At 57.4% G+C, this 113,195-nt stretch carries 103 protein-coding genes, 1 tRNA gene and 6 pseudogenes (1 of these 110 running past the window's edge); 58 read left to right on the top strand and 52 right to left on the bottom strand.

The features are described 5' to 3' along the window. Window positions 1-1,241, top strand: the 3' portion of a protein-coding gene (locus tag C3F35_RS09425; protein WP_103793132.1) for a methyl-accepting chemotaxis protein. 328 nt of this gene lie to the left of the window's left edge; 1,241 of the gene's 1,569 nt are visible here — the last part of the coding sequence; its start codon lies off the left edge, out of view; it ends in the stop codon at window positions 1,239-1,241. Here C3F35_RS09425 and C3F35_RS09420 read toward each other — a convergent pair. Beyond that, window positions 1,216-1,572 (bottom strand): helix-turn-helix domain-containing protein, encoded by a 357-nt coding sequence (locus C3F35_RS09420; protein WP_051916100.1) that lies wholly within the window; start codon window positions 1,570-1,572, stop codon window positions 1,216-1,218. The two genes, C3F35_RS09425 and C3F35_RS09420, sit on opposite strands and share 26 nt — an antisense overlap. Before the next feature lie 594 nt (window positions 1,573-2,166). Next, on the bottom strand, window positions 2,167-3,165 hold the full coding sequence (fbp, locus tag C3F35_RS09410; protein ID WP_059308884.1) for a class 1 fructose-bisphosphatase: 999 nt from the start codon (window positions 3,163-3,165) through the stop codon (window positions 2,167-2,169). A gap of 179 nt (window positions 3,166-3,344) precedes the next feature. On the opposite strand from fbp, the gene mpl reads away from it, so the two are divergent. Continuing rightward, complete coding sequence (gene mpl / locus C3F35_RS09405) at window positions 3,345-4,718, top strand: UDP-N-acetylmuramate:L-alanyl-gamma-D-glutamyl-meso-diaminopimelate ligase (RefSeq protein ID WP_032616239.1); 1,374 nt, start codon at window positions 3,345-3,347, stop codon at window positions 4,716-4,718. Window positions 4,719-4,797: 79 nt separating this feature from the next. On the opposite strand, the gene yjgA is transcribed toward mpl, so the two are convergent. Then, window positions 4,798-5,349: a ribosome biogenesis factor YjgA gene (yjgA, locus tag C3F35_RS09400; RefSeq protein ID WP_059308883.1), complete on the bottom strand. Its 552-nt coding sequence runs from the start codon at window positions 5,347-5,349 to the stop codon at window positions 4,798-4,800. Between the two features lie 95 nt (window positions 5,350-5,444). On the opposite strand from yjgA, the gene pmbA reads away from it, so the two are divergent. Beyond that, window positions 5,445-6,797, top strand: coding sequence for a metalloprotease PmbA (gene pmbA / locus C3F35_RS09395; RefSeq protein WP_103793134.1), 1,353 nt, complete (start codon window positions 5,445-5,447; stop codon window positions 6,795-6,797). Between the two features lie 211 nt (window positions 6,798-7,008). Further along, entirely contained in the window at window positions 7,009-7,392 is a 384-nt protein-coding gene (cybC, locus tag C3F35_RS09390; RefSeq protein ID WP_077226775.1) for a cytochrome b562, read from the top strand. A 73-nt stretch (window positions 7,393-7,465) separates the two neighbouring features. Here cybC and C3F35_RS09385 read toward each other — a convergent pair whose 3' ends face one another. Next, window positions 7,466-7,624, bottom strand: coding sequence for a Hok/Gef family protein (locus tag C3F35_RS09385; RefSeq protein ID WP_059308881.1), 159 nt, complete (start codon window positions 7,622-7,624; stop codon window positions 7,466-7,468). Window positions 7,625-8,043: 419 nt separating this feature from the next. Here C3F35_RS09385 and C3F35_RS09380 point away from each other — a divergent pair, with 419 nt between their 5' ends. From C3F35_RS09380 to C3F35_RS09335, 10 genes are all read left to right on the top strand, one after another. Next, on the top strand, window positions 8,044-8,382 hold the full coding sequence (locus C3F35_RS09380; protein WP_098946216.1) for a glycine dehydrogenase: 339 nt from the start codon (window positions 8,044-8,046) through the stop codon (window positions 8,380-8,382). Window positions 8,383-8,392: 10 nt separating this feature from the next. Further along, window positions 8,393-8,755: an SFCGS family glycine-rich protein gene (locus C3F35_RS09375; protein ID WP_032616243.1), complete on the top strand. Its 363-nt coding sequence runs from the start codon at window positions 8,393-8,395 to the stop codon at window positions 8,753-8,755. A gap of 2 nt (window positions 8,756-8,757) precedes the next feature. After that, window positions 8,758-9,057: a DUF4312 family protein gene (locus tag C3F35_RS09370; protein ID WP_006810338.1), complete on the top strand. Its 300-nt coding sequence runs from the start codon at window positions 8,758-8,760 to the stop codon at window positions 9,055-9,057. A 22-nt stretch (window positions 9,058-9,079) separates the two neighbouring features. Then, complete coding sequence (locus C3F35_RS09365) at window positions 9,080-9,856, top strand: DUF4311 domain-containing protein (protein ID WP_032616244.1); 777 nt, start codon at window positions 9,080-9,082, stop codon at window positions 9,854-9,856. 13 nt (window positions 9,857-9,869) lie between these two features. Beyond that, entirely contained in the window at window positions 9,870-10,511 is a 642-nt protein-coding gene (locus tag C3F35_RS09360) for a DUF4310 family protein (protein ID WP_032616245.1), read from the top strand. Window positions 10,512-10,553: 42 nt separating this feature from the next. Next, window positions 10,554-11,687, top strand: coding sequence for an amidohydrolase/deacetylase family metallohydrolase (locus C3F35_RS09355; protein WP_103793135.1), 1,134 nt, complete (start codon window positions 10,554-10,556; stop codon window positions 11,685-11,687). Then, on the top strand, window positions 11,671-12,789 hold the full coding sequence (locus C3F35_RS09350) for a DgaE family pyridoxal phosphate-dependent ammonia lyase (RefSeq protein ID WP_032616247.1): 1,119 nt from the start codon (window positions 11,671-11,673) through the stop codon (window positions 12,787-12,789). The genes C3F35_RS09355 and C3F35_RS09350 overlap by 17 nt, the downstream gene beginning before the upstream one ends. After that, window positions 12,786-13,526 carry a 2-dehydro-3-deoxy-phosphogluconate aldolase gene (gene dagF, locus C3F35_RS09345; RefSeq protein ID WP_032616248.1) on the top strand — a complete coding sequence of 247 codons (741 nt, stop codon included), beginning with the start codon at window positions 12,786-12,788 and terminating at the stop codon, window positions 13,524-13,526. Before C3F35_RS09350 ends, dagF begins: the two co-directional genes overlap by 4 nt. A 189-nt stretch (window positions 13,527-13,715) precedes the next feature. Continuing rightward, entirely contained in the window at window positions 13,716-14,852 is a 1,137-nt protein-coding gene (locus C3F35_RS09340; RefSeq protein ID WP_103793136.1) for a lactonase family protein, read from the top strand. Window positions 14,853-14,871: 19 nt separating this feature from the next. Continuing rightward, window positions 14,872-16,782: a BglG family transcription antiterminator gene (locus C3F35_RS09335; protein WP_059308878.1), complete on the top strand. Its 1,911-nt coding sequence runs from the start codon at window positions 14,872-14,874 to the stop codon at window positions 16,780-16,782. A gap of 1 nt (window position 16,783) precedes the next feature. Here C3F35_RS09335 and nrdG read toward each other — a convergent pair whose 3' ends face one another. The 5 genes from nrdG to treR form a co-directional block, all read right to left on the bottom strand. After that, the gene (gene nrdG, locus C3F35_RS09330; RefSeq protein WP_032616251.1) at window positions 16,784-17,248 is read right to left on the bottom strand and encodes an anaerobic ribonucleoside-triphosphate reductase-activating protein; all 465 of its coding nucleotides are present in this window, start codon (window positions 17,246-17,248) and stop codon (window positions 16,784-16,786) included. Window positions 17,249-17,727: 479 nt separating this feature from the next. Next, entirely contained in the window at window positions 17,728-19,866 is a 2,139-nt protein-coding gene (nrdD, locus tag C3F35_RS09315; RefSeq protein WP_032616252.1) for an anaerobic ribonucleoside-triphosphate reductase, read from the bottom strand. Window positions 19,867-20,246: 380 nt separating this feature from the next. After that, window positions 20,247-21,902, bottom strand: a complete 1,656-nt coding sequence (treC, locus tag C3F35_RS09310; protein WP_103793139.1) for an alpha,alpha-phosphotrehalase — start codon at window positions 21,900-21,902, stop codon at window positions 20,247-20,249. 48 nt (window positions 21,903-21,950) lie between these two features. Beyond that, window positions 21,951-23,369 (bottom strand): PTS trehalose transporter subunit IIBC, encoded by a 1,419-nt coding sequence (gene treB, locus C3F35_RS09305; RefSeq protein WP_032616258.1) that lies wholly within the window; start codon window positions 23,367-23,369, stop codon window positions 21,951-21,953. Window positions 23,370-23,495: 126 nt separating this feature from the next. Further along, window positions 23,496-24,443, bottom strand: a complete 948-nt coding sequence (gene treR / locus C3F35_RS09300) for a trehalose operon repressor TreR (protein WP_103793140.1) — start codon at window positions 24,441-24,443, stop codon at window positions 23,496-23,498. 390 nt (window positions 24,444-24,833) lie between these two features. Between treR and mgtA the strand changes: the two genes are divergently transcribed. Further along, on the top strand, window positions 24,834-27,536 hold the full coding sequence (mgtA, locus tag C3F35_RS09290) for a magnesium-translocating P-type ATPase (RefSeq protein ID WP_103793142.1): 2,703 nt from the start codon (window positions 24,834-24,836) through the stop codon (window positions 27,534-27,536). Window positions 27,537-28,425: 889 nt separating this feature from the next. Next, window positions 28,426-30,810 (top strand): beta-N-acetylhexosaminidase, encoded by a 2,385-nt coding sequence (locus C3F35_RS09285; RefSeq protein ID WP_103793143.1) that lies wholly within the window; start codon window positions 28,426-28,428, stop codon window positions 30,808-30,810. A gap of 125 nt (window positions 30,811-30,935) precedes the next feature. Here C3F35_RS09285 and gbpA read toward each other — a convergent pair whose 3' ends face one another. From gbpA to C3F35_RS09260, 5 genes are all read right to left on the bottom strand, one after another. After that, window positions 30,936-32,393: an N-acetylglucosamine-binding protein GbpA gene (gene gbpA / locus C3F35_RS09280; protein WP_103793144.1), complete on the bottom strand. Its 1,458-nt coding sequence runs from the start codon at window positions 32,391-32,393 to the stop codon at window positions 30,936-30,938. A gap of 183 nt (window positions 32,394-32,576) precedes the next feature. Next, window positions 32,577-32,963: a 2-iminobutanoate/2-iminopropanoate deaminase gene (gene ridA / locus C3F35_RS09275; RefSeq protein ID WP_032616260.1), complete on the bottom strand. Its 387-nt coding sequence runs from the start codon at window positions 32,961-32,963 to the stop codon at window positions 32,577-32,579. Between the two features lie 72 nt (window positions 32,964-33,035). Continuing rightward, window positions 33,036-33,497, bottom strand: a complete 462-nt coding sequence (gene pyrI, locus C3F35_RS09270) for an aspartate carbamoyltransferase regulatory subunit (protein ID WP_059308870.1) — start codon at window positions 33,495-33,497, stop codon at window positions 33,036-33,038. Window positions 33,498-33,509: 12 nt separating this feature from the next. Next, window positions 33,510-34,442 (bottom strand): aspartate carbamoyltransferase, encoded by a 933-nt coding sequence (pyrB, locus tag C3F35_RS09265; RefSeq protein ID WP_032616262.1) that lies wholly within the window; start codon window positions 34,440-34,442, stop codon window positions 33,510-33,512. 34 nt (window positions 34,443-34,476) lie between these two features. After that, window positions 34,477-34,581 carry a pyrBI operon leader peptide gene (locus C3F35_RS09260; protein ID WP_143111897.1) on the bottom strand — a complete coding sequence of 35 codons (105 nt, stop codon included), beginning with the start codon at window positions 34,579-34,581 and terminating at the stop codon, window positions 34,477-34,479. Between the two features lie 203 nt (window positions 34,582-34,784). Here C3F35_RS09260 and C3F35_RS09255 point away from each other — a divergent pair, with 203 nt between their 5' ends. From C3F35_RS09255 to C3F35_RS09235, 5 genes and pseudogenes are all read left to right on the top strand, one after another. Then, on the top strand, window positions 34,785-35,237 hold the full coding sequence (locus C3F35_RS09255; RefSeq protein WP_103793154.1) for a YhcH/YjgK/YiaL family protein: 453 nt from the start codon (window positions 34,785-34,787) through the stop codon (window positions 35,235-35,237). 894 nt (window positions 35,238-36,131) lie between these two features. Further along, window positions 36,132-37,040 (top strand): dihydrodipicolinate synthase family protein, encoded by a 909-nt coding sequence (locus C3F35_RS09250; RefSeq protein WP_103793145.1) that lies wholly within the window; start codon window positions 36,132-36,134, stop codon window positions 37,038-37,040. 14 nt (window positions 37,041-37,054) lie between these two features. After that, window positions 37,055-39,016 (top strand): annotated as a pseudogene (locus C3F35_RS09245) (YjhG/YagF family D-xylonate dehydratase); the annotation flags it as partial. Between the two features lie 244 nt (window positions 39,017-39,260). Continuing rightward, window positions 39,261-40,643, top strand: a complete 1,383-nt coding sequence (locus C3F35_RS09240; RefSeq protein WP_103793146.1) for an MFS transporter — start codon at window positions 39,261-39,263, stop codon at window positions 40,641-40,643. 12 nt (window positions 40,644-40,655) lie between these two features. Next, window positions 40,656-42,275 (top strand): glycoside hydrolase family 43 protein, encoded by a 1,620-nt coding sequence (locus C3F35_RS09235; protein ID WP_103793147.1) that lies wholly within the window; start codon window positions 40,656-40,658, stop codon window positions 42,273-42,275. Between the two features lie 4 nt (window positions 42,276-42,279). Here C3F35_RS09235 and C3F35_RS09230 read toward each other — a convergent pair whose 3' ends face one another. Further along, on the bottom strand, window positions 42,280-43,038 hold the full coding sequence (locus C3F35_RS09230) for an IclR family transcriptional regulator (protein WP_059308865.1): 759 nt from the start codon (window positions 43,036-43,038) through the stop codon (window positions 42,280-42,282). A 254-nt stretch (window positions 43,039-43,292) separates the two neighbouring features. Here C3F35_RS09230 and C3F35_RS09225 point away from each other — a divergent pair, with 254 nt between their 5' ends. Continuing rightward, a complete protein-coding gene (locus C3F35_RS09225; protein ID WP_103793148.1) occupies window positions 43,293-43,652 on the top strand; it encodes a hypothetical protein in 360 nt (119 codons plus the stop codon). Between the two features lie 86 nt (window positions 43,653-43,738). Here the strand turns inward: C3F35_RS09225 and argF are convergent, their stop codons facing one another. Together argF and argL are read right to left on the bottom strand one after the other, a co-directional pair. Continuing rightward, window positions 43,739-44,743 (bottom strand): ornithine carbamoyltransferase, encoded by a 1,005-nt coding sequence (argF, locus tag C3F35_RS09220; protein WP_103793149.1) that lies wholly within the window; start codon window positions 44,741-44,743, stop codon window positions 43,739-43,741. After that, complete coding sequence (gene argL, locus C3F35_RS27355) at window positions 44,713-45,018, bottom strand: putative translational regulatory protein ArgL (RefSeq protein ID WP_371320495.1); 306 nt, start codon at window positions 45,016-45,018, stop codon at window positions 44,713-44,715. The genes argF and argL overlap by 31 nt, the downstream gene beginning before the upstream one ends. On the opposite strand from argL, the gene rraB reads away from it, so the two are divergent. The 4 genes from rraB to C3F35_RS09200 all read left to right on the top strand — a co-directional run bounded on the left by rraB (window position 44,908) and on the right by C3F35_RS09200 (window position 47,195). Continuing rightward, window positions 44,908-45,333: a ribonuclease E inhibitor RraB gene (gene rraB, locus C3F35_RS09215; protein ID WP_032616269.1), complete on the top strand. Its 426-nt coding sequence runs from the start codon at window positions 44,908-44,910 to the stop codon at window positions 45,331-45,333. The genes argL and rraB overlap by 111 nt on opposite strands. Before the next feature lie 170 nt (window positions 45,334-45,503). Beyond that, window positions 45,504-46,271, top strand: coding sequence for a tRNA isopentenyl-2-thiomethyl-A-37 hydroxylase MiaE (gene miaE, locus C3F35_RS09210; RefSeq protein ID WP_103793150.1), 768 nt, complete (start codon window positions 45,504-45,506; stop codon window positions 46,269-46,271). 54 nt (window positions 46,272-46,325) lie between these two features. Next, entirely contained in the window at window positions 46,326-47,000 is a 675-nt protein-coding gene (locus tag C3F35_RS09205; RefSeq protein ID WP_371320496.1) for a topoisomerase II, read from the top strand. A 113-nt stretch (window positions 47,001-47,113) separates the two neighbouring features. Next, a tRNA-Leu gene (locus C3F35_RS09200) sits at window positions 47,114-47,195 on the top strand. Window positions 47,196-47,678: 483 nt separating this feature from the next. Here C3F35_RS09200 and C3F35_RS09195 read toward each other — a convergent pair. Continuing rightward, window positions 47,679-47,951: a hypothetical protein gene (locus C3F35_RS09195; RefSeq protein WP_077226571.1), complete on the bottom strand. Its 273-nt coding sequence runs from the start codon at window positions 47,949-47,951 to the stop codon at window positions 47,679-47,681. Then, window positions 47,935-48,465 (bottom strand): hypothetical protein, encoded by a 531-nt coding sequence (locus tag C3F35_RS09190; protein ID WP_225321533.1) that lies wholly within the window; start codon window positions 48,463-48,465, stop codon window positions 47,935-47,937. The genes C3F35_RS09195 and C3F35_RS09190 overlap by 17 nt, the downstream gene beginning before the upstream one ends. A 174-nt stretch (window positions 48,466-48,639) precedes the next feature. On the opposite strand from C3F35_RS09190, the pseudogene C3F35_RS09180 reads away from it, so the two are divergent. From C3F35_RS09180 to C3F35_RS09165, 3 genes and pseudogenes are all read left to right on the top strand, one after another. Beyond that, window positions 48,640-49,328, top strand: a pseudogene (locus tag C3F35_RS09180) (IS3 family transposase); the annotation flags it as partial. Window positions 49,329-50,000: 672 nt separating this feature from the next. Beyond that, window positions 50,001-51,509, top strand: coding sequence for a group II intron reverse transcriptase/maturase (gene ltrA / locus C3F35_RS09170; protein ID WP_001189111.1), 1,509 nt, complete (start codon window positions 50,001-50,003; stop codon window positions 51,507-51,509). An 80-nt stretch (window positions 51,510-51,589) separates the two neighbouring features. Then, window positions 51,590-52,078 (top strand): annotated as a pseudogene (locus C3F35_RS09165) (IS3 family transposase); the annotation flags it as partial. Between the two features lie 5 nt (window positions 52,079-52,083). Here the strand turns inward: C3F35_RS09165 and C3F35_RS09160 are convergent. The 6 genes from C3F35_RS09160 to glaH form a co-directional block, all read right to left on the bottom strand. After that, entirely contained in the window at window positions 52,084-52,305 is a 222-nt protein-coding gene (locus tag C3F35_RS09160) for a SymE family type I addiction module toxin (protein ID WP_103792635.1), read from the bottom strand. Window positions 52,306-52,618: 313 nt separating this feature from the next. Next, the gene (gene csiR, locus C3F35_RS09155) at window positions 52,619-53,302 is read right to left on the bottom strand and encodes a DNA-binding transcriptional regulator CsiR (RefSeq protein WP_103792636.1); all 684 of its coding nucleotides are present in this window, start codon (window positions 53,300-53,302) and stop codon (window positions 52,619-52,621) included. Between the two features lie 45 nt (window positions 53,303-53,347). After that, on the bottom strand, window positions 53,348-54,631 hold the full coding sequence (gene gabT / locus C3F35_RS09150) for a 4-aminobutyrate--2-oxoglutarate transaminase (RefSeq protein WP_103792637.1): 1,284 nt from the start codon (window positions 54,629-54,631) through the stop codon (window positions 53,348-53,350). A gap of 14 nt (window positions 54,632-54,645) precedes the next feature. After that, window positions 54,646-56,094: an NADP-dependent succinate-semialdehyde dehydrogenase gene (gabD, locus tag C3F35_RS09145; RefSeq protein WP_103792638.1), complete on the bottom strand. Its 1,449-nt coding sequence runs from the start codon at window positions 56,092-56,094 to the stop codon at window positions 54,646-54,648. A 23-nt stretch (window positions 56,095-56,117) separates the two neighbouring features. Then, the gene (lhgO, locus tag C3F35_RS09140; protein ID WP_103792639.1) at window positions 56,118-57,383 is read right to left on the bottom strand and encodes an L-2-hydroxyglutarate oxidase; all 1,266 of its coding nucleotides are present in this window, start codon (window positions 57,381-57,383) and stop codon (window positions 56,118-56,120) included. A gap of 11 nt (window positions 57,384-57,394) precedes the next feature. Next, window positions 57,395-58,372 carry a glutarate dioxygenase GlaH gene (gene glaH, locus C3F35_RS09135; protein WP_032616300.1) on the bottom strand — a complete coding sequence of 326 codons (978 nt, stop codon included), beginning with the start codon at window positions 58,370-58,372 and terminating at the stop codon, window positions 57,395-57,397. A gap of 351 nt (window positions 58,373-58,723) precedes the next feature. On the opposite strand from glaH, the gene C3F35_RS09130 reads away from it, so the two are divergent. Continuing rightward, complete coding sequence (locus C3F35_RS09130) at window positions 58,724-60,205, top strand: APC family permease (RefSeq protein WP_103792640.1); 1,482 nt, start codon at window positions 58,724-58,726, stop codon at window positions 60,203-60,205. Window positions 60,206-60,236: 31 nt separating this feature from the next. Next, complete coding sequence (gene patD, locus C3F35_RS09125) at window positions 60,237-61,661, top strand: aminobutyraldehyde dehydrogenase (protein WP_103792641.1); 1,425 nt, start codon at window positions 60,237-60,239, stop codon at window positions 61,659-61,661. Between the two features lie 80 nt (window positions 61,662-61,741). Here the strand turns inward: patD and mcrC are convergent, their stop codons facing one another. Next, entirely contained in the window at window positions 61,742-62,845 is a 1,104-nt protein-coding gene (gene mcrC / locus C3F35_RS09120) for a 5-methylcytosine-specific restriction endonuclease system specificity protein McrC (protein WP_103792642.1), read from the bottom strand. Next, complete coding sequence (locus C3F35_RS09115) at window positions 62,842-64,797, bottom strand: AAA family ATPase (RefSeq protein ID WP_103792643.1); 1,956 nt, start codon at window positions 64,795-64,797, stop codon at window positions 62,842-62,844. Before C3F35_RS09115 ends, mcrC begins: the two co-directional genes overlap by 4 nt. A gap of 180 nt (window positions 64,798-64,977) precedes the next feature. Between C3F35_RS09115 and C3F35_RS09110 the strand changes: the two genes are divergently transcribed. The 4 genes from C3F35_RS09110 to C3F35_RS09095 all read left to right on the top strand — a co-directional run bounded on the left by C3F35_RS09110 (window position 64,978) and on the right by C3F35_RS09095 (window position 66,731). Beyond that, complete coding sequence (locus tag C3F35_RS09110; RefSeq protein WP_032616303.1) at window positions 64,978-65,262, top strand: hypothetical protein; 285 nt, start codon at window positions 64,978-64,980, stop codon at window positions 65,260-65,262. Window positions 65,263-65,273: 11 nt separating this feature from the next. Then, a complete protein-coding gene (locus C3F35_RS09105) occupies window positions 65,274-65,666 on the top strand; it encodes a hypothetical protein (RefSeq protein WP_103792644.1) in 393 nt (130 codons plus the stop codon). A gap of 208 nt (window positions 65,667-65,874) precedes the next feature. After that, window positions 65,875-66,300 (top strand): hypothetical protein, encoded by a 426-nt coding sequence (locus C3F35_RS09100; protein WP_225321534.1) that lies wholly within the window; start codon window positions 65,875-65,877, stop codon window positions 66,298-66,300. Window positions 66,301-66,305: 5 nt separating this feature from the next. After that, the gene (locus C3F35_RS09095; RefSeq protein ID WP_103792645.1) at window positions 66,306-66,731 is read left to right on the top strand and encodes a FosA8 family fosfomycin resistance glutathione transferase; all 426 of its coding nucleotides are present in this window, start codon (window positions 66,306-66,308) and stop codon (window positions 66,729-66,731) included. 66 nt (window positions 66,732-66,797) lie between these two features. Here C3F35_RS09095 and C3F35_RS09090 read toward each other — a convergent pair whose 3' ends face one another. Genes C3F35_RS09090 through C3F35_RS09075 form a run of 4 tightly spaced genes read right to left on the bottom strand, consistent with a single transcriptional unit; the run spans window position 66,798 to window position 71,547 of the window. Next, a complete protein-coding gene (locus tag C3F35_RS09090) occupies window positions 66,798-67,619 on the bottom strand; it encodes an alpha/beta fold hydrolase (RefSeq protein WP_032616306.1) in 822 nt (273 codons plus the stop codon). Window positions 67,620-67,649: 30 nt separating this feature from the next. Then, complete coding sequence (locus tag C3F35_RS09085) at window positions 67,650-69,260, bottom strand: MFS transporter (RefSeq protein WP_103792646.1); 1,611 nt, start codon at window positions 69,258-69,260, stop codon at window positions 67,650-67,652. Further along, complete coding sequence (locus C3F35_RS09080) at window positions 69,257-69,670, bottom strand: DoxX family protein (protein ID WP_098946283.1); 414 nt, start codon at window positions 69,668-69,670, stop codon at window positions 69,257-69,259. Before C3F35_RS09080 ends, C3F35_RS09085 begins: the two co-directional genes overlap by 4 nt. A gap of 5 nt (window positions 69,671-69,675) precedes the next feature. Then, window positions 69,676-71,547: an amidohydrolase gene (locus C3F35_RS09075; protein WP_032616309.1), complete on the bottom strand. Its 1,872-nt coding sequence runs from the start codon at window positions 71,545-71,547 to the stop codon at window positions 69,676-69,678. Window positions 71,548-71,784: 237 nt separating this feature from the next. Here C3F35_RS09075 and C3F35_RS09070 point away from each other — a divergent pair, with 237 nt between their 5' ends. The 5 genes from C3F35_RS09070 to C3F35_RS09050 are packed head-to-tail and all read left to right on the top strand — an operon-like array spanning window position 71,785 to window position 79,050. Continuing rightward, complete coding sequence (locus C3F35_RS09070; protein WP_059308836.1) at window positions 71,785-72,477, top strand: hydrolase; 693 nt, start codon at window positions 71,785-71,787, stop codon at window positions 72,475-72,477. A 59-nt stretch (window positions 72,478-72,536) separates the two neighbouring features. Beyond that, complete coding sequence (locus C3F35_RS09065) at window positions 72,537-72,746, top strand: DUF1427 family protein (RefSeq protein WP_032616311.1); 210 nt, start codon at window positions 72,537-72,539, stop codon at window positions 72,744-72,746. Further along, window positions 72,743-73,000: a DUF1427 family protein gene (locus C3F35_RS09060; protein WP_103792647.1), complete on the top strand. Its 258-nt coding sequence runs from the start codon at window positions 72,743-72,745 to the stop codon at window positions 72,998-73,000. The genes C3F35_RS09065 and C3F35_RS09060 overlap by 4 nt, the downstream gene beginning before the upstream one ends. A gap of 27 nt (window positions 73,001-73,027) precedes the next feature. Next, window positions 73,028-73,396: a response regulator gene (locus C3F35_RS09055; RefSeq protein ID WP_032616313.1), complete on the top strand. Its 369-nt coding sequence runs from the start codon at window positions 73,028-73,030 to the stop codon at window positions 73,394-73,396. Window positions 73,397-73,452: 56 nt separating this feature from the next. Continuing rightward, a complete protein-coding gene (locus tag C3F35_RS09050; protein WP_103792648.1) occupies window positions 73,453-79,050 on the top strand; it encodes a trifunctional serine/threonine-protein kinase/ATP-binding protein/sensor histidine kinase in 5,598 nt (1,865 codons plus the stop codon). Window positions 79,051-79,065: 15 nt separating this feature from the next. Here C3F35_RS09050 and C3F35_RS27350 read toward each other — a convergent pair whose 3' ends face one another. From C3F35_RS27350 to C3F35_RS26655, 6 genes and pseudogenes are all read right to left on the bottom strand, one after another. Continuing rightward, on the bottom strand, window positions 79,066-79,128 hold the full coding sequence (locus tag C3F35_RS27350; RefSeq protein WP_390614056.1) for a hypothetical protein: 63 nt from the start codon (window positions 79,126-79,128) through the stop codon (window positions 79,066-79,068). A gap of 59 nt (window positions 79,129-79,187) precedes the next feature. Further along, window positions 79,188-79,304 (bottom strand): annotated as a pseudogene (locus C3F35_RS27245) (LuxR C-terminal-related transcriptional regulator); the annotation flags it as partial. Window positions 79,305-79,309: 5 nt separating this feature from the next. Then, complete coding sequence (locus tag C3F35_RS09035; RefSeq protein ID WP_032616315.1) at window positions 79,310-79,909, bottom strand: response regulator transcription factor; 600 nt, start codon at window positions 79,907-79,909, stop codon at window positions 79,310-79,312. 476 nt (window positions 79,910-80,385) lie between these two features. Continuing rightward, on the bottom strand, window positions 80,386-80,772 hold the full coding sequence (locus C3F35_RS09030; protein WP_103792650.1) for a VOC family protein: 387 nt from the start codon (window positions 80,770-80,772) through the stop codon (window positions 80,386-80,388). A gap of 1 nt (window position 80,773) precedes the next feature. After that, window positions 80,774-81,931, bottom strand: a complete 1,158-nt coding sequence (locus tag C3F35_RS09025; protein ID WP_103792651.1) for an MFS transporter — start codon at window positions 81,929-81,931, stop codon at window positions 80,774-80,776. Beyond that, complete coding sequence (locus tag C3F35_RS26655; protein ID WP_155166262.1) at window positions 81,928-82,086, bottom strand: hypothetical protein; 159 nt, start codon at window positions 82,084-82,086, stop codon at window positions 81,928-81,930. Before C3F35_RS26655 ends, C3F35_RS09025 begins: the two co-directional genes overlap by 4 nt. Before the next feature lie 98 nt (window positions 82,087-82,184). On the opposite strand from C3F35_RS26655, the gene C3F35_RS09020 reads away from it, so the two are divergent. After that, window positions 82,185-82,955, top strand: a complete 771-nt coding sequence (locus tag C3F35_RS09020) for a DeoR/GlpR family DNA-binding transcription regulator (protein WP_103792652.1) — start codon at window positions 82,185-82,187, stop codon at window positions 82,953-82,955. On the opposite strand, the gene C3F35_RS09015 is transcribed toward C3F35_RS09020, so the two are convergent. Then, window positions 82,952-83,248, bottom strand: a complete 297-nt coding sequence (locus C3F35_RS09015; protein ID WP_032616326.1) for a hypothetical protein — start codon at window positions 83,246-83,248, stop codon at window positions 82,952-82,954. The two genes, C3F35_RS09020 and C3F35_RS09015, sit on opposite strands and share 4 nt — an antisense overlap. A gap of 206 nt (window positions 83,249-83,454) precedes the next feature. Here C3F35_RS09015 and C3F35_RS09010 point away from each other — a divergent pair, with 206 nt between their 5' ends. Beyond that, window positions 83,455-84,576 carry a ribosomal protein uL16 3-hydroxylase gene (locus C3F35_RS09010; RefSeq protein ID WP_103792653.1) on the top strand — a complete coding sequence of 374 codons (1,122 nt, stop codon included), beginning with the start codon at window positions 83,455-83,457 and terminating at the stop codon, window positions 84,574-84,576. A gap of 41 nt (window positions 84,577-84,617) precedes the next feature. Here the strand turns inward: C3F35_RS09010 and C3F35_RS09005 are convergent, their stop codons facing one another. Beyond that, entirely contained in the window at window positions 84,618-84,803 is a 186-nt protein-coding gene (locus C3F35_RS09005; RefSeq protein WP_098946219.1) for a DUF2767 family protein, read from the bottom strand. A gap of 210 nt (window positions 84,804-85,013) precedes the next feature. On the opposite strand from C3F35_RS09005, the gene C3F35_RS09000 reads away from it, so the two are divergent. The 3 genes from C3F35_RS09000 to foxA all read left to right on the top strand — a co-directional run bounded on the left by C3F35_RS09000 (window position 85,014) and on the right by foxA (window position 88,605). Then, window positions 85,014-85,247, top strand: coding sequence for a DUF2171 domain-containing protein (locus C3F35_RS09000; protein WP_032616329.1), 234 nt, complete (start codon window positions 85,014-85,016; stop codon window positions 85,245-85,247). Window positions 85,248-85,395: 148 nt separating this feature from the next. After that, the gene (locus C3F35_RS08995; protein WP_077226545.1) at window positions 85,396-86,376 is read left to right on the top strand and encodes a helix-turn-helix domain-containing protein; all 981 of its coding nucleotides are present in this window, start codon (window positions 85,396-85,398) and stop codon (window positions 86,374-86,376) included. Window positions 86,377-86,496: 120 nt separating this feature from the next. Continuing rightward, window positions 86,497-88,605 (top strand): ferrioxamine B receptor FoxA, encoded by a 2,109-nt coding sequence (foxA, locus tag C3F35_RS08990; RefSeq protein WP_103792654.1) that lies wholly within the window; start codon window positions 86,497-86,499, stop codon window positions 88,603-88,605. A gap of 90 nt (window positions 88,606-88,695) precedes the next feature. Here foxA and C3F35_RS08985 read toward each other — a convergent pair whose 3' ends face one another. After that, complete coding sequence (locus C3F35_RS08985; protein WP_103792655.1) at window positions 88,696-90,111, bottom strand: aminotransferase-like domain-containing protein; 1,416 nt, start codon at window positions 90,109-90,111, stop codon at window positions 88,696-88,698. A gap of 176 nt (window positions 90,112-90,287) precedes the next feature. Here C3F35_RS08985 and C3F35_RS08980 point away from each other — a divergent pair, with 176 nt between their 5' ends. Beyond that, on the top strand, window positions 90,288-90,449 hold the full coding sequence (locus C3F35_RS08980; protein WP_032616332.1) for a DUF1127 domain-containing protein: 162 nt from the start codon (window positions 90,288-90,290) through the stop codon (window positions 90,447-90,449). Window positions 90,450-90,500: 51 nt separating this feature from the next. On the opposite strand, the gene C3F35_RS08975 is transcribed toward C3F35_RS08980, so the two are convergent. Together C3F35_RS08975 and pdxR are read right to left on the bottom strand one after the other, a co-directional pair. Continuing rightward, window positions 90,501-90,755 carry a DUF4282 domain-containing protein gene (locus tag C3F35_RS08975; RefSeq protein ID WP_059308829.1) on the bottom strand — a complete coding sequence of 85 codons (255 nt, stop codon included), beginning with the start codon at window positions 90,753-90,755 and terminating at the stop codon, window positions 90,501-90,503. Window positions 90,756-90,868: 113 nt separating this feature from the next. Beyond that, on the bottom strand, window positions 90,869-92,260 hold the full coding sequence (gene pdxR / locus C3F35_RS08970) for a MocR-like pyridoxine biosynthesis transcription factor PdxR (protein WP_103792656.1): 1,392 nt from the start codon (window positions 92,258-92,260) through the stop codon (window positions 90,869-90,871). A 101-nt stretch (window positions 92,261-92,361) separates the two neighbouring features. On the opposite strand from pdxR, the pseudogene C3F35_RS08965 reads away from it, so the two are divergent. Next, a pseudogene (locus tag C3F35_RS08965) lies at window positions 92,362-92,842 on the top strand (carboxymuconolactone decarboxylase family protein). Here C3F35_RS08965 and C3F35_RS08960 read toward each other — a convergent pair. After that, on the bottom strand, window positions 92,829-93,731 hold the full coding sequence (locus C3F35_RS08960) for a LysR family transcriptional regulator (RefSeq protein ID WP_103792657.1): 903 nt from the start codon (window positions 93,729-93,731) through the stop codon (window positions 92,829-92,831). The pseudogene C3F35_RS08965 and the gene C3F35_RS08960 overlap by 14 nt on opposite strands. A 100-nt stretch (window positions 93,732-93,831) precedes the next feature. Here C3F35_RS08960 and C3F35_RS08955 point away from each other — a divergent pair, with 100 nt between their 5' ends. The 4 genes from C3F35_RS08955 to C3F35_RS08940 all read left to right on the top strand — a co-directional run bounded on the left by C3F35_RS08955 (window position 93,832) and on the right by C3F35_RS08940 (window position 96,749). Then, window positions 93,832-95,247 (top strand): aldehyde dehydrogenase family protein, encoded by a 1,416-nt coding sequence (locus tag C3F35_RS08955; RefSeq protein WP_103792658.1) that lies wholly within the window; start codon window positions 93,832-93,834, stop codon window positions 95,245-95,247. 120 nt (window positions 95,248-95,367) lie between these two features. Then, the gene (locus C3F35_RS08950; RefSeq protein ID WP_032616338.1) at window positions 95,368-95,691 is read left to right on the top strand and encodes an antibiotic biosynthesis monooxygenase family protein; all 324 of its coding nucleotides are present in this window, start codon (window positions 95,368-95,370) and stop codon (window positions 95,689-95,691) included. Then, complete coding sequence (locus C3F35_RS08945; RefSeq protein ID WP_103792659.1) at window positions 95,684-96,082, top strand: amino acid-binding protein; 399 nt, start codon at window positions 95,684-95,686, stop codon at window positions 96,080-96,082. The genes C3F35_RS08950 and C3F35_RS08945 overlap by 8 nt, the downstream gene beginning before the upstream one ends. Further along, window positions 96,054-96,749 carry an ArsR/SmtB family transcription factor gene (locus C3F35_RS08940; RefSeq protein ID WP_032616341.1) on the top strand — a complete coding sequence of 232 codons (696 nt, stop codon included), beginning with the start codon at window positions 96,054-96,056 and terminating at the stop codon, window positions 96,747-96,749. Before C3F35_RS08945 ends, C3F35_RS08940 begins: the two co-directional genes overlap by 29 nt. Before the next feature lie 124 nt (window positions 96,750-96,873). Here the strand turns inward: C3F35_RS08940 and C3F35_RS08935 are convergent, their stop codons facing one another. After that, window positions 96,874-97,059, bottom strand: coding sequence for a hypothetical protein (locus C3F35_RS08935; protein ID WP_103792660.1), 186 nt, complete (start codon window positions 97,057-97,059; stop codon window positions 96,874-96,876). A gap of 280 nt (window positions 97,060-97,339) precedes the next feature. Here C3F35_RS08935 and C3F35_RS08930 point away from each other — a divergent pair, with 280 nt between their 5' ends. The 5 genes from C3F35_RS08930 to C3F35_RS08910 all read left to right on the top strand — a co-directional run bounded on the left by C3F35_RS08930 (window position 97,340) and on the right by C3F35_RS08910 (window position 101,031). Further along, on the top strand, window positions 97,340-97,951 hold the full coding sequence (locus tag C3F35_RS08930; protein WP_103792661.1) for a helix-turn-helix transcriptional regulator: 612 nt from the start codon (window positions 97,340-97,342) through the stop codon (window positions 97,949-97,951). Window positions 97,952-97,968: 17 nt separating this feature from the next. Continuing rightward, complete coding sequence (locus C3F35_RS08925) at window positions 97,969-98,310, top strand: hypothetical protein (RefSeq protein WP_146054046.1); 342 nt, start codon at window positions 97,969-97,971, stop codon at window positions 98,308-98,310. Window positions 98,311-98,423: 113 nt separating this feature from the next. Then, complete coding sequence (locus C3F35_RS08920; protein WP_103792663.1) at window positions 98,424-98,870, top strand: MarR family winged helix-turn-helix transcriptional regulator; 447 nt, start codon at window positions 98,424-98,426, stop codon at window positions 98,868-98,870. A gap of 20 nt (window positions 98,871-98,890) precedes the next feature. Then, window positions 98,891-99,958, top strand: a complete 1,068-nt coding sequence (locus C3F35_RS08915; RefSeq protein WP_103792664.1) for an HlyD family secretion protein — start codon at window positions 98,891-98,893, stop codon at window positions 99,956-99,958. A gap of 5 nt (window positions 99,959-99,963) precedes the next feature. Further along, window positions 99,964-101,031, top strand: coding sequence for a DUF2955 domain-containing protein (locus C3F35_RS08910; protein WP_103792765.1), 1,068 nt, complete (start codon window positions 99,964-99,966; stop codon window positions 101,029-101,031). 5 nt (window positions 101,032-101,036) lie between these two features. Here the strand turns inward: C3F35_RS08910 and C3F35_RS08905 are convergent, their stop codons facing one another. The 3 genes from C3F35_RS08905 to C3F35_RS08895 all read right to left on the bottom strand — a co-directional run bounded on the left by C3F35_RS08905 (window position 101,037) and on the right by C3F35_RS08895 (window position 103,887). Beyond that, complete coding sequence (locus C3F35_RS08905; protein ID WP_103792665.1) at window positions 101,037-102,317, bottom strand: DUF445 domain-containing protein; 1,281 nt, start codon at window positions 102,315-102,317, stop codon at window positions 101,037-101,039. A 134-nt stretch (window positions 102,318-102,451) separates the two neighbouring features. Beyond that, window positions 102,452-103,096 carry a LysE family translocator gene (locus C3F35_RS08900; protein WP_032616347.1) on the bottom strand — a complete coding sequence of 215 codons (645 nt, stop codon included), beginning with the start codon at window positions 103,094-103,096 and terminating at the stop codon, window positions 102,452-102,454. A 47-nt stretch (window positions 103,097-103,143) separates the two neighbouring features. After that, window positions 103,144-103,887, bottom strand: a complete 744-nt coding sequence (locus C3F35_RS08895; protein WP_103792666.1) for a helix-turn-helix transcriptional regulator — start codon at window positions 103,885-103,887, stop codon at window positions 103,144-103,146. Between the two features lie 296 nt (window positions 103,888-104,183). Here C3F35_RS08895 and C3F35_RS08890 point away from each other — a divergent pair, with 296 nt between their 5' ends. After that, on the top strand, window positions 104,184-105,554 hold the full coding sequence (locus C3F35_RS08890; protein WP_103792667.1) for an NAD-dependent succinate-semialdehyde dehydrogenase: 1,371 nt from the start codon (window positions 104,184-104,186) through the stop codon (window positions 105,552-105,554). Window positions 105,555-105,770: 216 nt separating this feature from the next. After that, on the top strand, window positions 105,771-108,308 hold the full coding sequence (locus C3F35_RS08885) for a penicillin G acylase (RefSeq protein ID WP_103792668.1): 2,538 nt from the start codon (window positions 105,771-105,773) through the stop codon (window positions 108,306-108,308). A 129-nt stretch (window positions 108,309-108,437) separates the two neighbouring features. Here C3F35_RS08885 and C3F35_RS08880 read toward each other — a convergent pair whose 3' ends face one another. The 5 genes and pseudogenes from C3F35_RS08880 to C3F35_RS08860 form a co-directional block, all read right to left on the bottom strand. Then, window positions 108,438-108,983, bottom strand: a complete 546-nt coding sequence (locus C3F35_RS08880) for a YfaZ family outer membrane protein (protein ID WP_103792669.1) — start codon at window positions 108,981-108,983, stop codon at window positions 108,438-108,440. Between the two features lie 364 nt (window positions 108,984-109,347). After that, window positions 109,348-109,833: pseudogene (locus C3F35_RS08875) on the bottom strand (GTP-binding protein); the annotation flags it as partial. A gap of 108 nt (window positions 109,834-109,941) precedes the next feature. Next, entirely contained in the window at window positions 109,942-111,789 is a 1,848-nt protein-coding gene (locus tag C3F35_RS08870) for a DEAD/DEAH box helicase (RefSeq protein WP_103792670.1), read from the bottom strand. Between the two features lie 178 nt (window positions 111,790-111,967). Next, complete coding sequence (yjiA, locus tag C3F35_RS08865; protein ID WP_103792671.1) at window positions 111,968-112,921, bottom strand: GTPase; 954 nt, start codon at window positions 112,919-112,921, stop codon at window positions 111,968-111,970. Between the two features lie 10 nt (window positions 112,922-112,931). Then, on the bottom strand, window positions 112,932-113,135 hold the full coding sequence (locus tag C3F35_RS08860; protein ID WP_032616354.1) for a YbdD/YjiX family protein: 204 nt from the start codon (window positions 113,133-113,135) through the stop codon (window positions 112,932-112,934). Window positions 113,136-113,195 lie beyond the last annotated feature (60 nt).

The raw sequence follows: 113,195 nt of genomic DNA, 5'->3' as shown, positions 1-113,195 counted from the left end.
ACGATCCCGAAGGCGAACTGCTGCTGAAGAAGGTTGCGGCAAGCCTCGCAGCCTATAATGACCAGGGGATCGTGCCGATGCAGAACGCGCTGAAAGAGCAGAGCGCGGATGCCTATTACGATCTGCTGGAGAACCATCTGGTGCCGGTGGCACGTCAGTTTGATAACGACATGCAGGCCTTCCAGACCTGGAGCAACAGCCGCGGTAAAGCCGAAGTGGCGGCGGTGCAGGCCAGTAAAAACCGGGTAATGATGCTGATTATCGTCGCCGCGCTGCTGACCGCCGGGATTATTGTGCTGGCCTGGCTGGCACTGCGTCATATGCTCCTGAAGCCGCTCTCCACCTCTATCGCCCAGCTTGAACACGTGGCTGCCGGGGATTTGACCCACACTCTGCCTGTTCCCGCAAGCCAGGAGTTTAACCGCCTGAATGCCGCCATCGAAGCGATGCGCCAGTCGCTGATGGGCTCGGTGCTGCGCGTGCGCGATGCCAGTTCCCAGATCGACACCGGCAGCCGGGAGCTGACTGCCGGCAACATGCATCTTGCCCAGCGCACCGAATCCACCGCCACCTCGCTGGAGCAGACCGCAGCCAGCATGGAAGAACTTACGGCCACGGTGAAACAGAACGCCCATAACGCCGAGCAGGCGCATCAGGTGGCGAAGACGATGTCTGATACCGCTGACCGCGGCAGCGAAATGGTGTGCTACGTGATTGAGAAGATGCGCGATATCTCCGGCAGCGCCGACCGTATCGCCGATATTCTCAGCGTTATCGACGGCATTGCCTTCCAGACCAATATCCTGGCGCTCAACGCCTCGGTAGAGGCCGCCCGCGCGGGTGAGCAGGGCCGTGGTTTTGCGGTGGTGGCCGGTGAAGTGCGTATACTCGCCAGCCGCAGCGCCGATGCGGCAAAAGAGATCCGCACCCTGATCAGCGACTCGCAGTCACACGTCAGCGAAGGCAGCGAGCTGGCGCAGCAGGCGGGTGAAACCATGGATGAGATCGCCAGCGAGGTCATGCGCATGACTCGCCTGATGCGTGAGATTGCTAACGCATCGCACGAGCAGAGCAGGGGCATTGAGCAGGTTAATATTGCGGTCAATCAGATGGACGAAACCGCCCAGCAAAACGCGGCGCTGGTCCAGCAGTCTTCCGCCGCGACGCGCTCGCTGGAAGAGCAGTCGCGCAAGCTTATCGAGGCGATGTCGTCGTTTAAACTGTCGATGCAACAGGCGTAGCATCATCACATTCCGGCGCTGTAACAGGCGCCGGAATGCTCTCACCCATGGACGGCGCATTGGCGATCTGGTCATGGATCAAGCCCAGCAGTTTTTCCATCTCGACGGTCAAATGCAGCGCATAAGGCGTTGGCTCCAGAAACAAACCCTGGCGGGTAAACAGCGGCACATTAAAAAGCATCCCAAAGCGTTTCAGCGCCATGCTCACGGCCGGTCTGGACATATCAAGACGTAAAGAGGCTTTGGCCATACTCCCGCACCTGACAACTTCAATAAAGATCGGAATCAGATTGAGGTCGATCCCAGTAGCTGCGCGAGAGAGATTTTTCATTTCTGCGAATTTCCGTTGAACACACCTTGAACGCCATAATGATGACGGATTGATTCAGCGGGTTACAGCAGCATTTTTATATAGTTTTATAGCGAAAAAGGTATAAATCACGGGGAAAGTAAGGGGTTGGATGGTGGGAGGAGTCCCTGATAATTGCCTTGTTCTTAAAGCAATAAAATAGTATCGATTTAATGAATAGCTTACAGCGACTCCCTGGTCCGGCTGAAAATCGCCGAAGCGTTTCCGCAAGGCCGGGGCGAGGCGCAGGGACGCGCCGAGAGGGCATAGCCTGCAGGGATGCAGGCTGGTGCCCGACCCGAAAGCCTGGAGGAATAAGCTGAGGGCACCGCGAAGCGGCGATTTTCTTTGCCGGGAGCCGGGATTGTGAAGGGGGCGGCGGCGAGCCCCCTTCACACGTTCACGGGTGACGCGGCTGACAGAGAAGTGCTGAACGTAAAGTGAACGGAACAACCACCTTAGTCGCATGCTCCCCCTCACCCCAGCCCTCTCCCCAAAGAGGAGAGGGAGCCGACCGTGCCAATATTGTGTGGGGATGCTTCAGGCCAGCTGGCCCCTTTTTCTCAAACTAACACATCAGGCATCCGGGTATTCCCGGATTAAGCGCTCGACGTCTTCCACCATATGATCGTTGCCGACGAAGAACGAACGGCGCTGGTGCAGGCTTTCAGGGATGATATCCATGATCCGCTCTTTACCGTCGCTGGCTTTACCGCCCGCCTGTTCAGCGAGGAAGGCCATCGGGTTGCACTCGTACAGCAGACGCAGTTTACCTTCCGGGTGGCTGGCGGTGCTTGGGTAGAGATAGATGCCGCCTTTCAGCAGGTTGCGGTGGAAATCCGCTACCAGGGAGCCGATATAACGGGAGGTATAAGGACGCTGGGTGTCTTTATCCTCTTCCTGGCAGAATTTGATGTATTTCTTCACGCCCGCCGGGAATTTGATGTAGTTCCCTTCGTTGATGGAGTAAGTGCTGCCTTTCTGCGGGTAGCGCATGCGCTCCTGGCAGAGACAGAACACGCCCAACGACGGATCGTACGTAAAGGCATGCACCCCGCAGCCGGTGGTGTAAACCAGCATGGTGGAGGAGCCGTAAACCACATAGCCCGCGGCAACCTGCTTGTTGCCCGGCTGCAGGAAGTCTTCTTCGGTAACCGGCGTGCCGACAGGGGTAACGCGGCGGTAAATGGAGAAGATCGTGCCGACAGAGACGTTAACGTCGATGTTGGAGGAGCCATCCAGCGGATCCATCAGAACGACATATTTTGCGTGTTCACACCCTTCAAAGACCACGATTTCGTCTTCTTCTTCAGAGGCGATCCCCGCAACGATGTCGCGTGCGCGCAGTGCAGCTTTGAGTTTTTCATTCGCGAACAGATCGAGTTTTTGTTGAACTTCGCCCTGCACGTTTTCAGCACCGCTGGCACCCAGGATATCGACCAGACCGGCCTTATTGATATCGCGATGGATGATCTTGGCGCCCAGCTTTATTGCCGACAACAAAGCAGTGAGTTCACCGGTAGCATGCGAGAACTCGTGCTGCTTTTCGACAATAAATTCACCTAACGTTTTCATAACACCTTCCCTGCATTGGATGTTGAGTAAAGTTGTTGATGCCCAACAATCTTAACAAACTTTCAAATCTTCGCGCAGAGGTGAATCGCGCCAGCAACATACAGATTTCGCTGAAATGCGTTTCTCTGCCGCAGACATATGCGTAAAATGTGCGCCACATTGAAGAAGGATAGTGACGTATGCGCATTCATATATTGGGGATTTGTGGCACTTTCATGGGCGGCCTGGCTATGCTGGCGCGCTCTTTGGGCCATGAAGTGACAGGTTCGGACGCCAATGTGTATCCGCCTATGAGCACGCTGCTGGAAAACCAGGGCATTGATCTTATTCAGGGTTACGATGCCAGCCAGCTGGATCCGCAGCCGGATCTGGTGATCATCGGCAACGCCATGACCCGTGGAAATCCATGCGTGGAAGCCGTGCTGGAAAGGAATATTCCCTACATGTCAGGCCCGCAGTGGCTGCATGACTTTGTGCTGCGCGATCGCTGGGTTGTTGCTGTTGCGGGCACGCACGGCAAAACCACCACCGCCGGAATGGCGACCTGGATCCTGGAAGCCTGCGGCTATAAGCCAGGCTTTGTGATCGGTGGCGTACCGGGGAATTTCGAGGTTTCTGCCCGCCTGGGCGACAGCCCGTTTTTTGTCATCGAAGCAGACGAATACGACTGCGCCTTCTTTGATAAGCGCTCTAAATTTGTTCACTACTGCCCGCGCACGCTGATCCTCAACAACCTTGAGTTCGATCACGCGGACATCTTCGATGACCTGAAAGCGATTCAGAAGCAGTTCCACCACCTGGTGCGTATCGTGCCGGGCCAGGGGCGCATCATCCTTCCGGAAAACGACGTCAACCTGAAGCAGACTATGGCGATGGGGTGCTGGAGTGAGCAGGAGCTGGTAGGCGAGCAGGGCCACTGGCAGGCGAAAAAGCTCACCAACGACGCCTCCCAGTGGGAAGTGCTGCTGGAGGGTGAAAAAGTCGGGGAAGTCCACTGGGGGCTGGTGGGCGAACACAACATGCATAACGGCCTGATGGCGATTGCCGCAGCCCGTCATGTGGGCGTACTGCCTGCCGATGCGGCGAATGCGCTGGGATCGTTTATCAACGCCCGCCGCCGTCTTGAACTGCGCGGCGAAGCCCATGGCGTGACGGTGTATGACGATTTTGCCCATCACCCGACGGCGATCCTCGCAACACTGGCTGCCCTGCGCGGCAAAGTGGGCGGCACGGCACGCATTCTGGCCGTACTGGAACCCCGCTCCAACACCATGAAAATGGGCGTTTGCAAAGACGATCTCGCGCCGTCGTTAGGCCGTGCGGATGAAGTCTTCTTGCTGCAGCCGCAGCATATTCCGTGGCAGGTCGCAGAAGTGGCCGAAGCCTGCGTCCAGCCTGCGCACTGGAGTGCCGATGTGGATACGTTAGCGGAGATGGTGGTGAAAACCGCGCAGCCTGGCGATCACATTCTGGTGATGAGCAACGGCGGGTTTGGTGGGATCCATCAGAAGCTGCTGGATGGGCTGGCAAAGAAAGCAGAAGCGGCAGTGTAATCTTTTCCCTCTCCCTGAATGAGAGAGGGAACATTCACCCCCTCGGCCCGTTGGGAAGAGGGGGAAAATAACGCGGTTTTTAACCTTCGGCTTCCGCCAGCTCGCGCAGATACTGGAAGATCAGACGCGCAGACTTCGGCGGCTTATTCCCTTCTTTCTCTTTCCTGGCATTACGGATCAGCGTACGCAACTGCTGGCGGTCGGCGTCCGGCCACAGGTTCAGTACCTCTGCGATGGCGTCATCGCCATTATCAATCAGACGATCGCGGATCTGTTCCAGCTTGTGGAACAGGGCAACCTGCTGGTTGTGGCGGTTTTTCAGCTTATCGAGCGCCTGGCGAATAGGCTCTACGTCGCGCTGGCGCAACATTTTACCAATCAACTGAAGCTGGCGGCGACGGCCCTCTTTCTTGATACGCTGTGCCAGTTCGATGGCGGCACGCAGATCGGGATCCAGCGGGATTTTATCCAGCGCGTTCTTACCCAGTTCTACCATTTCCGCACCAAGCTGTTTTAACTCTTCGGCGTCGCGTTTAATTTCACTTTTACTGACCCAGATGATCTCATCATCTTCGTCTTCGATGTCATCACCGGGAACGTCGTCGAGCCAGTCTTCGGGCTGCTTAGTCATGTCAGGCTCCTTAAAAAAAGAGGCTAATCTTACCAGTTTAGGCGCGTACTGAGAAACGGTTCTCTGTTAGACTTCAGCTAACTACACCTTACATTATGGCATTTACGATGAAAGTGATCTCACAAGTTGCAGCGCAGCGTAAAGCACTGGAAGAAGCTGTCTCCATGGCTCTGGAGCTGGCGTCAGCGAAATCCGACGGGGCAGAAGTCGCCGTCAGCAAAACCACCGGTCTGAGTGTCAGCACCCGCTATGGCGAGGTGGAAACCGTTGAATTTAATAGCGATGGCGCGTTCGGGATTACTGTATATCACCAGAACCGTAAAGGCAGCGCCTCCTCCACCGACCTCAGCCCGGATGCCATTGCGCGCACCGTGCAGGCGGCGCTGGATATCGCCAGCTACACCTCCCCGGACCCTTATGCAGGCGTCGCAGACAGAGAATTACTGGCCTTTGAGGCCCCGGATCTGGATCTGTTCCACCCGGCAGAAGTGACCCCTGGCGAAGCCATTGATTTCGCGGCGCGCGCTGAACAGGCCTCCCTTAATGCCGATAAGCGCATCACCAACACCGAAGGCGGCAGCTTTAACAGCCACTACGGCATTAAAGTTTTTGGCAACAGCCACGGCATGTTGCAGGGCTATAGCTCTACCCGTCACTCGCTTTCCAGCTGCGTGATTGCGGAGGAGAACGGCGATATGGAGCGTGATTACGCCTATACCATTGGCCGTGCGATGGGCGATCTGGCGTCGCCAGAGTGGGTGGGGATGGAGTGCGCAAAACGCACATTGTCCCGGTTGGCTCCACGAAAATTGTCTACCATGAAAGCACCGGTTATTTTTGCCAATGAAGTGGCGACCGGGCTGTTCGGGCATCTGGTCGGGGCAATCGCAGGGGGCGCGGTATACCGTAAATCGACCTTCCTGCTCGACGCGCTGGGCACGCAGATCCTGCCGGAATGGCTGACCATTGAAGAACATCCGCACCTGCTGAAAGGGCTGGCCTCTACGCCGTTCGACAGCGAAGGCGTGCGCACGGAACGTCGCGATATCATTAAAGACGGCATCCTGACTCAGTGGCTGCTGACCAGCTACTCCGCGCGCAAACTGGGGCTGCAAAGCACCGGCCATGCGGGCGGCATCCACAACTGGCGTATCCCTGGCCGCGGCCTGAGCTTTGAGCAGATGCTGAAAGAGATGGGCACCGGGCTGGTGGTAACAGAGTTGATGGGCCAGGGCGTCAGCGGCGTAACCGGTGACTACTCCCGCGGGGCGTCTGGCTTCTGGGTCGAAAACGGTGAAATTCAGTACCCGGTGAGCGAAATTACTATCGCCGGCAACTTAAAAGATATGTGGCGCAATATCGTGACGGTAGGCAACGATATCGAAACGCGCAGTAATATCCAGTGCGGATCGGTGCTGTTACCGGAGATGAAGATCGCCGGCCAGTAATACCCGCCATTCTTCACGCTGCAGATGCGTTGGCAGCGCGCGTTCATCCCGGCACTTACTCTGTAAGCTCCCGGGCGTTCACGCGCTTGCCGCGTTACTCGGCCCTTTGGGGCCAGCGCGCGCGCTGTTCAGGGCACAAGTGCCTTGTCCTGCAACGCGAATTATTCAGGGTATTCGTCGGTTTTTTTAATAATAAAAAAGGAAGTGAGCAATGCGTAAAAATCTGTTAGCTATCCTCGCAGCCTCAACGCTGGTATTGAGTACGTCGGTCTTTGCCGACCTGGAAGACAATATGGACACCCTCAGCGAAAACCTGAAGGTGGTGCAGAAAACGGACAATGCGGCGGAAATGAAAGGCGCACTGACCAAAATGCGTGCCGCCGCGGTGGACGCGCAAAAAGAGACGCCGCCGAAGCTGGAAGGTAAAGCGGAGAACAGCGCGGAGATGAAAGATTACCGTCACGGGCTGGAGACGCTGGTCGGGCAGATTGACGGCGCGCTGAAGCTGGCCAATGAAGGCAAAGTAAAAGAGGCGCAGGCGGCGGCCGATGGATTTGTGACCACACGTAATACCTATCACAAAAAATATCGTTAATGGGTGCCTGAGCCGTACGTCCTTGATACACTCATAAAATGCAGGGGGATTGCTCTCCCCCTGCATAATAGCTCTACTCCTTGCCAGAGCTGCAATCCAGTCGGGCAGTCACTTCCAGTGAACCGTTGCGATAGTGAATTTCGCAAAGGGTTCGACGGGTTATCAGCGTCAGCAAAATTGCTGTTATTGCGGCAATCGTGGCGACTCTGATAATAAGTTGTGTGCGTTTCATGGATGCCTCCTTGCTTCTTAAGCGGGTAAGGCAGCGAACTTCACGTGTTAGGACGTGTTGTTTCGGGCCCCATCCCTGATTTTTATTCAGGTGGGGCTTTCCACTTCCCGTCCCATGCATGAGACGGTCAGTCTCAAGCACCCGCAGCCACTCTACCCAATCCCCATAAGAAAACCTTATCCAGCTCACATTTCTACGAGTCTGCTCGTAAACTTTTTCACTTCCACCACGCCGCTTTTCCCGTTCAGGAGCGTGATATTCATCACGTAAAACCAGCGGAAAATCATCATTGAGCCTAATTATGTGGCACAGATCACTGGCGCCGCTCTCCTTTCCACTTCGAAGTGGAAAACAACTCGCTACAAACCAGCAACAGCCAGCGTTAGTTTTATCCCAGAGCCAATAACGGGGTAATACGAGTGATTAACGGAACGGTAATAAACGACACTGGAGACCAGGCGGCGCAAACTGAACAGCTGGCCGACACCATGCTCAAGCAGACGTTCACGCTGCTTAGTCATCACCACATTATCCCCAATGCCGTTCAGGAGCAGATGCTGACCTCCCACGTTCGCGCCATGGCGCACCGGTCAGTGACCGGCGAGCCGCTGCCGGAGGTTGAGGCTGACCTGTTCGACGAAATTTCACCTGAATCAATGCAGCTTGCCCGGGACGTCGTGGCGCAGTTTGGCAACCTTCCTGATGAAGAAGCCTGGCTGCTCTCCGTTCACTTTGAAGTCGCAAAAGACAACCTTTAAGGAGTACATCATGGAACAAATTACAGTCGTTATCGGCGATCGCCTGGGTAAAGGTCAGAAGGTTGCAGCAGGCGTTGAAAAAGCAGGTGGACGCGCCGTGGTGGTGCCAGGCATGGCGGCAGACATGAAGCTGGGCGATGTGATGAAAGCGGAAAACGCGACCTTCGGCATCTCCTTCTGCGGCAGCGGTGGCGCAGGTGCTATCACCGCGCAGACCAAATATGGCTACAAAGCGAAGTACGGCATGCGTTCCGTGGAAGAGGGCGTGACCGCCATCAACGAAGGCTGCAACGTGCTCGGTTTTGGCTTTATGGATAAAGAAGAGCTGGGTGAGCGTCTGGTCCAGGCGTGGCAGAAGAAGCACGGCGCATAAGCATGAAAGAACAGTTCACCACCACGGTGAGAGTAAAAGGCAAGGGTGACGCCAAAGCGCGCGCCTTTGCCGACGCGCTGAACCATGTTCAGGCCGCGGTGATGAAAGCATCACCGCATATCTTACTGCGTATTGAGCCACAGGATGTGCAGGTTGTTCAGGCGCAAGAAGCGGTGCGTAAAGAGGCGTTTCTGTTCTTCTTTTTGCGCCGGGAAAGACGCACCTACAGCGTGGAGCTGGATGTGACCGTCAACGTGACTGCCATCAATCTGGACCAGGTGGACTTTGTCACGCAACGCTGATTCTTACTAATAGGGCAGACTAATGTTCCTGATAATTTTAATAAAATCGCTCATCATCGGCGGCCTGGTTGGCGTCGGCGTTGGTGCCGGGGCTGCACGCATGTTTCATGCGCCTACCACACAGGGTATGGGCGCGTTTCGTACGTTGGGGGAGCTGAACTCCTGTGAAGGGGATCCGGCGTCTCACTTCTCCTTTGGGTTAGGCTTCTTCTTCAACGCCTGGGCCTCGTCGGTGGCGGCGGGTTCCTTCACCCAGGACGTTGACCACCGCATCATCCCGAACTGGGGTGCCGCGGCGCTGATGATCAAAAACCGCAACGTCGGCGAGACGCTGCATGATCCACGCAAAATGGCGATAGCCTGCGGCGTGATCGGCATGCTGGTCGTCACCTTCCTGAACCTTACCGCCTCTTCCGTACCGGCAGCCCTTCAGGTCACCGCCGTGAAGGTACTGGTTCCGGCGGCGAACCTGTTGGTGAACACCGTGATGCCGGTGATCTTCTGGCTGGCAGCCATCGACGCGGGCAAAAAATCCGGCTTCTGGGCCACCGTCTTTGGCGGCGCGGCGCAGCTGATCATGGGTAACGCCGTACCGGGTCTGGTGCTGGGGATCCTGATTGGCAAAGGCGTGGAAGAGAGCGGCTGGAACCATGTCACCAAAGTGATGATGGTCGCTATCGTAGCGCTGTTTGTGCTGAGCGGCTTCTTCCGCGGCTTCGACATGAAGATGATTGAATCCTTCCATCTGACCGTGCCGAACTGGCTCGACATGATCCACAACTCGCTCAGCGGCAAGTAACAGGAGCCTCTAAATGGAACAGAATAAAGGTTTTTGGTATGCCGACTGGTCGTTCCCGATCTTCGTTGGCCTGCTCTCCTCCGGCGTCTTCGCCGGGACACACATGTACTACCTCTACGGCATTGGCGCGTTTAACGAAGTGGCCTTTGTGGCGATGCTGAAAGCGGGCATCGATACCGGTGCCTACGGCGCAGTGGCGGCGTTCGGTGCCAGCTTCCTGTTCGCCCGTATTATCGAAGGCTCCCTGGTGGGGATCCTCGATATCGGCGGGGCGATCCAGACCGGCGTAGGCCTCGGTGTGCCGGCGCTGCTGCTGGGGGCGGGCATCATGTTCCCGGTGACCAACTTTGTCGCCTCGCTGGCGACCGGCCTGGTCATTGGTCTGGCGATTGGTTACGTCATCATCCTGGCGCGTAAGTTCACCATCAATCAGAGCAACTCCACCTACGGGGCTGACGTGATGATGGGAGCGGGTAACGCCTCCGGCCGCTTCCTCGGGCCGTTGATTATCCTCAGCGCGATGACCGCGTCGATCCCCATCGGCATCGGTTCACTGTTGGGCGCACTGCTGTTCTATATCTGGCAGAAGCCGATTACCGGTGGCGCCATCCTCGGTGCAATGCTTTTAGGCTGGCTGTTCCCGGTCGCCCTTTAATACCCGCGGGCGCTCAGGCGCCCGCCTTATCAGGAGAACCCCATGTTTGATTTACTCCTGCGCCGTGCGCGCCTCACCGACGATACCCTGACCGATATCGCCATTCAGGACGGGAAGATCGCGGCGGTTGGCGACATCACCGATCCCGCACACCGTACCGTTGAGTTGAACGGTGACACTTACGTCAGCGCGGGCTGGATTGACTCCCACGTCCACTGCTACCCGAACTCCCCGATTTACCATGACGAGCCGGACAGCGTGGGCATTGCCACCGGTGTCACTTCCGTAGTGGACGCGGGCAGCACCGGGGCAGATGACGTGGACGACTTTTACAACATTACCCGCAAAGCCTCCACCGAGGTGTTTGCCCTGCTGAACATCTCCCGCGTCGGGCTGATTGCCCAGAACGAACTGGCCAATATGGCCAACATCGACGCCGATGCGGTGAAACAGGCGGTACAACGCCATCCGAATTTTATCGTCGGCCTGAAAGCACGCATGAGCAGCAGCGTGGTGGGTGAAAACGGCATTACCCCGCTGGAACGCGCCAAAACCATTCAGAAAGAGAACGGCGATCTGCCGCTGATGGTGCACATTGGCAACAACCCGCCAAACCTCGACGAAATCGCAGAGCTGCTGAGTTCCGGCGACATCATTACCCACTGCTACAACGGCAAACCGAACCGCATTCTGACCCCGTCCGGCGAGCTGCGCGCCTCCATCACGTCTGCCCTGAAGCGCGGCGTGCGGCTGGACGTTGGCCACGGTACGGCGAGTTTCAGCTTTGAGGTGGCGAAACGCGCCATTGCGATGGGCATTCTGCCGCACACCATTAGCTCGGATATCTACTGCCGCAACCGCCTCAACGGCCCGGTTGGCTCGCTGGCGAGCGTGATGTCGAAATTCCTCGCCATCGGCATGTCGTTGCCGCAGGTGATTGAGTGTGTCACCGCGAACGCCGCCGACGGCCTGCGCCTGGCCCATAAAGGCCGCATTCAGCCTGGCCTCGACGCCGACCTGACGCTGTTCACCCTGAAACGCCAGCCCACGCTGCTGGTGGATGCTGAAAACGACAGCCTGCAGGCCGAACACATTCTGGTGCCGCTTGCCGCGATCCGCGCGGGCAAGGGCTACATGACCGAACAAGGGAGCACGGAACATGCCTTCAATTTTTGAGAAGTACAATTTAAAACAGGTGATTAACACCTCCGGGCGCATGACCGCGCTCGGCGTCTCTACCCCGCGCCCGGAAGTGGTGCAGGCGGCCATGGACGGTATGAACCAGTATTTCGAGATGAAAGATCTGGTCAACAAAACCGGGGAGTACATCGCGAAGCTGCTGGACGTGGAAGGCGCGACCGTCGTCTCCTGCGCCTCGGCGGGCATCGCCCAGTCGGTGGCGGCGGTGCTGGTCAAAGACAGCGACTGGCTGCTGGAAAACCTGCACGTGACCCCGATTGAAAACAACGAGATCGTCCTGCCGAAAGGCCATAACGTCAACTTTGGCGCGCCGGTCGGCACCATGGTGGCGCTGGGTGGCGGCAAGCTGGTGGAAGCCGGTTACGCCAACGAATGCTCCGCCGATCAGCTGGCGGCGGCGATCACCCCGCGCACCGCGGCGATCCTTTACATCAAATCCCACCACTGCGTGCAGAAAAGCATGCTCAGCGTCGAGCAGGCGGCGGTTGTGGCGCGTAAGCACGAGCTGCCGCTGATCGTCGATGCGGCGGCAGAAGAAGATCTCCAGACTTACTACCGTTCCGGTGCAGATCTGGTGATCTACAGCGGCGCGAAGGCGATCGAAGGGCCAACCAGCGGCCTGGTGATCGGCAAAACCCAGTACGTGGAGTGGGTGAAACGCCAGACGGCGGGTATTGGCCGCGCCATGAAGGTGGGCAAAGAGGGCATTCTCGGCCTGACCTGCGCCATCGAACACTACCTGACGGCGACCAAAGAGAGCGGCGACGAGATGGTGGCGAAGATGACGCCATTTATCGATGCCCTGAATACTCTGAACGGCGTCACGGCTCGCGTGGTCTGGGACAGCGCCGGTCGCGACATCGCCCGCACCGAGATTAAGTTCGACGAAGCGACTACCGGGGTCGGCACTGGCGACCTGGTAAGCGCCCTGAAGCAGGGCGAGTACGCGATTTACTTCCGCGGCTACAAGGCCAACGAAGGGATCATCGAAGCCGACGTGCGTAGCGTCAGCGCAGACCAACTGAATATCGTCTATCGCCGCATCAGCGAAGTATTAGGCCAGGAGAAGAAGGCATGAAACTGACCCCCAATTTTTACCGCGACCGCGTTTGCCTGAACGTGCTGGCCGGATCCAAAGCCAATGCCAGCGCTATCTATGAAGCGGCAGAAGGTCATGTGCTGGTGGGCGTGCTCTCTAAAAACTACCCGGACGTGGACAGCGCCGTAGCGGATATGCGCGAATACGCGGCACTGATTGATAATGCGCTCTCCGTGGGCCTCGGCGCGGGGGATCCGAACCAGTCGGCGATGGTGAGCGAAATCTCCCGCCAGGTGCAGCCGCAGCACGTCAACCAGGTCTTCACCGGCGTCGCCACCAGCCGTGCGCTGCTGGGGCAAAGCGAGTCCGTGGTTAACGGCCTGGTTTCCCCGACCGGCACCGTCGGCATGGTCAAGATCTCCACTGGCCCGCTGAGCAGCAAGGCGCCGGACGGCATCGTCCCGGTGGAAACCGCCATTGCCCTGCTGAAGGATTTCGGCGGCAGCTCGATCAAATACTTCCCGATGGGTGGCCTGAAGTGCCGTGACGAATACAAAGCGGTGGCGGAAGCCTGCGCCCGTCACGACTTCTGGCTGGAGCCGACCGGCGGTATCGATCTGGAAAACTACGAGGAGATCCTGCAGATCGCCCTGGACGCAGGTGTCAGCAAGATCATCCCGCATATCTATAGCTCGATTATCGACAAAGCCAGCGGCGATACGCGCCCGGAAGATGTGCGCACGTTGCTGGAGATGACGAAGAAGCTGGTGAAATAATAAAAACCTTACCCCTCACCCTAACCCTGTCCCCACAGGGGAGAGGGAACGATTACTCCCTCGCCTCAAAGGGGAGAGGGAACGATTATTCCGTCGCCCAAAGGGCAGAGGGCACGATTACCCCCTCGCCCCTATGGGGAGAGGGCTGGGGTGAGGGGAAACAAACCGCACACACCTAAAGGAGCCACCATGCATACCCGTAACCTGCTTGTCGCTTCACTCTCTTTACTTGCCACCGCTGCCGTTGCCCAGACGCAGTACGCCTGGGTGGGCACCTACAACCCCAACGGCGAAGGGCTGTATCGCTTTACCGTCGACCCGCAATCCGGCGCGCTCGCCAACAAAACCCTGGTGAGCAAACTGCCGAACGCCGCGCAGTTGACCACCTCAAAGGATGGCAAAACGCTCTATCTGGCAAGCGAAGTTGAGCAGGGCGTGGTGCAGGCGCTGCGCGTGGGCGATAACGGCGAGGTGAGTGAGCTTAATCAGGTGGCTTCCGGTGGTGCAGGGCCGGTCTATCTCTCGCTGACGCCGAACGGCAAACATCTGCTGGTGGCGAACTATGTCAGCGGTTCGATTGCGGTTCTGCCGATCAACGCTGACGGCAGCCTGAGAGACGCCACGGACAAACATCAGGATCAGGGTGATCCGGGTGCAGCAAAACCCGAGGCGGCCGCTGAAGGAAGTTTTGCCATCAGCGATCATAATGGTCCTCATGCGCACATGATCGCCGCCGATCCGAGCGGGAAATACGTATTTTCCACCGATCTGGGCCTGGATCGTATTTATCAGTACCGTTTTGACGATCAAGCCGGGAAGCTGATCCCGAACGATCCGCCATTTATCAGTGCCTCCTCGAAAGGGGCCGGGCCGCGCCATTTCGTCTTTACGCCCAAAGGCGATGCTCTGTGGCTGATTAACGAAGAGGCTTCTACGCTGACCCATTACGTACTGGATAACAATGGCAGGCTGAAAGAAGGCAAAACGATCTCTTCCCTGCCAGCAGGTTATAAAGGCACCAGTTTTGCCGCCGGGCTGGCATTAAGTGCAGATGGTAAACAGCTGTATGTGGCTAACCGTTTGCATAACAGCATCGGGCACTTTACCGTAACAGCGGAGGGCACGCTGACGCATCAGGACGATGTCTGGACGCGTGGCGATTACCCGCGCACCCTGACGCTGGATAAACAGGGGCGCTGGCTGTACGTCATGAACCAGCGCAGCGACAACATTACCCGTTTCCGCGTGGCGCAGGACGGCAAGCTGAACGCCGAGCCAGACTATACGCCGGTCGGCAGCCCATCCCAGATGGTCATTTCACCTTAAGCTGTAAGAGGACAACCCCGTGCGATTTCCCAACCAACGTTTAGCGCAACTTTTCGACCTGTTGCAAAACGAAACGCTGCCTCAGGACGAACTGGCGCAACGGTTGTCGGTATCCACGCGTACCGTCCGGGCTGACATTACCGCACTCAATGCGCTGCTGGCAGGAAACGGGGCGCAATTTATTCTCAGCCGCGGGAACGGCTATCAGCTGAAAATCGACGATCCGGCCCGCTATCAGCAGCTACAGGACTCCCACCCGCGGATGCTGCGTATTCCGCGTACCGGCCCGGAGCGGGTGCACTACCTGGTGGTGCGCTTTCTGACCTCCGCCTTCTCCCTCAAGCTGGAAGATCTGGCCGATGAGTGGTTTGTCAGCCGCGCCACGCTGCAAAGCGATATGGCGGAGGTGCGCGAGTGGTTTCATCGTTATCGCCTGACGCTGGAGACCCGCCCGCGCCACGGCATGAAGCTGTTTGGCAGTGAAATGGCGATCCGCGCCTGCCTGACCGACCTGCTGTGGCAGCTGGCGCAGCAGGACAGCCTTAATCCGCTGGTGACGGAAGTGGCGCTCAACGCCGGCGTGCCGGAACAGCTCGCCGCCGTCCTGCATGAGACCTTTACCCGACACCATATTCGCCTCACCGATGAAGGTGAGCTGTTTTTACGCCTCTACGGCGCGGTGACGGTGCGGCGTATCAGCGAAGGTTATCCGTTGCCGGAATTTAACGCCGAAGAGGTGGCGGAAAACGTGCGCGATGCCGCCCGGGATATTGCCAGCGCCATCGCCCGGCTGGCCGATAAGACGCTTTCGCCTGCGGAAGAGACCTGGCTGGGGGTACATATCGCCGCGCGCCAGGTGCAGGAGATCTCCCCAAGCGCCATCAACGCTGATGATGAAGAGGCGCTGGTGAACTACATCCTGCGCTACATCAACACCCACTTTAACTACAACCTGCTCGACGACAGCCAGCTACACGCGGATCTGCTGACCCACATAAAAACCATGATCACCCGCGTGCGCTACCAGATCATGATCCCCAATCCGCTGCTGGATAACATCAAGCAGCACTACCCGATGGCGTGGGATATGACCCTCGCCGCGGTCTCCAGCTGGGGGAAATACACCCCCTATGTGATCAGCGAAAACGAGATCGGTTTTCTGGTGCTGCACATCGGCGTGGGACTGGAGCGGCACTACAACATTGGCTATCAGCGCCAGCCGCGGGTGATGCTGGTCTGCGACGCGGGCAACGCAATGGTACGGATGATCGAGGCGGTGTTGCAGCGTAAGTACCCGCAAATCGAGGTGACGCGCACCCTGACGCTGCGGGAGTACGAGCAGTGCGAGAACATCAGTGAAGATTTTGTCATTTCCACCGCGCGGATCGCGGAGAAAGCCAAGCCGGTGGTGCTGATCGCCCCGTTCCCGACCGACTACCAGCTCGAGCAGATCGGCAAGCTGGTGCTGGTGGACCGAACGCGTCCGTGGATGCTGGAGAAGTTCTTCGACGCCAGCCATTTCCGCGTCATCGATCGCCCCATCGACCAGCAAACGCTGTTCCGGGAGCTGTGCGGCCAGCTGCAGGAGGAGGGGTTTGTTGACGCGGAGTTTCTCGACTCGGTGGTGGAACGTGAAGCCATCGTCAGCACCCTACTCGGCGACGGCATCGCGCTGCCGCACTCCCTCGGGTTGCTGGCGCAAAAAACCGTGGTCTATACCGTGCTCGCCCCGCACGGCATTCAGTGGGGCGACGACACCGCGCACGTGATCTTCCTGCTCGCCATCAGCAAAAGCGAGTATGAAGAGGCGATGGCCATCTACGATATTTTCGTCACCTTCCTGCGTGAGCGGGCGATGACCCGGCTGTGCGGTTGCAGCAACTTTGCCGGGTTTAAAACCGTGGCGATGGAGTGTTTGAGCCGATTTTAAATTAACGTAACTGATGCACCACCTGATTACTGCTGCCGCGCCAGATAAGCATCGGATCTTTCAGATCCTGCACAAATTTGCCGTCGATCAGCACGTTGATCAGGTCTACCACCTGCATCTGGGCGTCGTTTAATTCATCCAGTTTGTAGCCGGTCCACACCCAGATATCTTTTCCCACACACTCGGCGCGAATGCGCTGCACCAGCTTCAGAATATCCGGGACGTTTTGCGGATGCAGGGGATCGCCGCCGGAGAGGGAGATCCCCTGGCGTTTAATGCGTGTGTCGTTGAGATCGTCGATGATCCGCTGCTCCATTTCTGCGGTAAACGGCATCCCGGAGTTCAGCCGCCAGGTGCTCTTGTTGTAGCAGCCGGGGCATTCGTGAATGCAGCCGGAGACAAACAGAGTGCAACGGGTGCCAGGGCCGTTGACGATGTCGACGGGATAGTACTGATGATAATTCATTTTCGCTTCTCAATTGGCGCCATGACTACGTTGACTGCCCTCGTTCACCCGGGTCACTTACTGATGTAAGCTCCCCGGGATTCGCTCGCTTGCCGCCTTGTCCTGACGTCAATTGCTTTGCGAAAAGCATGGCTTCTCAATTGACGCCATGACTACGTTGGCTGCCCTCGTTCACCCGGGTCACTTACTGATGTAAGCTCCCCGGGATTCGCTCGCTTGCCGTCTTGTCCTGACGTCAATTGCTTTGCGAAAAGCATGGCGAAAAGCATTGCTTCTCACTTGACGCCATGGCGGCATTGGCTGCCCTCGTTCACCCGGGTCACTTACTGATGTAAGCTCCCGGGATTCGCTCGCTTGCCGCCTTGCCCTGACGTCAGGTGCTTTGCGAAAACCAGGTCCAGGCTTAACAATGTGCTTGATCGATCCCCTCTCCCCTGTGGGGAGAGGGTTAGGGTGAGGGGAAAAACCCTGCGCAGAACTTACCCGATCTGCCCATTCCCCAGATGCTTCACGCGGCGCTTCACCTCTTCCTGCTTACCGGCGTTGAACGGGCGCGCGTCCGGGCTGCCGAGATAACCGCACACGCGGCGGGTCACGGAGACGCGGGCGGCGTCGTGGTTACCGCATTTCGGGCAGGTGAAGCCTTTGCTGGTGCATTCGAACTCGCCGGTAAAGCCGCACTCGTAGCACTCGTCGATTGGTGTGTTAGTCCCGTAATAGGGCACGTGCTGATAGCTATAATCCCACACGTCTTCCAGCGCCTTCAGGTTGTGCTGAATGTTCGGGTATTCGCCGTAACAGATAAAGCCGCCGCTCGCGACCGGTGGGTAGGCCGCTTCAAAATCGATCTTATCGTATGGGTTCACCTTCTTCTCCACGTCGAGGTGGAAGCTGTTGGTGTAGTAACCCTTATCGGTGACACCCTCTACCACGCCAAACTCGGCGGTATCCAGACGGCAGAAGCGATCGCACAGGTTTTCGCTCGGAGTGCTGTAGAGGCTGAACCCGTAGCCGGTTTCATCTTTCCAGCGATCCACCGCGTCGCGCAGACGCTGGACGATAGCGATGCCTTTCGCACGCAGGGCCTCGCTGTCGTAGACATGCTGGTCGCCAAACAGGGCGTTAATGGTTTCGTGGATGCCGATATAGCCCAGCGAGATAGAAGCGCGGCCGTTTTTGAAGATCTCCGACACATCGTCATCAGCTTTCAGACGCACGCCGCAGGCCCCTTCCATATATAAAATCGGGGCGACACGGGCTTTGACCCCTTCCAGACGGGCGATACGGGTCATCAGCGCCTTACGCGCCAGCAGCAGGCGCTCGTCCAGCAACGTCCAGAAGGCGGCCTCGTCGCCTTTGGCTTCCAGCGCGATGCGCGGCAGATTCAGGCTGATCACGCCCAGGTTGTTACGACCGTCGTGGATCTGCTCGCCGTTTTCATCTTCGTACACGCCAAGGAAGCTGCGGCAGCCCATCGGGGTTTTGAACGAACCGGTGACTTTCACCACCTGGTCATAGTTCAGAATGTCCGGGTACATGCGCTTGCTCGCGCACTCTAATGCCAGCTGTTTGATGTCGTAGTTGGCATCGCCAGGCTTATGATTCAGGCCGTCGCGGATGGCGAACACCAGTTTCGGGAACACCGCGGTTTTGCGATTTTTACCGAGACCCGAGATGCGGTTACGCAGAATGGACTGCTGGATCAGACGTGATTCCCAACTGGTGCCCAGACCGAAGCCAAAGGTGACAAACGGCGTCTGGCCGTTGGCGGTGTGCAGGGTGTTCACCTCATACTCCAGTGACTGGAAAGCGTCGTAACACTCTTTCTCGGTGCGGGTGCGGGCATAGCCGTCCGCATCCGGGATCTGCCACTCTTCCGCCACCTGGCGATGCTTGGCAAAGCTGGCGGCAACAAACGGAGCCAGCACTTCGTCGATACGGTTGATGGTGGTACCGCCATAGATATGGCTGGCGACCTGGGCGATGATCTGCGCCGTGACCGCGGTGGCAGTAGAAATGGATTTTGGCGGCTCAATCTCGGCGTTGCCCATCTTGAAGCCGTGGGTCAACATACCTTTCAGGTCGATCAGCATGCAGTTGAACATCGGGAAGAACGGCGAATAGTCGAGATCGTGATAATGAATATCCCCGCGCTCGTGCGCCTGCACCACATCACGCGGTAGCAGGTGCTGACGGGCATAGTGTTTGGCCACGATACCGGCCAGCAGATCACGCTGGGTGGGGATCACTTTGCTGTCTTTATTGGCGTTTTCGTTGAGCAGCGCAGAGTTGGTCTGTTCGACCAGGCCGCGGATCTCCTGATTCAGGCGACCGCGTTTTTCACGCTCGATATCCCGGTCGTGACGGTATTCAATGTAGGCGCGAGCCAGTTGTTTATACGGACCCGACATCAGCTGGTTTTCCACCGCGGTCTGGATCTCGTTGATATCCACCTTGCTGCGGTTTTTCATCTGATTACTGACGACGTCTGCGACGGTGGCGCAGTAATCTGCGTCATCGACTCCCGCTGCTTTAGCTGCACGCAGAATCGCTTCCTGAATGCGCTCTGATTTGAAAGGCACGTTACAGCCATCTCGTTTCATCACATGCGGTGTCATGATCACTCCATTCATCTATTTATAACTACAGGTTATCCACAGAGTCAGGGAAAAGGGTCGGGGCCGTAACTGCCGACACGCGCGCGATTTCTCCTGATATCGACCCTTTTTATCCACAATTTTAAGCAGCGTGGTTTGCATCGTCTTGTGGCAATAATAGACGATGAATACAACATCTTGGGTCGGCGAGCATTCTAAGTTCTATATATAGTGATTTGCATCAAACAAGTTTGCGATTTATTTGATTCAGGACAAGGTAAAAAACAGAGTGTACAGATGACGGGCGATCCGGGGTTTGTAAATTATTCAAGCGCTAATCTGGTTGATTTTGCATCAAAAAAAGCGTGCGCCGGGCAACCGTGCGGGCCCGGCGGATAGCGTCAGGCCTGTAGCCACCATACCGCTTCAAACGGTCGCAGGGTCATGGCGCCAGGCTGCGGCGAGACTTCGCTGTAGTTGCTCATCACTACCTGCCAGTCGCCTTCCACCGCCTGCGGATGCCACGGCTGGCACTCGCGGCTCAGGCTGGCGACCACCATCAGTGTCTGGCCCTGCCACTGACGGCGATAGCACCACAGCGACGGATGATCCGGGAGCAGATCTTGATAATCCCCCCAGGTCAGTACCGGCAGGGTTTTACGCAGTTTGATCAACGCCTGGTAGGCGTAAAACACCGAGTCGGGATCGGCCAGCGCCGCCTCGACGTTGATTGCTTCCGCGTTATTCCCCAGAGCGATCCACGGCTCGCCGGTAGTGAACCCGGCATGGGCCGAGGCATCCCACTGCATTGGCGTGCGGCTGTTGTCGCGGGACTTACTTGCGAGGATCGCCAGCAGCTCGTCGGCATCCCGCCCCTGCGTGCGCAGCTCGGCGAACATGTTGTGGCTCTCCACGTCGCGGTAGTCGGTGATGCGGCTAAAGTGTGGGTTGGTCATGCCAATCTCTTCACCCTGGTAGACATAAGGCGTGCCCTGCATACCGTGCAGCACCATCGCCAGCATCTTCGCCGCCGGAACGCGGTATTCCCCCTCGTCGCCAAAACGCGAGACGATGCGCGGCTGGTCGTGGTTACACCAGAACAGCGCATTCCAGGCTTTATTGTGCATACCCTGCTGCCAGTGGCTGAAGAGGGCCTTCAGCGCCACAAAATCCGGTTTGGCCAGCGTCCACTTCTCGCCGTTGGGGTAATCCACCTTCAGATGGTGGAAGTTAAAGGTCATCGACAGCTCACGCCCGTCGAGCGCCGCGTACTGCTGACAGTGCGCCAGATGAGTAGAGGACATCTCGCCCACCGTCATCAGGTTGCGCGGGGTAAAGACGTCGCGGCTCATCTCCTGCAGATAGTCGTGAATGCGCGGCCCGTCGGTGTAAAAGCGGCGGCCATCGCCGATCTCATCGTCGGGGAAATCCTGGTCTTTCGACACCAGGTTAATCACGTCGAGACGCAGGCCGTCCACGCCGCGATCGGCCCAGAATTCGCACACCTTTTTCAGCTCGGCGCGCACCTGCGGGTTTTCCCAGTTCAGGTCTGCCTGCTCCGGGGCAAACAGGTGCAGATAGTACTGCTCGCTTTCGGCATGCCAGCGCCAGGCGTTACCGCCAAACTTGGAGCGCCAGTTGTTCGGCAGCTGCTCCGGGGTACCGTCGCGCCAGATATAGAACTCGCGGTACGGACTCTCTTTATTAAGCGACTCACGGAACCACGCATGCTGGGTGGAGGTATGGTTAAACACCATATCCAGCACGATGCGGATCCCGCGTTTATGGGCCTCGGCCACCAGCTCGTCAAAATCATCCAGTGTGCCGTAGGCCGGATCGATGCTGATGTAGTTCGCCACATCGTAGCCGTTATCCACCTGCGGGGAGATATAGAACGGCGTCAGCCAGATGGCGTCGATGCCGAGGGTGCTGAGGTAGTCGAGACGCGAGGTCACGCCGCGTAAATCGCCGGTGCCACGCCCGGTGGTGTCCTGGAAACTCTTCGGGTAGATCTGATAGATGACGCCGTTTTGCCACCAATGAGGAAGGGTATTCATCTTGCGTTCCTGCAAATGCGAAGGGGCGCAACGGCGCCCCGAAAAAAATTAAACAATCTGTAACGCGCCCTGACGGAATTTGCGCTGGTAGATCACGGTGGTCAGTGCCATCGGTACGATAATCGCAATGGCCATCGCCAGGGAGAACACCTGCCAGTAGCCCGGCTGGATGGAGAGGATACCCGGCAGGCCGCCGACACCAATGCCGTTAGCCATCACGCTGTTCAGGCCGCACAGCAGGCCCGCCAGCCCGGAGCCGATCATGGCGCACAGCATCGGGAAGCGGTATTTCAGGTTGATGCCGTACATCGCCGGTTCGGTGACACCGAGGTAGGCGGAGATCGCCGCTGGAACCGAGATTTCACGTTCGTTATGCTTCCGGCTGACGATAATGATGCCGGTAACCGCCGAGGCCTGGGCAATGTTCGACAGGGCGATGAGCGGCCATACCGGGGTGCCGCCGAGGCTCTGGATCATCTGCATATCAATCGCCAGGGTGGTCTGATGCACGCCAGTGATCACCAGCGGGGCATACAGGAAGCCAAACAGCGCGGCACCAATCGGGGCGAAGCTGCCGGTCATCAGGTGGCGCACCGCGTAGGCCACGCCGTCACCGATCATGCGGCCAAACGGACCGATAAAGGCGTGGGCGAGGAACACCGCGAGGATCAGGGAGCACACCGGCACCACCACCAGATAGAGGTAGTCCGGCACCATGCGCTTCAGGCGGGTCTCAATCATCCCCAGCGCCAGACCGGCCAGCAGGGCCGGGATCACCTGGGCCTGATAGCCGACTTTGGCGATAGTAAACAGGCCGAAGTTCCACACTTCAGGTACCTGCTGTCCAAGTAAGTAAGCGTTCATTAACTGCGGAGAGACCAGCGTTACGCCCAGTACGATACCCAGAATCGGCGTACCGCCCATTTTGCGCACCGCCGACCAGCAGATCCCCACCGGCAGATAGAAGAAGATCGCCTCGCCAATCAGCCACAGGAAGTCATAGATGCTTTGCAGGGCCGGATACATCTGGGCCAGGGTTTTGCCGCCGCTCATCGGCACATCGCCAATCACGTTACGGAAGCCGAGGATTAAGCCCCCGCTGATCAGCGCAGGCAGAAGCGGGAAGAAGATCTCCGCGAAATGTGAAATGAGCTGTTCATGCCATTTCATGTTCTGGCGCGCGGCTTTTTTGGCCTGCTCTTTATCCGCCGACGAGTGGCCGGTGGTGGCCAGCAGCGCCTTATAGTAATCACCCACGTCGGTGCCGATCACTACCTGGAACTGGCCCGCATTGGTAAAGCAGCCTTTCACCATCGACAGCTCCTCGATGGCTTTGGGATTCGCTTTGGCCGGGTCGTTTAGCACAAAGCGCAGGCGGGTGATGCAGTGGCTGACCGTGGCGATGTTGTCACGTCCGCCAACCAGCACGATTAACTGGTCGATATCCGTTTGTTTTACTTTGCTCATCATGAAACCTCATGACAGATGGTAGGGGGTTATGGACTGGTGGCAAGCCTACTCTGAACCGGTAATAACGAAAATGGGAACGTTCCCGAAACCGGGCGAGGATCACAATAAAGCGTCTTTTAACGCTCAGGAGAGGGTGGCGGGAATGACGATCTGGCGGGGTTCGCTGCGGCCGTTGATCTGCTCAATCAACTGCATAGCGGTCTGGCGGCCGGATTCGGCGTAGCCAGGATCGACGGTAATAATCTCCGGGTGAAGGAACTTCATCAGCGGCGTGTTACCCACGCTCGCCAGCTGCAGGCCGTCGAGGCGCTGCTCTTGTAAGTACTTACTTGCGCCCAGAGCCAACGTATCCGTGGCACAGACCAGGGCAGTCGTCTGTGGGGTCAGCACGTCAGGCACCTTTTCATAGCCCTGTTTCATTCCAAGACCGGGTAACGCGGCCACGGCAGGCAACGCATACTTTTTGCAGAATTCCAGATAGGCATTGTGGCGGCGCTGGCCGGTGGTGACGTCGGTGTGCGGCACGCCGAGATAGCTGATATGGCGATGGCCGCTGTCATACAGGCGCTGCATCAGAATGCGGATCGCCCCTTCATCGTCGTAGCATACGGAGGCAAAGCCGCGGGCATCGCGCGCCAGCAGCACCAGCGACGACTGCCACGGCGTGAGCATCTGCTCGTTAAGGCCGGTGAAGCCAAACAGCACCACACCGTCGATGTTGCGGCGTTTCAGCATCCCGAGATGCTCTTCCACCATCTGCGGCGAGAACTTGCTCTCCATCATGATCGGATCGTAACCCTGTTCGTAGAAGACAGGCAGCATGGTCTGCACGGCAAGGTTTTCCGACAGCGAATCCAGACGGGTGACCATGATCGCCACCACTTTGTCGCTCTGCCCCCGCATGGCGCGCGCCGAGCGCGACGGGGAGAAGCCGTGCTGATTCATTACCGCCTCAACGCGTTCGCGGGTGCGTTCGCTGACACCACTTTCGTTGTTCAGCACCCGTGAGACGGTGGATTTACCCACGCCGCTCAGACGCGCGATGTCTTTAATGGTGAGGCGGTTCTGCATGCTTTCATTCCTGTAACGCATTGATGAAATAATCAATAAGCCTAAATCGGGGGTCCGGTTCCGCAATGAGCAAAGTCTGGTTTACGTTTGGTTTAATGCCTGGGCGCTATCATACCGCCCGAATAGTCACAAACGGTACGGCTAAAACACTATACTGCGCGCCGACTTACCTTTTTTTACTTACCGGAGGCGATATGGATCCCGATCCCACCCCTCTCCCGCGAGGGAGAACCCTTTCTTTCCGGTAAGCCTGTTCTCACTGTCTTACCGGATGCGTAAGGCAGTGACGTTATTCAACGTTCCTGCATAACTGATACCGCCGCTCAGGCGTGGCTTTGTCACGTCTGAAGGCAAGACTGCGCCCGTCTTCACGGGTGCGGGGGACGTGTTATGTTCAAAAATTTCACACAACAGCTGCTGGCCCGGCTGGGCCGCCACCTGCCGCGCCGTCTGGTGCAGCGCGATCCAATGGCAACGGGCAAAACCGATGCCGTCATTCCCGGCGCACTGGCCGCCCACTGTCTGCGAATCGCCGCGATGGAAGAGCCTGACCTGTGGCGGACGTTTGCCAGCCACCCGGAAGGGCTGACGGCTGCCGAGGTCGAAACCGCCCGCGCCACACATGGCGAAAATCAGATCCCGGCACAAAAACCGGCCCGCTGGTGGGTGCATCTGTGGGTCTGCTACCGCAACCCCTTTAACCTGCTGCTGACGGTGCTGGGCGTTATCTCCTATGCCACTGAAGATCTGTTTGCCGCCGGGGTGATCGCCCTGATGGTGGGCATCTCCACGCTGCTGAACTTTATCCAGGAGGCCCGCTCCACCCGGGCGGCAGATGCCCTGAAGGCGATGGTCAGCAACACCGCTACCGTCTTAAGGACGATCAACGATAAAGGCGAAAGCGTCTGGCAGGAGCTACCGATTGACCAGCTGGTGGTGGGCGATGTGGTTAAGCTGGCGGCCGGGGACATGATCCCGGCGGATTTACGCCTTCTCCAGGCGCGGGATCTGTTTGTGGCCCAGGCTTCGCTGACCGGGGAATCCCTGCCGGTGGAAAAGGTGGCCCACAGCCGCGATCCGCAGCAGAGCAACCCGCTGGAGTGCGACACCCTGTGCTTTATGGGCACCACGGTGGTGAGCGGCACGGCGCAGGCGATGGTGATCGCCACCGGGGGCAATACCTGGTTCGGGCAACTGGCCGGGCGCGTCAGCGAGCAGGAGAGCGAGCCGAACGCCTTTCAGCAGGGGATTGGCCGCATCAGCATGCTGCTGATCCGCTTCATGCTGGTGATGACGCCCATCGTGCTGCTGATTAACGGCTACACCAAAGGTGACTGGTGGGAAGCGGCGCTGTTTGCGCTCTCGGTGGCGGTGGGGCTGACCCCGGAAATGCTGCCGATGATTGTTACCTCGACCCTGGCGCGTGGGGCAGTCAAACTCTCGAAGCAAAAGGTGATCGTCAAACACCTCGACGCCATTCAGAACTTTGGCGCCATGGACATCCTCTGCACCGACAAAACCGGCACCCTGACCCAGGACAAAATTGTGCTGGAGCACCATACCGACGTCTCGGGCAAGGAGTGCGAGCGGGTGCTGAACACTGCCTGGCTGAACAGCCATTACCAGACCGGGCTGAAGAACCTGCTCGACGTCGCGGTACTGGAAGGGGTGGATGAAGCCGTCGCCCGCACACTCTCGACCCGCTGGCAGAAAGTGGATGAGATCCCCTTTGATTTTGAGCGCCGCCGCATGTCGGTGGTGGTAAGTGAAGAGCAGGGCGTCCATCAGCTGATCTGTAAAGGGGCGCTGCAGGAGATCCTGAACGTGTCGACCCAGGTGTGGCATAACGGCGAGATTGTGCCGCTGGACGACAGCATGTTGCGGCGCATCCGGCGCGTCACCGACAACCTCAACCGCCAGGGGCTGCGGGTGGTGGCGGTCGCCAGCAAGTTTTTGCCGGCCCGCGAAGGAGATTACCAGCGTATTGACGAATCGGATCTGATCCTCGAAGGCTATATTGCCTTCCTCGATCCGCCGAAAGAGACCACCGCCCCGGCGCTCAAAGCGCTGAAAAACAGCGGCATCACGGTGAAAATCCTCACCGGCGACAGCGAGCTGGTGGCCGCAAAGGTGTGCCGCGAAGTCGGCCTGGATGCGGGCAAGGTGGTGACGGGCAGCGAGATCGAAACGCTTTCCGACGACGAGCTGGCAACCCTTGCGAAGCGCACCACGCTGTTCGCGCGCCTGACCCCGATGCACAAAGAGCGCATTGTCACTCTGCTGAAGCGCGAAGGGCATGTGGTGGGCTTTATGGGAGATGGCATTAACGATGCGCCCGCGCTGCGTGCCGCGGATATCGGGATTTCGGTGGATGGCGCGGTGGATATCGCCCGGGAGGCGGCGGACATCATTCTGCTGGAGAAGAGCCTGATGGTGCTTGAAGAGGGGGTGATCGAAGGCCGCCGCACCTTCGCCAACATGCTCAAGTACATCAAAATGACCGCCAGCTCCAACTTCGGCAACGTCTTCAGCGTGCTGGTGGCGAGCGCGTTTCTGCCCTTCCTGCCGATGCTGCCGCTGCACCTGCTGATCCAGAACCTGATGTACGACGTCTCGCAGGTGGCGATCCCGTTTGATAATGTCGATGATGAGCAGATCCAAAAGCCGCAGCGCTGGGAGCCGGCAGAACTGGGCCGTTTCATGCTCTTTTTCGGTCCAATCAGTTCGATCTTTGACATTTTGACCTTCTGCCTGATGTGGTTTGTGTTCCATGCCACCACGCCGGAACAACAGACGCTGTTCCAGTCCGGCTGGTTTGTGGTCGGGCTGCTGTCGCAAACGCTGATTGTGCACATGATCCGCACGCGGCGGATCCCGTTCCTCCAGAGCCGCGCCGCCTGGCCGCTGATCCTGATGACCGGACTGGTGATGGTGCTCGGCATCGCGCTACCGTTCTCGCCGCTGGCAGGCTATCTGCAATTGCAGGCGCTACCGCTGAGCTACTTCCCGTGGCTGGTGGCGATCCTCGCGGGCTATATGGTGCTGACGCAGATGGTGAAAGGGTTCTATAGCCGCCGGTATGGGTGGCAGTGACCTGTTTTTACTCACCTCACCTTCACCTTCACCCTCACCCTCACCCTCACCCTAACCCTCTCCCTAAAAGGGAGAGGGGACAGTCTGGTGCGGTCTTTTGCCTCTGGCTCTTATAGGGAGAGGGTCGGGGTAACGGGACAGTCCGGTGCGGTTTTTCCCCCTCGCCCCTTTGGGGAGAGGGCCTGGGTGAAGGGGCTGCCCGGTGCGGTCTTTTCCCCCTCGCCCCTGTGGGGAGAGAGCCGGGGTGAGGGGACAGCCCGGTGCGGTCTTTTCCCCCTCGCCCCTTTGGGGAGAGGGCCGGGGTGAGGTGACAGCCCGGTGCGGTCTTTCCTCCCTCGCCCCTGTGGGGAGAGGGCCGGGGTGAGGGGACAGCCCGATGCGGTTTTCCCCCCTCGCCCCTGAGGGGAGAGGGCCGGGGTGAGGGGACAGCCCGGTACGGTCTTTCCCCCTCGCCCCTTTGGGGAGAGGGCTTGGGTGAGGGGACAGCCCGGTGCGGTTTTCCCCCTCGCCCCTCTGGGAAGAGGGCCGGAGTGAGGGGATCGCCCGGTACGGTCTTTTCCCCCTCGCCCCTGTGGGGACAGGGCCGGGGTGAGGGATCGCCCGGTACGATCTTTTCCCCCTCGCCCCTGTGGGGAGAGGGCCGGGGTGAGGGGACCGCCGGTGCGGTCTTTTCCCCCTCGCCCCTGTGGGGAGAGAGCCGGGGTGAGGGGACCGCCGGTGCGGTCTTTTCCCCCTCGCCCCTTTGGGGAGAGGGCCGGGGTGAGGGGACTGGCTTTCCTCTCAAATTCAAGAACCTGTGATCCCCGCCATGCCATTTGCTTGACGACAATTTGTACGCATGTTAACAGAATGTTTTGCCTTTTTTCGGCCCGTCAAATAAGGAACATTCATGTTACGGTACAGCTTGTTAACCGCCGGGCTTATGCTCGGCTTTTCTGCGTTTGCCGCCCCGGCAGGCGATCTTCCCCTGATGCCCTGGCCTGCAAAGGTCGAACGTCCTGCCACCCAGGGCGCGCTGGTCATCAGCAATGACTTCTCGGTCAGCGTCTCCGGGGACGATCTCGGCGATGCGGTGACCCGTCTGCGCCAGCGGGTGGCGCAGCAGACCGGCTGGACGCTCCAGCCGCAGGCCGATAAACCGGCGAAGCCGACGGTGACCATCGCCATCGCCCGCAAAGTGGCTCCGCAGCCCAAACCGGACAGCGACGAAAGCTACAAACTCACCGTGGACGCCAGCGGGGTGAATATCACCGCCAATACGCGCTTCGGCGCGCTGCGGGCGATGGAAACTCTGCTCCAGCTGATCCAGAACGGTGCGGAAAACACTTCCCTGCCGTGGGTCGCCATTGAGGATGCCCCGCGCTTCCCGTGGCGCGGCCTGCTGCTCGATTCGGCCCGCCACTTTATTCCGCTCGACGACATCAAACGCCAGATCGACGGCATGGCGGCGGCAAAGCTTAACGTGCTGCACTGGCACTTAACCGACGATCAGGGCTGGCGTTTTGCCTCGAAGCGCTATCCGAAACTGACCGAACTTGCCAGCGACGGTCTGTTCTACACCCAGGATCAGATGCGCGACGTGGTGCGCTACGCCACTGCGCGTGGTGTTCGCGTGGTGCCTGAAATTGACATGCCGGGCCACGCTTCGGCCATTGCGGTGGCCTACCCGGAACTGATGAGCGCGCCGGGGCCGTATGAGATGGAGCGCCACTGGGGCGTGCTCAAGCCGGTAATGGATCCTACCAAAGAGGCTACGTATGCATTTGCCGGAGCGATGATCGCCGAACTGGCGGCGATCTTCCCGGATCCCTATCTGCACATCGGCGGCGATGAGGTGGACGACAGCCAGTGGAAAGCGAATCCTGCCATCCAGCAGTTTATGCGCGACAACAAACTGGCCGACAGCCACGCGTTGCAGGCGTATTTCAACCGCAAGCTGGAGACGATCCTCGAAAAGAACCAGCGTCAGATGGTGGGCTGGGATGAGATCTTCCACCCGGATCTGCCGAAAAGCATCCTGATCCAGTCCTGGCAAGGGCAGGACGCACTGGGTGAGGTGGCGAAGCAGGGCTATAAAGGGATCCTCTCCACCGGGTTTTATCTCGATCAGCCCCAGTACACCGCCTATCACTACCGCAATGAGATCGTGCCCCAGGGGCTAAACAATGTGGACGTCATCACCGACCGCGACAGCGCCCAGAGCTGGTCCTTTACCCTGCCGCGCCTGAAGGGCAAGCCGGTGGAGGGGAGCTTCACGCTGGTAAAAGGTGACGCGGGCTGGCGTGGGTTTATCGATTTCAACGGCAAATCGCGGCGTGCAGTGCAGGACATCGACTGGCGCAGCGACAACCAGGTAAGCTTCACCGTCGATACCTGGATGGGGGAGACCCGCCCGGTGGTGACGGTGAAAGATGACAAGATCGAGGGCTATTTCCTGCTGGGCAACAGCCGCTATCCGGTGACGGGCCAGCGGCTGGACGCGGTGCCGGAAGGGATCGCCCCGGCGGTGCCGGATGCCAGCCAGCAGGCCAATCTGCTGGGCGGCGAGGCGGCGCTGTGGGCGGAAAACGTCGCGGCCCCGGTGCTCGATATCAAGCTGTGGCCACGGGCGTTTGCGGTGGCGGAGCGGCTGTGGTCGGCGCAGGAGGTGAACGATGTCGAGAACATGTACACCCGCCTGCAGGCGATGGACACCTGGTCAACGGTGTCGGTAGGGTTACAGCAACACGCCCGGCAGCAGGCGCAGTTCACGCGTCTGGGGAATACCACCGACACGCTGGCACTGAACATCCTCGCCCAGGCGCTGGAGCCTGCCCAGTATTACACCCGTAACCATCTCAAGTTCCAGGCCGGGAATTACGACCTGTTTGAGCCGCTGAACCGTTTTGCCGACGCGCTGGCACCGGAAAGTAACACGGTGCGGCAGATGAACCGCTGGGTTGAGCGTCTGGTGAGCGATGCTGAAGACAGCGAAAGCGCGGAATCGCTGCGTCATCTGTTTACCCGCTGGCAGACCAACACCCCGGACGCGCTGGCGCTGGCGGGGAACAACTATCAGCTTAAAGCGCTGAAGCCGGTGATTCTGACGGTGGATAAACTGGCGGCGATAGGGCTGCGCCTGACGGATCTGGTGGCACGACAGGGGACGCTGGATGATACCGAGATTGCGTCGATTCAGGGGGAGTTAGATAACGCGGCGCAGATTCAGGATGAGGTGGTGATTGCGGCGGTGTATCCGCTGGAGAAACTGCTGCGCGCCACGCGCAATCAGTAGGGTAAAACGCCTGCCCGGTGGCGCTACGCCTGCCGGGCCTGCGGAGGGATGACCTTGCAGGCCCGGCAAACGAAGCGTCACCGGCAAACAGCGTAAACGCCTCTGTATGCCGGGCGTTTACATCACTATTTCTGCAGCGTCCACGCCATCTGCCAGTGAGAACCTACACCTGGTTCAAACTGGTTAGCCGTTGGTGCGTACTGCACGCAGTAGCCGCTGTATGGCGCTTTCTTACATTTGTAAGTTTTGCCATTCTTCGGTTGCAGAACCACAGTGTCTGCTTTGTAAGACGAAAGATTCTGCGGGAAGGTAAAGTCGTATTTACCCGCAGCACCGGTATCCGCACTGGCTTCGCCTTCCAGCATCATGTCGATCACGTCCTGCGCGAACATAACGCCATCTTTGTTGGTCGCGAAGTATTTCAGCATGTGGTGGCCAGGGGTCACGTCAGTCAGGTTCATGGTCACGTCCTGGTTGGCGTTGTTCATGTCCTGCTTCACATAACCTTTTTCTGCACCGACGTGGTTCATCACACGGGCTTCCAGGTTGACGTCCCCCTGGGTGTTAACATGGAAGGTCACGGTTGCCGCGCCGTCTTTAACTTTGCTGAACTGCACGTTGGTCACAGCGATATCTTCGCTGGCCTGAGTCTGCTGCTCTTCATAAGAGATGGCGACAGATTTCAGGGCGCTACCGTCTTTCACGTAGACGTTGTTCGCGCCGTGAACCGGGTTAACCACGCCGCTTTCATCTTTCACCCCGACACGTACATCGCTGTGTGCTGCGTTGATCGCCTGCGCCAGATCGAATGCCCACTGATTTGCCTGGCCCTGAGATGCAGAGGAGACAGTCAGTTCGGTGCGCATGGAAGCAACTTCACCGTTAGCATCGAAGAAGCGCGCGATCACTTTGTCGCCTGGGTTGATGTTGTTACCGGAGATCTGGCCGTCCAGGGAATGGGTCCACTCGGAAACCACTGCCGGGGTTTCGTCTGGGGTGACATTGCCACCGTTGCCGAAATCAACGTCGATTGCCTGGTAGAAGCTGTTAGTGGTATCGGCAATTTCCCATACCGCGTAAATAACCTGGTAACCGGTACGCTGAGGAACATTACAGCTCATTTCCTGACGTGGAGACGGTGCCTGGCCATTACCGTTAACAGTACAGAATGGAGTGGATTCAAATTGATCGCGGGTCAGCGGTTTATTTGGATTCCAGTCTTGCTTGGTAATATACCAACGCCAGTTAACGGTTTTATGCGGTGCAGTGTGATACCAGGTAAATGTATTTTTACCGGCGGTAATTGGTGTTTTGGTCCAGGCATTCAGGCTCTGACGATCAAGCTGGGAATATTGCGAAATACCGGCGCTGGCAAGCTGACCATCTGGCGGCAGGGCACCTGTCGGGAAGCCAGACGTACGTTCCACGCTCTGTGGTTCATATTGAACGGTACCGCAGTCGATATTTTTACCGAGCTTACACATATAAGCGCGGCTGGCCGGAGACTCCACATAACCATGTGCTAAAGCCGACGAAGCAACCGTGAGTGTGGCAAGTGCCAACGCAATTTTTGACAATTTCATTTTTTATTCCATTAAAGATGATTAATGAGTTTTGGGCACGGCTAGTATCGGCTGGAATAAAAAATTAGTCATTTCAAGCAGAGATGAAAAAGAATAGTGAAAATGCTTGAAGGATATTTCTCTCTGTGTATTCAGATAATAAAAAAGGCAGCCCAGGCTGCCTTTTACTTAGTAAATAATTATTTAGCGGCGCACGGCAATCGCTTCAATTTCGATTTTCACGTCTTTTGGCAGACGCGCCACTTCCACGCAGGAGCGTGCCGGGAAGCCCGCATTGTGCTCGGTGAAGAACGCTTCGTAGGTGGCGTTAACGGTGGCAAAGTCATTGAGATCTTTAACGAACACGGTCGTTTTCACGATATCGCCCACTTTCAGGCCAGCAGATTCAACGATCGCTTTAACGTTTTCCAGCGACTGACGCGCCTGGGCAGAGACGTCTTCCGCCACTTCGCCGGTTTTTGGGTTCACCGGGATCTGGCCGGAGGTGATGATCATGCTGCCAAGATCAACGCCCTGAACGTATGGGCCGATAGCTGCAGGTGCATTTTCCGTCGCGAGTACTTTGGTCATGATTTCTCCTGAATTACAGCGTTATGAGTATGCCTGCCATTATAAAGAGGCAGGCATGCTTTACCACCGCGATTAGTTGGCCAGCACCACATTATGAGAAAACTCTTTTTCGCAGTATTTACATTTGAGCGCGATGTCGTTGGCGCGCTTTTTCACTGCAAAACTGGAGTTAACCGGCTCAGCATGGCTGATGCAGTTGCTGTTCGGGCAGACCAGCACGCTTTCAATACGATCCGGCAGACTCGGGCGGGATTTGCCCACCACTTCGTAATCGTCGATGCGGTTGACGGTCGCTTCCGGTGCGTACAGCGACAGCTGGTTAACCTGCTCGTCGGTCAGGAAGGTGTTCTCGATTTTAATCAGATCTTTACGGCCCATCTCGCCAGAAGGCAGGTTCAGGCCGATGGTGATGCGCTGGTCGGTTTCGGTCAGTTTGAACAGGGTCAGCAGCTTAAAGCCCACCTGCGCAGGGATATGGTCAATTACGGTGCCACGTTTGATGGCTTCGACCTGGAGTTTGTTATCGTGTGTCATGGTCATTTCCCCTTACAGAGCTAAGTCGCGATTCAGAACCAGTGCCAATAACGCCTGGCGAGCGAAGATGCCGTTCCCGGCCTGCTGGAAGTACCAGGCGTGCGGCGTCTTATCCACGTCAGTGGTGATCTCATCGATACGCGGCAGCGGGTGCAGCACTTTCATGTTACTGCGTGCGCCCTCAAGATCGCTGGCGCGCAGGACGAACTGCGCCTTGACGTTGGCGTACTCTGACGGATCAAGACGCTCTTTCTGCACGCGGGTCATATACAGAATATCCACCTCGGCCATCATCTCTTCGATGCTGGCGTGCAGGCTCCACGGGATGCCTTTCTCATCGAGCATATCGAGGATGTACTGCGGCATCGCCAGCGCGTCCGGGGCGACGAAGTAGAAGCGGTTGCCGTTGAACTTCGCCAGCGCCTGCGTCAGGGAGTGGACGGTGCGGCCATATTTCAGGTCGCCGACCATGGCGATGTTCAGGTTCTCCAGACGGCCCTGGGTCTCCTGAATGGTGAACAGATCCAGCAGGGTCTGGGTCGGATGCTGGTTAGCGCCATCCCCGGCGTTCAGCACCGGAACGCCGCCAGAGAACTCGGTCGCCAGACGCGCGGCGCCCTCCTGCGGGTGACGCATCACGATGGCGTCAACGTAGGTGCTGATCACTGAGATGGTATCCGCGAGGGTCTCGCCTTTTTTCCCCAGCGAGGTGTTGCTGCTGTCGGAGAAGCCCACGACGCTTGCGCCCAGACGGTGGATGGAGGTCTCGAACGACAGGCGGGTACGGGTGGAGGCTTCAAAGAAGCAGCTGGCGATCACCTTGTGCTTCAGCAACTCCGGCTGCGGGTTGGCTTTCAGTTTTGCCGCGGTTTCAAGAACCAGCTCCAGCTCTTCACGGCTGAGGTCGTTGATGGAAATGATGTGTTTTTGATAAAGCGGATTCATTTTTATCTCCTGACGCCGGGCAAAAAAAAGCCCCTCAAATGAGGGGCTTCTGGAATAGGGACTGCAACGGGAAGAAAAACGGCAGGCCAGCGTCTTTTTTAAGACGCGCTACGACACTCTGTAGACACTGTTTGACCATGCTTCCTCCCGGCAAATTGTGGGGCATTATACGCAGCCTGATTGGCGGATCAAGCGAATAATGCACACTTTACGCAACGTAAACGGTTAGGTGTGCATGGTTATGCGCTAATGCAAAGCACGCACAAAAAGAAGTGGTATGGCAGCTAAAATTCTCGTATAAAAGCTTAAAATGAAACGATGTTTTATATTGAGGATATCATCATGCTCGTTGGCAACATTCACAACCTCCAGTCCTGGCTGCCACAGGCGCTGCGTCAGGCGATCGAACATGTTAAAACGCATGTGTCAGACGCGACCCCAACCGGTAAGCACGACATCGACGGCAACAATCTGTTCTATCTGGTCTCCGAAGACATGACCCAGCCATTTGAAGAGCGTCGCGCCGAGTATCACGCCCGCTATCTGGATATCCAGATCGTGCTGAAAGGCCAGGAAGGGATGACCTTCAGCACCCTGCCAAACGGCACGCCGGACACCGACTGGCTGGCGGATAAAGACATTGCGTTTCTGCCGGAAGGCGAGCAGGAGAAAACCCTGGTGTTAAGCGAGGGCGACTTCGTAGTCTTCTACCCAGGCGAAGTGCACAAACCGCTGTGCGCGGTGGGCGCGCCTGCGCAGGTCAGAAAAGTTGTTGTTAAAATGCTGCAAAGTTAAGCCCCTCATCCCGGCCCTCTCTCACAGAGCTAAGGGATATCCGGTAATTTTATTGCCCTTAAAGCAATGAAATAATCACAATATCTTAAAAGACTTACAGCGGCTCCCCTGTCCGGCTGAAAATCGACGAAGCGTTTCCGTAAGGCCGGGGCGAGGCGCAGGGACGCGCCGAGAGGGCATAGCCTGCAGGGATGCAGGCTGGTGCCCGACCCGAAAGCCTGGAGGAATAAGCTGAGTGCACCGCGAAGCGGCGATTTTCTTTGCCGGGAGCCGGGGTAGCCAGGGGGGAGGCGGCGAGCCCCCCTGGCACGTTCACGGGTGACGCGGCTGGCAGAGAAGTGCAGAACCTAAAGTGAACGGAACAATCACCTGAGTCGCATGTTCCCCTCACCCCAACCCTCTCCCCAAAGGGGAGAGGGAGCTGACCGTGCCCATTTTTTTGTAGGGATCCCTCACCCCAGCCCTCTCACCAAAGGGGAGAGGGAGCTGACCGTGCCCATTTTTTATGGGGGATCCCTCAGCCCAACCCTCTTCCCAAAGAGGAGAGGGAGCTGACCGTGCCCATTTTTTTGTAGGGATCCCTCACCCCAGCCCTCTCACCAAAGGGGAGAGGGAGCTGATCGTGCCCATTTTTTATGGGGGATCCCTCACCCAACCCTCTCCCCAAAGGGGAGCGGAAGTCGACCGTGCCAATATTTTTGTGGGGAACCCTCAGCCCAGCGGGAGAGAGTGAGGGCCTCAGGCCGCACCCTTTAATATGTGATCCAGCTTAAATTTTCTACACTCCTTCTTTCCTTCCCATTTACCTGCGCTTTTTCTGCGTCATAGTATGAAAATCAAATAAACGAACGCTGTTCTATAATGTAGAACAAATGCTTTCAGCAAGGAGATCCCATGCAGCAGACTCAATCGTTCTCGGGCATTATTCCCCCTGTCTCCACTATCTTCACCGCCGACGGCGCGCTGGATAAAGCCGGTACCGCCGCGTTAATCGACAGCATGATCGACGCTGGTGTAAATGGCCTGTTCTTTTTGGGCAGCGGCGGGGAGTTTTCGCAGCTCAACACCGAAGAACGCAAAGCCATCGCAGAATTTGCTGTCGCCCATGTGGATCGCCGGGTACCGGTGCTGATCGGCACCCGGGGCACCAACGCCCGGGAAACCATCGAGTTGAGCCAGCACGCACAGCAGGTCGGCGCAGACGGCATCGTGGTGATTAACCCCTACTACTGGAAAGTGTCTGAAGCGAACCTGATCCGCTACTTCGAGCAGGTGGCTGACAGCGTGACCCTGCCGGTGATCCTCTATAACTTCCCGGCGTTGACCGGGCAGGATCTGACCCCGCAGCTTGTCAAAACCCTGGTGGACTCTCGCCGCAATATCGTGGGGATTAAAGACACCATCGACTCCGTGGCCCATCTGCGCAGCATGATCCTCACCGTCAAGGCGGCGCACCCCGACTTTGTGGTGCTGTGCGGCTATGACGATCACCTGTTCAATACCCTGCTGTTGGGTGGCGATGGGGCGATCTCCGCCAGCGGCAACTTTGCACCGCAGATTTCGGTGAAACTGTTGCAGGCTTTCCGCGATGGCGATCTGGCCCGGGCGGCGCAGTATCATCAGACCCTGCTGCAAATTCCGCAGATGTATCAGCTGGATGCCCCGTTCGTGAACGTGATTAAAGAGGCCATTTCGCTCTGCGTGCGTCCGGTCTCCACCCACGTGCTGCCGCCTGCCGGGCCGCTGGATGAACCGCGCAAGGCGCAGCTGAAAGCGCTGCTGCAACAGCTCAAGCTCTGCTGAGTCGGACGGTCACGATGTCGATAGAGAAGATTTTTACCCCACAGGACGACGCCTTCTATTCGGTGATCACCCATGCGGCCGGGCCACAGGGGGCGCTCCCCCTGACCCCGCAGATGCTGATGGAATCGCCGAGCGGCAATTTGTTTGGCATGACGCAGAACGCCGGGATGGGGTGGGATGCCAATAAACTCACCGGCAAAGAGGTGCTGATTATTGGCACGCAGGGTGGGATCCGCGCGGGCGATGGCCGCCCGGTGGCGCTGGGTTATCACACCGGCCACTGGGAGATTGGCCTGCAGATGCAGGCGGCGGCGAAAGAGATCACCCGCAATGGCGGGATCCCGTTTGCCGCCTTTGTCAGCGATCCCTGCGACGGTCGCTCCCAGGGCACGCACGGCATGTTCGACTCCCTGCCGTATCGCAACGACGCGGCGATCGTGTTTCGTCGGCTGATCCGCTCCCTGCCGACGCGCCGGGCGGTGATCGGGGTTGCAACCTGCGATAAAGGCCTGCCTGCCACCATGATTGCGTTGGCTTCGATGCACAACCTGCCGACCATTCTGGTGCCGGGCGGGGCCACGCTGCCGCCCACCTTTGGCGAGGATGCGGGCAAGGTGCAGACCATCGGCGCACGTTACGCCAACCATGAGCTTTCGTTGCAGGAGGCCGCCGAGCTGGGGTGTCGCGCCTGCGCGTCGCCGGGCGGTGGCTGCCAGTTCCTGGGCACAGCCGGGACGTCACAGGTGGTGGCCGAAGCCTTAGGGCTGGCGCTGCCGCATTCCGCACTGGCCCCGTCCGGCCAGGACGTGTGGCTGGAGATTTCCCGCCAGTCCGCCCGGGCGGTGGTGGAGCTGGATAACCGCGGCATCACCACACGCGATATCCTCACCGACAAAGCGATTGAGAACGCGATGGTGATCCATGCCGCGTTCGGCGGCTCGACCAACCTGCTGCTGCATATCCCGGCCATTGCCCATGCGGCGGGCTGCACCATTCCTGACGTCGATCACTGGACGCGCATCAACCGTAAGGTGCCGCGGCTGGTGAGCGTTCTGCCCAACGGGCCGGATTATCACCCGACAGTGCGGGCGTTCCTCGCGGGCGGCGTGCCGGAAGTAATGCTCCATCTGCGCGCGCTGGGTCTGCTGCATGAAGATGCCATGACGGTGACCGGGCAGACCGTCGGGGAAAACCTCGACTGGTGGCAGGCCTCGGTGCGCCGCGAACGCTTCCGGCAGTGCCTGCGCGAGCAGGATGGCGTCGATCCTGACGACGTGATCCTGCCGCCGGAACGCGCCAAAGCCCGGGGGCTGACCTCCACGGTGGCGTTCCCGGTGGGCAACATCGCGCCGGAAGGATCGGTGATCAAGGCCACGGCGATCGACCCGTCGGTCGTGGGTGAGGACGGGGTGTACCGTCACACCGGGCGGGCGCGGGTGTTTGTCTCGGAAGCCCGGGCGATCAAGGCGATCAAAAGCGGCGAGATCGAACAGGGCGACATCATGGTGGTGATCGGCGGCGGGCCGTCCGGCACCGGGATGGAAGAGACCTATCAGCTGACTTCGGCGCTCAAGCATGTCTCCTGGGGGAAAACGGTATCGCTGATCACCGATGCTCGCTTCTCGGGCGTCTCCACCGGCGCCTGTTTTGGGCATGTGGCCCCCGAAGCGCTGGCCGGTGGGCCGATTGGCAAACTGCGCGATAACGACATCATCGAGATTGTGGTGGACCGCCTTTCCCTGACCGGCAGCGTCAACTTTATCGGCACGCCGCTGGCACCGCTCACCCCGGCAGAGGGGGCGGTGGAGCTGGCACGTCGTCAGCCACACCCGGAGTTGCATGCCCATGATTTTTTACCTGACGATACGCGGCTGTGGGCGGCATTACAGTCAATAAGTGGCGGCACCTGGAAAGGCTGTATTTATGACACCGATAAAATCATCGAGGTAATAAACGCCGGGAAAAAAGCGCTCGGGTTTAAATATATTTATCACTTTTGTCGCCTACGGGAAATATTCCGTGGGCGGCTTTGCTGTGTTTGTTTTTTATTATTTTTAATCCTCTAAAAACAATTATTTACCTTATATGGCGTCGTGTCACAAAAGCAAAATAACGTAATTCAGAAACAAGATCTGACCATTGCTGGTTAATTGAACAGCTTATTACACTCCATTAACACGATGTTGTGAATTCAGCACACTAAATAAGGGTGTATTTCTGATGATGCAATTAACCATGAAAGATAAAATTGGCTACGGGCTGGGTGATACCGCTTGCGGCTTTGTCTGGCAGGCGACCATGTTCCTGCTCGCCTACTTTTATACCGATGTGTTTGGCCTGTCGGCGGGCATTATGGGCACGCTGTTTTTGGTCTCTCGCGTGCTGGATGCGGTGACCGACCCGCTGATGGGGCTGCTGGTGGACCGCTCCCGTACCCGTCACGGCCAGTTCCGCCCGTTCCTGCTGTGGGGCGCGATCCCGTTTAGCATCGTCTGTATGCTGACGTTTTACACGCCGGACTTCTCCGCCAACGGCAAAATTATTTACGCCTGCGTCACCTACATCCTGCTGACGCTGGTTTATACCTTCGTCAACGTGCCTTACTGCGCCATGCCAGGGGTGATCACCGCCGATCCGAAGGAGCGCCATGCCCTGCAGTCGTGGCGCTTTTTCCTGGCGGCGGCGGGATCGCTGGCGATCAGCGGTATTGCCCTGCCGCTGGTGGGGATCATCGGGAACGGCAACGAGCAGCTCGGTTACTTTGGCGCCATGTGTGTGCTGGGAGTGAGTGGCGTGGTGCTGCTGTACGTCTGCTTCTTCACCACCAAAGAGCGCTACACCTTTGAGGTGCAGCCGGGGTCGTCGGTCGCGAAAGATCTGAAGCTGCTGCTCGGCAACAGCCAGTGGCGGATCATGTGCGCCTTCAAAATGATGGCCACCTGTTCCAACGTGGTGCGCGGTGGGGCGACGCTCTACTTCGTGAAATACGTGATGGACCACCCGGAGATGGCGACCCAGTTTCTGCTTTACGGCAGCATCGCCACCATGTTTGGTTCGCTCTGCTCCTCCCGCCTGCTGGGCCGTTTTGACCGCGTGAAGGCATTCAAGTGGATTATTGTCATCTACTCCCTGATCAGCCTGCTGATTTTCTTCACCCCGGCCGAGCATATGGCGCTGATTTTCGCCCTCAACATTCTGTTCCTGTTTGTGTTTAACACCACGACGCCATTGCAGTGGCTGATGGCCTCCGACGTGGTGGATTACGAAGAGAGCCGCAGCGGCCGCCGTCTGGACGGGCTGGTGTTCTCGACCTATCTGTTCAGCCTGAAGATCGGCCTGGCGATCGGTGGCGCGGTGGTGGGCTGGATCCTGGCGTACGTGAACTACTCCGCCAGCAGCAGCGTGCAGCCGGTCGAAGTGTTAACCACCATCAAAATTCTGTTCTGCGTGGTGCCGGTGGTGCTCTACGTGGGCATGTTCACCATGCTGTCGTTTTATAAGCTCTCGGATGCGCGGGTGGAAGCCATCAGCCAGCAGTTACTTATGCATCGCGCGGCTCAGGGTGAAGCGATCCCCGAAGCGGCAACGGCGGCATCTCATTAAGGAGGAGGCACTATGTACACCATTACCAACCCGATTCTGACCGGCTTTAACCCGGACCCGTCGATGTGCCGTCAGGGCGAGGATTACTACATCGCCACCTCAACCTTTGAGTGGTTCCCTGGCGTGCGCATATACCACTCCCGCGACCTGAAAAACTGGCGGCTGGTGAGTACCCCGCTGGATCGCGTATCGATGCTGGATATGAAGGGCAACCCGGATTCCGGCGGGATCTGGGCGCCGTGCCTGAGCTACGCCGACGGGCAGTTCTGGCTGCTCTATACCGATGTGAAAATTGTCGATTCGCCGTGGAAAAACGGGCGTAACTTCCTGGTAACGGCCCCCTCCATCGAAGGCCCCTGGAGTGAGCCGATCCCGATGGGCAACGGCGGGTTTGATCCCTCCCTGTTCCACGACGACGATGGCCGCAAATACTACATTTATCGCCCGTGGGGGCCGCGCCATCACAGCAATCCACACAACACCATCGTGATGCAGGAATTTGATCCGCAGACCGGCACCCTGTCGCCCGAGCGTAAAACCCTCTTCACCGGCACGCCGCTGGCCTACACCGAAGGGGCGCATATTTACCGTAAGGACGGCTGGTACTATCTGATGGTGGCCGAAGGGGGCACCAGCTACGAACACGCGGTGGTGGTGCTGCGCGCGAAAACGCTGGATGGCCCGTACGAGCTGCACCCCGAGGTGTCGATGATGACCAGCTGGCATCTGCCCGAGAACCCGCTGCAAAAAAGCGGGCACGGCTCGCTGCTCCAGACCCACACCGGCGAGTGGTACATGGCCTATCTCACCAGCCGCCCGCAGCGTCTGCCGGGCATGCCGTTGCTGGCCGCTGGCGGACGTGGCTACTGTTCGCTGGGGCGTGAGACGGGGATTGCGCGCATCGAATGGCGCGACGGCTGGCCGTACGTGGAAGGCGGCAAACACGCCCGACTGACAGTGCCAGGCCCGCAAATGGCCGAGAGCCAGGGCGTGGTGCCGTCTCACTGGCGGGATGATTTCGACGGCGAGCGCCTCGATCCTGAGCTGCAAACCCTGCGCATTCCGTTCGACGATACGCTTGGCTCCCTGCGCGCGCGCCCGGGCTTTTTACGCCTGTACGGCAATGACTCCCTTAACTCGACCTTTACCCAGTCCACCGTGGCGCGCCGCTGGCAGCATTTTGCCTTCCGCGCGGAAACGTGCATGACGTTCGACCCGCGTCACTTCCAGCAGAGCGCGGGCCTGACCTGCTACTACAACAGCAAAAACTGGAGCTACTGCTTTGTCGATTTCGAGGAGGGGCAGGGCAGGACCCTGAAGGTGATCCAGCTTGACCACAACGTGCCGTCGTGGCCGCTGCACGAGCAGCCCATTCCGGTGCCGGATGAGGCGCAGAGCATATGGCTGCGGGTGGATGTCGATCGTCTGGTCTACCGCTACAGCTATTCGTTTGATGGCGAGACGTGGCAGACCGTACCCGTCACCTATGAGGCGTGGAAACTGTCGGATGACTATATCGGTGGGCGAGGCTTCTTTACCGGGGCCTTTGTCGGGCTGCACTGTGAGGATATCAGCGGCGACGGCTGCTACGCCGATTTCGCGTACTTCAGCTATACGCCAGTCACGGCGTAAACCTTCAGGCCGGGTAGCCCAGCGCGCGTGAGAGCTGGCGCCCGGCCTCCTGCAACTGCTCGCGAAAACGCGCCAGTTCATCGTCGTTAACGCGGGAGGTCAGGGTCGACAGGCTCAGGGCGGCAATCACGCGGGATTCATGGTTACGCACCGGCACCGAGACGCAGCGCACCCCCTGCTCGTTCTCTTCGCTGTCCAGGGCATAACCCTGCTCACGGGTCTGCGCCAGCGCGGCCAGCAGCGCCTCGCGCGAGGCCAGGGTCGCGGGCGTAAAGGTAGTGTACTCATATCCGTCGAGTAGCGTATTCAGCTCGGCGTCGCTCAGCCAGGCGATCAGCACTTTGCCGATGGCGGTGGCATGCACCGGCAGGCGACGGCCAATGCGCGAGTAGGCGATGGCAGCAAGCTTGCCTTCAATTTTCTCGATATAGACCCCTTCGCGCCCGTCCAGAATGCCCAGATGGGTGGTCTGCCCGGTGCGCTCCGACAGGTCCGTCAGCCAGTGCTTCGCTTTCTGGCGAATATCCATCGTACTCACCACAAAGTGGCCGCGTTCCACCAGCTTCATGCCAGGGCGGTATTTGCCGTTATCCGGGTTCTGATCGATATACCCATGCAGTTGCAGGGTTTTGAGAAGCGAATGGAGCGTGCTCTTACTCAGGCCCATCTGTTTACTGATGTCGGTGATTTTAAGTTCCGTCGCCTGTTCGTTAAACAGATCGAGGATCTGTAAGGCACGTTCAACAGATTGAATAATAGGCATAAGTTCGGCACATCCGCACGGGAATTAAGGCCAAAACGTACCCTGTTTACGCTGAAAAATCAATCGACCCGGGAGGCGGGCTTTTGTTCAGCCTAATATCCATGACGCAAAAATTTGACTTAAGTGATCGTTAAGGCTTATCGCCCTTGCCTGAAAGGATAGGCTGTACCTATTACCACATTTTCATTGTTCTCTTACACTCATTAAGCGTAAGGCTTTACGCATTTTGCATAGCTCGTTTAAAAGGTATTTGGATGACTGCTTCTAAAACTTGGATCGCTTTAGGTACGATTGCCAGTCCGGCTACTGGGACGTTATTTTCAAAGATTCTGACTCCGCATAATCATAAATATATTCTCTGGTATAACGGCGAGAAGCTTTTTAAGCCCGGCGATGAAATCCATGTTTGTCATAACCGTTTATTCGTTAATGACGAGCTACGCGATATTAATATTCTGCAAATAGACAAATACAGCCACACCCTGTGGCGCGTGATGCACAATATGTCCAGCTGCCCCGGTCATCGCGACCCGGAAAACAAGGAATGTGCTGCTCCGGTAAAATGTATTTTTAAGTGCTGCCCTTACGGCAAGGTGCGAGTATCGGCAAGTTAATCAACCGGTGAGCTTATATTATCCCGAGCGGATAAGATGAATAGCAGGAGGGCCGCAACCCTCCTGCATTTTAAAAATAATAGGGGTTATTCACCGAGGGTGGCGACCATCACCGCCTTAATGGTGTGCATGCGGTTTTCTGCCTGGTCAAATACCACGCTTGCCGCTGACTCAAACACCTCGTCCGTCACTTCCATCCCGCCGTGCAGATCGAACTCCTTCGCCATCTGCTTGCCCAGCGTGGTCTGGTCATCGTGGAACGCCGGCAGACAGTGCAGGAACTTCACATCCGGTTTACCCGTCAGCGCCATCATCTGGCTGTTCACCTGATAGCCACGCAGCAGCGCAATCCGCTCCGCCCACTTCTCTTTGGCTTCCCCCATCGACACCCACACGTCGGTGTAGATAAAGTCTGCGCCCTTCACGCCCGCCGCCACATCTTCGGTGAGGGTGATCTTGCCGCCATTCTTTTCTGCCAGCGCGCTGCACTCTGCCACCAGGCTCTCTTCCGGCCAGCAGGCTTTAGGTGCTACCAGGCGCAGATCCAGCCCGGTGAGCGCCGCCGCTTCCAGCATCGAGTTACCCATGTTGTTACGCGCATCGCCGGTATAAACCAGCACCATCTCGTTAAAGGCCTTGCCCGGGAGATGTTCCTGCATGGTAAGCAGGTCAGCTAACAGCTGGGTAGGGTGGAACTCGTTGGTCAGCCCGTTCCACACCGGCACGCCAGCAAACTCCGCCAGAGTTTCGACCACATCCTGGCCATATCCGCGATACTGAATGCCGTCATACATCCGGCCCAGCACGCGCGCGGTATCTTTAATTGATTCTTTATGCCCAATCTGGCTGCCGCTCGGCCCGAGATAAGTCACACGTGCGCCCTGGTCAAACGCGGCAACTTCGAAAGAGCATCTGGTGCGGGTAGAGTCTTTTTCGAAGATGAGCGCGATGTTTTTGCCAGTAAGCTTTTGTACTTCGGTACCTTTTTTCTTGTCGGATTTCAGCTGTGCTGACAGGGCAAGCAGAGAGGTGAGCTGTGCAGGGGTAAAATCGAGCAATTTCAGGAAGTGTTTTTTATACAGTTCAGACATTTTATCCTCACATGGCAAAGGCCACTTATTGAATTAAAATTCACTTTATATGTATCAATATTCACTTGCAACCCCGTATCATAAATCTTTCTTACAAAGGTGGAGGCAAACACATCCGTGTGTGAAAATAGAAGTATCTGCCGCACTTTAAAGAGGAACGAGCCATGGCAAACCCAGAACTGCTGGAAGAACAGCGCGAAGAGACGCGACTGATTATTGAAGAACTGCTGGAAGACGGCAGCGATCCGGATGCGCTGTACACCATCGAGCACCATTTCTCTGCGGATGATTTCGAAGCGCTGGAAAAACTGGCGGTTGAAGCGTTCCGTCTGGGTTACGAAGTGACCGAGCCAGAAGAGCTGGAAGTGGAAGAGGGCGACACCGTCATCTGCTGCGATATCCTGAGCGAAGGCGCGCTGAAGGCAGAGCTGATCGACGCCCAGGTTGAACAGCTGATGGACCTGGCCGAACGTTTTGAAGTGGAATACGACGGCTGGGGCACCTACTTCGAAGACCCGAACGGCGAAGAGGGTGACGAAGACGACGACGAAGATTTCGTTGATGAAGATGACGACGGCGTGCGTCACTGATTAATTTAATACACGGGACATTCGCGTTGCATCGAGGCGGCAACGGCGTGACTCCCCGGTCGCTTACATAAGTCAGTGACTGGGGTAAACAAAGGCAGCCAACGAAGAAGCAGCGTAAAGAGCGACGTGTATTTGCGGCAGCGGAAGCTGCCGCATCCAAAAGGTTAAAAATGGATTACCCGCAGATACTTGCCCCTGTTCTCAACTTCCTCCAGTGCCCGACCCCGCAAGCATGGATTGATAAAGCCCGCGACCCGGCTAACCTGCCGCTGCTGCTCACCGACCATATGGTGTGCGAACTCAAAGCCGCCCAGACCGCGCTATTATTGGTGCGTAAATACGTTGCCGACGAGAGCGGTGCCGACGCGCTGCTGGAGTGGCTCAAGCCCTACGAAGCCTTTACCTTCCGCGAAGGCCCGGAACCGGATTTTGTCGCCCTGCATAAGCAGATTGGCAAAAGCGTGATGCCGAAGACCGACGACCCCTGGGGCCAGGCGTTGATCGACAGCATGGTGCTGCTGATTAAAGAGGAGCTGCACCATTTCTGGCAGGTGCGGGAGGCGATGCTGATGCGTAACATTCCCTACGTCAAAATCACCGCCAGCCGCTACGCCAAAGGGATGCTCAAAGCCGTGCGCACCCACGAGCCGCTGACGCTGATCGACAAGCTGATTTGCGGAGCCTATATCGAAGCACGCTCCTGCGAACGCTTCGCCGCGCTGGCGCCGTTCCTCGACGAGGAGTTGCAGAAGTTTTACCTGTCGCTGCTGCGCTCTGAGGCGCGGCATTATCAGGACTATCTGCGCCTGGCGCAGCAGGTCAGCGATGACGACATCACCCCGCGCGTGAAGCTGTTTGGCGAGGTAGAGGCGGAGCTGATCTTATCCCCGGACAGCGAGTTCCGCTTTCATAGCGGGGTGCCGGTTAACATGACATAAGGACAGGGAACGATGAAAAAGGGTTTACGTATCGCCATTGCCGTGGTGCTGGGTATGGTGGCGGCAGGCTGGATTTACCGCGACAAAGCGCCCAACACCGAACAACAGCTCGACACCGCGCTCAGCAGCATGCCGGTGTGGCAGGTGATTAAAGAGCAGGAACCCGAGTTCCGCAAAAAGGTGCAGGATGAAATGCTGGCCCTGCAAAAAGCGGGCAAAAACGAGCAGCAGATTATCGACACCGTGCAGCCGAAGATTTTGCACTTGCAGATGGCGCGCCTGCAAAACGCCCCGGACGCCAACGTGGTCGAGTATATGAAGATCAACATGGAGCAGACCGCCGCCATGCAGAAGGTGAGCGATGACAACTGCTACCGCTTCCTCTACCCGGAGGTGAAGGGCGGCGTCAACCCGATGCGTCTGCTGGATAAAGATCTGATGCAGCGCCGCATGCAGGCCGATGTCGACATGATGCGTGCCGCCGTTGGGCCGGACAAACATACCGTGACCCCGCAGGAGATTCAGCAGGCTGAAACCGATGTGGTGCCGATTATCCAGAAGCTGACCGGGAAGTACGGCGACGATATCGAGCTGCTGCAGATGCCGCAAAAAGGGAAGGGCAAAGAGAAGCAGAGCTGCGATCTGGTGCAGGATCTGTGGAACAACGTGCTGGCCCTGCCAGAGCCGAACGCCGCCGGGCTGATACGTTATGCGGTGTCGGATCTGTAACGGCGGTTGGGTTACGCTGGTTTTTTGGACACTTAGCTGCGGAACTGCACGTCGCCGCTTGCATGGCGGCGTGCGACAGGTATAATCCACAACGTTTCCGCATCCCCTTCAGTGCCGAAGTGGCGAAATCGGTAGACGCAGTTGATTCAAAATCAACCGTAGAAATACGTGCCGGTTCGAGTCCGGCCTTCGGCATTCAGTACTTTATTTTCTTTTAAATCAATGAGTTGGTGTGTAAAACTCGTCTCATTGACCAGTAGAAAATATCAATTCTTCATCACGTACAAAAGCCACTGTGTTTGTTAATGGCTTTGGTATGTTAGCACGCAGTGGCAAGTAGTTATCAGGTTCAACCTTGTATCGTTATTCCCTTTGAAGCCGAAAGACGTGCCGCAGACTCTAAATCCTATACCAGAACAGATTGATCACACGCATTCACGCCCGATGTGCGGCCTTACGAGCTACGTAAACAGTAACGTAACTACAAACGACATGTAGACTCTATCAGCGTTTCAGCCACGCTCTCGCAAGGTTACACGGTTATCCTGATAAGGTGTGATTGCTCTGACAGTCGGATGAAGTCGCTACGCTCCGCTTGTTGCTGTATTACTAACGGGGCTTTATGACTTCTATTTTATAAAATGAGGGAAAAGGCTGAATCTCTCCAGCCTTTAACGGTCATCTCACTTTCTTGAAGATGAGTAAGATCAGAGGGACACCGATTACGAAACCGTAAATTGCCGCATCAAAAACACCGTTTGTAGCCTGAGCAAGCGAATCAACAGCTTGGTAATACTCTTTTAATGGAACAGGGTTTGAGATAAGAGTCTGATTTTCAGAGAAAACCGCGAATGCTTGCGAGGCTACAAACAGTCCGAGAAAGTAACCCAGGCTGACAATGCAAATTCCTCCCCATCGGAGAATGGTTTTAGTCCTATTCGTCAACTTCATAAGATCCACCTAATACACCGCCAAAAGTACCGCTGGAATACTGTGATAATGAATCGCCAGTAGCAGCTGCTTCGGCTGCAATGTGCTGAACTTTTCCCTTTGGCGACTCTTGGTATCGCGGTAAATAGTCCTTGTTGGGATACATTTTTTTAAACTCGCCTGTCATTTCAACAACTGTCATTGATGAGAAGTCAGAACTTTTCGATCCAAGATAACGCTGCAATGAGACAGGAATTGTGAAATCTTCTTCGGATTCGATAGAAATTTGCGTCGTAGTCGATGTGTAGTTGTGTTCGAATACCGTTGAACCAGCAAACTTAATCCCTTCAACAGAGTGAGTGGTACAGTTATTTCCTGTTACGTCGTACTCATCAATTGTGCGGCCTCTGCGTCGGGTTGTTTCTTTCATTTCCGATGTGCGAATCGCTGGTTCACCCTTGTTCCAAAGATCTTCAAAGAACTGCCTCGTTTTCGTCGGGTCAGCATCATCTATTCGAAATGCTCTTGCGCCCATTCGGTACAGCTCTGCTCTATAGTAAACCCTCGCATCTTCATCTTGTAGAAAGTTTAAAATTCCATCTCCAGTTAAATTCCCTGGGCCTGTTCTGCCGTAGCGTGAAGTGGTTTACTGAATTTGGCCACCTGAACAGAGGTGATATGCTCACCTCAGAACAACACAGGTGCTCCAATGAAAAGAAGAAATTTCAGTCCTGAATTCAAACGCGAATCCGCTCAACTGGTACTTGACCAGAACTACACCGTTGCAGACGCAGCCAGCGCTATGGATGTCGGCCTTTCCACAATGACGCGATGGGTGAAGCAGTTGCGTGATGAGCGACAGGGAAAAACACCAAAAGCCTCCCCCATTACCCCGGAACAAATTGAAATCCGTGAGCTCAGGAAAAAACTACAACGTATTGAAATGGAAAATGAAATATTAAAAAAGGCTACCGCGCTCTTGATGTCAGACTCCCTGAACAGTTCTCGATAATCGGGAAACTCAGGGCGCGTTATCCTGTAGCCACTCTCTGCCATGTGTTCGGGGTTCATCGTAGCAGCTACAAATACTGGAAAAACCGTCCTGAAAAACCAGACGGCAGACGAACAGTATTACGAAGCCAGGTGCTTGAGTTGCATAGCATCAGCCACGGTTCGGCCGGGGCCAGGAGCATCGCCACCATGGCGACCCAGAGAGGCTATCAGATGGGGCGCTGGCTTGCTGGCAGGCTCATGAAAGAACTGGGACTGGTCAGTTGCCAGCAACCCACTCACCGCTATAAACGTGGCGGTCATGAGCACGTTGCTATCCCAAATCATCTTGAGCGACAGTTCGCCGTAACAGAGCCAAACCAGGTGTGGTGCGGTGATGTGACCTATAGTGTGCCCGGAGTTCAGGGCGGGCATGGATGCTTAAATGAACCGCGAGTCTGTCTGGAATATTGAACCGGTAACTCACGATGAGAAACCCAACAATCCCACCGGGTGTGACGGTGGAGAACCTGAGCGGCAGTGACCTGCGGCATGCCCGCAGGGTGATGTAACCCGCTGACAACGGGGATTGAGGCGAGATCACTAAGCCGAGATGATCCTCAAGGTTAAGTACTGAAAGGCTGAAGAACATGAACCCGTTAATCCGCCTCTGTGGGTTGAAAACGTCACCACGGCCTACGTGATCTGACAGGCCGTGCAGGAGGAACTGGCAGTGATACGTAAGCACTGCCGGTCGAAGGTGTTTTGACATGTATGCGAAACACCGGGGCAGCAGCGTCTATCACGCTTGCGTTGCTGACTTCTGCCAACTTGCGGCAAGCAAGGATAAAGAGTGCGACGGGCAGCCTCCTCAGTATGCCTGAGTCCAGGCAGGTAAACCGGGGAAGGTCAGCGACGGATGTTAAGGGGGCATGGCTCCGATGACGCGCTGGCTGGCGGAGCTTCCGTAGTAGTCCGCGATGGGGAAAGCCCATTACATGGCGAAGGGAAGCAGTTTGAATGTGTTTGCGACGTGAATTAACTGACCTAACGAGGTGAAGACCTTTGATAATCAGCGAAATGCAACGCAAGCTTGCCACATGGGCAGCCACCGATCCGTCCCTACGGATTCAACGGCTGCTGCGTCTGATAACACAACCAGAATGGCTGGCTGAAGCGGCGCGGATCACGCTTTCATCAAAGGGGGCCCATACCCCCGGCGTTGATGGCGTGAACAAAACAATGCTACAGGCCAGACTGGCTGTTGAGCTGCAAATCCTCAGGGATGAATTACTCTCAGGCCACTACCAGCCCTTGCCCGCCAGACGGGTTTACATCCCTAAAAGCAACGGCAAACTGCGACCACTGGGTATCCCCGCGTTGCGGGATCGTATTGTTCAGCGGGCCATGCTGATGGCGATGGAGCCGATATGGGAGAGTGATTTTCATACGCTCTCATATGGCTTCCGGCCTGAGCGCAGTGTCCACCACGCGATCCGCACGGTGAAATTACAGCTCACAGACTGTGGTGAAACCCGGGGACGCTGGGTGATTGAAGGCGACCTGTCCAGTTACTTCGACACCGTACATCATCGACTGCTGATGAAGGCTGTACGCCGCAGGATCAGTGACGCACGTTTCATGACTCTGCTGTGGAAAACCATCAAGGCGGGACATATCGATGTCGGTCTCTTTCGGGCGGCCAGTGAAGGTGTACCACAGGGCGGTGTTATATCGCCGCTATTATCGAACATCATGCTGAATGAGTTCGATCAATACCTGCATGAGCGCTACCTGAGCGGGAAAGCCAGAAAAGATCGGTGGTACTGGAATAACAGTATCCAACGGGGCCGAAGTACGGCGGTCAGAGAAAACTGGCAGTGGAAACCCGCGGTGGCGTACTGCCGCTATGCCGATGATTTTGTCCTCATCGTCAAAGGCACCAAAGCACAGGCGGAAGCCATCAGGGAGGAGTGTCGGGGTGTGCTCGAAGGCAGTCTGAAACTCAGGCTGAACATGGATAAGACTAAAATCACCCATGTTAATGACGGCTTTATCTTTCTGGGGCACAGGATCATTCGCAAACGCAGTCGTTATGGCGAGATGCGAGTGGTCTCAACGATCCCGCAGGAGAAAGCCAGAAACTTCGCCGCATCGCTGACAGCACTGTTATCAGGCAACTACAGTGAAAGCAAAGTCGATATGGCTGAACAACTCAACCGAAAACTGAAAGGCTGGGCCATGTTCTATCAGTTCGTTGATTTTAAGGCCAAAGTCTTCAGTTATATCGACCGTGTCGTGTTCTGGAAGCTGGCTCACTGGCTGGCCCGCAAATACCGTACAGGTATCGCTTCCCTGATGAGGTGGTGGTGTAAATCACCGAAACCGGGTCAGAGCAAAACGTGGGTTTTATTTGGTAAAACCAATCACGGCAAGCTCAGCGGCGAAATACTGTACCGGTTGGTGGGGCAAGGCAAGAAGCTGTTCCGCTGGCGGCTACCCGAAGGTAATCCCTATCTGAGGACGGAGACCAGAAACACGTATACATCGCGCTTTACAGAAGTGGCAATGGCGTTCGCCAGCATTTAAATGGAGAGCCGGATGCGCTGAAAGGTGCACGTCCGGTTCGGGGAGGAGAGGCAGGGAAATAGTCCGACTACGCCCTGCCTCTTACTCTACTCTGGACAGGTAAGCGCTGGGCGTACCTTGCCGTTGTTCTCGACCTGTTCGCAAGGAAACCAGTGGGCTGGGCAATGTCGTTCTCACCAGACAGCAGACTCACCATGAAAGCGCTGGAAATGGCATGGGAAACGCGCGGCAAGCCAGCCGGAGTGATGTTCCACAGCGATCAGGGCAGTCATTATACGAGCAGGCAGTATCGGCAGTTGCTGTGGCGATATCGGATCAAGCAGAGTATGAGCCGGCGTGGAAACTGCTGGGATAATAGCCCAATGGAACGCTTCTTCCGGAGCCTGAAGAATGAGTGGGTACCGGTGACGGGTTACATAAACTTCAGCGATGCAGCTCACGCAATAACGGACTATATCGTTGGATATTACAGCACGCTCAGGCCGCATGAATATAACGGTGGCTTACCCCCAAACGAATCGGAAAGCCGATACTGGAAAAACTCTAACGTGGTGGCCAGTTTTAGTTGACCACTTCACTGTCGGGATGTCAGGATCATGCAGCCCTTCATCACCTTCACATCCACTTTCGTTCCGGTGCTGAACCCGGCTTCATTGAGCCACAGGCCTTTCATGATGAACGCAGGAATGCGAGTGTAATCTCCAAACCGCGTCGCATAACTCACGGTAAATACGCGGTCGGTAGATTCAAATACTTCTGGTTGCAGTGATTCTGCAATACAATCGACATTAGTCATGGTTACTATTCTCTTTCAATAGTGATTGTGATGAGCGATACGGGCATGTTGGCGCATGCCCGTATTGCGTTAAATAACACCTGTAAATCTACCCAGTAGATAAAAATAAGTCCAGATTAATATAAAACGTAATAAGCGCGTTTAGAGCGCTTTTAAAATATTAATAACGTTAAATACATAATAATTTTTTTAATTAATTTATATGGCTTAACTGCAATCAGGGATATTCAAGGTTTCGTAATAAATATGCAGACATTGCACCTTAAAACAGGCACTAAATGAATAGTGCCTGTTTTAAGGTGTATTTTCCTCTTCAGGTCGCCAGGCCCACCCCCATCGCCCCCCTTATAATCGGAATCGGCGTCAATAAATGCTGATACATCAGCTCCCCCGCCTTATCCGCATCCCGCGCCAGCACGGCATCCAGCAGCCGCTGGTGCTCTCCATGCTTCTCCTCTAACATCGCCACCGACAGCACCGTCTTTCTCAACCACACATACCGATACCGCGCCGCCAGATCGAACAATCGTTCCCGCATCTGCAACAAATACCGCGACCCACACCCGGCCACAATCGCCGTATGAAATGCCTGATGGCGCTGGTCCCACTCGTCCAGCATCATCTCGCTGGCGTCGCGGGATTCCAGCTTGTTCAGCAGATGCATCCGGGCGAGGAGGTCGGCTTCCCACTCTTCACCGCCGCGTTCGATGGCGAGGCGGACCAGCATCGCCTCCATATTGGCGCGGGCATCAAAGATGTCGAGCAGCTCCTGTTCGGACATCGGGGCCACCCGGTAGCCTTTCTGGTTAATGACCGTGACCAGCCCCTCGGCAACCAGCTGCGACAGCGCTTCGCGCAGCGGGCCGACGCCCAGCTCATACCGGGAGGTCAGCAGGCTCATCCGCAGCTTCTCATCCGGGTGATACACGCCGCGGATAATATCGTTCTTCAGCCAGCGGTAGCCGTCGATGGCCGTCGCCTGGGAAATAATGGTCATGGTCGTGCTCCTTGAATACGGCCCGGCTTGCACCGGGCGTAAAGATTATTCCTGCTTCGCCTCGTCAAAACATGCGGCGATAATCGCCAGCCCCTGCCGGAGCTGTTCTTCCTCAACGGTGAGCGGCACCAGGATGCGCAGCACGTTGTGATACGGGCCGCAGGAGAGCAGGATCAGCCCTTTATCCCGCGCACGCGCCACAATCTGCGCCGTCAGGGCGGCGTCCGGCTTATGGTGGTCGCCCGCTTCAAACAGTTCGATGGCGATCATCGCCCCCAGGCCGCGAACGTCGCCGATCTCAGGATGTTTTTCAGCGATAGCCAGCAGGCCTTCGCGCAGGGTATTGCCCAGTTTATTGGCTTTGCCCAGCAGATCTTCCTGCTCGAACACCTTCATCACCGCCAGCGCGGCGGCACAGGCGATAGGGCTACCGGCGTACGTGCCGCCCAGCCCGCCCGGGGCGATGGCATCCATCACTTCGGCACGTCCGGTGACGCCCGCCAGCGGGAAGCCGCCAGCAATGGATTTAGCGAAGGTGGTGATATCCGCCGCCACGCCCATCTGCTCCATGGCGAAGAAGGTGCCGGTGCGGCCCGCGCCGCTCTGCACTTCATCGGCGATCAGCATGATGCCGTGCTCGTCGCACAGGTCGCGCAGGCGCTGCATAAAGGCCGGGGAGGTGGCGTAGAACCCGCCTTCACCCTGGACAGGTTCAATCACGATAGCGGCGATATCTTCCGGCGCGGCATCGTTCTTGAAGATGCGATGGATGCTGGCGATGGCGTCGTCATCGCTGATGCCGTGCAGGGCGCACGGATACAACGCGCGATAGACGTGGCCCGGCATCAGCCCCATGCCTGCTGAGTAAGGGTTCACTTTCCCGGTCAGGGAGAGGGTGTAGTGGGTGCGGCCATGATAGGCCCCGGTAAAGGCGATGGTGCCGTTGCGCTTCGTCGCCGCGCGGGCAATCTTCACCGCGTTCTCGACGGCTTCGGAGCCGGTGGTCACCAGCAGGGTCTTTTTCGGGAAATCCCCCGGCACTTTCTGGTTCAGAGTTTCGCAAAGCTCCAGATAGGGTTCATAGGCCAGCACCTGGAAGCAGGTGTGCGACAGCTTTTTCAGCTGCTCTTCCACGGCGCTCACCACGTCAGGGTGGAGATGCCCGGTGTTCAGCACCGCAATTCCCCCGGCGAAATCAAGATATTCACGGCCTTCGACATCCCACACCCGGCAGTTCTCGGCGCGGGCGGCAAAGATAGGGTGGATTTGCCCTACACCACGGGGTACGGCATTGCTACGACGCTGCATTAACTCTTTGTTGGTGCTCATTGGATGCTCCTGAATTAAAGGCCGATGCACATATATTTGATTTCTAAGTAATCTTCGATACCGTATTTAGAACCTTCCCGACCCAGGCCAGAGGCTTTAATGCCGCCGAACGGGGCCACTTCATTAGAAATAATGCCGGTGTTGATCCCGACGATGCCGTACTCCAGCGCCTCGCCCACGCGGAACACGCGGCTCAGGTCGCGGGCATAGAAATAGGCCGCGAGGCCAAACTCGGTATCGTTGGCCATGGCGATAACGTCGGCTTCATCGTTGAAACGGAACAGCGGTGCCAGCGGGCCAAACGTCTCCTCTTTTGCCACTTTCGCATCACCGGGTACATCTACCAGAATAGTCGGCTGGAAGAAGTTGCCGCCTAATTTATGCAGGGACCCGCCGGTCACCACGCGGGCGCCTTTCGCCACGGCGTCGGCAATGTGTTCTTCCACTTTATCAACCGCCTTGCTGTCGATCAGCGGCCCGATGGTCACGCCCTGGGTCAGGCCGTCGCCGATCTGCATCTTATCCACCGTCTGCTGGAGTTTTTCGGCAAAACGGTCGTAAACGCCGTCCTGCACGTACAGACGGTTGGCGCAGACGCAGGTCTGCCCGGCGTTGCGGAACTTCGAGGCCAGCGCCCCTTCCACGGCTTTATCAAGGTCGGCATCGTCAAAGACGATAAAGGGCGCGTTGCCCCCCAGCTCCAGCGACACTTTTTTGATGTCTTTCGCGCACTGGGCCATCAGCTGGCGGCCAATCTCAGTCGAGCCGGTAAAGGAGAGCTTGCGCACCAGCGGGTTACTGGTCAGTTCGTTGCCGATATCGGACGCCGAACCGGTGACGACGTTAAACACCCCGGCGGGGATCCCGGCCCGGCTCGCCAGTTCCGCCAGCGCCAGCGCGGAGTAGGGCGTCTGGCTGGCGGGTTTGAGCACCATGGTGCAGCCTGCCGCCAGGGCTGGCCCGGCCTTGCGGGTGATCATCGCCGCCGGGAAGTTCCACGGGGTGATGGCCGCCGTCACGCCGATCGGCTGCTTAATCACAATCAAACGCTTATCTGCCTGATGGCCCGGAATGGTGTCGCCGTAGACCCGTTTCCCCTCTTCGGCGAACCACTCTATAAAGGAGGCGGCATAGCTGATCTCGCCTTTGGCTTCCGCCAGCGGTTTGCCCTGCTCAAGGGTCATCAGCCGGGCCAGATCGTCCTGGTTAGCCATCATCAAGTCGAACCAGCGGCGCAGAATGGTGGCGCGCTCTTTGGCCGTGAGCGCTCGCCAGGCGGGCAGGGCGCGGTTCGCGGCCTCAATCGCTTCGCGGGTCTCGTCGGTGCCCATTTTTGGCACGCTGCCCAGGGTCTGGCCGTTCGCCGGGTTGGTCACGGCGAGGGTGTCACCGCTGTGGGCGTCGCACCACTCACCATCTATATAAGCCTGCTGGCGGAATAAGCTGGGATCGTTGAGTTGCATGATGGCTTCCTGTCTCAGAATGATTAACGGGTAAACGCGGCATGTAATGTCTCCACACCAGGGCTCTGCAATGACCGCCCGGGGTTGTGCTGACTGGCAATCAAGGTCTGAACCTTGCTCACAATATGCGCGCCAATCGGGATTGCCGAGGTCGCAGCCGGTGAGGGGGCATTACAGGTATGGATGGTGCGCGGCGTGGTGACAAATAAAAAATCGTCGATCAGCTTACCGTCTGGCGAAACTGCTTGCGCCCTCACACCTGCAGGCCAGGGATGCAGATCCTTCACCGTCAGGCTCGGGCAATACTTTTGCACCTGTTTCAAATAGCCGCTTTTGCACAGCGAGTTTTTCATCTCGCCCAAGCCCGATCGCAAATTGTTCTGCAGCACCCGGCGAATCCCGGACGAGCCCATAATTTCCAGCATATCGGATAAGGAGAAATCGCCCTTGCGGTAGCCCTCGCGCTTAAAGGCCAGCACCGCGTTTGGCCCCACCGTGACGCTGCCGTCGATCATGCGGGTGAGATGCACGCCCAGAAACGGCATGGCCGGATCCGGGATCGGGTAGATAAGGTGGTTGACGATCTGATTGTGCTCCGGCGCCAGGCGGAAATACTCCCCGCGGAACGGGCAGATGATAAAGCCGGGGTCGATGCCGAGCATCTTCACCAGTCGGTCGGCCATCAGCCCGGAGCAGCTGATTAAGGTGCTGGCTTCAAACTCGCGTCCGTCATGGGTGTGGATCACCACGCCGTCGGCATGTTCCTTCAGGGCGCAGACTTCGGCGCGATACACCACTTCCCCGCCTTTGGCCTGGAAGCGTTTTGCCATTGCCGCCGCCACCTCGCGATAGCTGACGATCCCGCTGGAGGGAACAAAAATCCCGCCCAGCCCGGTGATATTAGGCTCGCGCTCGCGCAGTTCCGCGCCGCTCAACCACTCGCGCTCGATGCCGTTGGCGGCGGTGCGATCCCACAGGGCCTGCATCCGCACCATCTCCAGCGCCGAGGTGGCAACCAGCATCTTGCCGCAGGTGTCGTAGCGGATGTTGTTCTCATCGCAGAAGGCTTTGGTCGCCCGATTGCCCGCCAGGCAGAACTGCGCCTTCAGGCTGCCGGGGGTGTAGTAAACCCCGGCATGGATCACCCCGCTGTTGTGCCCGGTCTGGTGGCAGGCGGGGCCAGCCTCCTTCTCCAGCAGCGCGATGCGGGCGTCCGGGTAGCATTCAATCAGCTGCATGGCGGTCGACATACCGATAATGCCGCCGCCGATAATCACGAAATCATACATCCGCTCAATTCCTACTGATGGGTCTGATAGTGGCGGGTGGCGTAGCTGATATAGCCGCGCTGGCGCATCAACTCCCGGCGCAGATCCGGGTGCGGGGTAAAGCGATCCCGGCCATGCAGCCAGAACATATTGTTAATCAGCAGGAATTTACCCACCGGTACGGGAATGGAGACGATGCTTTTGCTGCTCTCCAGCGCGTCAGAAAGTTCGCTCAGCCAGACGCCCTCTTCAAAATCTTTCGGCTGGACGAACTGGTCGATATAGCGCATCACCGGGCGGCCCTGCTGGTCGACGTCAAACACCGGGTGGAACACATCGGCCGCCACGTTTTTGCTCGGCGGTGCCGTCCAGCGCAGCGGGCGGCGGGCGAGGGGATGACTAAAGAATTTATCCAGCGCTTCCCAGTCGTCGAGGTGCAGCAGCAGAGAGTTGCCGCCCTGCATATTCTGCTCATCGATTTTCATCATCAACACGTAGTCGGTCACTTCATCAACAAAAGTGCCGTCGTTGTGCAGCTCCAGCACGCGGTGGGGCTGGCGCAGGTAGCTGTCTGAGTTATCGACATTTTTCACCGTAAAGCGGGCGTAGTACTGGCCGCTCATGGCGTCATAGTTGGAGCGGCCGATGAGGTGCGCGACGGCGGTGGCGATCTTCACCATCTCGTCGGCCTGGGTGACGTTATCCACCCCCTCGGCAGAAATCAGCATCGCGCCCTGGTCACGGCTGAGCAAGGTGTTCAGCAGCAGCGGCTGAAGCTGGTTGCCGCACAGGTCATCGAGGATCTTCGCCACCCGAAAACGCAGAAACGATTTGTACTCCAGGGCCTGAATGGGCCACTGCTCTACCTCCCGCAGGAACTGCTGCGTCACCTCTGCGGAGAACGTCAGTTCCAGCAGACGCGGAGATTGCACGGATGTCGCGATGCTAAAACCGGAGATGGTGCGGGCTAACGCCTCGTCGGGCTGTTGTACGGCGGTAAGTGCATTCATCGAATCAATCCTCTCAGAAAGTATTCAGGAGACAGGGCTGTGCATTTCGTAGCCATAAATTAAAAATATCTACATTCTGGCGAAATGGGCCTGGCCTGGCGTGAATGTTTGGATTTTGTGATGGATGCGAGAAAAACAGGCGAAATGACGGGAAAATGCGCCACCAGGCGGCGAACGGGCTGAGGCAAGGTGATCGCCCTCACGGAAAAGGCGGGTTTTCCTTAACAAAAACGTGACATATCCATACAAAACTTAACAAATCGTGGCGGGGGTGCTGTACGGCGTTGTGAGGCTCTTCTATACCTTGATTCGTGTTACCTGCGACTCAACCTCAACACAGAGAATAAACGTATGGAACAGACTTCTGGCAAGAAAAGTGAAGCAATTCATAGTGATACTACACAGCATTTCAACCGCTCCATCGGCCTTATCTCTAACTTTTCGCTTGGGTTCACCTACCTCTCGCCGCTGACGGCGGTCTACTCCCTGTTTGCGCTGGCGGTGACGCTGGCAGGACCGCCAGCGATCTGGTGGATCCCGATCGTGGCCTGCGGGCAGCTGCTGGTGGCGCTGGTGTTTGGCGAAGTGGCATCGCAGTACCCGATTACCGGCGGTTTATACCCGTGGGCGCGCCGCCTGTGGGGGCGTAAATATGCGTGGATCGCCGCCTGGATCTACCTGTGGGCGCTGGTGGTGACCATCACCTCGGTGGCGGAATACACCGCGACCTTCGTAGGGTCGCTGTTCGGCTTTGACATCTCGGCGGGCAATATGCTGATCACCTCGGTGGTCCTGCTCCTGATGATGATGGCGATAAACATGTCGGGCACCAAAAACCTCGCCCGGGTCGCCAGGATTGGCTTCTGGTGTGAAATCGTCAGCGTGATTGCGCTTGGGATCTACCTGCTGCTGTTCCATCGCGCGCAGCCTTTCTCGGTGGTCTTCGACTCGATGGGCGTTATCGCCAAAGACGGCAGCTATCAGCCAGCCTTTATGGCGGCGGCGCTGATCGGCCTGTTTATGTTCTTCGGCTTTGAAGCCTGCGGCAACGTGGCGGAAGAGGTCAAAAACCCGAGTAAAAAGATCCCGGTGGCGATGATCCTGAGCATCGTGTTTGGCGCGATCTCGGCGATCATCTCGATCCTCGGCTACCTGCTGGCCTCGCCAAATCTGATGAATATTGTTAACGGCCAGATCGCCGATCCCATCCCGGCGATCCTTAACGAAGCTCTCGGCGAGACCGGCGCCACGGTGTTTATCATCATCGCGGTGATCGCCATGCTGTCGTGCATTCTGTCCCTGCAGGCCGCGTTAAGCCGCCTGATCTTCTCCTTCTCCCGCGACCAGATGCTACCGGGTAGCGCCTGGATGTCGAAGCTGTCGAAAAACAGCGTCCCGGATAACGCAATGATCGTCAGCTGCCTGCTGCCGGTGCTCATCTGCGTGTGGGTCTACTTCCAGCCGGACAACCTGGCGCGCATCACCGCCTTTGCGGTTATCGGCATCTACATTTCGTTCCAGATGGTGGTCCTGGCGGCGCTGCGTCAGCGTCTGAAAGGCTGGAAACCGGCCGGGGAGTGGAGCGTGGGCGGCTGGGGAATGCTGGTCAACATCCTGGCGCTGGCCTATGGCTTGTGTGGGATCTGGCTGCTGGCACAACCGGCTGAAAGCAGCGACTTTATGGACCGCTGGACGGTACTGGTGGGGCTGGCGGTGGTGGTGATCTCTGGCCTGGTGTACATGGTGCTGGCCCGTCCGTTCGGGCGCTCAAATGCGCCAGAAAACGACGCGATCGAGCATGCAAAACGGCTAAACGCAGGACAACCTCTGTAATTTCCCGAACATAAAAACAATGGAGTCGGCTATGCAACACAACTTATTGATCAATGGCGAACTGATTGCCGGTTCAGGTGAGAAGCAGCCCGTCTATAACCCGGCCACCGGCGAGGTGCTGCTGGAGATTGCCGAAGCCAGCCCGGAGCAGGTGGATGCCGCGGTACAGGCCGCCGATCGCGCCTTCCGGCAGTGGGGGCAGACCACGCCCAAAGCCCGTGCCGAGTGTCTCCTGAAGCTGGCGGACGTCATCGAACAGAACGCCAACACCTTCGCCAGACTGGAGTCGCTGAACTGCGGCAAACCGCTGCACTGCGTGCTGAACGATGAAATCCCGGCCATTGTCGATGTGTTCCGCTTCTTTGCGGGGGCCACCCGCTGCCTGAACGGCCTCGCCGCCGGGGAGTACATGGAAGGGCACACCTCCATGATCCGTCGCGATCCGGTGGGCGTGGTGGCCTCCATCGCCCCGTGGAACTACCCGCTGATGATGGCGGCGTGGAAGCTCGGTCCGGCGCTGGCGGCGGGGAACTGCGTGGTGCTTAAGCCGTCAGAGATCACCCCGCTCACTGCCCTGAAGCTGGCCGAGCTGGCCAAAGATATCTTCCCGGCCGGGGTGATCAACGTCCTGTTTGGCCGGGGTAAAACCGTCGGCGACCCGCTGACCGGCCACGATAAAGTGCGCATGGTGTCGCTGACGGGTTCCATCGCCACAGGCGAGCATATTCTGGGCCATACCGCGTCCTCGATTAAGCGCACCCATATGGAGCTGGGCGGCAAAGCGCCGGTCATCGTCTTTAACGACGCCGACATCGATGCGGTGGTGGAGGGCGTGCGCACCTTTGGTTTTTACAATGCCGGACAGGACTGCACCGCGGCCTGTCGTATCTATGCGCAAAAAGAGGTCTATAACACGCTGGTGGAAAAACTGGGCGTCGCTGTGGCCAGCCTGAAAATGGGCGCCCCGGAGGATGAAACCACCGAGCTGGGGCCAGTCAGCTCTGCCGCTCATCTGGCCCGCGTCAGCGAGGCGGTGGACCGCGCAAAAGCCCTGCCGCACATCCACGTGGTCACCGGCGGTAACGTGGCGGGCGGCAGCGGGTACTATTTCCAGCCGACCCTGCTGGCTGGGGCGAAGCAGGAGGATGAGATCATCCAGCGCGAAGTCTTCGGCCCGGTGGTCAGCGTCAGCCTGTTCGACGACGAAGAGCAGGTGCTGGAGTGGGCCAATGACTCACAGTACGGCCTGGCCTCATCGGTCTGGACCAAAGATGTGGGCCGCGCGCACCGCATGAGCGCCCGCCTGCAATACGGCTGCACCTGGGTGAACACGCACTTTATGCTGGTAAGCGAAATGCCGCACGGCGGCCAGAAGCTGTCCGGCTACGGCAAGGATATGTCGATGTACGGACTGGAGGATTACACCGTGGTAAGGCATGTGATGGTGAAGCACTAACGGCACTGCCCGGCGGCGCTTCGCTTGCATGGCCTGCGGTTTAACAGGCCGGGGAAGCGCAGCGCCACCGGGCGTAAATGTCATGACTGCGCGCAACCACTAACCAAATCCAGTAATTGGTTTTTTATCGATTGTGCATCTGCCGCCATATCAACTGTCGCAAAATGAATCTTATGTCCTTGCGTGACGATAAATTCATTCAGCATATACCCAACGGCAGGGTGCAACAGCATGCCTGAAGCGTTAAGGGATAACGGATCGTCATTGTTCTCCTGAGTGCGCAGATAGGTATACAGCTGATAAATATAGCCACTGCGCAACGTGGTATCTCGGTGCCAGCCCTTCGTAAGGATCGCATTAAATTTGGTATCAACAATGATGCGTTTCTTATTAACCCTGTGTTCAAGAACGATATCTGACTTCATCGTCGGGAAGATATCAGCACTCCCAGCACTTTGATCGCTCAATGCCCATTTCAGCTCTTTTCCGGCCGCGACATGCCAGATGTCTTTTTCAAGATGGACCCGATAAAAGCCCGCGATACCTTTCTCAAATAACTTTCTCATCCAGGCCTCGTTATTTGAAGGGGAGGGTAAAAGGTGGTGACCCTGATCCTCGGTGGGTAACAGCAACTGATAGGCCAGCTGCGCGGCATCCACCATCGGTTTATCGGCCGCGTCATGGCGACCAAAGCGCGTCACCGAGGGCAGTTCGCGGTTGTCAGGGTACTCACCGTTTATACCTTCCCGACGCAACGCCATTGCCGCAAAGCGGCAATCTGCGGCCAGTGCAGGTTTGGTGATGAGCGGGGTGAGCCGTTCTAACGCACAGCGAACGTAGCGATTTCGTGGCGTATCGAGGGTCATCTCCTGGAACTGACAGGCAACCCGGCCGCGATCTAATAGCTGATGGCTGGCCGTATGCAGAATATCAATGCGTCCTCGAACCCGATTCAGAGAGGCATGCCGGGTTTGATAGCCCATGCTTAAATTACGGCGGCGGCGCAGCGCAATTTCATGTAGAAGGATCTTCGCCACCAGATCGGGGATTTCATCTGGGTTATCTTCCACAGCTACATTGCGTCGCCCAAGTTCCCGAAACAAGTCGGAAGCGTATAGCATCAGTAGCCAGAGATTGCGCACGGGAATGCGTGCCGTCTTATGTTGCTCGCTCTCGGAAGTCATTGTGCTAATAACACTTTTCTAGCGTCGTTAACTTTTTTCGGGGCATCGAACCAGTATTCGGCGAGTAAAGGGCAAATCTCCGTCTCGACGACTTGTTCATACCAGGCTACGGCTTCGCCAATCTTCTGGCCGGTTGCCGGGGTAACATAGCTGTGTCCGATACAGAATTGCGGTCCCAGAGTGACATCATTCGCCAGCATTTCATTCACTGTCGTCAGTCGTGATTCGATTAAGGTTAAGACGTCCAGCTCGACGGCAAACTTTTGGTTCACCCAGCTTTTCCACGCCTCGTTAAATACGGGCTTCAGGTCGATAAACGCAAAACGGCGACGCAAGGCTAAGTCGAGGAGTGCCAGAGAACGGTCGGCAATGTTCATGGTGCCGATGATATATAAATTCTCGGGAATATAGATTTTCTCATCCGGATCCGTGCGATAGGAGAGTTCCAGCGCCTCATTCGGAGTGCGTTTATCGGCTTCCATCAGGGTGAGAGTTTCGCCGAAAATTTGTGCCGGATTACCGCGATTGATCTCCTCAATAATCACTACATATTTTGCAGCAGGGTTATTAAGCGCTTTATTGATGGCATTAACGAATGGCCCATCGATCAGTTCCAGCCGTCCCTCTTTCCCCGGGCGCCAGCCGCGAATAAAATCTTCATAAGAGAGATTTGGATGGAACTGAACCGCGCTGATCCGCTCAGGGGCTTGCTCACCCATCAAACAGTATGCCAGACGGCGTGCTAGCCAGGTTTTACCCGTGCCGGGAGGGCCTTGCAGGATCAGGTTTTTCTTGTCTTTAAGTCGTTGGAGGGTGAGCTTAATTTTATCTTCATCAAGGAAGCAGCCCTCGTCGAGCAGATTGCTGATGAAGTAAGGTTTATGAGCATTTTTCGCTGGTGGCGCACTCTCTTCGACCGATTCTTCAGTAACGCTCTGTACTTCGCTTTTATCAAAGTTCAGGTATTCATAGTTACCGGCATTGAGGAACCTTAACTCATCATCCTTACGCAATATCTGCAGGTAATAATAGATTGAATTTTCAACCGTATTGTTATTCGGATGATCTGCTTTAATTTCGTCCAGGTAGTTTTCTTTCAGTTCCTGAGAAGTGAAATAAGGACTCTCTTTTTGCAGGCATAAGGCCTTAATTTTATTCAGCAGATAAACTTTCCATGTTCGATTTTCCACCTCATCTTTTGACTGGGCGACATCTGTATTCCACGCTGTCAGCGAGAGTTCTGGAAAACTATGGACAGGGAAGTTTGGCTGGGTAAAAGCCTGTTTGAGAGCCTGCATAAGACTTAGGTAGCTTTGCCCGCTGCAGCGGCCTTTCACACCATTTTTCAGGATTTTAATGTTCAGGACTTTCTGGATGTAATATTGCGACTGGCTATCTAAGGTGGGGTAAAACCACGGACGGATCCAGTACAGCCCCATGGTCAGGTTCCAACCGACATTGTGTACGTTTGAAGTGACATCATAAACTATAGAAAAAGCGCCAGGGTCGACATCCGGATCATCCGCGAATCTGATTGCCTGGGTAAACATCTCCCAGAGAAACTCAATGTCATTGTCGGTGCGGGTCTTCTCGTAAGCAAAAAACCAGGATTTTTGGTTGTTGAGCAGAGGGATGCCATCAAAAGAATCGGGTACAGGTTCGTTCACACCCAGTAGGTCCGCCAGCCTGGCGGCAATCACTTTGCGATTCGCATCTGTAAGGCTGCGATTGAACAATCCCATCGTTGTAAACGGGCAAATGTCTTTTAACGGATGAGGTTCGCCCTGAGCAGGTTTGTCCTGCAGGTGTGACATCCCGCCAACGTCAGCGGCAATCCGATGGATACCTTCGACTAGCTCCTCTCTACGATTTCGCCAGGTCAGTAATTTGCTGGCAAAAGCCTGATAAAAAGTTGCCCACGCAAATCTGGTATCGTGTTCAGCCGCGTTCATATTCTCTCCAGTAAAATTTTTCGGTATTTATCATTCTGTTGTCGGAATTTTACGGGATCTTAGGACGCAATGCCTAACTACCCAAAACAGGGATCACATAAGGGATATATGCATTCTATATGGACCATTTCCCCGTCCCTCTATATACTTTGCATATAGCGTTAAAGAAGAGAGGTTATCATGCCCACCCCAACACGCACTGCGCCTAAAAAATTCCTTTTCCAGCTCCGTTCTGTTGATAACGAATTTGGTGTCAGCGAAGACACCTTTGCCCGGCTAATGGCGGAGTTGTCCCTGAACCAGACCGAGTTAGTCCACAAGGCGTTACGCAACCTTGCTAAAGAGGTGCTGCCCTCATACGAACAGGACGATGGCCCGTTGACCGACGCACAACATAAAGCGATCAGAAAAGTGTCAGGCCTCGATATTTCAGAGGACGATCTGGACTCTCCATTATTCAAATAAGCAGGATGCTTATGGCTAATAATTACAACCCGTTACCCGCAATCGGTGACATTATCTGGTGTAAATTTCCTCAACATGAGGATCTGGGCCATCCGGGGCCGAAAGCGCGTCCCGGACTGATTCTGAACTTCTTCCCGGAGCTGCATGCCGTCCTGATTGTCTATGGAACCTCACGGACGGACCACGTCTATCAGGGCGAGTTTGTCATCGACGATCAGCTGGATACGGCAGGGTTAAGCTGGCCGACAAAGTTTGACCTTAATCGCCTGCAAAAATTGCCTTTTAATACCGAGTGGTTTGCGGTGGCACCAGGCGTGGAGATCGCTACGCCGTTGCCGAAAATGGGCGTCATCCCGCCGATATTTATTCCCGTTATGCGTGCCGCCTGGGCTAAAAGAAGGTAGCAGTCGTTGCCCGGCAGCGCTGCGCTTGCATGGCCTGCGGTTTAACAGGCCGAGTAAGCGCAGCGCCACCCGGTTTAAAGGGTGACGGAGTATCGGGCTAAAATCCTAATAACATGCGGTTATATAGACAGCGATGGAAAAGAGTCCATACCATCAGGCCAGTCATTTTAAAAAATATAAATTCTGAGTTCACAATAAGATATCAGGGATGATGTTTATTTTTATGAGATCTCTCACTGCTATATTTATCGCCGCATTAATCCTGTGCGGAACATTTATCTACATCACCGCATCTAACATAAACGAGATGACGGTTTACAAAGAAACCGACCGCTACCGTTATTACACTCTCACCTATAATGAAATTCAAAACGCGCCGAGAATTTCCCAACATTACTACTTTGAATCTCATCCTGGCGACGGATATCCCCCTTCGAATGACATTATTTTTAAAGACACGACTAATGCTGAGCCGCTTCGTGTCTACCTCATCAATTTAGGGTATATCAAAGAAAGGCGAAGAAAGCGTGGAATGGAAGTGTGGTGCCAGCCCAAAAAAGAGTGCAGGGATCGCTTCTATTTATACGTTGATAAACATGCTAAAGAAGTGAGGCTAACCTCTATCCAGGACTGAACCTCATGCTTAACGCCCTTAACCATCTGACCCTTGCCGTCAGCAACTTGCCTGCCAGCATCGCATTCTGGCGCGATCTTCTCGGCCTGCGCCTGCACGCCGAATGGCACACCGGAGCTTACCTTACCTGCGGCGATCTCTGGCTCTGCCTCTCTTATGACGAGACGCGACAATTCATTCCGCCGCAGAACAGCGATTACACCCACTACGCCTTCTCTGTTGAACCGGAACAATTCGAGGCCGTCGCGCAAAAGCTGCAAGACGCTGGCGTAACGGTCTGGAAAGAGAACAAAAGCGAAGGGGCGTCGTTCTATTTTCTCGACCCGGACGGGCACAAACTGGAACTGCATGTGGGCGATCTTGCCGCGCGTCTGGCCGCGTGTCGGGAGAAGCCTTACGCGGGAATGGTTTTTACGTCAGATGAAGCGTAACGGGAGGCGGGGGCCGACAAAGGAAAAGTAGGCCGGGTAAGCGCAGCGCCACCCGGCATTCAACCCTTACAGCGACTTCACAAACGTCAGCAGGTCTTCGTTCAGCTGGTCCTGATGGGTCAGCGCAAAGCCGTGCGGCGCATTGTCATACACTTTCAGTTCCGCGTTGCCGATCAACTCTGCCGCCACTTTACCGGTGGTTTCGAACGGCACGATCTGGTCGTTGCTGCCGTGGATCACCAGCGTCGGCACATCAACTTTCGCCATATCCGGGCGGAAGTCGGTTTCGGCAAAGGCGGTTACGCAGTCGAGGGTGCCTTTCAGCGATGCCAGCAGGGCGATGTTCAGGGTCTGGGTCAGCGCGCCTTCGGAAACCGTCTGCCCGGCATTGGTGCCGTAGAACGGCGTAGCGAAATCACTGATGAACTGTGCGCGATCTTTCAGCAGCCCGTCGCGAATACCCGCGAAGACCGACTGATCCACACCCTGCGGGTAGGAGTCAGACTTACCGAAGATCGGTGTTACCGCACCCAGCAGCGCCAGGCCAGCCACGCGATCGGTGCCGTAGGTGCCGATATAACGGCTCACGTCGCCGCCGCCCATCGAGAAGCCCACCAGCGTCACGTCGCGCAGATCCAGCGCGGTGATCAGGTCATTGATGTCAGAGGCAAAGGTATCGTAGTCATAGCCATTCCACGGCTGATCCGAACGGCCAAAGCCGCGGCGGTCGAAGGCGATAGCGCGGAAACCGCGTTCGGCCAGATAGTTGAGCTGGCTGTCCCACATGTCGGCATCCAGCGGCCAGCCGTGGCTGAACAGAACCGGTTTACCTGCACCCCAGTCTTTGTAGTAAATCTGCGTGCCATCTTTCGCTTTAATCGTCGCCATAGTGTCTTCCTCAAAGTGTTGTTGTAGGTTCTAAACCGGCGCCACCAGGTAGCGGGTCGCCGGAGGTGCATCGCCCTGATGAAAAGCCAGCACGCGGCTTTGCAGCAGGTGGTCATTCATGGTGTGGCGCTCCTGCAGGCGCAGGTGTTCCACCCAGGATCCCATCAGGAAGGTCTCGATATAAAGACCCGGCTGGTCGATATCTTCATACACCGCCCAGCTGATGGCTCCCGCACGGCGGCGCACCCGGCGCAGCTCGTGGACGGCCTTCAGGAACTCGCTTACCGCTTCAGAATCAATTTGATACTCGCAGGAGACCAGCACCGGGCCGCGCTCGTTGGGGATGCTCTCCCGCGCGTCATCGGCAATCAGGCCGCTGGTATCGAGGTTCAGGTTAGGATCTTTCTCCAGCTTCCAGCGCAGCACCGTGGCGCTGGCGAGCAGCATCCCGATGGTCGCCACGCAGAGTGACGTGGCGGTGTTCACGTGCGAGGCAATCTGTCCCCAGATGGCGCTGCCTGCGGTCATCGAGCCGAAGAAGACCGTCAGATAGACCGCCAGCGCCCGGGCTTTCACCCAGCGTGCGGCGCTGCGTTGCGCCCCCAGGTTGAGGGTGGAGAGCACGGCAATCCACGCAAAGCCGGTGAAGAACTCAAACAGGTTCAGCAGCCAGAAGTGGCGCACGAAGGCCAGAGCCAGCATGGTGAGAGCAAAGACCAGGCTCGCCGCCACCATCAGTTGATCGGCGTTCAGACGCTGGCGAAGACGCGGCAGCAGCACCGCCCCGGCAATCGCTCCCAGTCCGATGCAGGCCAGCATAATGCCGTACCCTGCCGGACCGAGACCCAGCTCCCGACGCGCCACCAGCGGCAGCAACGCCCAGCCCGCACTGGCGAACACGAAGAACGCCACGGTGCGAATCAACACGTTACGCAGCACCGGGGCAGCATGAACGTAGCGCACGCCGGCGCGCACCGCCGAGAAAAAGTGCTCCGGCGGCAGGCGCTGCACCGAGGCCGCAGGCTTCCAGCGCCACAGCACCCAGGCCACGCCCAGCACCGACAGGGCATTGAGCATGAACACCATCCACGGCCCGGCCAGCGAGAGCAAAAAGCCCCCCAGCGCCGGGCCGATGGCACGACTGATGTTAACCCCGAGGGAGTTCAGCGCCACCGCCGGACCCAGTTCGGCTTTGCTCACCAGATCCGGCACCACCGCCTGGAACGGCGGCGAACTCATGGCGCTGCCAACGCTCAACAGAAACGCCGCGGCCAGCAGCACCGTCGGCGTCACCTGCCCGGTAAAGGAGAGGATCGCCAGCCCCGCTGCGGCAATAAACATCCACAGCTGGGAGAAGAGCAGGTACTTACGCCGGTCGACGATATCCGCCATCACCCCGGAGGGCAGGGCGAAGAGAAACATCGGCAGGCTGCTTGCGGCCTGCACCAGGGCGATATCCAGCGGATCGGCGCTCAGGGTTAGCATGCTCCAGTTGACCCCCACGTCGCTCATCCATGAGCCGACGTTCGAGACCACCGTGGCGATCCACAGCATACGGAACACCCGCTGATGCAGCGGCTGCCAGGTGGACATCGCCGGGGCAGACGGATGCTCCACGTGCGAGTCGGTAATCTGGGTCATGCGAATCTCTCCGTAACACGCGAACGTACCCGCCACGCGCCAGGGCCGGTGATCGCCAGCGTGGTGAAGATGATCAGCAGCAGCCAGCCAAACTGACCTTCAGCAATCGACCAGCCCGGATGCACCACCAGCATCGCCACCAGCAATACGGCGATGATCGGTACGCAGGCCAGACGGGTCGCCACGCCGAACAAGATCAGGATCGGGCAGATCACTTCGGCGACGATCGCCGGGATCAGGCTGAAGTACGGCCCGAAGCCAAAGGGATCTTCGATCCGCGTCAGTTCTTCACTGAAATGCAGCACCTTCGGCAGGCCATGCACGTACAGCAGCAGCAGGCTGCCGGTGATACGCAGGAAGAACAGCCCCAGGTCAATCCGGGGCAGGGTCTGATGTGAAGTTGAGTTCATCATGATTAAAACGCAAAGCAGCTGCAGCCCAGCGCTCCCCAGAAGGCGTTATCGTCGGCCACCGGCATCTCAGCCGTGCGGGCAAAGTCATGCGCGTGGTTGTGTACGCCGCACGGGCCGCTGCAGTGGTGAACAGCCTGCATTCCCACGCGGGTAGCCTGAGGCGGTGCGCTGCGGTAGTGACCCGGCACTTTCACCACCGGCGACCACTCCGGCAGGACCGGGATCGCAGGCGGAGCCAGTGGACCAAAGCTGCCTGCGGCGTAGACGATATTGCCATCCACCACCGTCAGTACCGACTCGATACCTTTGATTTCCTCTTCCGGTACGCGGAAGAAGTCTTTGCTCAGTACCGCCAGGTCAGCGAGCTGGCCCTTTTTGATCTGGCCTTTCTGGTTCTGCTCGTTAGAGAACCATGCGCTGCCCTGGGTCCAGAGCATCAGGGCGGTGTCGCGATCCAGACGGGCGCTGTGATCGTACATCTGCATCCCGCCGACGGTGCGGCCAGAGACCAGCCAGTAGAGCGCGGTCCACGGGTTATAGCTCGCCACGCGGGTGGCGTCGGTGCCCAGACCCACCGGTACGCCGGTCTCGAGCATGCGGGTAACTGGCGGAGTATGGCGCACCGCTTCCATCCCGTAACGCTCGGCGAAGTACTCGCCCTGGAAGGCCATGCGGTGCTGCACGGCAATGCCGCCGCCCAGCGCCTTGATACGATCGATGTTGCGTTGGGTAACGGTCTCGGCGTGGTCGAAGAACCAGTGCAGGCCATCAAAGGGGATCTCGCGGTTCACTTTCTCGAAGACGTCCAGCATCCGGCTGATGGACTCATCGTAGGTGGCGTGCAGACGGAACGGCCAGCGGTGCTCCACCAGATGACGCACCACGCGCTCGAGTTCGTCTTCCATGCCAGGCGCCAGATCCGGGCGCGGCTCGAGGAAATCTTCGAAGTCAGCTGCCGAGAAGACCAGCATCTCGCCTGCGCCGTTATGGCGGAAGAAGTCGGTGCCCTGGCCCGGCTTGAGCATATCGGTCCACTTCTCGAAATCTTCCAGCTCGTGGCCGGGACGCTGGGTAAACAGGTTGTAGGCGATACGGATCGTCATCTGCTTTTTCTCATGCAGTTCGGCGATCACTTCGTAGTCTTCCGGGTAGTTCTGGAAACCGCCGCCCGCGTCGATGGCGCTGGTTAAGCCCAGACGGTTCAGCTCGCGCATAAACTGGCGGGTGGAGTTTACCTGCTGCTCCAGCGGCAGTTTTGGCCCTTTGGCGAGGGTGGCGTAAAGGATCATGGCGTTCGGACGGGCGATCAGCATCCCGGTCGGGTTGCCGTTGGCGTCGCGCTGGATCTCACCGCCCGGTGGGTTCGGCGTATCTTTGGTATAGCCGACCACTTTCAGCGCCGCGCGGTTGAGCAGGGCGCGGTCGTACAGGTGCAGGATAAAGACCGGCGTATCCGGTGCGGCTTCGTTGATCTCGTCTAAGGTTGGCATCCGGCGCTCGGCAAACTGAAACTCGTTCCAGCCGCCCACCACGCGTACCCACTGTGGCGACGGGGTGCGCAGCGCCTGCTCTTTCAACATCCGCAGGGCATCGGCCAGTGACGGCACACCTTCCCAGCGCAGTTCGAGGTTATAGTTCAGCCCGCCACGGATCAGGTGCAGGTGCGAGTCGTTCAGGCCCGGGATGGCGGTGTGACCTTTCAGATCCACCACTTTGGTGGCGTCGTCGTGGTATTGCATCACTTCCGCAACGGTGCCCACGGCAAGGAATTTGCCGTCGCGCACGGCAACCGCTTCGGCGAGGGGATTTTCACGATCGACGGTATGAAACTGGCCGTTTACCAGAATCAAATCTGCTTTAGCAGAGGAAGTCATAACTGCTCCTGACTGAGAGGGGAAATGTCAGGATTATTGGAACCGGTTACCTAAAAAAACCAGTTATACAATGGGATAGGTATACCAAAGTATAACTATACCTCCGTATAACTATACGAAAGGTTAATTATACAAAGAGATAATTACGCCGGGCGTAAGGGAGACATAGGATGCAGGCAACGCATCGTCGCAGTGTCCTGCGGCGGGTTTCACCTGTTAACCTCACTGGATACCATTATGTCTAACTCAAAACTCGAAGTGTTAACCCCTGATAACTGTCAGATGATCTTTATCGACCAGCAGCCGCAGATGGCGTTTGGCGTGCAGTCTATCGATCGTCAGGTCCTGAAAAACAACGTGGTGGCGCTGGCGAAATCGGCCAAAGTGTTCAACATCCCGACCATTATCACCACCGTTGAGACCGAAAGCTTCTCGGGTAACACTTTCCCTGAACTGCTGGACGTGTTCCCGGGTAAAGACATTCTGGAACGTACTTCCATGAACTCCTGGGATGACCAGAAAGTGCGTGACGCCCTGAAAGCCAACGGCAAAAAGAAAGTGGTGGTATCCGGTCTGTGGACCGAAGTGTGCAACAACACCTTCGCCCTGTGCGCGATGCTGGAAGGCGACTACGAAATCTACATGGTGGCTGACGCTTCTGGCGGCACCTCGAAAGACGCCCACGACTTCGCGATGCAGCGCATGATCCAGGCTGGCGTGATCCCGGTGACCTGGCAGCAGGTGATGCTGGAGTGGCAGCGTGACTGGGCGCATAAAGAGACCTACAACGCGGTGATGGATATCGTGCGTGAGCACTCCGGTGCCTACGGCATGGGCGTTGATTACGCTTACACCATGGTGCACAACGCGCCGTCTCGCCAGAAGAGCGAGCACGAAACCCTGGCCCCGGTTCCTGCCCCGGTCCGCTAAGTGTGTCGCGGCAGGCTGGGCCCTCATCCGGCCTGCCGTTGATCTCTCTGGAGTTCATCATGAGTACTGGGTTAATTTCCCTCGCGGCAGGCGTGTTGATTGGCCTGCTGTACGCGCTGCTGAAAGTGCGCTCTCCCGCCCCGCCCGCGCTGGCGCTGATTGGCCTGCTGGGTATGCTGGCCGGTGAACAGGCCACCCGTCATTTTTTGCATGCTGACGACACCGCGCAAAAAGCGCCCGTCACCCTCTCCACAGGAGCCTCGTCATGAAAGCCTGGGTTGTTTCGCTGAGCTGTGGAATTCTGGCAGGGGTGATTTATGCCGCAATTGATGTACACTCGCCCGCACCCCCGGTCGTCGCGCTGCTGGGGCTGTTTGGCATGCTGGTGGGTGAACAGCTGATCCCGATTGGACGCCGTCTGTTCAGCCGTCAGCTGACGATGACCTGGTTTCGCCACGAATGCGTTCCCAAAATCAGCGGCACTGCGCCTCCACCCGGTCCCGGCGACGGTCGCGAGGGTTAATCACGTTTTCGTTTGAGGAAAGAGAGCATGCCGCAGCGCATAGCCATCATTGATGATGAACGGTCTGTTCGCAGCGGGTTAAGCAACCTGCTGCAGTCGGAGGGGTACGCCACAGAAGCCTTCGACTCGGCGGAGGGGTTTCTCAGCCATCCCACCGCGCTGGCAGACGCGGCGCTGGTGATTGCCGATATCCGCCTGCGGGGGATGACCGGACTCGAAATGCTCGACAAACTTCGTCTCATCGCCACCTCGCCACCCCCACTTATTTTTATTTCCGGTCATGCGGATGACAATATGCAACGCTACGCTGTTGATCACGGCGCCGTTGCTTTTTTGCGCAAGCCGATTAATGTCGAGGTATTGCTGGCGCACATTCAGCGCGCGCTCACAGCCTGACAACCGCGACAAACCTCCCCACGAGAACCATTAATGAAGAACAATAAGGAACGTGGATGAACAACTCATCGCTGCCTGCTCGCTGGCCCGCCCCCGGAAATTTATCCGAAGGGCGGGCTTTTGTGCTTAAAGAAGACGTTATTTTTACCCCACTGGGGCAGGAGGGGAGCCTCTGCTGGCTGAATGCCCGTCTGCCCAGTTCCGGCGGGTCGTTTATTATCGCCACCGGGGTGAGCGATGAAGAAGAGGCCAGCGCAACGCGCCTGCTGCGCAACGAGTTTGCCCTGCGGGAGTACCTGAGCGACGACTGGGCCATCCGCCCGGTCGCCAGCACGCAGTACCACGGGCGCTTTGCACTGGTTTATGCCCCCTTTTCGTTTGTGCTGTTAACAAGGATTGTCGGCGCGCCGATAGCCTGTATCCAGAGCTTCCTCGATCTGGCGATCCGCATCAGCCTGCCGCTGCGCCTGATGCACCTGCGCAACCTGGTACACGGGGATATCAAGCCCGGCAATATTTTCATTCACGACGATAACAGCTGTCGGCTGGGGGGCTTTGGCCTGTCGTCCGGCACCTCGCAAGAGCTACAGCAGGCGCGGCTGGCGATCATCGGCGGCACGCCGGCCTATATGTCGCCGGAACACACCACCCGCACCCAACGCGCGGTGGACAGCCGCAGCGATCTCTACAGCCTGGGCGTTGTGCTTTACGAACTGCTCACCGGCAGCCTGCCGTTTGAACCGGGAAGCCAGGATCAGGGCAAATGGGCGCACTACCATATCGCCTCCGAGCCGCGCGCCCCCGGCGTGGTGTGCCCCGGTGTGCCCCCCATGCTGTCGGCTATCGTCCTCAAGCTGCTGGCAAAAAAACCGGAGAACCGCTACCAGACCGTTGACGGCCTGATCGCCGACCTGCGCCGCTGTCAGGCCACCCTGAGTGGCGACGGGGATATTGCCGCCTTTACCCCTGGCCTGCAGGATCGCTCCCCCGCGTTTTATCTTACCGACACCCTTTACACCGCCCATCCGCAGGCGGCGGATCTTATTCACGCCTTTGATCGGGTCAGCCGCGATAACCTCGCCGGATTCGTGGCGATCAGCGGCCCGTCGGGGATCGGAAAATCCTCGCTGATCGCCTCCGGGCTGAAGGCCCTGCAACACCGCAGCGTGCTGCTGGCGGTGGGCAAGGTGGATCAGTTTTCCCCCACGCTGCCCTATGCGGCGTTAACCTCGGCGTTTCGTACTCTGGTGCTGCACCTGCTGGGGCTGTCGGCGGAGGAGGTGGCCCAGTGGAAGGTGCGCCTGTCGCGCGAGCTGGAGGGCTACGAAGCCTTAGCCGTCAGCCTGGTGCCGGAGCTGCGGCTGCTGCTGGATAACAAGCCGCGCTTCACCAGCGACACCTTCTCCATCGACACCCGGGCGCGCTTCAGCCATATGGTGCTGGCGCTGGTGAAAGCCTTCGCCAGCGCGGGCTGCCCGCTGGTGCTGCTGCTGGACGACATCCACTGGATCGACGCCGCCAGCCTGCAAATCCTGGAGTATCTGCTGATCCACGCCAGCACCGTGCCGCTGCTGATGGTGGTGGCGCACCGGGATGCCTGCTCGCTGCCGGACAGCGCCCTGCATCATCAGCTGGCGAATCTGCACCTCGCCTCGCGTAATACCACCGAGCTGCGCCCGGAGCCGCTGTCGGTGAAGGCGGTGTCGCTCTGGCTGGCGAATATCTTTCATACCCGCTCGGCCAGCACTCTCGATCTGGCCGGGTTGATCCACGAGAAAACCGGCGGCAACCCGCTGTTCGTCCATGAGTTTTTCCGCCGGATCGTCGATGACGGGCTGGTAGCACATAATAAATATCAGGATAAATGGCACTACGATCTGCACGCCATCCGCACCCGGCACTACACCGAAAACGTGGTCACCCTGGTGCTACAGCAGCTGGAGGAGATGCCGGACGACACCCGCCGGCTGCTGGGCAGCATCGCCTGCCTGGGCGGTAGCGGCGAGCTGGAGATGGTCTGCCGGGTCGTGTCGATGTCCACGGCGGAGATCCGCTATGCCCTGCACCCGGCGGTGACGGCGCAGCTGATCGCCCTCAGCGACGAAGGCTATGCCTTTACCCACGACCGGGTGCAGGAGGCGGCCTTCGCCCTGCTGGATAACGCCGAGCGTAGCCGTCTGCACCTGACCACCGCCAGCCTGCTGGCAGAGTCGGCCCGTCAGGCGGCGGGCAATGAGATCCTGTTCCGCGCCGTGCATCACGTCACGGCGGCGCTGGACTGCATTCAGCCTGCGCCCCAGCGCCAGATGTTCCGCGAGCTGAGCCTGCTGGCGGCCCGCCGCGCCCGGCGTTCGGGGGATTACCTGTCGGCCCTGAGCTATATTCAGACCGCCCGTGCGCTGGGCAACGCCGGTTCGCTGCCGGAGAGCGCCAGCGACTTCACGCTGGACAGCGAAGAGGCCGGGTGCCAGTTCGCGCTGGGCAATCTCGACGGCACCCGTCGGCTGTGCGACCGCATTCTTAGCTCCGCCGGCGGGCTGGCGGAAAAAGCGCTGGCGGCCAACCTGCTGACGGAAGTCTATATGCGCCAGTCCGACAACCGGCTGGCGCTGGAGGCGGCGCTGAGCTGGCTGGCGGTGTTTGGCATTCACGTCAGCCGCTACCCGGAGACCGCCGAGTGCGACGAGGCCTGGCACAGCCTGTGCAACCGCGTCGGCGATAACCCGCAGGGCCATTTTGCCGCGCTGCCGCGGATGAACGACGGTGACACCGAAGCGGTGATGAACCTGCTCAACAGCGCCTGCGTGTTCGCCAGCTTTACCAGCTCGCGCCTGCATTTCGTTCTGCTGTGTCGGATGCTGCACCTGACGCTGGATCACGGTATTACCGGCGCGTCTGCCCCGGCGATTGCGTGGTTCGGGGTGCTGATTGGCCACCGTTATGCCGAGTATCGTCTCGGTTTCCAGTACGGCACCCTGGCGCGGGAGCTGGTTAGCCGCCACGGCTACGACGCTTTCGAAGCCAAAACCCTGCTGCCGCTGGATCAGCTCAGCGTCTGGACCCAGCCGCTGTCCTTCACCATCGAGTGCGCCAAAGCCTGCTTCACCTCCGCCGTGACGCACGGCGACATGACGATGGCCTGCTTTGCCGCCTGCCACCAGGTGATCAACTTCCTTACCCGGGGCGATCATCTCGATGGGGTGCTGACCAGCATCGAGCGCGGGCTGGCCTTTGTGCGCAAAACCCATTTCCAGGATGTCGAGGCGATCCTGCTCATCCAGCGCCACTACGTGGAGCACCTGCGCACACCGGTGAGCGGCCACTGGAGCGCCAGCGATGTGCTGCCAGAATCCCTGCTGCCCGCCGCGCCGGAGCAGGCTACGGAGCAGACCTCCACCATGCTGTTCTGGTTCTGGCTCTATCGTGGCATGGCCCACTTCGCCTGCGGCGAATTCCCGCAGGCGGCAGATAATCTTGCGCAGGCCGGGCGCTTTGCCTGGTCTGCCCCCGGTCATATTCATCTGCTGGATTACCATCTCTACAGCGCGCTTACGCTTTCGCAGCAGCTGACCCCGGAGACCTTTTCCGCCGATCTGCGCCGCCAGATCCATCTTCACTACGACAAAATCGTCCTCTGGGCGCGGATCAATCCGGGCAGTTTTGCCGATAAAGAGGCGCTGATCTACGCCGAGATCGTGCGGCTGGACGGGATGAACAGCATCGCCCTTGAGCAGTACGAGAAGGCGGTGCGCCTGTCACGGGAAGGGGGCTTTAATCCGTTCAACGCCCTGGCGCACGAGCTGGCCGGGCGCTTCGCCCATGCCTGCGGCTACACCACCGCCGCCGATGCCCATTTCCGCGGGGCGATGACCGCCTGGGGACGGGCCGGGGCGCAGTCTAAGGTGCGCCAGCTGGAGCGGGATTTCCCGTACCTGCTCTCCCCCGGTCAGGCCAACGCCTGGGACACGGTGGCCTTTGCCCGCAACGAAGAGATCCGCGACCTGCAAAGCGTGATCAAGGCCTCGCGTGCCCTCTCGGAGGAGATCAATCTTGAGCGGCTGATCGAAACCCTGATGACCATCCTGCTGGAGCGGGCCGGGGCGCAGCGTGGCCTCTTGATTCGGGTAAATGACAACAACATCCCGGAGATCGAGGCCAGCGCCAGCACCACCACCGACGGGGTGCGGGTGCAGATCCGCAAAGAGGTGCCGATGGCCACCGACATGCCGCTGACGGTGCTGGCGGCGGTGATCCGCACCGGGCAGGAGATCCACACCGGCAAACCCGAAGAGTTTCACCCCTTCAGCCAGGATCCCTATCTGGTGACCTCCGGCGCGGCGGTGATGTGCGTCCCGATGTTCAAGCAGGCGCGGCTGGTGGGGGTGCTCTATCTGGAGAACCGCCTGATGCCGGAAGTCTTCACCGTCGAACACTCCCGGGTGGTGAGCCTGCTGGGGGCGCATGCCGCCATCTCTCTTGAAACCGCCCGCCTGTACGCCGAACTGCTGGAAGAGAACCTCCAGCGCCGCCGGGTCGAGAAAGAGCTGCGGGCCAGCCAGACCTCGCTGATGCTGGGGGAGCAGATCAGCCACACCGGCAGCTGGCGCTGGGAGCTGGAGCAGGATCTGATGTTTATGTCGGAAGAGTACGCCCGCATTCTGGGGCTGCCGGAGAAGCAGAAGATGATCTCCATGGCCGAGTTTCTGACCTTTGTGCATCAGGATGATTATTCGCGCATTAGCACCCTGGTGACCGAGAGCGTGCGCGACGGCCTGACCATGCGCGCCGAGTTCCGCATAATCCGCGCCGACGGCGCCACCCGTACCATTCTGGGGATTGGCGATCCGGTGGGGGTGGGTAGCGAGGTGAACGAGTATTACGGCATCATCACCGACATCACCACCCAGCGCAGGGCCGAAGACGCCATGCGCGTCGCCCAGGCAGAGCTGACCCGCGTTTCGCGCGCCACGACCGTCGGGCAGTTAACCTCGTCCATCGCGCATGAGATCAACCAGCCGCTGATGTCGATTGTCGCCAATGCCGGGGCAAGCCTGCGCTGGCTCAACCGCGATCCGGCCCGGCTGGATAAAGCCCGCCTCGGGCTGGAGGAGATTGTTTCAGAGGGCGAGCGGGCAGGGGAGATCATCCGCAGCCTGCAATCCCTTACCCGCAAGCAGGATCCGGTCTTTGCCCGCATCGATCTGCACCATCTGGTGCGGCACATCATCACCCTGTCGCGCAGCGAGCTGGAGCAGCGACGCATCAGCGTCAACTATGCCCTGGCGGCAGAAGACAGCTTTATCGTGGGGGACAGCGTGCAGATCCAGCAGGTGTTGCTGAACCTGGTGATGAACGCGATAGAGGCAATGGCCGAGATCGCGGATCGCCCAGGCACGCTGGTGCTCTCGACGTCGAATCCTGAAGGCGGGGGGATTACATTTGAAATGGCTGACAGCGGCACCGGCATCGAACCGGGGTTAACCGAGCGTATTTTTGACTCGTTCTACTCCACCAAAGCCCAGGGGATGGGGGTGGGGCTGACCATCAGCTATAGCATTATCGAGCGCCACCGGGGCAAGCTGACGGCCCGCAATCGCGAGCCGCATGGCTGCGTTTTCGCCTTTACGCTGCCGCTGGCAGCCAGCATGGTGTGACGCTGACGGCGGATTTCAGGTCAGGCGCTCTGCGGCCCTGACCCGATCCGCCAGCGAGCGGGCCTGCATCTTATCCATCACCCGGCGGCGATGGCCTTTCACCGTGATTTCGCTTCTCCCGGCTCTGACGGCGGATTTCAGGCCAGGCGCTCTGCGGCCCTGACCCGATCCGCCAGCGAGCGGGCCTGCATTTTATCCATCACCCGGCGGCGATGCACTTTCACCGTGATTTCGCTTCTCCCGGCTCTGACGGCGGATTTCAGGCCAGGCGCTCTGCGGCCCTGACCAGATCCGCCAGCGAGCGGGCCTGCATCTTATCCATCACCCGGCGGCGATGGACTTTCACCGTGATTTCGCTTACCCCCAGCTCGGCGGCGATCTGCTTATTCAGCAGCCCGCTGATCGCCAGCTGTAACACCTGTTGTTCACGGGGCGTCAGCGAGAGGTGGCGCTGCTTAAGGGAGTACTGCTCGCGCAGGTGCAGGGCATTCTCTTCCGCCTGCTTAAGCGCCGCGCTAATCGAGTCGATCAGATCGTTCGACGCCACCGGCTTAGTGAGAAACTCGTATGCGCCGCCTTTTATCGCCTTCACCGACATGGGAATGGTGCCATATCCGGTGAGATAGATAATCGGGATCTCACGCCCGCTGGCCTTTAGCGTATCCGCCACCTCAAACCCGCTGATGGTGGGCATCTGCATATCGAGGATCACGCAGGAGGGCACATCTTCAAACCTGTGTTGCAGAAAAGATTCTGCCGAAGAAAAGTCGAGGGCGTTCAGCCCGGCAGACTCCAGCAGCCCGACAACGGACCGCCTGACAGCGTGATCATCATCAACGACATAGACAATGTGTTCCATTAATAGCCCCAATGTTTCCGCCTGACAGAGATGAGAGGATTTTCGCTCAGCGTGAAAACTACCTCCCGGGTGTTCAAGCGGTTATGGCGGCAGTTTTATGAACGCAGCAACTTTAACACATTAATTATCATTATCATTTAACAATATGATAACTGTATGAAAGCGACGGATAAGATATCAAAACCGCTTTTCATATTGGATAAGCGTAGGCCAGGAATGGTCAAATTGTCGTCAATTGAGAGGGGGGAAACGCCAGTTTTATGAAGCGGGTGCTTGCCAGACGCACGGACGATCCCCTCTCTCCTTTGGGGAGAGGGTCAGGGTGAGGGGATTACTCCCCCACCAGCTCAATACGGTTTCCATCGGGATCCGCAATTCAATCAGGAGGGGGGAAACGCCAGTTTTATGAAGCGGGTGCTTGCCAGATGCACGGACGATCCCCTCTCCCCTATGGGGAGAGGGTTAGGGTGAGGGGATTACTCACCCACCAGCTCAATACGGTTTCCATCGGGATCCGCAATCACGGCTTCATAATAGCCGTCTCCGGTCATACGAGGGGCGCTCAACAGCGTGTGGGTTGCCCGCGCCTGCTCCGCCATCCGATCCACATCCGCTTTGCTGCCGACGTTCAGGGCGATATGCGCCCAGCCGACAAATTCCGCATGCGGCGGCGTATCGGCCAGATCCGGGACGGTCATCAGCTCGATGGTCGGCCCGTCGCTGAAGGTCATAAAGTGGGACGCAAACCCCGGGCGATTTTTACTCAGGTAGCGTTCGTTGCGGCGTGCGCCAAATACCGACTCCCAGAAGTCTACCTGGGCGTCCAGGTTGCGGGTCCAGAGTGCGACATGTGCAATATTCATATCATCCCTCGCTGCGGGCGGGTTGGTTGGCGGTAACGGTCACGGAGAGCATGGCGACGACCAGCATCAGCAGCATAATGACCATAAACGCCTGGGTTAAAGAGGTGGCATGCGCCATATAACCGATAATGGCAGGCCCGGCGAGCACGCCGAGGTAGCCCATCGTGGTAATTGCCGGGACGGCGACCGCCTGCGGCATGCGGGTCTGACGGCCAACGGCGGAGAACATCACCGGCACGATATTGGCGCAGCCGGCACCCACCAGCACATAGCCCACCAGCGACAGCTGCCACTGCGGAACAAAGGTCACCAGCGCAAAGCCGACTGCGGCCACGATCGCGCCACCCACCACCGCGCGCAGAGCGCCCGTGCGGGCGATAAGCCGGTCGCCGGTTAAGCGGAAAATCGTCATTGCCACCGCAAAGCAGGTGAAGCCCAGCCCGCCCAGCGACTCCGGTACGCCGCGCACTTCGGTGAGGAACACCGCGCTCCAGTCCAGCACTGTCCCTTCGGCGAGGAACACCGCAAAGCAGATAGCACCAATCAACAGCACCACGCCGCGCGGCACGGCAAACGCCGGGCCTGTGGAGGGGTTGGCCCACGGCAGCAGCCCTTTCAGGCTGGCGGCGAGCATCAGGATAACGCTCAGGATGATGATCAGGCAGGCGACAACGGCGCTGGCACCCAGGGTCAGTAGCAGGGTCATCGCCCCGGCCCCCGCGATGCCGCCGACGCTGTACATGCCGTGAAAACCGGACATTACCGGCTGAGGGGAGTCGCGCTCGACGATGATCGCCTGAATGTTCATGGCGCAGTCCGTCACCCCTACGCCCACGCCGAACAGCAGCAGCGCGGCGGCCAGCAGGCGCGGATCAGGGATGATGGCCAGTAGCGGCGTGGTGAGCATGACAATCGCCAGTGCCGTGACGATCACCCGACGGCAACCGTAGCGGCTGGTCAGCATCCCGGTGAGCGGCATCGCAATCAATGCCCCCATCCCCAGACAGAGCAGCAGCGAGCCAAGCGTGGCCTCGTTAACGCCGGTATTGGCTTTGGCGTAGGGCACCAGCACCGCCCAGGTGGCGGTCACGTATCCGGCAATAAAAAAGACGATCCGAGTGGCAAGCCGATGGACGGCTCCGGTGGTCTGATGGGTCATTTTATATCCTTATAAGGTTTCAATATGGGAGGGGCGGGTGTTTTGTGTTGCACCTTCTCCCCCGGGCGCGAATTTGCAGTCTCAGGCTTAAACAGGAAGCCGTCATAAGGGTGGGTAGCGGGCACCTGCTGACGGTAATCATCATAGTATTTCATCGTGACGCTCCGGTTTCGGGCCTGGTGGATTGACAGAGCGCGCCGACATGCAACATTATGCACATTGTTGCTCGATTCAAATCCAGAGAAGATAATTTATGCTCGATTATGCAGCTTTCCCGGAACAACGACAAGATCTGATCCGCCAGATCCTGCAGGAAAATGGCCGAGTGGTCTGCGCCGAACTGGCGACCCGGATGCAGGTATCGGAACATACCATTCGCCGTGATTTACAGGAGCTTAGTAAAGAGGGGATCTGTAAGAAGGTCTATGGCGGGGCAGTGCTGCAGCTGGCGGATGCCGGAAACTTTCACAGCCGTGAGCAAAAAAATCACGCAAAAAAAGCCACGATCGCGCAGAAAGCGGCAACCCTGATCAAAGCAGGAAGCTGCATTTTTATTGACACCGGCACCACCAACCTCGCGCTGGCGAAGGCCCTGCCGTCGGATCTGGCGATCACGGTGGTAACCAACTCCCCGGCCATTGCCGCGGAACTGCTGCATCACCCTTTGTGCGAGGTGATCATCACTGGCGGCCAGATCCAGCGCACCTCCGGCGGTGCGGTGGGGGCGACGGCGGCCAGCCAAATCCAGGGGATTATTTTCGATCAGGCGTTTATCGGCGGCTGCGCGATGGATCCGGGGATGGGACTGACCGGGTTCGACTTTGCCGACTGCGAGTTTAAAAAAGCCGTGATCGCCCAGAGCAGCCAGACCATTGTGGCGCTCACCACCGATAAAATTCCGGGCGTGGCACGCTTTGTGGTGGCGAAAAGCCGTGATATCGACGTGCTGGTGGTGGAGGCGGGCCTGGATAATGAGGCGATGGCGGCCTTAGCGGCGCAGGATGTGCGGGTGATCAGTGCCTAACGTACCTCAAACACCACCGCCGTCCAGTTAACTTTGGTGTAGGGCGGAAACGCGGGGCAGGGGTCGATACGGGTACAGGCGCCGGACCAGATAAAGGTGTCCTCATCAATCCTGTACCAGTGCGGATTGCCCTGCACCGCGTCGCCGACTACCGCCGCCTGCACACGGATACGGCTCCCCGCAGGCAGCTCACTGGCCACAGGCGAGAACACCGACGGGTGCTCTTTGCGCGTATAGACTTCCATCAGGGTCTTTACCTGGGCGGTAACGGGATATTCGGTAAACTGGCTCATGGTAGCTCTCATGACGGTACACTCTTTGTCATTAACGATATAAGTCGCTCTCTATCTCGCGCTCACGATAAAGCGTGAAACTGTCAGTCTGTGTCATGCGAAAGTCTGAATGAGACAGATTTCACCCCCGCTTGACCCATGACAAAGCAGCCAGCCCCGGCCCCTTCCTATAATCAGGCCCGTTTATCTTTTCACTGGTGCTCACCATGGCGTATCAACTCAACCTGAACTGGCCGGAATTTTTAGAAAAATACTGGCAAAAGAAACCTGTCATTTTAAAGAACGCCCTGCCCAACTTTATCGATCCTATTAGCCCGGATGAGCTGGCAGGGCTGGCGATGGAGCCGGAAGTGGACAGTCGCCTGGTCAGCCATAAAGAGGGTAAATGGCATGCCAGCAACGGTCCGTTCGAGCACTTCGACGGCTTAGGCGATACCGGCTGGTCGCTGCTGGCGCAGGCGGTCAACCACTGGCACGCCCCGGCTGCGGAGCTGGTACGCCCGTTCCGTGTACTGCCGGACTGGCGTCTCGATGACCTGATGATCTCCTTCTCCGTCCCGGGTGGCGGCGTGGGGCCGCATATCGACCAGTACGATGTGTTTATCATTCAGGGGATGGGCAGCCGCCGCTGGCGCGTAGGGGACAAGCTGCCGATGCGTCAGTTCTGTCCGCATCCGGCGCTGCTGCATGTCGATCCCTTTGAGCCCATCATCGACGAAGATCTGGCCCCGGGAGATATCCTCTACATCCCACCTGGATTCCCGCATGACGGCTTCACCCACGAGACGGCACTTAACTATTCGGTGGGCTTCCGTGGCCCGAACGGCCGGGATTTGATCAGCAGCTTTGCCGATTACGCCCTGGAAAACGATCTGGGCGGCGAGCATTACAGCGATCCCGATCTGACCTGTCGCGAGCATCCGGGCCGGGTGGAAGAGTACGAACTTGAACGCCTGCGTCAGATGATGATGGCGATGATCAGCCAGCCGGACGACTTCAGAGACTGGTTTGGCAGCTTTATCTCCACTCCGCGTCACGAGCTGGATATCGCCCCTGCTGAGCCGGAATACACCACGGAAGAGGTGCTGGACGCACTGCTGGGCGGCGAAACCTTAACTCGCCTGAGCGGGCTGCGGGTGCTGAATATCGGCGGGAGCTTCTTCATCAACAGCGAGAAGCTGGAGACGGTAGACGCAACGGCGGCAGATGCGCTGTGCCGCTATACCGAGCTGGGCCAGGCTGAGCTGGGCGCTGCGCTGCAAAATCCGGCGTTTGTGGAAGAGCTGACCGGGCTGATTAACCAGGGTTACTGGTTCTTTGACGAGTAATCGTTAAGACGGCGCGGGGCGCACGCCCCACGCCGCTATCGCTAAGCCGCGAGGATATGACAGGCCTTCCAGTAATCAAGCAGGCGGTCGTCATCGTTTTCTCGCTCGGCTTTCGTTTTCATGGCCCGGGCAAGATTCTCTCTCGACACTTCCTGGCCTTTTTGTACAACGTCTAAAACCGCTTCACCAAGAGCCAGGGATATTTCGGTACGATTGGCTTCTACCATATATGCCTCCATGTTGAGTGCGTGACAGTAATTATGCCGCATAATAACGTTGCTGGAATATTTATAGGCGCATTCTTATATATTTCGCTTGTTCTTTAAACGTGCCGGGAAATATGTTTCGAAATGCTAATGAGGCGGTAAATAAATTATTTATGGTCTACAGTTAGTTTCGTGACACAACCCGTAGAAACCTGATGAGGAGAATTAATTATGGTAAACAAGAGTGAAATCAAGGAACATGCTCCGGTTGTTGCAAGCTGCGGTCACCACGTCGGTACAGTTGACCATCTTGACGGCGAGCGTATTAAGCTGGCAAAAAACGATTCCGAGTCTGGCGGCAAACACCATTATATTCCGCTGGAGTGGGTCGATAAAATTGACGGCAATAAAGTCGTGCTGAATAAAAATCACGAAGAAACCTTTGCCGCCTGGCAAGAGGCGTGATTAACAGAATTGCCATAAAATAATATTTAAACGCTGGTGTTATGCCAGCGTTTAAATACGTTTTAAGCGAAGCGGAATATACCCGCATTGCCGCTGCGTTAAAGGAGTGATACTGTTTTATTTTTAATAGCTTCCTCCAGGCGCAGGTATGTCCAACACAACGCTCCATAATCCCACCGCTGCAACGAAAAAAACCTTTTCCGTGGCAGACTTTAAGGTGTTTGGCGAGCGCTACGGTATCGACTATCGCTTCCCTCTGCTGACGGATACCAGTGCCAACACCAGCCCCGTTCTGCACGGCGATGTCGAAGAGATGATCCTGCCGTCCGGCATCTCGTTAACCCATTCCGACGTGCGCGTGCTGCAACCCTATGAAACGACCTCCCGCCACAGTAGCCCCCTGTATGTACTGGTGGTGCTGGAAGGCTGTGTAACCCTGACCCTCAGCGGCGAAGTCTACTCGGTGCGACCCGGCATGGCGTTTAGCGCCAGGCTCAGTGAACAGCAGGCCATGTCTGCCCGTCATGATGCCGATATCGCCCTGAAAACCCTCTCCTTTGGCGTTTACCCCGACGATGCCCGTCGTGAAAGCCTGCTCGCCTCGCTGCTGGAGCAGTGGGAGAAGCTCAATGCGCCCACCTTTGTCTGGCAGGTACCGGATTTTGTGCTGGCCGGTATTCAGCATGCCCGGCAGCGCGAGCGCAGCAGTCTGTCGCGCCAACTGTTACTGGAAGGGGTGATGTATCAGCTGCTGGGCCATGGCCTGCACCTGCGTGAGCAGCAGGGTACGGCGCTGCCTGGCACCACTGGCGGCGAGCACGCCCGCCTGGAACAGATCCGTCATCTGCTGGCACAGTCCCCTGAGCAGGATTACACCCTCGCTCAGCTGGCCGCCCGGGCGGCGATGAGCCCCAGCAGCCTGCGCAGCAAGTTCCGTCAGGCCTACGGCTGTACGGTGTTTGACTACCTGCGCGACTGCCGTCTTAGTCTGGCGCGCCGCTATCTGCTGGAAGGCCACAGCGTGCAGCAGGCGGCGTGGATGTCGGGCTATCAGCACGCCACTAACTTTGCCACCGCCTTTCGTCGTCGCTACGGCGTCTGTCCCGGCGCGGTGCGCAGCGACCGTTAATCCGCTTTTCCCCATTCGCCAACGCCTTTTGTGCGGTTTGGCATTACGCATACGTACTCTGGCGGCGCGCATAGCTATCTTCGAAATGAAAAAGGTAATAATTCTTATTAACAATTAGAAATGCCTTTGGAGATTTTCATGTTCGCTAAAACGCGGCTGGCACTGCTGGTGGGATGGGTTACCGGGAGCGTCGCACTCCCCCTGATGGCGCAGGAGACGCCGAAAACCGAAACCGTGGTGGTGACCTCGCAGATGCAGAGTGGTGCCACCAAGCTGGCGACCCCGGATATCGAGACCCCGCAGGCGGTGTCTATCGTCACCCGCGAGCAGTTCGAAGAGCAGGGCGCCACCAGCGTGCGTCAGGCGGTGAGCTACACGCCAGGGGTTTATAGCAACCAGATCGGCGCTTCAAACCGCTTTGACTACATTGTGCTGCGCGGCTTCTCCGACGGCAGTCTGGATAACGTCTATCTCGACGGCCTGAAGATGATGGGTGACACCAACTCTCACAGCTCATTGGTGGTTGACCCGTGGTTCCTGGAGAATATCGAAGTGGTGCGCGGCCCGGCGTCGGTGCTGTATGGCCGTTCCTCACCGGGCGGGATTGTGGCGCTCACCTCGCGTAAACCGTCGTTCGATCCGGGCGGCGAGATCAAGCTGTTCGCCGGGAATAACGATCAGCGCGGGGCGATGTTTGATGTTACCGGTGCGCTGGACGACAACGACCGCGTGGCGGCGCGTCTGAGCGGTATGACCCGCTATGCCGATTCCCAGTTTGATCCGCTGAAGGAAGAGCGTTACGCGCTGATGCCGAGCCTCACCTGGCGCATCACCGATAACACCCGTCTGGATCTGATGGCCTATCTGCACCGCGATCCCGAGGGCGGTAGCCACTCCGGCCTGCCGTACGACGGCACCGTAGTGCCACACGACGGCAAAATGATCTCCAATACCTTCTTTGAAGGCGAGGACGATTACGATAAGTACGATCGTCGCGAGAATATGGTCGGCTACAACATTGAGCATATGTTTGACAGCGGTTGGTCCGTGCGCCAGAAGCTGCGCTATCTGCATACCAAAGTGGAGCTGAATCAGGTCTATGCCGCTGGCTGGCTGAACGAAACCGAGCTTAACCGCGGGTATTCCGGCTCGGACGAGAAGATGGATGCCATCACCCTGGATAATCAGATCGACGGCAGCTTCGATACCTGGGCAGTGAACCACCGGGTGCTGATCGGCCTCGATTATCAGGATCGCAGCAACGACACCACCGGCTATTCCGGCGGCTTCCCGCCTATCGACGCCTTCCACCCGGTGTACGGCGCGAAGCCGGATTACATCACCATGTACAGCCAGGAGAAGCACAAGCTGCGCCAGACGGGCTACTACCTGCAGGATCAGCTCTCGCTGGATCGCTGGCGTCTGACCCTGGGCGGTCGCTACGATCAGGTGAAGGTCTCGAACATCGACAAGCTGAACGATACCCGCAGCGATCTGGACAAGAACAACTTCAGCAGCCGTGCGGCGCTGTTATACCTGTTTGATAACGGTATCGCGCCGTACATCAGCTACTCCACCGCCTTTACCCCGACCAGCTTTGCCGATGCCAACGGCGATCTGCTGGATCCAATGAAAGGCAAGCAGTGGGAAGCGGGCGTGAAGTTTGAGCCGGAGGGGATGAACAGCCAGTTCAGCGCCTCGGTGTTCCGCATCAACCAGAAAAATATCGCCACCAAAGAGGAGCCGACCGATCCGTACCGCTCTATCGGAGAGATCGAGTCTGAAGGGGTCGAGCTGGAAGCGGTGGGGCAACTGACCGACAACCTGCGTCTGCAGGCGGCCTATACCTATACCGACATCCGCTACAAGAAGAGCAGCCCGGAGGAAGAGGGCAAGCGTGCGGTCTATGCGCCGCGCAATATGGCCAGCGGCTGGCTCAGCTATGACGTCAAAACCGGGCCGCTTGATGGCCTGACGGTGGGATCGGGCGTGCGTTACGTCAATGGCGTGACCAGCGACCGCATGAACACCCATACGCTGTCGTCGTACACGCTGGTGGATCTGGCGGTAGGCTATGATCTGTCGAAGGTCGGACTGACAGGGGTAAGCGCGCAGCTGAACGTCAACAACCTGACGGACGAAAGCTACGTGGCGGCCTGTAACTCGCTCTCATACTGCTATTTTGGTGCCGAGCGCAGCATCGTCGGCAGCGTGTCCTGGAAGTTTTAAGCTGACATTGCCCGGTGGCGCGCGAAGCTGACCGGGCCTGGGTTTTTCCCTCTCCCTGTGGGAGAGGGCATCAGGCCGCACGATACTGCACTACGCCTCCATCGCAATATGAATCGCCTCGCCCATCTTCTTTAACGCCTCGCGGTTCTTCTCGTTCGGCGGCAAGGCCACGTTGATCCGCAGACAGTTGCGATACTTCCCTGAGGCCGAAAACAGCGATCCCGCCGCGGCCTGGATCTTCAGGCGACTCAGCTGCTTGCTGACGCACACCATATCCACCTTCTCCGGTAGCTCCACCCACAGCAAAAAACTGCCCTGCGGGCGCGTAACGCAGATCTCTGCCGGAAAATACTGCCGCACCCAGCACGTGTAGCGCTCCATATTTTGCTGATAAATCTGGCGCATACGGCGCACGTGGCGATGGTAATGACCATCCCGAATAAACGCGGCGACCGCCATCTGCGTCCCCGGCACGTTAAACCCACCCGCGGCATATTTCATGTGCATCACCCGGTCGTAATAACGGCCCGGCACAATCCAGCCGACGCGCAGCCCGGGGGCCACGGTTTTGGTGAAGGAGCTGCACAGCAGCACGCGGCCGTCGATATCAAACGAGTGGATGGTGCGCGGGCGCGGGTAGTCCGCCGCCAGCTCGCCGTAAATATCGTCCTCGACGATGACAATATCGTGGCGCTGGGCCAGGGCCAGCACCTGACGTTTACGCGCCTCCGGCATGATAAACCCGAGCGGATTATTGCAATTGGGCACCAGGATCACCGCTTTAATCGGCCACTGCTCCAGGGCCAGCTCCAGCGCTTCGATGCTGATCCCGGTCTGCGGATCGGTGGGGATCTCAATCGCCTTGATGTTAAACCCGCGCAGCATCTGCATGGTGCCGTGGAACGACGGCGACTCCACCGCCACAATATCCCCCGGCTGGCACACCGACAGCAGCGCCAGCGACAGCGCCCCGTGACAGCCGTTGGTGATCACAATCTCGTTTGCCGCTACCGTCGAGCCACCGTCCAGCATCAGGCGGGCGATCTGCTCGCGCAGCTCCTGTCGCCCTTCCAGCACGTCGTAGCTCAGCATTTCCCCGGGATGGTGCTGGGCAATGCGGCTCATCTCGCGCCACAAGGGTTTCAGGCTCGGCTGGTTCAGATCCGGCGAACCGCCGCCAAAAGAGATCATTTCTTTATCGGCGCGGGCATCGAGGAGCATCATCACCTCATCCCACTGGGTCACCTCTACCGGACGCTGGACCGGGCGGGTCATCGCCGGAACGGGCGGCTGTGCTTTGCGTGAAGAGACAAAATAGCCGGAGCGCGGCTGGGGGGTGATCAGCTGGAGGTTTTCGAGGATCTGATAGGCCTGCTGTATGGTGCTGATGCTAACGCCATGCTCCTGGCTCAGGGCGCGCACTGAAGGCAAACGCTCCCCACTGCGATACAGCCCTTGTTCAATGCGTTGTGCCAGGATATTGGCCAGATGTTGGTAACGCGTCATGCTGTATCCTTGGTTGTCGCCATACAGATCTAAAAACCAGTACAGATTGCCGCAAAAAACGGCATTCAGATACTGTTTTAGCGGATCTGTATGTTAAACAAAAGTTGTTTTTGAATCTGTATTGTCCACCCCGATCTCCATGATGATAACCCCACTGACAAGGTGAGGAGCGCATCATGGAATTTTATGAAAACCGGGCAAAAAGGCCGTTTGCGGTGTTTATCTGGATGGGTCGGGCAGTGAAAAGATGGTATCGCATCAACCGCACGCGCCGCATTTTACGCCAGATGAGCGATGAGCAGCTGAAGGATGTCGGGCTGTCACGATTTGATATGTAGCGGATTGCCCAGTGGCGCTACGCTACCGGGCCTACAGAGTGTGCTCTGGCGTTACTCTACGGTGGATTTCCCGGTGTTCTCGGCAATACGGCGCAGATATTCGTTATTTTTAAACGCGACCATGATCAGCTCGAACATCACGCGGGTGCCGATCAGGCTGCACAGCATGCCGAAAAAGCCGGCAATAAGATGCTCGGTAAACATGGAGTAGATGCCGCCGAGCAGAATAAACAGCATGACGATCCAGTAGAAGAAGACCAGTACGCGCGGTGTTAACAGATAATCGAATCCCAGAAGTGATTTCATTTTTTTGTCCTTAAACATGTAATTTAGCGCGTCGATTATAAAGACCGTGGCGGTAATTCATACCTTAATGATTGTCTGAAAACGGCTTTTTATGGTGCAAAATCAGGGGGTTGCTATTTCAGGAGATCGCAGGTTTGGCTTTTTGGCCGCGTGAGTAGCGCAACGGCCTCGTCGTAGCTGCGCACGTTGTTATACCCCATCACCAGCCCGTAGCGTTTGCCCGATCCGCTGTACCACGCCGACAGGGCATTCACCTGCAACTGCTGCTGTTGCCAGCAGTGGGCGATTTCCCGGTCACAGCTGCCTTTGGTTAAAAACGCCACAATATGCATCCCGCCGTCGTTCTGCTCGGTGAAGAACCGCTCCCCGTAGACCTCATGCAGGGCGGCGATCATCCAGTCGCGCCGCTGCTGGTACAGGGCGCGCATCTTTTTCAGATGGCGGAAGAAGTGGCCGTCGTTGATGAAGGCGGTCAGGATCTTTTGCGTCAGCACCGGCTGGCCGCTGGCGAGCAGATCGGCGGTATCGTTAAAGGCTGACACCGTGCTGGCGGGCATCACCACGTAGCCGAGACGCAGCGACGGCATCACGGTTTTGCTGAAGGTGCCCATGTAGATCACCCGATCCTGACGATCGAGGCTTTTCAGCGACGGCAGCACCTTGCGGGTGTAGTGAAATTCGCCGTCGTAATCATTTTCGATGATCCAGGCGTCATTCTGCCCGGCCCAGTCGAGCAGTTGCTGCCTGCGGGGTAACGACAGCGTCACCGCCAGCGGGCTTTGGTGTGAGGGGGTGACGATAACGAAACGGGCGTCGGGGTGGTGGTGCAACAGATAGTCGGTGTCCATGCCTGAACGATCCACCGGCACGGTGTGCAGGCGCGGAACGATACGCCGGAGCAATTGCTGGCCCATAAAATAGCCCGGATCTTCAAACACCACCTTATCGTTGCGGCTGGCAAGGGTATCGAGGATCAGCCGCAGGCTGCCGCTGTAGCCGCTGGTAATCAGCACCTGATCCGGGGTGCAGGACAACCCGCGGGAAATATTGAGGTAGCTGGCGATGGCCTGACGCAGGGGTGTCCAGCCCATCACCGGCGGACTGAGCATCTCCTCCTGGCGCATGGCGCGCACCGCCTGGCCCGCCAGCAGCAGCCATTTCTTGTACGGGAAACTGTCCAGCGCCGGGATGCCGGGGCGCAAAAAACCGCTGCGTTCGCGCTGGCTGACCAGCGATTCAGGCAATGCACCGGTCAGCGGGTCGGCAGGGGGCGGTGGCGAGACGGGGAGGGTCAAATCCGGGTTCACCCGCGTGCCGCGCGCGCCCTGGCTCACCAGATAGCCTTCGCCGGTGAGAATGGCATAGGCGGTTTCCACCGTTTTGCGCGCCACCTTCAGCTCTTCCGCCAGCACGCGGATGGCGGGCACCTTGTCGCCGGGCTTGAGGATGCCGCGGGTAATGTTGTCCCGGTAGCGGGTATAAATCTGGTGATAGCCCGGCTTCATGTCCTACCTAGTTTCGCGCTTTTTGTATCTTTTTACTATGTCATGAACGGCGTAAATTTGCCCCATCGCATTTCATATGCCGCACATCAAGAGGAAAGACAATGAGCACTCGCGTTAACCACCATAAAGCCACACCTGCCCTCGCTAAAGCGCTGTCCGACCTGAGCATGGCGGTGGGCCAGACCTCCATCGACCCGGCGCTCAAGCACCTGATCGACATCCGTGTCTCCCAGCTCAACGGCTGCACCTTCTGTCTGGATATGCATTCGAAAGAGGCCAAAATTGCCGGGGAACGCGAGCTGCGCCTGTACCATCTGGCCGCATGGCGTGAGTCACCGCTGTTCAGCGCCCGTGAAAAAAGCGGCGCTGGCCTTCACCGAAGCGCTGACCCAGATCGGGCCGCACGGCGTCAGCGACGTGCTCTACCGCAGCGTGGCGGAACACTATTCGGACATTGAGATCTCCGAGCTGAACTTTGCGATCGTGGCGATCAACGCCTGGAACCGTCTGGGGATCACCTCCCGTATGGCACCCGGCTCGCTGGATAGCGCCTACGGCCTGAACAAAGCTAATCTCGAGTAAGACCGCGCTCCCGGATCATCGCCACCAGCGCCCGCAACCCCGGCGGGACGTGGCGATGCCCGGGATAGTAGAGGCGCAGCCCGGCAAAGGGCTGCGACCACTCCTCCAGTACGCTCACCAGCTCCCCGCTTTGCAGCTCCTGCTGAATATAGAGTTCCGGTAAAAATCCTACCCCCAGACCCGCTTTCACCGCCCGGATCGAGGCGAACAGATCCGAGGTGGCAAAGCGCGGCGGCACCGCCAGGGCTACCTGCTCCCCACGTCGCGCCAGCTCCCAGCGATAGATCCCGCCGTGGGCCATCCGCATGCCGATCCCCTGGTGATGCAGCAGATCGTCCGGGGTTTGCGGTATGCCGTAACGGGCAAAATAGTCCGGCGTGGCGGTGACGATCTGGCGAATATCGGGGGTCAGCGGCACGGCGATCATGTCCTGCGGGACGGATTCCGCCAGGCGAACGCCCGCGTCGTAACCCTCTGCCACGATATCGATCATCCGCGCTTCGCTTACCGCTTCGACGCGTATTTTCGGGTAGCGGATCATGTAGTCGATCAGCAGCGCATCCAGGAACAGGGTGCCAACATTGTTGGGAACGTTCAGGCGCAGGGTGCCAGCAGGCTCATCGGTATCGCTGTGGATCTCTTCATCGGCCTGACGGATTTCCTGCAACGCCGGGCCGATCCGCGCCACATAGCGTTGCCCGGCGTCGGTAAGCCCCACGCTGCGGGTGGTGCGGTTAAACAGACGGGTTTGCAGGCGGCTTTCCAGCCCGGCAACGGCGTTGCTCACGGCGGTGGCCGACATCCCCAGCTCCTGGGCGGCGGCGCGAAAGCTGCCGCGACGTACCACGGCCATCACCACTTCCAGCTCGATCAGTCCTGAACGGTGCATAGATTATCCTGAAAATCGAAACAACCTTTGCAGCATAGCGTGGATTATCGCAACGGAGAAGGTATGCCAGACTGGGTTCATCCAGCCTGAGGAGGTTTTTATGCACTATATCGAACAGATTTCTATCAACGGTGAATTTGTCACCCCACACGGCACCGAGCGTTTTGATCTCTATAACCCGGCGACGGCCCGGGTGACAGGACAGGTGCGTCTTGCTGATGAAGTCGATGCAGAGCGCGCCATTGCTGCCGCCAAAGCGGCGTTTCCGGCGTGGGCCAGAACCACGAAGCAGGAGCGCATCGCTGCCCTGCGACGCATGCAGGCTGCGGTGGCTGCCCGTCATGACGATCTGCTGGAGGCAGTGATTGAGGAGTACAGCGCGCCCGCGTCGCGTTCGGCGTGGATGGCAAGCTATCCGGCGGAGGTGATTGCCCAGGCTATCACGGCGCTGGAGACCTTTGAATTTACCGCCGTCGCCGGTGCGGCCAGGGTCGAGATGACCCCGCTGGGTGTCGCCGGACTTATTACCCCGTGGAACAGCGACGCGGGTTTTATCTGCGGCAAGCTGGCGGCAGCGCTGGCGGCAGGCTGCACCGCGGTGATCAAGCCCAGCGAGATGAGCGCTTTGCAGACGCAGATTGTGACCGAGGCTTTGCATGCCGCAGACCTGCCGCCGGGGGTGTTTAATATCATCACCGGGCGCGGCGACAGGGTAGGTGAGACCATCAGCCGTCACCCTGACGTGGCTAAAATATCCTTTACCGGCTCAACGCAGACCGGTAAAGCGATCCTGCGCAACGCGGCGGAGAACTTTACCCGCGTCACCCTGGAGCTGGGCGGTAAATCCCCGACCCTCATTCTTGACGATGCCGATCTCGACCAGGCCGTTTCGCTGGCGGTGCAGGCCGGGTTGATGAACAGCGGGCAGGCGTGCGTGGCCGGTACGCGCATCCTGGTGGCGCTGTCGCGTCAGGCTGAAATGGAACAGGCGCTGGCCCGGGCCATCGCGGCGGTGAAATCCGGCGATCCGCGTGACAGCACCACCGAGGTTGGCCCGATGGTGAGCGAAAAACAGTGGCAGCGGGTGCAGGGCTATATCCGCAAAGGGCAGGAGGAGGGTGCTCGTCTGCTGGCGGGGGGCGAAGGCCGGCCAGAGGGAACCCGGGACGGCTGGTTTGTCCGTCCGACGCTGTTTACCGATGTGCATAACCAGATGGCGATCGCCCGGGACGAGATTTTTGGTCCGGTACTGTGCATGATCCCCTACCGCGACGAGGCAGAGGCCATCGCCATTGCCAACGACACCGATTACGGCCTGAGTGCGCTGGTGCTGGGCGGTGACGCGGAACGCGCCCGGCGGGTGGCGCAGCAGATCCAGTCTGGCCGCGTGCTGGTCAATACCCTCGCCCATGAGCCGCAAGCCCCTTTTGGCGGGTTCAAACACTCCGGCGTCGGGCGCGAGATGGGTGCGTGGGGGATAAGGGCGTTTATGGAGCCGAAGTCGCTCCTTGGCTAAAACCGCCCGGCGTACTGCCGGGCACGTCGTTCAAACGTCACCCCATATTTCGCTCCTCACCGAAGTATCACGTTTTTGTTTCCTTCATGCTCTCCGTAACCTCACAACGGAGAGATCCTCATGATTGCAGTCCTGTTTGAAGCCAAAGCGCAGCCCGCGCATCAGGCGCGTTATCTGCAACTGGCCGCTGAGCTAAAACCGCTGCTGGCGGACATCGACGGCTTTATCGATATCGAACGTTTTCAGAGCCTGACCACCGAGGGCAAAATCCTCTCCCTCTCGTGGTGGCGGGATGAGGAGGCTGTTCAGCGCTGGAAGCAAAATGTGTTTCACCAGGCCGCGCAGGCCGAAGGGCGGGCGTCGATATTTGCCTGCTACCGTATTCGGGTCGCGCAGGTGGTGCGGGAATACGCTTCAGAAACCGGAGGAGAGGCCCATGTATGACGTTCATGTGATATTCAACCCTACGCCCGGCGAGCTGGCGCGCTTTGGTCAGCTGCTGGGGCAGCATGGCGTGGGGCTGGAGGGCGGCGGCGTCTTTGGCGTGGAGGCGCATTTTCTGGTGGAGGAGGGCGATAAAGCCCGGGCCGTGTTGCTGGATGGCGGGTTTAACGTGCTGGCGGTGCGTAAACCGCTTATCCGTAAGTTAAAACAGGAACGTCCCGGCGAGCTGGGGGAGATTGCCGCCGCGCTGGCCGCGCAGGGGGTGTCCATCCTGACCCAATACAGCGATCATGCGAACCACCTTATTCTGCTGACGGATAATGATAAGCTGGCGGCAGAGATCACTGAGCCGTGGGCAGCCTATGCTAAAGACCCGTTTACCTCCCGATAACAGCACCGCGCTGGAGCTGGCCGTGGCGGCAGTCGCCGCAACGATGGCCGATCCTTCCCGGGTGAAAATGCTCTGCGCCATGATGGACGGCCGGGCGTGGACCGCCACAGAACTCAGCGCCGTGGCGGATGTGGCGCCCTCTACCGCCAGCGGGCATCTTACCCGGCTGATGGAGGGGCGGCTGATCACCTGCCTGTCTCAGGGCAGGCATCGCTACTATCGGCTGGCAGGGCATGAAGTTGCGGAGCTGGTGGAGCAGATGATGGGGATGTCCTGGGGGCGCATCACCCCGCCGGAGACGACGGCACCGGAATCGATGCGCCACGCCCGCACCTGCTATGACCATCTGGCGGGCACGGTCGCGGTACAGATATATGACTTTATGCAGGCCGAGGGCTGGCTGGTGGCAGATGGCTCGGCCCTCACCCTGAGCGGGCGCGAGGCGTTCCTGTCTCTGGGGATCGTGTTGAATGCCAGGACCCGACGAAAAGCCTGCTGCGCCTGTCTGGACTGGAGCGAGCGGCGGTTTCATCTGGGCGGTGAGGCAGGTGCGGCGCTGCTGGTGCATATGGATACCAAAGGCTGGATCCAGCGGGTGGCGGGATTCCGCGACGTGGTGGTGACTGCGTCAGGCAGACGTGCCATTTGCCAGCACTTTAGCCGCTGAGGAAACCTCCGTTTATTATTTTATGAAGGGAAAAACGGAACCGAACGTCATTCGCAGGGCATGATAAATTAATTACCGTCCTGCCAGAAAGAAAGCCGCATACAGCGTATGCGGCTTATTTGTTTTAGAAGTTAAGCGACCAGGTGGCGTTCATTGTCTGATCGGTGTCGCCGGTGACAATATTAAGCCGCTGCCAAAAAGTAAGCTCATACGGGCAGCCAGGCGCGTCAATCGAAAAGAATTGTTCATATAAAAATCCTTCTATAGTGCGTAATGATTTTATTTCGCAGTGACGAATATAAAAACGCATACACTGTTTAATCCTTGGTTACATTTCGCAGCATATCAAAAGAAATAAACGCGAAGGTCAGATTGATCTTCCTTCGATTGGATTAATCTTATTGGGTGGGATTTCTCACTGTAATAACAGACGAATAATGCCTTCAAATATGCGCTTTTGCGAGCAACCGCACAAAGTGTCCCTCATGGCCTGAGAATATTCCTACAATCCCCTAGAAAATTGTTAATTGAAAATTAATACATTCTCGATGATTATGAACGAATCCACAGTGATGATAAGGATATAGGCAATGATTATAGTATTAACATCCTGTAGATATTTTCAGCAGGGCTTTGCCGTGCTGGTTGAACAGTTAATGACGGAGGCGCCATCCTTTCAGCGGGTGCTGTATCTTGATGACATTAAAAAAGTGACAAAAGAGGATCTTGTCCGTACAAAAGCCATTGTTGTCGATTATGGTGAGTCTGATATCAAGGTATTAAATACGTTGCTGGATATTAAAAATCGCTATGAACAACGTTATTTTATTTTTATTACCCGGGATGTGTGCTACGAAAGCACGATTGAAAATATTTTGATTAATACCATCGCCGACTACACCATCGATTGTAAAAGTGCCGTAACCAAATTACGCGCCTGTCTTGCCCATCTGGCACAGGAAGATCAGCCGGTCACGATTTTTAAAAACGCGCGCTGGCATCATCTTGAAAAAGAACAACGGCTCACCCGCATGGAGACCATGCTGCTGCCGTATATTGTGTCGGGGAAAAAGAATAAAGAGATCACCCGCTACCTGGATGTGACCGGAAAAACCGTCAGCCATCATCGGCGTAATATTTACCGCAAGTTCGCCGTGACCAATCTGACCGGATTGTATAAAAAATTTGATCAACGCGTTTGATGCTGTCAGAGAACTGTATGGAAAAAATGATCGCTGCACAAAAGAGCCTGGAAATAGCGCTCTTAATCCTGATCGAGAATGACGATAACGAAGAGAAGCAGCGCCGGATCTACCAGGAATGTCTGTGCACCATCACCCAGGAGAGTTTCCCTAAGCTTTTACGCATGGATTACTTCGATTTGTTACGGCTGGCCAATGTGCCGTTCACTAACCCCGGCACGTCGCTAGCGGAACTCAATGCCCATCAGGAACTCCACAGCCTGCTCCCGATGGCGATGCTGCATCTCTATAAACGCCTGACGGAATGGATCGCCATTGAAAATTATCTCCGCAGTCAGCAGCACATTACAGTCAGGTAAGACAGGCGAGGCCTCGCTGGCCCGCTTTCGCAATTCCTGCTCTTAACCTCCTCGTTTCTTGATACTTACCCTGATAACTATTATCTTCGCAGCGTGTGAAGCGAGGATCCCCCATGCGTGAAGAAGATCTGTTCTGCCGTCGGCCCATGGGCATGCGAATGGCAATGATTGTGCGTCAGTGGCGCGCGGTGATTGACGACGCCATTCTCGAGACCGGGTTAACCCAGTCAAGCTGGACGGTGATGATGCAGCTGAAACAGTTGGGGGATAACGTCTCGGTAAGCGAACTGGCGGAGGTGCAGGGTATTGAACTGCCGCCGCTGATGCGCACCCTTTCACAGCTGGAAAAGCAGGGCTATCTGCTGCGCACCACATCGCCTTACGACAAGCGCATCCGGCTGCTGAGGCTCACACCCGAGGGGAACGCGGTGCTGAAAACGCTGACCCAGGTTATCGAAACGTTCCAGGAACGGGTATCGCAGAATATCGCTCCGGACCATCTCGAGATTTTCAGCGCCACACTTAATCAAATCGCCTGCAATTTGCGGACAATCCGCTAAGAAGATAACAAGATCAAATAATCATGACCCCTGAACAAAAGTTTGCCCGCTGGGTAAGGGTGAGTATTGCCTCTTTCCTGCTAATGTTTGTCTATTTTATTGTCGCGGATATCTGGATCCCGCTGACGCCGGATGCCACGGTGATGCGCGTGGTGACGCCCGTTTCGGCGCGGGTCTCCGGCTATGTGGCGGCGGTGCATGTGCACAACAACAGCCAGGTGAAGAAGGGCGATCTGCTGTTTGAACTCGACCCTACGCCGTTTCGCAATAAGGTAGAGGCCGCAGAGATTGCCCTGCAACAGGCACGGCTCGCCAATGAGCAGCTGGATGCGCAGATCGTGGCGGCCCAGGCCAGCCTGAAAACCGCCCAGCTTACCGCCCGCAACGACAAAGTGACTTTCGATCGCTATCAGAAACTCAGCACCCTGCAGAACGTCTCGCGAGCGGATCTGGATAAAGTCCGCACCACCTGGCAGAGCAGCGAGCAGAGCGTCGCCAATCTGACTGCCAGCATCCACCAGCTGCGCATTGAGCGCGGCGAGCGGGATGAAAAGCGTAACGTGACGCTGCAAAAATACCGCAACGCGCTGGATGAGGCTGAACTCAATCTCGGCTGGACGAAGATCTACGCCGAAGCCGACGGCACGGTCAGCAACGTCCAGCTTAGCCCCGGTTTTTATGCCGCCTCCGGCTCGGCGGCGCTGGCGCTGGTGAACAATCAGAGCGATATCGTCGCCGATTTCCGCGAAAAGAGCCTGCGCCATACCCACCAGAACACCGATGCCGCGGTCGTGTTTGACGCCTTCCCGGGCCGCGTGTTCCGCGCCCATGTCACCAGCAGCGATGCCGGTATTTTAGCGGGACAGGAGGCGGTCAACGGCCAACTCTCGGAGCCGGAAACCTCCAACCGCTGGGTGCGTGACGCGCAACGTATGCGCATTCATGTGGCGCTGGATGAACCCCTGCCGAAGCACCTCCCGACGGGCGCGCGCGCTACCATACAGCTCTATAACAGCGAAGGTCCGTTTGCCCGCTTCTTCTCCGGGATGCAGATCCACCTCGTCAGCCTGCTGCACTATGTCTATTGATCATCATGTCTATTAATACCCTGGCGCGGGTCTTTACCCCGCACGGCAACATCGTCTACACCGCCAACGACTTTCGCCAGACGTTGCGCATCGTGTTTGCCGGGATGATTGCCCTGAGCGTGTCGAGTTTTTACAGCACCAGTTACGGCGTCTTCTTCGTGATCTACCCGATCATGCTGCTGTCGCTGGTGCCGGTATTTAACCGTCACGTCGCAAAACAGTTTATATTCAGTTCTGCCCTGAACTGCATCGAAATGGTATTTATTATCGGCTATCTGGCTCAGTGGCCGGTGATCATGACGCTGGTAGTGTTTGGCCTGTATGTGATGCGTTTTCGCTTTATGAGTCAGGGGCCGCTGTTTCTGTTTGGCTCAATGGGTGTAGTGTGTCAAAGCACCATGCTCAACTTTATGAGCTATCCCACCACCAACTGGCACACGCTGTTGTTCTCGAACCTTGAAGCCAGCGTGATGGCGGTGTGCCTGAGCGCGCTGATGCACTATCTGCTGCCAGACGTCGAGCCGCGCACGCCACCGCCGCGTCTGGAGAAAGATGCCGCCCGCGTGCGCCATGAGTCGCTGCTCTCCGGGACGGTGGCGACGCTGATTTTTGTCGTGTTCCAGATAAGCGATCTCAGCGATTCGCTGTCGGCGCTGATGGCGGGGATCCTGATCCTCTTCCCGATGCATTATCGCGGGGCAGTGATGAGCTCCCTGTGGCGCGTGGTCGGGGTGGTGATCGGCTGCCTGTACATCCTGCTGGTGCAGCTGGTGCTGTACGATCACAGCAGCCACATGCTGTTGATGATGCCGCTGATTGGCCTTGGGCTGGCGTTTGGCGCGCGTCTGCACGTGATGGAGAAGGTGGGTGCCGGCGTCGGGTTTGCCAGCATCACCACCATCGGGATCATGTTCGGCCAGAATATGCACCCGGACGGCGACCTGGTGTTCAGCGATCTCTACCGCATCGTCTCGGTGACGGTGGCGCTGGTGGCGACCCTGACGGTGGTGTTCCTGATGCACATGTTCCTCAACTGCTTTGCGCCGACGCGCTACGTGATCCGCAATACCTGATTCTATTACCGGGTAAGCAGCGGCAGCACATCGGGCAATTGTGAGAGCAGGAACAGAATCAGCCCGATGGTGCCGCCCACCAGGGTGCCGTTAACGCGGATAAACTGTAGATCCTTGCCGATGTTCAGCTCAATCTGCCGGGACATATCTTTGGCATCCCAGCCTTTGACCGTGTCGCTGATATGGCGGGTGAGGAACCGGGCAAAATCCGGTGCCACCCGATGGGCGGCCTGCTCCAGGTGTTCATTCAGCGAGGCACGCAGGTTGGTATCCGCCACCAGGGTCTCACCAAACCACAGCCCGGCATTGGCGAGGCGCTGTTTGACGCGGGAGTCGTCGCTCTGCATGTCCGCTTTCAACCAGTGACGCAGGTCGCCCCACATTTCGCCCAGATAGCGGTTAAAGGCCTCGTCGTTCTTCAGATATTCTTTAATGTTCTCGGCTTTGGCCGCGGTTTCCGGATCGTTTTTCAGATTATCCACCAGCTTCAGCACCGCGCGATCGAAGGCCTGACGGATCTGGTGGGTGCGGTCGTGGCTGACGTCATCCAGAATGGCATTCACCGCATTCGAGACCAGCTCGGCGCTCTGATCCCCCAACCACTCGGTGGGCAAAATCATCGCCTTGCGCGGGTGCTCGGTCTTCAGCCATTGAACGATTTGCGCGGCGATAAAGTCGCGGGTGCTGTCGCGCTGCAGGAGCGTGATCAGGCGATTAATCACCGCGTCCAGCAGCACCTGGTGACGGTCGTTTTTGGTCATGCTCTCCAGCATGGCGGCGCTGGTTTCACTGAAATCGACCTTATCCAGCGCCTTATGCACCGCCCGTTTAAGCATGCGTTGAATGCGCCCGTCGTCGGTCAGCTCGAGGAAACCGCTCATCACCTGCATGATGTGCTGCCCGACGCGCTGGGCGTTATCCGGCTTGCTGAACCAGTTGCCGATGAGCAATGCCGGTTCGTGCTGGCGGATGAGCGCCACCAGCGACTGGGTATCAAGAAATTTTTCCTGCACGAACTGGCCGAGATTGTCGCCAATCCGGTCTTTATTGCGCGGGATAATCGCCGTATGCCGTGAAATGAACGGGATCGGCACCCGGCGGAACAGGGCCACCACGGCAAACCAGTCTGCCAGTGCACCGACCATGGCCGCTTCGGCAATGGCCTTTACCCCCCGCACCCAGAAGGTCTGCGGCAGGAAGAGAGTGGCGATAAAGGTCGCGGCGGCAATCAGCAGCAGCGACAGCGCCAGAAGCTTGGCGCGTTTGAGTTCAGCGAGTTTTTCCATAGGGTTAAGAATAGAGGGAGAAAAGGCGAAGGGGCAAGGAGACGGGCATTTTGCCCCGGTGGCGCTGTGCTTACCGGGGCTACGATGTATGTTTCCCAGATCAGGCGAAGCCGCCACCCGGCGTTGTCCCCGCATCAGACTGAGGTGAAAAATCGCCACAGGATCCCTGCACCAAACACCATCAGCACGACGCCCGCCAGGCGCTCGATTTTCCAGATGTTGTTGCTCAACCGCCGTTGTACGCTGGGCAGGGCGATAAACATTACCACCGCCAGATCCCACACCAGCACCACCGTGACCATCCAGATCCCGCTGACCGATTGCTGAAGCAGCGTCACGTCCGGCCCGAGCAGCGCGGTCATCAGCGCCAGATAAAACAGTGCGTTTTTCGGGTTTAACACCGCGGAACCCAGCCCGAGGAGAAGCTGTCTGCGCCAGCCAGGACAGGCCGATTCGGTGTGGTTAAGAGCAAGCGTTCCAGGCTGGCTGCGCACCAGATGCCAGCCAATCCACAGCAGATACAGTGCGCCCAGGAGTTCAATGGCGCTAAAAAGCGGCGTGAACTGGCGCAGCGCACTCGAGCCAACGATGACCAGCAGGATGTACAGCCCGTTGCCTGCGGCGATCCCCACGCATAACCCGGCACTGCCGCGCAGACGATAGCGGGCGGCGAACCCCATCAGCAGAAAGAAATCCGGGCCGGGGCTGAGCAGGGCGACAAAATGCGCCAGCGCGAGAGCCAAAAACGCGGGGGGAAAGAGAGTGGTAAGCAGTTCCATAGTGACCTCATCAGCAAAACTGAGGTCAGGCTACGCTGATGCGAGCGCTAATTATTGTCGGATATTGATCGCCCGGTGGCGTACTGGCGCGGCGTAGCAGCCGTATAGCTGACAAAGGTTTTATGGAAGTGGCTCTGATCGGCAAAGCCGCTCTGATAGCTGACATCAGCAATATCATCCCCGGCACGCAGACGTGCTTTGGCGAACTCTATCCGGGTCACGTTCAGAAAAGTACCGGGCGTCAGGCCTGTATCCTGCTTAAAGGTTCTGATAAGCGTCTCTTTGCGCAGCGAAAAGCGCTGGGCTAAGACGTCCAACGACGGCGGGGTTTGCAGGCTGTGACGTAACGTCTGCTGAAGCGCAAGGCTGGTGGGCCGCAACGGGATGGGCGGCGTTGGCCGGGTGGTCAGCAGGGCGAGAAACCTGTCGATGGCCGTCGCCGAGAGTGTCTCCACGACTGTCAGATACTGGCGAAACAGCGCCTCGCTGCGGATCACCAGCAGGGCGGGCTGATGGTCGGTCTCCAGATACAGCATATGGTAGCTGCGCGGCTGTCCTGCTACCGGGTTACAGCTGTGCGGCATATGCGCGGGTATGACAATCAGATCGCCCGGATAAAGGGTGAACGGTTCGCCGTTGCAGGTGCAGCAGGTCTGCCCCTCCAGAATAGCGCCAATGGAGAGCTGCGCATGGCTATGACGCTTGTAGGCCTGCGTGCTTTGCCAGGTGCTACGCAGTTCAACGCCGGGCTGGCGAAGAAAGGTCTGATTAACGTGGCGTGTGTAGGTCATGGCGAATACCGAACGGAGGGGTAACAGAGTTATAGCACGATGGCAGCGACGATTCCCCTCTTCGTTACCCGGCTTGGGCGTGTATTGATGGCGATGCTATGGGGTGGCTCGAACATGTGAGGGAAGGATATTAAGCGCGTCTGAATGCTAATTTGCGTGAAGCCATGCGGCATAAACTTAGCAAAAAATAATCGGTACCATTCTCCAGGTGGCGCACTCTATATACCTAACTTTACCTGCGAACCCAGCCATTTTGACTACCCTTAATACCCAACGCGGTAAAAAAGGAGGCAACAATGGCCTATCAGACAATGAATCCTGCCAACAACAAACTCATCAAAGAATACTCTTCTCATACCGATGCTGATGTCGAGGCGGCGCTGAGCACCGCCGATGCGCTCTACCACTCCGACTGGTCGAAGGGCAGCATCGACAAACGCCTGGCGGTGCTGCACAAGCTGGCAGATCTGATTGATTCCCGTACCGAAGAGCTGGCTAAAATCGCCAGCGTGGAGATGGGTAAACTGATTGCCCAGAGCCGCGGCGAGGTTAAACTCTGCGCGCAGATCGCTCGCTACTATGCGGATAACGCCAAACAATTTCTCGCCCCGGTGAAATACCCATCTGAGATGGGCGAAGCCTGGGTAGAGCATCACCCCATCGGCGTGGTGATGGCCGTGGAACCGTGGAACTTCCCTTATTACCAGCTGATGCGCGTGCTGGCCCCGAACCTGGCGGCAGGTAACCCTGTGCTCGCCAAACATGCCAGCATCGTTCCACACTGTGCGGAGACCTTCGCCCATCTGGTGCGTGAAGCCGGTGCGCCGGACGGGGCATGGACCAACCTGTTTATCTCTTCCGATCAGGTGGCGAACATCATTGCCGACGATCGCGTGCAGGGTGCAGCCCTGACCGGGTCGGAGAAGGCGGGTAGCATCGTGGCTGCGCAGGCAGCGAAGCACATCAAAAAATCGACCCTCGAACTGGGCGGCAACGACGTGTTCGTGGTGCTGGACGATGCGGATCTGGAGAAAGCGGTGAAGATCGGCGTCAACGCGCGCCTGGCCAATGCCGGACAGGTCTGTACAGCCGCCAAGCGCTTTATCGTGCATGAGAAGGTGGCGGAGCAGTTCCTGACGAAATACACCGAGGCATTCCGCGCGATTACCATCGGCGATCCGCTTGATGAGAACACCCGCCTGGGGCCGCTGTCCTCGAAAGAGGCGCTTGAGACCCTGACGAAACAGGTGGATGAAGCAGTGAAAAATGGCGCGACGCTGCATTACGGCGGCAAGCCGGTGCAGCGCGAGGGCAGCTTCTTTGAGCCGACCATTCTGACTAACATTACCCGCGATAACCCGGCCTATTTTGAAGAGTTCTTTGGGCCGGTGGCGCAGGTCTACGTGGTCAAAAACGATGACGAGGCGGTGAAACTCGCCAACGACTCCCACTATGGTCTGGGCGGCGCGGTGTTCAGCAAAGATATCGATCGCGCCAAAAAAATGGCCTCGAGAATCGAGACCGGGATGGTGTGGATCAACTGGCTTACCGATACCGCACCAGAGCTGCCGTTTGGCGGCGTGAAGCGCTCCGGCTACGGCCGTGAGCTGTCGGATCTGGGGATTAAAGAGTTTGTGAACCAGAAGCTGGTGGTGATCCGCCGCTAGGTATTCTCCCTTCCCCTCACCCTCTCCCCACAGGGGAGAGGGAACACGCCTGCCGCCCTTTATAAGTGATTCGCATAAATGTGATATGGCGTAATAATTGTGTCGCAAATTAGCTAGCCACCTCACAGTTCGCAGACAAACCATCCCGCCATTCTGGCTAACCATTGGGCTGTTGCTAGTATGAATTCGCTAATCATACACCTGCAAGAGGATACAATGATAAACAGAAACCGTATGATCGTGAACTGTATTGTGGCTTCCCTGGCCTGTTCATGGACTCTGACAACGCAGGCGGAAAGCGCCTCAACCGCAGTAAAAATCGTACGTGATGAGTACGGTATGCCCCATATTTACGCCGATGATACCTACCGTCTTTTTTATGGCTACGGCTATGTCGTGGCGCAGGATCGTCTGTTCCAGATGGAGATGGCACGGCGCAGTACCCAGGGACAGGTGGCAGAAGTCCTCGGCAAGACCTTTGTTAAATTCGACAAGGATATCCGTCAGAACTACTGGCCTGATTCAATCCGCCAGCAAATCGCCGCGCTCAGCGCAGATGACAAAGCCATTCTGCAGGGCTATGCCGACGGGATGAACGCCTGGATCGATCGGGTAAACCGCGACCCAGACAAACTGCTGCCGAAGCAGTTCACAACCTTTGGTTTCACGCCGAAACACTGGGAAGCCTTTGATGTGGCGATGGTCTTCGTGGGCACCATGGCGAACCGTTTTTCAGATGCCACCAGCGAAATCGATAACCTTGCCCTGCTGACCGCGCTAAAAGATAAATACGGTGAAAAAGGGATGGCGGTCTTTAACCAGCTGAAATGGCTGGTGAACCCGGCGGCACCCACCACCATCGCCCCCCAAGAGAGCCAGTATCCGGTTAAGTTCGATCTCCACACCACGCAAACCGCCGCCCTGTTGCCCCGTTACGATATGTCACCACCCATGCTGGATCGACCGGCCAAAGGTGATGACGGCGGCCTGCTCGCGCTGACGTCGGCGCAAAATCGCGAGACCATCATGGCGCAGTTTGCTCACGGCGGTGCCAATGGCCTGGCAGGCTATCCCACCACCAGCAATATGTGGGTGCTGGGTAAGGGCAAAACTCAGGATGCGAAAGCGATCATGGTCAACGGCCCGCAGTTCGGCTGGTATGCTCCGGCCTACACCTACGGCATTGGGCTGCACGGCGCGGGTTATGATGTTACCGGCAATACACCGTTCGCGTATCCGGGGCTGGTATTCGGCCACAATGGCACGATTTCCTGGGGTTCAACGGCCGGGTTCGGCGATGATGTCGACATTTTTGCAGAACAGCTCTCTGCCGATAAACCAGGGTATTACCTGCATAACGGCGAGTGGATCAGCATGCTCAGCCGGGAGGAAACCATTGCCGTCAAAGACGGGCAGCCGGAGACGTTTACCGTCTATCGCACCGTGCATGGCAACGTGATCAAAACCGACACCGCCACCCAGACGGCTTATGCCAAAGCCCGCGCCTGGGATGGCAAAGAGGTGGCATCCCTGCTGGCCTGGACGCACCAGATGAAGGCCAAAAACTGGCAGGAGTGGACCCGGCAGGCGGCGAAGCAGGCGCTGACCATCAATTGGTACTACGCCGATATCGACGGCAACATCGGCTATGTGCATGGCGGGGCTTACCCGCAGCGTCAGCCGGGACACGATCCGCGCCTCCCGGTGCCGGGAACCGGGAAGTGGGACTGGCAGGGGCTGCTGCCGTTTGATCTCAATCCTAAGGTCTATAACCCGAAATCGGGCTATATCGCTAACTGGAACAACTCGCCCCAGCAGGGGTATCCGGCGTCAGATCTGTTTGCCTTTTTATGGGGCGGAGCGGATCGGGTCACCGAGATCGCCCGGCTTATCGATAAACAAGCGACCTTTACCTACGAGCAGGCCTGGGATCTGATCCGGCAGACCAGCCGTCAGGATTTGACCCGTCGGCTGTTCTTGCCCGCCCTGCAAAACGCTACTGCGCAGCTGTCTGCCAGCGACCCGCGTCAGCAGCTGGTGAAATCGCTTAGCGACTGGGATGGCGTGAATCACCTCAACAATGATGGCAAAACCCTGCAACAGCCGGGTTCGGCGATTTTAAACGTCTGGCTGACCAGCATGCTGAAAAAGACCGTGGCAGCGGCCGTGCCGCAGCCGTTCGATAAATGGTATAGCGCCAGCGGCTACGAAACCACGCAGGACGGGCCGACCGGGTCACTGAATATCAGCGTGGGGGCGAAACTGCTTTATGAGGCGTTGCAGGGTGATAAATCCCCGATCCCGCAGGCGGTGGATATGTTTGGCGGCAGGCCGCAACAGGAGGTGATCCTTAAGGCCCTGCAGCAGACCTGGCAGACGCTGTCGCAGCAGTACGGCACTGATATCGCGCAGTGGAAAACCCCGGCGATGGCGTTGACCTTCCGCGCCAATAACTTCTTTGGTGTTCCTCAGGCGGCACCGGAAGAGGCCGTGCATCAGGCGGAGTACCAGAATCGCGGTACGGAAAACGACATGATTGTTTTCTCGCCGACATCGCAGGAAGCGCCGGTGCTGGCGTGGGATGTGATGGCACCGGGTCAGAGTGGTTTTATCGCCCCGGACGGCACGCCGGATAAACATTATCGCGATCAGCAGAAACTGTATGAAACCTTTGGGCGTAAACCCTTGTGGTTAACTCCGCAGGAGGTGGCAGCGCATCAGGAGTCGCAGGAGATTTTACAGGTGCAGCGGTAAGCGTGGAGGTGGTTTGCCCTGACTAAGCGCGACCGGGCAATGTTGCCCGGTCGCGCTGCGCCTGCACGGGCCTGGGGTTTGTCGGCCGGGTAGCGTAGCGCGACCCGGCAACAAAGGCTGTACGGAACCTTAGAAGGTCACGCCGCCGCCAACATAGGCGCCGTCAATCAGGGTGTGGTTTGGACGACCGTCTTTGCCGTCAACGCTTACGTGGCGGTAGCCCACTTTCAGCGTCACCGGCGAGATTGGCGTCCAGCTTACGCCGCCGTTTGCTTCAACGTAGTTTTTAACGCTGTTGTTCAGGCCGTCTGGTGCAACATACCCTTCACCGTATACGTGGATGCTGTCGGTCAGCGCAACGTTCACGCCGCCGCCGATTGGGAAGGCCACGCCGTTATCGCCTTTTTTCGGGCCGATGTAGATCGCTTTTGCGCCTGCGTTCAGCATTACCGGGCCAACTTCCAGGTTGTAACCTGCGCCAACGCCGCCGGTCTGGGTACCGTCATCGGTGTTCTTCAGCCAGTTGCTCTCTGCATACAGGCCAGATGAGGATTTACCCATTTCCAGATTCAGGTTGGTAAAGTTTTTACCCTGCTCAATGCTACCGCCCATTGCCAGTGCGGAACCCGATACAGCGGTCAGAGCAGAAAGAAGAAGAATATTCAGTTTTTTCATGTTTTATGCCTCGTCATCAAATTAATCTGAGGGCACCTTAACAAGCGATGTTTATGACTGCAAATGTGACGGGGGCCGCGGTTTTATGCTGATTGTGTAAATTTGTTTCGGGGATATTGTTGCGCAATGGTGAATTTGCGGCGGGGTCAATCATTGATTTTGCCGTGTTTAAGATCGATTTAGTTTATTGCCTAAACAGACACTGAATAGCGCGTTAATAACAGCCAGAAACGAATTAATAATCACTACTATCATTACGCCATCTATTTTTAGTTTTACAGTTTATAACCTTTATTTACATTGACTCATCGTTATTTGGTTATAAAACAGGCACTCCCTTTGATTATCAAAGGGAGTGCAGCATTTATTTTTTCAAGCCCGCAAAGGCCGCCCGAATTTCATCTTCCGGCAGTTCCAGGCCAATAAAGACCATCACGCTGTGCGGCGCTTCGTCGCCCCAAGGGCGATCCCAGTCGGCGCTGTAGAGGCGCTGCACGCCCTGGAACAGCAGGCGATTCGGTTCGCCGTCAATCCACAGCATCCCTTTGTAGCGCAGCAGCTTGTCGGCAAACGACAGCAGCAGGTTCTCCATCACGCGGGAGACCTCGCTGATATCCACCGGGTAATCCAGCTCAACCACAATCGACGAGACGTCATTTTGCTTATCGGCCATGAAGTGGAAGCGCGGCTTCGCGGTGACATTCTCTTCCAGCATAAAGCCGTTGGTGTTGAACAGTTGGGCGAGATCGATATCGCCATGCGTCACGGTGTAAATTGGGGCGCGTGAGTTGATGCGCGTCAGGCGTTCGCGCAGCTTCTCGCTCTCACCCGCCACGTCGGTTTTGGTTAGACCATAGGCCTGATAAACGTAACGCCATCAGGTAGGTGTAACTTCCGCTATACAAAACAGTTGTGAATACAGCCAGTTAATTTTTGCTTCCTTTTAAATTACTGTAAATTAAATAAATTTATAACTTTGCTCGTAAGTTTCAATCAAGTGGTCATACAGAGTGCCATTGCCATGCATTGTCACCAGAAGATTATGTCGTGCGCGAGTGATACCGACATATAGACGTTTAATATCTTCGCTCAGGTCCGTATCATCTCTTTCCTTGGCCGCATCCATAATTACCACTGACTCAAACTCTAGCCCCTTACTGCTTGGTAACGGCATTACGCAGAGGTTGTCAGTTTGCGGCGACCAATGCTTTTTATCCTCGCCTGATACAATCATCTTGAAAGGGATGTTGCGTGCAGCAAGTCGTGGACCGAGCGCGCCTGATATACTAAAAGTTGATGGGCACAGTATAGCGATCTCAGACCATGCTATACCTTGCTGGCGCTGTTCTATGACCCAATTGAGAACATGGGTAATTTCTTCGTCCTGATTATCGAAGCAGGCCAAAGCAGGATAATTGCCAGGCACTCCCCCTGCATCAGGCTGCTGGTATTTAAGAGTGTCGTCAATATGATTATTGAGATAGTTAAACGCAATGCTGCTGGCGAAATGTAAAATTTGTTGTGTATTGCGGTAGTTAGTATTCAGTATCGTCGTTCGGCCCTGAGCCTTGATATCAACGCTCGATAACGTAAAATCGAGCGCTTTCTTTTTTTGATAAATAGATTGTGCATCATCGTAGAGAAAAAGAAGTGCGTTATCTTTGCTATCTGGCATTCGTGCCAGGATCTTCAACCATTCCGGCTTAAAATCATGCCCCTCGTCAATCAAGACGGCACTGTACTGCTCGCTCTGTATTATTCCTTTCTCAAAGGCCTGCGACAGGGCCACTTCCATTAGATCAATAAAATTTTTACCTTGTGGAGGAAGAAGACGATGGTGACGCAATTGTTTATGACACCATAAGTGGAAATGAGTGACTTCTACAGGAACACGTAAAATATGCTGATCAATCAGCGCTTTCAGCTTTTTGGCTAAGGTGATGTTATAGCAAATAACTAGGATAGGTTTATCGTTATCGATATTGTTGGCAAGCTCAATACAGCGGTGAAGCAAAATCAGCGTCTTGCCAGATCCTGCCACACCATGAATAACACGATGTCCTGCCCCCATGCTTCGTGCAAGTTGTTCCTGCTGCCTATCCATAATGGTAATGATATTAGGCGTATGCAGAGTAAAGCTCTTTACATCAACATTAGTAACGGATTTATTAATTCGTACATCGGGATAAAGATGCCACCTGATACGATTGAGCTGCTGCGGCGTAGTCTGGTGAGAAAAGTTGTGTTTGACCAACATTTCCAGCCGTGAAGATATGTTTTCCCGAGACATGAATTCGTTAAGTTCGTCTTTACAAATAACTTGGTCTGGAGGAAGGATTTCATTTAGCTCGCTGGCTGAAAAGTTTTTTTCAAGCTGTGCGCGAGTGATATTTGTAAAATATACACCGTATCCATACGGCATAATAAAATTACCTTGGTGCTGTCCTTCATTCTGGCGAAGTTGGGGATCTTTTTTCAGACTATTTATAGTATCAAATGTGTACTGGCGTACTTGCTCGATGGGATTTTTGAGTGACTCGATGCCATTTTTTGTCTCGTACTGGATATGCGTCTTATTAGCACCTTTTATTTTAGTGACAAACCAGTCTTTAACTTCGATAAACAATATGCCTTTATTAGGGGTGAGAATGACAAAATCAGGGTGGGTATGCTTTTCGCCCATCGATATGTCGTACCAGCAGGTACAATCATCGCTGAGTCCGCCTTCCAGCAACCTTGCCAGTCTTTTTTCTCCTGCCGTGATTTTTTCGCTACAGCTACTAATTGTGGGGATAATAATTGCCATATTACGCCTGTCTATTTGTGGAGCTAATTTGTTTGCATGTCATTAACAACTAAACAAATAATACTCGTGCAACTGATTTTTCCAACCTTAACAGACAGCACTGTAATGAGGAAGCCAAGGATAATTAATTTGTGATTCTGAGTTGCCGCTCCCTTTTGAAACAAAGAGAGCGGCGTAATTATTTACGCAACCCCGCAAAGGCCGCGCGAATCTCATCTTCCGGCAGTTCCAGGCCAATAAAGACCATCACGCTGTGCGGCGCTTCGTCGCCCCACGGGCGATCCCAGTCGGCGCTGTAGAGGCGCTGCACGCCCTGGAACAGCAGGCGGTTGGGTTCGCCGTCGATCCACAGCATCCCTTTGTAGCGCAGCAGCTTATCGGCAAACGACAGCAGCAGGTTCTCCATCACGCGGGAGACTTCGCTGATATCCACCGGGTAATCCAGCTCAACCACAATCGACGAGACGTCATTTTGCTTATCGGCCATGAAGTGGAAGCGCGGCTTCGCAGTGACATTCTCTTCCAGCATAAAGCCGTTGGTGTTGAACAGTTGGGCGAGATCGATATCGCCATGCGTCACGGTGTAAATCGGGGCGCGTGAGTTGATGCGCGTCAGCCGCTCGCGCAGCGTCTCGCTCTCACCCGCTACGTCGGTTTTGGTCAGCAGGATGCGGTCGGCGTAGCCTACCTGCGACTGGGCGATGGTGAACTGGTTCATCTGGTCGTCGGCGTGTACCGCGTCAACCAGGGCAATCACGCCGTCCAGCAGGTAGCGCTGGCAGAGGATCTCGTGGGAGAAGAAGGTCTGAATAATCGGGCCGGGATCGGCCATGCCGGTGCACTCAATCACCAGACGGTCGAAGTCGATCTCACCGCGGTCGCGGCTGTCGAGCAGGTCGAGCAGGGCGTCTTCGAGTTCATTCGAGCGGGTGCAGCAAATGCAACCGTTGGTCAGGGTTTTGATCTGGGTAGCGCGATCGCCAATCAGCTGGTCATCAACGGAGACTTCTCCGAACTCATTTTCGATAACCGCGATTTTAAAGCCGTGTTGTTCGTTGAGGATGTGGCGCAGCAGGGTGGTTTTGCCCGCGCCAAGAAAGCCGGTGAGCAGGGTAACGGCAATCGGTGTCATGGTCTCTCCTTTAGCAGCAGCGTACGCCGCCTTCTCCTCCTCCGCCGTAGCGCGCTTCCTGACGCTCGCGGAAGAATTCGTTGTAGGTCATGTACGGCTTATCCGGGTGGTTGGTCTTCATATGTTCAACGTAGTTGTCATAGTCCGGGATGCCAATCAGCATTTTCGCCGCCTGACCGAGGTATTTTTTTGCTTCGCCTAAGTTACCAAACATTGCGGGTTCCAGACAGGAAAAGCCCCTCACCCTGATCCTCTCCCCCTGGGGAGAGGGCTG

Origin of the sequence: Leclercia sp. LSNIH3 (genome assembly GCF_002935105.1) — a bacterium.
GTDB lineage: Bacteria > Pseudomonadota > Gammaproteobacteria > Enterobacterales > Enterobacteriaceae > Enterobacter > Enterobacter adecarboxylatus.
The sequence above is the reverse complement of the archived record's forward strand: the minus strand, read 5'-3'. Positions and strand labels throughout refer to the sequence as shown.

What these genes read in the sequence shown, in the direction of transcription:
- C3F35_RS09095 (WP_103792645.1), top strand. Translation starts at nt 66,306, where the DNA reads ATGCTTAACGCCCTTAACCATCTGACCCTTGCCGTCAGCAACTTGCCT.
- lhgO (WP_103792639.1), bottom strand. Translation starts at nt 57,383, where the DNA reads ATGTATGATTTCGTGATTATCGGCGGCGGCATTATCGGTATGTCGACC.
- C3F35_RS09250 (WP_103793145.1), top strand. Translation starts at nt 36,132, where the DNA reads ATGCAGCAGACTCAATCGTTCTCGGGCATTATTCCCCCTGTCTCCACT.
- glaH (WP_032616300.1), bottom strand. Translation starts at nt 58,372, where the DNA reads ATGAATGCACTTACCGCCGTACAACAGCCCGACGAGGCGTTAGCCCGC.
- ltrA (WP_001189111.1), top strand. Translation starts at nt 50,001, where the DNA reads ATGCAACGCAAGCTTGCCACATGGGCAGCCACCGATCCGTCCCTACGG.
- C3F35_RS09085 (WP_103792646.1), bottom strand. Translation starts at nt 69,260, where the DNA reads ATGACCCAGATTACCGACTCGCACGTGGAGCATCCGTCTGCCCCGGCG.
- C3F35_RS09130 (WP_103792640.1), top strand. Translation starts at nt 58,724, where the DNA reads ATGGAACAGACTTCTGGCAAGAAAAGTGAAGCAATTCATAGTGATACT.
- C3F35_RS08985 (WP_103792655.1), bottom strand. Translation starts at nt 90,111, where the DNA reads ATGACGCGTTACCAACATCTGGCCAATATCCTGGCACAACGCATTGAA.
- treB (WP_032616258.1), bottom strand. Translation starts at nt 23,369, where the DNA reads ATGAGCAAAGTAAAACAAACGGATATCGACCAGTTAATCGTGCTGGTT.
- C3F35_RS09105 (WP_103792644.1), top strand. Translation starts at nt 65,274, where the DNA reads ATGGCTAATAATTACAACCCGTTACCCGCAATCGGTGACATTATCTGG.
- C3F35_RS09025 (WP_103792651.1), bottom strand. Translation starts at nt 81,931, where the DNA reads ATGACCCATCAGACCACCGGAGCCGTCCATCGGCTTGCCACTCGGATC.
- C3F35_RS09090 (WP_032616306.1), bottom strand. Translation starts at nt 67,619, where the DNA reads ATGGCGACGATTAAAGCGAAAGATGGCACGCAGATTTACTACAAAGAC.
- nrdG (WP_032616251.1), bottom strand. Translation starts at nt 17,248, where the DNA reads ATGAATTATCATCAGTACTATCCCGTCGACATCGTCAACGGCCCTGGC.
- mpl (WP_032616239.1), top strand. Translation starts at nt 3,345, where the DNA reads ATGCGCATTCATATATTGGGGATTTGTGGCACTTTCATGGGCGGCCTG.
- C3F35_RS08940 (WP_032616341.1), top strand. Translation starts at nt 96,054, where the DNA reads ATGCTAAAGACCCGTTTACCTCCCGATAACAGCACCGCGCTGGAGCTG.
- C3F35_RS08895 (WP_103792666.1), bottom strand. Translation starts at nt 103,887, where the DNA reads ATGACCTACACACGCCACGTTAATCAGACCTTTCTTCGCCAGCCCGGC.
- C3F35_RS08905 (WP_103792665.1), bottom strand. Translation starts at nt 102,317, where the DNA reads ATGGAAAAACTCGCTGAACTCAAACGCGCCAAGCTTCTGGCGCTGTCG.
- csiR (WP_103792636.1), bottom strand. Translation starts at nt 53,302, where the DNA reads ATGACCATTATTTCCCAGGCGACGGCCATCGACGGCTACCGCTGGCTG.
- cybC (WP_077226775.1), top strand. Translation starts at nt 7,009, where the DNA reads ATGCGTAAAAATCTGTTAGCTATCCTCGCAGCCTCAACGCTGGTATTG.
- pyrB (WP_032616262.1), bottom strand. Translation starts at nt 34,442, where the DNA reads ATGAATCCGCTTTATCAAAAACACATCATTTCCATCAACGACCTCAGC.
- C3F35_RS09370 (WP_006810338.1), top strand. Translation starts at nt 8,758, where the DNA reads ATGAAAGAACAGTTCACCACCACGGTGAGAGTAAAAGGCAAGGGTGAC.
- foxA (WP_103792654.1), top strand. Translation starts at nt 86,497, where the DNA reads ATGCCTTTGGAGATTTTCATGTTCGCTAAAACGCGGCTGGCACTGCTG.
- C3F35_RS08900 (WP_032616347.1), bottom strand. Translation starts at nt 103,096, where the DNA reads ATGGAACTGCTTACCACTCTCTTTCCCCCCGCGTTTTTGGCTCTCGCG.
- C3F35_RS08930 (WP_103792661.1), top strand. Translation starts at nt 97,340, where the DNA reads ATGATTATAGTATTAACATCCTGTAGATATTTTCAGCAGGGCTTTGCC.
- C3F35_RS09010 (WP_103792653.1), top strand. Translation starts at nt 83,455, where the DNA reads ATGGCGTATCAACTCAACCTGAACTGGCCGGAATTTTTAGAAAAATAC.
- gbpA (WP_103793144.1), bottom strand. Translation starts at nt 32,393, where the DNA reads ATGAAATTGTCAAAAATTGCGTTGGCACTTGCCACACTCACGGTTGCT.
- ridA (WP_032616260.1), bottom strand. Translation starts at nt 32,963, where the DNA reads ATGACCAAAGTACTCGCGACGGAAAATGCACCTGCAGCTATCGGCCCA.
- C3F35_RS09080 (WP_098946283.1), bottom strand. Translation starts at nt 69,670, where the DNA reads ATGAACTCAACTTCACATCAGACCCTGCCCCGGATTGACCTGGGGCTG.
- miaE (WP_103793150.1), top strand. Translation starts at nt 45,504, where the DNA reads ATGGATTACCCGCAGATACTTGCCCCTGTTCTCAACTTCCTCCAGTGC.
- C3F35_RS08935 (WP_103792660.1), bottom strand. Translation starts at nt 97,059, where the DNA reads ATGCGTTTTTATATTCGTCACTGCGAAATAAAATCATTACGCACTATA.
- C3F35_RS09070 (WP_059308836.1), top strand. Translation starts at nt 71,785, where the DNA reads ATGTCTAACTCAAAACTCGAAGTGTTAACCCCTGATAACTGTCAGATG.
- C3F35_RS08960 (WP_103792657.1), bottom strand. Translation starts at nt 93,731, where the DNA reads ATGCACCGTTCAGGACTGATCGAGCTGGAAGTGGTGATGGCCGTGGTA.
- patD (WP_103792641.1), top strand. Translation starts at nt 60,237, where the DNA reads ATGCAACACAACTTATTGATCAATGGCGAACTGATTGCCGGTTCAGGT.
- C3F35_RS08910 (WP_103792765.1), top strand. Translation starts at nt 99,964, where the DNA reads ATGTCTATTAATACCCTGGCGCGGGTCTTTACCCCGCACGGCAACATC.
- C3F35_RS09195 (WP_077226571.1), bottom strand. Translation starts at nt 47,951, where the DNA reads ATGAAGTTGACGAATAGGACTAAAACCATTCTCCGATGGGGAGGAATT.
- C3F35_RS09065 (WP_032616311.1), top strand. Translation starts at nt 72,537, where the DNA reads ATGAGTACTGGGTTAATTTCCCTCGCGGCAGGCGTGTTGATTGGCCTG.
- C3F35_RS09060 (WP_103792647.1), top strand. Translation starts at nt 72,743, where the DNA reads ATGAAAGCCTGGGTTGTTTCGCTGAGCTGTGGAATTCTGGCAGGGGTG.
- C3F35_RS09235 (WP_103793147.1), top strand. Translation starts at nt 40,656, where the DNA reads ATGTACACCATTACCAACCCGATTCTGACCGGCTTTAACCCGGACCCG.
- C3F35_RS09340 (WP_103793136.1), top strand. Translation starts at nt 13,716, where the DNA reads ATGCATACCCGTAACCTGCTTGTCGCTTCACTCTCTTTACTTGCCACC.
- mcrC (WP_103792642.1), bottom strand. Translation starts at nt 62,845, where the DNA reads ATGACTTCCGAGAGCGAGCAACATAAGACGGCACGCATTCCCGTGCGC.
- C3F35_RS09255 (WP_103793154.1), top strand. Translation starts at nt 34,785, where the DNA reads ATGCTCGTTGGCAACATTCACAACCTCCAGTCCTGGCTGCCACAGGCG.
- C3F35_RS09075 (WP_032616309.1), bottom strand. Translation starts at nt 71,547, where the DNA reads ATGACTTCCTCTGCTAAAGCAGATTTGATTCTGGTAAACGGCCAGTTT.
- gabT (WP_103792637.1), bottom strand. Translation starts at nt 54,631, where the DNA reads ATGAGCACCAACAAAGAGTTAATGCAGCGTCGTAGCAATGCCGTACCC.
- pmbA (WP_103793134.1), top strand. Translation starts at nt 5,445, where the DNA reads ATGGCATTTACGATGAAAGTGATCTCACAAGTTGCAGCGCAGCGTAAA.
- C3F35_RS08955 (WP_103792658.1), top strand. Translation starts at nt 93,832, where the DNA reads ATGCACTATATCGAACAGATTTCTATCAACGGTGAATTTGTCACCCCA.
- yjiA (WP_103792671.1), bottom strand. Translation starts at nt 112,921, where the DNA reads ATGACACCGATTGCCGTTACCCTGCTCACCGGCTTTCTTGGCGCGGGC.
- C3F35_RS09015 (WP_032616326.1), bottom strand. Translation starts at nt 83,248, where the DNA reads ATGAGCCAGTTTACCGAATATCCCGTTACCGCCCAGGTAAAGACCCTG.
- pyrI (WP_059308870.1), bottom strand. Translation starts at nt 33,497, where the DNA reads ATGACACACGATAACAAACTCCAGGTCGAAGCCATCAAACGTGGCACC.
- C3F35_RS09160 (WP_103792635.1), bottom strand. Translation starts at nt 52,305, where the DNA reads ATGACTAATGTCGATTGTATTGCAGAATCACTGCAACCAGAAGTATTT.
- rraB (WP_032616269.1), top strand. Translation starts at nt 44,908, where the DNA reads ATGGCAAACCCAGAACTGCTGGAAGAACAGCGCGAAGAGACGCGACTG.
- C3F35_RS09375 (WP_032616243.1), top strand. Translation starts at nt 8,393, where the DNA reads ATGGAACAAATTACAGTCGTTATCGGCGATCGCCTGGGTAAAGGTCAG.
- C3F35_RS08880 (WP_103792669.1), bottom strand. Translation starts at nt 108,983, where the DNA reads ATGAAAAAACTGAATATTCTTCTTCTTTCTGCTCTGACCGCTGTATCG.
- C3F35_RS08975 (WP_059308829.1), bottom strand. Translation starts at nt 90,755, where the DNA reads ATGAAATCACTTCTGGGATTCGATTATCTGTTAACACCGCGCGTACTG.
- treR (WP_103793140.1), bottom strand. Translation starts at nt 24,443, where the DNA reads ATGCAGAACCGCCTCACCATTAAAGACATCGCGCGTCTGAGCGGCGTG.
- fbp (WP_059308884.1), bottom strand. Translation starts at nt 3,165, where the DNA reads ATGAAAACGTTAGGTGAATTTATTGTCGAAAAGCAGCACGAGTTCTCG.
- C3F35_RS09030 (WP_103792650.1), bottom strand. Translation starts at nt 80,772, where the DNA reads ATGAATATTGCACATGTCGCACTCTGGACCCGCAACCTGGACGCCCAG.
- C3F35_RS09035 (WP_032616315.1), bottom strand. Translation starts at nt 79,909, where the DNA reads ATGGAACACATTGTCTATGTCGTTGATGATGATCACGCTGTCAGGCGG.
- C3F35_RS08950 (WP_032616338.1), top strand. Translation starts at nt 95,368, where the DNA reads ATGATTGCAGTCCTGTTTGAAGCCAAAGCGCAGCCCGCGCATCAGGCG.
- treC (WP_103793139.1), bottom strand. Translation starts at nt 21,902, where the DNA reads ATGAATACCCTTCCTCATTGGTGGCAAAACGGCGTCATCTATCAGATC.
- C3F35_RS09225 (WP_103793148.1), top strand. Translation starts at nt 43,293, where the DNA reads ATGACTGCTTCTAAAACTTGGATCGCTTTAGGTACGATTGCCAGTCCG.
- C3F35_RS09115 (WP_103792643.1), bottom strand. Translation starts at nt 64,797, where the DNA reads ATGAACGCGGCTGAACACGATACCAGATTTGCGTGGGCAACTTTTTAT.
- C3F35_RS09205 (WP_371320496.1), top strand. Translation starts at nt 46,326, where the DNA reads ATGGTGGCGGCAGGCTGGATTTACCGCGACAAAGCGCCCAACACCGAA.
- C3F35_RS09285 (WP_103793143.1), top strand. Translation starts at nt 28,426, where the DNA reads ATGTTACGGTACAGCTTGTTAACCGCCGGGCTTATGCTCGGCTTTTCT.
- C3F35_RS09000 (WP_032616329.1), top strand. Translation starts at nt 85,014, where the DNA reads ATGGTAAACAAGAGTGAAATCAAGGAACATGCTCCGGTTGTTGCAAGC.
- pdxR (WP_103792656.1), bottom strand. Translation starts at nt 92,260, where the DNA reads ATGAAGCCGGGCTATCACCAGATTTATACCCGCTACCGGGACAACATT.
- C3F35_RS08920 (WP_103792663.1), top strand. Translation starts at nt 98,424, where the DNA reads ATGCGTGAAGAAGATCTGTTCTGCCGTCGGCCCATGGGCATGCGAATG.
- C3F35_RS09050 (WP_103792648.1), top strand. Translation starts at nt 73,453, where the DNA reads ATGAACAACTCATCGCTGCCTGCTCGCTGGCCCGCCCCCGGAAATTTA.
- C3F35_RS09350 (WP_032616247.1), top strand. Translation starts at nt 11,671, where the DNA reads ATGCCTTCAATTTTTGAGAAGTACAATTTAAAACAGGTGATTAACACC.
- gabD (WP_103792638.1), bottom strand. Translation starts at nt 56,094, where the DNA reads ATGCAACTCAACGATCCCAGCTTATTCCGCCAGCAGGCTTATATAGAT.
- dagF (WP_032616248.1), top strand. Translation starts at nt 12,786, where the DNA reads ATGAAACTGACCCCCAATTTTTACCGCGACCGCGTTTGCCTGAACGTG.
- C3F35_RS09020 (WP_103792652.1), top strand. Translation starts at nt 82,185, where the DNA reads ATGCTCGATTATGCAGCTTTCCCGGAACAACGACAAGATCTGATCCGC.
- C3F35_RS08980 (WP_032616332.1), top strand. Translation starts at nt 90,288, where the DNA reads ATGGAATTTTATGAAAACCGGGCAAAAAGGCCGTTTGCGGTGTTTATC.
- nrdD (WP_032616252.1), bottom strand. Translation starts at nt 19,866, where the DNA reads ATGACACCGCATGTGATGAAACGAGATGGCTGTAACGTGCCTTTCAAA.
- C3F35_RS08860 (WP_032616354.1), bottom strand. Translation starts at nt 113,135, where the DNA reads ATGTTTGGTAACTTAGGCGAAGCAAAAAAATACCTCGGTCAGGCGGCG.
- C3F35_RS08890 (WP_103792667.1), top strand. Translation starts at nt 104,184, where the DNA reads ATGGCCTATCAGACAATGAATCCTGCCAACAACAAACTCATCAAAGAA.
- C3F35_RS08945 (WP_103792659.1), top strand. Translation starts at nt 95,684, where the DNA reads ATGTATGACGTTCATGTGATATTCAACCCTACGCCCGGCGAGCTGGCG.
- C3F35_RS09230 (WP_059308865.1), bottom strand. Translation starts at nt 43,038, where the DNA reads ATGCCTATTATTCAATCTGTTGAACGTGCCTTACAGATCCTCGATCTG.
- C3F35_RS09005 (WP_098946219.1), bottom strand. Translation starts at nt 84,803, where the DNA reads ATGGTAGAAGCCAATCGTACCGAAATATCCCTGGCTCTTGGTGAAGCG.
- C3F35_RS09365 (WP_032616244.1), top strand. Translation starts at nt 9,080, where the DNA reads ATGTTCCTGATAATTTTAATAAAATCGCTCATCATCGGCGGCCTGGTT.
- mgtA (WP_103793142.1), top strand. Translation starts at nt 24,834, where the DNA reads ATGTTCAAAAATTTCACACAACAGCTGCTGGCCCGGCTGGGCCGCCAC.
- C3F35_RS08885 (WP_103792668.1), top strand. Translation starts at nt 105,771, where the DNA reads ATGATAAACAGAAACCGTATGATCGTGAACTGTATTGTGGCTTCCCTG.
- C3F35_RS08925 (WP_146054046.1), top strand. Translation starts at nt 97,969, where the DNA reads ATGGAAAAAATGATCGCTGCACAAAAGAGCCTGGAAATAGCGCTCTTA.
- C3F35_RS09190 (WP_225321533.1), bottom strand. Translation starts at nt 48,465, where the DNA reads ATGGGCGCAAGAGCATTTCGAATAGATGATGCTGACCCGACGAAAACG.
- C3F35_RS09420 (WP_051916100.1), bottom strand. Translation starts at nt 1,572, where the DNA reads ATGAAAAATCTCTCTCGCGCAGCTACTGGGATCGACCTCAATCTGATT.
- C3F35_RS09355 (WP_103793135.1), top strand. Translation starts at nt 10,554, where the DNA reads ATGTTTGATTTACTCCTGCGCCGTGCGCGCCTCACCGACGATACCCTG.
- C3F35_RS09385 (WP_059308881.1), bottom strand. Translation starts at nt 7,624, where the DNA reads ATGAAACGCACACAACTTATTATCAGAGTCGCCACGATTGCCGCAATA.
- C3F35_RS09240 (WP_103793146.1), top strand. Translation starts at nt 39,261, where the DNA reads ATGATGCAATTAACCATGAAAGATAAAATTGGCTACGGGCTGGGTGAT.
- C3F35_RS09360 (WP_032616245.1), top strand. Translation starts at nt 9,870, where the DNA reads ATGGAACAGAATAAAGGTTTTTGGTATGCCGACTGGTCGTTCCCGATC.
- argF (WP_103793149.1), bottom strand. Translation starts at nt 44,743, where the DNA reads ATGTCTGAACTGTATAAAAAACACTTCCTGAAATTGCTCGATTTTACC.
- C3F35_RS26655 (WP_155166262.1), bottom strand. Translation starts at nt 82,086, where the DNA reads ATGAAATACTATGATGATTACCGTCAGCAGGTGCCCGCTACCCACCCT.
- C3F35_RS09260 (WP_143111897.1), bottom strand. Translation starts at nt 34,581, where the DNA reads ATGGTCAAACAGTGTCTACAGAGTGTCGTAGCGCGTCTTAAAAAAGAC.
- C3F35_RS09110 (WP_032616303.1), top strand. Translation starts at nt 64,978, where the DNA reads ATGCCCACCCCAACACGCACTGCGCCTAAAAAATTCCTTTTCCAGCTC.
- C3F35_RS08995 (WP_077226545.1), top strand. Translation starts at nt 85,396, where the DNA reads ATGTCCAACACAACGCTCCATAATCCCACCGCTGCAACGAAAAAAACC.
- argL (WP_371320495.1), bottom strand. Translation starts at nt 45,018, where the DNA reads ATGGTGCTCGATGGTGTACAGCGCATCCGGATCGCTGCCGTCTTCCAG.
- C3F35_RS09055 (WP_032616313.1), top strand. Translation starts at nt 73,028, where the DNA reads ATGCCGCAGCGCATAGCCATCATTGATGATGAACGGTCTGTTCGCAGC.
- C3F35_RS08870 (WP_103792670.1), bottom strand. Translation starts at nt 111,789, where the DNA reads ATGGCAATTATTATCCCCACAATTAGTAGCTGTAGCGAAAAAATCACG.
- yjgA (WP_059308883.1), bottom strand. Translation starts at nt 5,349, where the DNA reads ATGACTAAGCAGCCCGAAGACTGGCTCGACGACGTTCCCGGTGATGAC.
- C3F35_RS09100 (WP_225321534.1), top strand. Translation starts at nt 65,875, where the DNA reads ATGATGTTTATTTTTATGAGATCTCTCACTGCTATATTTATCGCCGCA.